This window comes from Haladaptatus sp. DYF46, from assembly GCF_021083305.1.
Classification (GTDB): domain Archaea; phylum Halobacteriota; class Halobacteria; order Halobacteriales; family Haladaptataceae; genus Haladaptatus.
The window spans coordinates 1,263,216-1,373,736 of record NZ_JAJFAY010000001.1; the positions used below are offsets into that span (position 1 = coordinate 1,263,216).

A 110,521-nucleotide genomic window follows, 5' to 3' on the forward strand; every position below is an offset into this window, starting at 1 on the left:
ACCACCCGTTCCGCGAGCGTACGCCGCGACCGCGTTTGCCGCCCTCTGTGCTGCGTTCGGAAAGCGAACGACCGTGTGGTTCGGCGGGTTGTATCTCGGCTGGGCGGCGAGTGCCCGCCGGTCCAATATCGAGCAAACGCTTCCGGGTGCGGTACGGTATCTTCGGGCCTTGTCGTCCGGAAGCGACGATTTGCTCGCGATGCTCCGGAAGGTCGCCGACCGGGAGGAGTCGTACGGCGAAACCGCCGTCGCGTTTCGCAAGGTGCTGAACAAAACCGCGTTGACCGGGAGCGTCGATGACGGCTTGCGAATCGTCGCCCGCGACACGCCGTCGCGAGACGTACTCGCGCCGTTTTTGCTCAAGTTCCGCGATCACGCAGAACAGGGACCGGACGCGTTGGAGCAGTACCTCCAGATGGAAGGAGGTATGTTGAGCCACAGACAGTCGCGGTCACACGAACAGGCACAGGACTTCCTCGAACTGCTGGCGGAGATGTTCATCGTCCTGTTGGTCGTCCCGGCGCTCCTCGTCATCGTACTGACGGTGATGAGCGTCCTCGCGCCGGGACTGGCGGCACCAGCGCCGGCACCGTTCGGCGCGTTGTCGGTTCGTGGCTTCATCATCTACGGAAGCGGCGTTTTTATCCTCACTATCGGTGCGAGTGCGGCGGTGTTGGTGTCGTCACTCCGCCCCGCGGACCAGTCTCCGGCGACACATTCGCGCTCCAAACGCGTTTCGGACCTGTTCACGACGGGATTCATCAATCCCGCAAACACGACCGTTCTCCTCGTCCCGACGACGGTTTGCACGGGTGTGCTTCTCCGATACCTCGGTTACACGCCAGTCAACACGGTATTGCTGTCCTACGTCGCGTTCGCGCTTCCGGTCGGGTTGGTGTCCGTTCGGCGGTCCCGCCGCGACGACGCGAAGGACAGGGAGATCAAGGATTTCGTTCACGCCGTATCGAGCCACGTCAGCCTCGGTCGGCCGTTCTCCACGGCGGTCGAACGCGTCGCGCGGGACGTGGACCTCGGCGCACTCCAACCGAACGTCAACGACCTCGCGTTCAGTTCGAACCTCACGAGCAGGGAGGGCGACCTCCGGCGCGACGCACTCACTCAGTTCGTCGATGACGTCGGGACGCCGCTCGCGGACCAGACCATCGGTCTCGTGACGGGGACGTTGGACGTCGGCGGCGACACTGAGACCGTTTTCGAGACGCTACAGATCGAAATCGGACGCCTCTACCATCAGAAGAAATCCCTGCGCTCGAACATGCTCGTGTACGTCGTCGTCGGGTGGATGACCGCCCTGCTCGTCGTCGGCATCATGGTCGCGGTGAACGTCTACGTCCTCGATAGCTTCTCGCAGCTGTCCGCGGTTTCCTCCTCGAACGCCGGATTCGCACTCGATCCGAACGCCGTGCAACCGGCCCGCGACCGACAGCGGTTTTACGTCGTCACCCAAGCGACCATGCTCGCGTGCGGTTGGTTCGCCGGCTACGCCAGTCGCGGTTTCTACGAGGCGCTCCTCCACTCCGCCGCGCTCGTCGGGATTGCGTACTTCGTTTTCGCGGGGGTGGGAATGGTATGACGCGCGGCCAATCGAACGTCGTCGCCGTCGCACTCCTCCTCGGCGTCGTCGTGCTCTCGCTCGCGTCGTTGACGGCTAGCGTCGGGATGGTAGTTCAACGCAACGCCGCAACGGCGGACGCGGCACGGGTTGCGACGGATATGGACCGAGCGCTCTCCCCCGTGGAAGTGACCGGGGTTCATCGCGGTCGCGTGTCGTTTTCGTCGGGGACGTTGACGACGGTAGACCGGGAACTCAGGATCCTCAACGAATCCGGAACCGTTCGGATCGTTCGCGCGGACGCCCTCGTCTTCACGACCGGTGACAGGCGCGTCGCGTACCTCGCGGGTGCGGTCATCCAAGGAACAGACGACGCCGGACGAATGACCGCACTACCGCCGTTCACATCGTCCGAACGGAGTGAACTCCTCGTCGTCGGTGTTGCGAAACTCGACGCCTCGAACCGGACGGTCGTATCGAACAGCGGCGAATCGGCGCTCGTCCGCACGAACGTCACGCACGCTCGGACGACGCTCGGCAACGGAACCTACCGAATCGCGGTGGAAACGAGCACTCCCGACGCGTGGCGTCGATACTTCGAGGAGCGAAACGCGACGACGACCCGGAACGATTTCGACGACGACGGGGTTCCGAGCGTCGTCGCCCGATATCCGGGACGGCGGTTCGCCTATCTCGTCGTCCACGACATGCGCACGGAGGTGCTGTGATGGACGACCGAATCGTCCGCTCGGATGACCGAGCGGTCAGCCCGGTCATCGGCAAGGTACTCGAAGCCGGTCTCGTCGTGCTGTACATCGGGCTGTTGACGACCACGCTCTACGGCGGTGTCGTTCCGAAGTACAGGACGTCCGTCGGAGACGAGGTAGGGCAACGGGTACTCTCGAAATCGGCCGAACGAATTCAACAGGCCGTTCCGGAGGTCGGGACGAACGTCCGCGTTCGACTCCATGTCTCGTTGCCCGAAACGGTTCGCGGGAGCGGGTACGTCGTTCGGGCGGACGGGGAGTCGCTGACGTTCGACCATCCGAACGAGCGGTTGAATTCGACCGTTCGACTCGCGCTTCCATCGAGGGTGGCGACGGTGCGCGGAAACTGGTCGAGTCGAGAACCGGCGTTTATCGTCGTTCGAAGCGGTCCCCGCGGGCTCATCGTGGAACTGATGCGAGGGAGGGAACCGTGAGCCATCGGCAGGCCGACCATCGAACCGAACGCGCACAGATGAACCTCCACGCGTTGGCCGTCGCGTTGCTCATACTGACGATGGTGACGACGATGAGCGTCGGAATCGCGGACAGAGCGCTCCTCGGTGCGGACAGAAATCCCACGAGACGGCACAGCGCCGTTGCGACCAGCGAACGTCTGATCTCGGCCGATAGCCCGCTGACCGTTCGCCCGAACGTCGTCAACGAGACGGCGCTCGACCGTTGCAATGCGACACGACTGACGGGGTGGTTTCCGGTCCTCGGCGAGCGGGCGTTCCGAATCAGGGTCGGCGAGACGGTCATCGCGGAGCGGGGGTCCCCGACGGGCGGGACGACGGTGCGTCGAATCGTCCTCGTCGAAAACCGGAGCGCGGTGACGCGGACGCCGCCGCTGTCGGCGAGCGATCCCGAGTTCACCCTCCCACGGCGTACGCCAAATGCGACGCTCGTCGTCCGACCCCCGGACGGGACGACGGTGAGCGTCGTTCGAGCGAACGGTCGTGTGGTGCTACGGAACACGTCGGGGGTGGACGGCCGGTTTCACGTCTCGCTTCCGCGATTCGAGACGACCCGGTTCGCGTTCGAAACGGACGGAGACCTCCCGACCGGTAGCGTCGAGGTCACCTACTATCCGGAGACAACCCGAAAAGCGGTCGTGGCGGTGACGGTCGATGCATAACGGGTCGTCACGGCGCGGTTCATCGTCCCGCGGCCAACTCTCCCTTTCCGTCGTGGAGGCTGGAATCGGCGTCGTACTGATTCTCGGCGTCACGATGGGGTTCGCGTTCGGCGTTCCATCGCCGAACGCGCGTGAAACGCAACTCGACATGTACGCGAAGGATACGGGGAGGGTTCTCGTCCACGAAGCACCGCGACATCGCGGAACGACGCGGTTGGCGGAAATCATCGAGTCGGAGTCGTCGTTCCGTCGCGAGGCGGACGCGCTTCGGACCCGTGTGGACCGCATCCTCCCGGACAATCTCATGTTCCGGGTCGAGACGCCACACGGGTCGGTCGGCTATCGGAAACCCGGCGGTGTCCCGGTCGGGGTCTCGACGGTGACGACCACGAACGGGGACGTGACCATCTGGGTGTGGTACGTGTGAGGGACCGCGCGCAACTCGTCCTCGCGGCGGCGGCCGTGGTCGCCGTCGCGCTCGCACCCGCAGTGTTCGCGTACCTCCAACTGGGCTACAGCGCGGACGTGGCCGCGAGCGGGGACTACGAGGCCCCGGTCGGGAACGCGCATCGAGTTCTGTCGCGGGGAGTTCACGCCGCGGCGACGGGAATCCCGTCGTCGTATCGCTGGCAGCGGCGAGAAGCGGCCGTCTCCGCCGTTCGAACCGACCTCGAACCGGTGGTGAACGCGCTTCGGTCGTCGCGCGTCGAATCGGGAACCGTGTATCAGGTGGAATACAATCGGTCGGCAGCGCGGGCGTGGACGGCGGACCACTGCTCGGAGACGCGCGGCCCGAATCGGCAGTTCGGGTCCTGTAACGCGAGTCGAGGCGTGGTCGTCCAGAACAGGGACGGCGAAACGCACGTCCTCGCGGTGGCGTTCGACGTGCGGGTGACGGCGGAGCGGGGATGGTACGAGACGACGGTTGTCGTCGGCACCCGATGACGTATTTGCCTCGTACAGCCATCCGAAGCAGGAAATTCCCCCCAGCGACGACATCAACCGCACGAACGCAGTATGAGTACGTATGGTACGACAGAGACAGCGCGTCAGATACTACCTCCTCGCTCTCCTGTGCGCGGTTCTCGTCTTCACTGTCGCGTACAATTTCGGAATGAGCACCTTCGAGGGACGACCGCAGTCGTTTCTACACTCGCTCGTGATGGTGTTCGAGACGTTCACCACGACGGGGTACGGCGAGGACGCGCCGTGGACGAGTCCAATCATGAACCTCCTCGTGCTCGGGATGCAGGTTTCGGGCGTCGTCCTGTTGCTCGCCGCGCTGCCGGTGTTCATCATCCCGCTCATCGAAAACCGGCTGGCGATGACCCCGCCGACGGCGATCGACGGGGTGGCGGACCACGTCATCGTCTGCGGTGACACCCAGATCGGCCGGTCGCTGGTCTCCGAGTTCGTTCCGCGTGAGGTGGAGTACGTCATCCTCGAATCCGACCGCGATTCGGCGACGGAACTCTATGAAGCGAACTACTCCGTGCTTCACGGCGACCCGGAGTCCCCGGAGACGTTTCACAACGCGAACGTGGCGGACGCCACCGCGGTGATCACCGACGCACCGGACGAAATCGGCGCGAGCATCGTGCTGGCCGCGCGGGAGTCGGACGACGACGTGCACGTCGTCAGTATCGTCGACGACGGAGAGTTGGGCGAGTATCAACGCTACGCCGGCGCGAATCAGGTTCTGTCACCCCGACACTTGCTCGGAAAGAGTTTGGCGAACCGTGCGCGCAGCGTCAGTTCGGAGAACCTATCCGACATCATCGACCTCCACGAGAGTTTCGAAATCGCCGAGCTACCCCTCACACGCGACAGCGATTTCGTGGGCCGGACGCTGGCAGACAACCGACTCGGCGAGCGGACAGGTGTCGGCGTCATCGGCGCGTGGCAGCGGGGAGCGTTCGTCAGTCCGCTGCCCGCGGACGCCGTGCTGGACGAACACACGCGCCTGCTCGTCGTCGGCCGTCCGGCACAGCTAGAACGGCTCGAAGACGTCGCACAATCCGCGGTTCGCCAGCAGCGGCGCGAACCGATCGTTCTCATCGGGTCGGGCGAAGTGGCGGACACGGCCGCGGAGCGACTCGGGGCTGCCGACGTTCCAATAAAGACGCTCGACAAGGCGGACGGGCCGAACGTGGACGTCGTCGGCAGCCCCATCGACCCGACTGCGTTGCGGTCGGTCGGAATCGAGGAGGCGAACACCGTCGTCATCGCGCTCGCCGACGACACGAAGGCGCTGTACACGGCGCTCGTCGTCCGCAATCTCAACCCGAACGTCGAAATCATCGTCGGCGCGAACGATTCGGACAACGTTCGGAAGTTGTATCGAGCGGGAGCGGACTCGGTCCTCGCGCTGACGAGGATCAGCGGCCAACTAGTGGCGTCGGACGTGTTGCGCGAAGACGCATTCCGTCAATCGGTATCGCCGGTCGAAGTCGTTCGGACCAGCGCGCCGGGATTGGCGGGCCGAACGCTGGCCGACTCGCGCGTGAGAACTGCCACGGGGGCGACGATACTCGCCGTTCAGCGCGATGGAGAGGTCATCACCGGCATCGACCCGTCGTTCACTCCGGAGCGGGACGACGAATTCATCGTCCTCGGGACGGGGATGGCGATAGAGAGTTTCGAGGAGTTGTAGCGTTCGTCGGTCCCGTGGATCTACTTCGAACCGTCCGATTTCGCGAACGACGGGCGAACCGGCGACAGCGTTATCCTGTTACTCCGCTAGCACTATGACAGCGACTGTTTCCGGGGAGTCAGTCTCGTCTCGACTGACGGGAAGGGTTTCACATGAGCCAAATAGAAAATCGGACGCTTACGGTACCGGTGAACGACACGGACCACGTTCGCGGGCCGGACGATGCACCGGTTACGGTGGTCGAATACGGCGATTTCGAATGTCCATACTGCGGGGATTTCTATCCGATAGTCCGGAGAATTCTGAACCGACTCGGGACGCAAGTGCGCTTCGTCTTTCGGCATTTTCCGCTGACGGAGCAACATCCACGCGCACCGAAAGCGGCGGAGGCGTCGGAGGCCGCGGGAGCACAGGACCGCTTTTGGGAGATGTACGACCTCCTCTATCAGAATCAGGACGCGCTCTCCCGAACCGACCTGATTCACCACGCCGAGGAACTCGAACTGGATGTGGAGCGGTTCACCGACGAACTCGACCGAGGGGTGTACGAGGAACGGGTCGAAGACGACTTTCAGAGCGGCATCCGTAGCGGAGCGAGGGGAACGCCGACGTTCTTCATCGACGGCGAGCGCTACGACGGCGCACACGAGTTCGAACCCCTGCTCGGCGCGATCGCCGACGCGGGAGAACTCACCGAGGTGCAACAGTCGTTGCAGCCCGAAAACCGGGAGCTTCGGGAGACCATCGACCGGTCCCGGCGGGGCGCACCCGCCGCTGGCGAGGCCGTCCGCGACCGGTTTTCGGCGGACGAAATATTCCAACGGGTGACGGCGACCGCCGACGAGGAAATCGAGCGGAGTACGCGCCTGTTGTTCTTCAGCGGCCTCGCCGCGGGATTGAGCGTCGGCGCGACGTTCCTCGCTCGTGCCGCGATGACGACGGCGTACCCGGACAGCGTGGGGATGGGAAATCTCCTGTATCCGGTCGGGTTCGTGATGATCGTCATCGGGAGCTATCAGCTCTTCACGGAGAACACGCTGACACCGGTGACGCTCGTCCTGACGCGGCTCGCGAGCGTTCCGCAACTGCTTCGACTGTGGGGAATCGTCCTCGCGGCGAACGTCATCGGCGCGGGAATCACCGCGTACCTCCTCGCTCGGACGGGAATCTTCGACCCGGCGGTGGCGGAAACCGCCCATCAGTTCGGCGAACACGCGATGGGAACGACGTGGTCCGCGCTCTTCTACAAGGGCGTCTTCGCGGGCGGCCTCGTCGCCACCATGGTCTGGTTGGTTCACGCCGCGCGCGAGACGATTTCGCGGGTCCTCATCGTCTACTCCATCATGATAATCATCCCCATCGCCGACCTGTTTCACTGCGTCGTCGGCGCGTGTGAAGTGCTCTATTTGGTGTTCGTCGGGGCCGAAGGCGTCGTTCCGGTGTTCACGCAGTTCTTCGTTCCGGTCGTTCTCGGGAACACCTTAGGAGGTATCGTGTTCGTCGCTCTCGTGAACTTCAGCATGACCGAGAACAGACGCTTCCCGGAACACGACCGCCAACGGTTCGAACTGTCGTGGTTTCAGTGGCTCTTCGGCATGCGTTTGTTCCGGTACCTCCGGGAGCGAAGCGACGATTCGGACGGACCGACTACGGGGCAATCACGCGAGCGGAGGAGCTGAGTTTCGCTTCCGGGCCGATACCACGAGGGGAATGATGTTCGAATTCCTTCAGCTCCGGCATTTTATTTTTCTATTTCGTATAATAGTTATAAATTCGGGGGTCCCATCACCGAACGCGTGACAGAAGATACCTCTGAGGACGGTCGAGCGCGTTCGACCCGTCGTCGATTCATCGAAGGGACGGTTGCGACGGGAATGCTCCCGGTCGTCGCGACGGCGTCGGCGGACGACTCCGGAACGGAATTTCGGTCGAACGACCGACCACGTTCGCCGACGCTCTCGGTGACGGGCCGACTCGCCGATAGACGGTACGTCGCGACCGGGAATCGAGCCTACGTCGTCGGCGACGAATCCGGGCGGTTTCCCGCGATGGGATGGCACATCACCGGCGAGATGGGCGGGATCTGGAGTCCGCCGCTCAAACTCCTCGACGGAATCTGGTTCGCCGTCGATGGCGAACCGCTCGAACCGGCCGAGCGGTTCACCAGCGGGTACGGGCACGTCACGATGGATATCCCGGATCGGGGAGGATTGGCCATCGAGCGAACCGATTTCGTCCCCGACGACAGGCGGGCCGCGCTCTTCGGACTCCACTTTACCGCCGGGGAGGAGGCCGAATCGTTCACCCTGTCGGTGGACGCCCACTCGGAACTGATGCACGCCTATCCGTGGAGTTCGACCACGCCCTCCCGAACCGAGTTCGACCTCGAAGACTCGGTGGCGTTCGCGGACGGCGTCCTCCGGTTCCGCGACGCCGGGACGCCGCCGGTTGAAAACGCGACCCACCACGACTGGAGCGCGGCCGTCGGCGCGTCGCTCGAACCCGTCGGACACGAGACGGGCGAGGGGTTCCGAGGACCGCAATCGCCGCCGGAGGTCTACTCCGCGGACGGAACGGAGGAGGGGGACGAGATCCCGCGCTACGACGATACGGAAGCGGGGAGGGGTAAGGGCGGGCAACTTCGATACGAAATCGAGATACCCGCGAACTCGTCGCGGACGGTGTGGGTCGCGGTCGCCGGGTCGGAATCCGGCCCCGAGTGCGCCGTCGACGAACTCGAAACCGTTCTCGACGACCCGATGGGGGCGTTGCGTGACAAGGTTCGGAAACGGGAGAACCTCGCCGACCGAACGCGGATTTCGCTTTCGGGCGACCCGTTACTGGAAAAGTCGGTCGAGTGGAGCAAACAGAACCTCGCCGACTGCGTGCAGGAAGCTCACGACCTCGATATTCGCTACACGAACGAGGGAACGGAGTTCCCGGAACCGGCGGGAACGCTCGATTCCGTCCGGTTCTACGGGGCGGGGTTCCCCGACTACCAGTGGCTGTTCGCCGTCGACGGCGAGTACACCACGTTCGCCGCTCTCGCCGCCGGGCAGTTCGAGGTGCCGAAGGACCACATGCGTGCGGTCGAGCGGGTCAGCCGAATCGTCAACGGCGACACCGGCAAAGTCGCTCACGAGGTCGTCACCGACGGCTCGGTGTACTACGGCGCGAACGACGACCCCGGGAACACCGACGAGACGGCCAAGTTCCCGATGGCCGTCCACGCGATTTGGCGGTGGACCGGCGACGACGCGTTCCGCGACGACCTCTACGAGTTCATGGTGGATGGAATGCACTACGTCACGGAGGAACTCACGAGCGACGGGGACCTTTGGCCGACCGGTCAGGGGAACGTCGAACGACCCGGCATGGGGGACCGGAAACTGGACGTGGCCGTCTACACGATGCGCGGCCTGTTCGCGCTCGCGGACATGGCACGAAGCAAGGAGGACGACGAGACGGCGACGTGGGCGACGGACCGCGCGAACGAGATGCTGGATGCGTTCGCGGAGACGTGGTGGCTCCCGGGAATCCCACAACACGCCGGGTCGCTCGGCGAGACGGGGGATAACGGGGCGACCCCGCGAATCTACCAGCGTCACTGGATCGGCGTCACCCCGATGTCCGCCGAGTACGTCGGCGAATCCGGGCGCGTCGTTCCCGGATTCGCGACCGAAAACCACGGCGATTCGGCGCTCGCACTCCGGGAAACCGGCTGTTACAGCGGCTTCGACGACGGCGGGGAGCAGCGTCGGAACGACGGCCTGTACCACACCGGCGCGCCGGGGTGTGACGAGGAAAGCTACGAACACACGAAGGATTCCACCGAAAAGAACGTCTTCACCCTGAACAGCGCCGTCATGGCGGTCGCCGAGGGGAACTACGGTCGGTTGGGCCGCGACCAGCAGGGTCGATACGTCCACGCCAACGCGGCGCTCCAACTTCCCGACCCGGACGAGCAACCGGGAGCGATGCCGGAAATCGCCCCTTCCCCCGCCTACGGACGCTCCATCGACAAGCCGTTTACCGCCCGAGCGATGGTCCTTCAGGCGTGGGGGACCTACGGGACGCTCTGGCCCGTCGTGCGCCACTATCTGGGCGTTCGCCCCGACTTGGGTCGCGGTCGATTGGCGGTGACACCGCAGGTACCGGACCACCTGCCGCACGTCGCCGGGGAAAACGTACGCCTCGGCGAGGACGGATCGGTCGCCGTCTCGGCGATGGCTCCCGACGGTTCGGGACTTTATCGGACACGAGTCGATGCCGAGGGGTCCATCGACACGCTCACCGTCGGGCACGTGATTCCCGAAACCGCCGACATCGCGGCAGTTATGCTGGACGGCGAGGCGGTCGAGTCGTACGAAACCCGCGTCACGAACCGCGGAACGGAGGTTTCCGCGAAAACGACTCCCGAGGGACGGCGGACGCTCGTCGTGCGAACGCGAGACGGAGATTCCTGCTAACATTCGCCGGTTGGGCGTAGTTATTTTGTCCGCCCACCCATTTCTGATCCCATGCAAGGACCAGCAGTCCGTCTCGGTGTGGTCGGGTTGGGATTCATGGGGCAGACCCACGCGACGAACGCCGAAGCGCTCGGACACGAGGTCGTGGCGGGTGCGGATATCGCCCCTGCGACCCGCGAGAAGTTCGAAACCGAGTACGACGCGGCCACCTACGAGGGGTTCGAGACGATGTACGAGGAGGAGGACCTCGATGCCGTCGCCGTCTCCACCCCGAACACCTTCCACGAGAAATCCGTCGTCACCGCCTTGAACCACGGCTACGACGTGTTCTGCGAGAAACCGCTCGCGGACACGCTCGAAAGCGCGGAACGAATGGCCGAAACCGCTCGGCAGGCCGACGCCTTCTGCATGGTGAACTTCCACAACCGCGTCTCGACCGCGGCGGAACTGTTCATGGGCTATCAGGAAGAAGACCACTTCGGGGAGGTCCGTCACGTTCGGGCGAACTACATCCGCAGTCGCGGCATCCCCGGCGTCGGGTCGTGGTTCACCAACGAGGAACTATCGGGCGGCGGCGTGGTCGTCGATATCGGCGTCCACGCCATCGACCTCGCGCTGTATCTGATGGGCTTTCCGCCGGTTGAGGACGTGTTCGCAGTCACCCGCACCGGGTTCGGAAACCGGGACGACTACGTTGACCCGGACGACTGGTACGACGCGACGGAGGAAGCCGTGTTCGACGTGGAGGACTCGGCGACGGCGCTGATTCGCTGTGCCGACGACCGGACGATTTCGCTCGAAGTCTCGTGGGCGGCCAACGAGGCCGAGAGTCAAGAGTTCGTGGTCCGTGGAAGCAAAGCGGGCGCACGACTCGACCTCGGCGGCGACGAGTTGACGATGTTGGAAGCGCGACCCCACGGTCCGGACCACCTCGTGGAATCCGCGGTCACTGACGCCTCCATCGACCACTCCGGTTGGCGTGGGAGCGACAAGCGATTCCTCGACGCCGTGGTGGCTGGAGAGCCACCCGAGTTGAACACCATCGATCAGGCGCTCACCACCCAGCGCGTCATGGACGCGATCTACCGCTCCGCCGAGACGGGCGACCGCGTCCCGGTCGAAGACCAACCGTTCGGGCGGTAGGGTTCACCCCCGTGTCCGAGGTGGAACGGTACTATTTTTCACATATCGATCCGTTCTCATACCGATGAGCCGAAAATACGTCCCGTGTCTCGTCTGTGACCCTGAGATGCGATACGACCCCGAAATCGAGTTTTTACATCCGTCACATCACGAAGCGAAACACGACCCGTCGCTCCCGCGGGACCACGACTCGTATCTGGCGTGGGTCGCGGAGCGGTACGAACTGGACCCGGAACACCCCGTCTTCGAACCCGGCGGGTTGACGCGCCCGGAGGATTTCCACCGGTTCAAGCACCTCTTCGAGTAGCATCGCGGTTGGTTCGAGACGTCCGTAATCGATACGAGGGGATTCCGGTGAAGGATTCGACAAGTCGAACCGCTTATCACGACGATGTGGGAAGTGAACATATGACAGATCGAACGGATCGGCTTCTCGCCATACTCGTCCTTCTCGTCGCGTTACTCCTCGTTTCACAGGTCACGGTCGTCCCACGGAACGAACTCCTCGGGGCCATCTCGATGGGTGTCGCCGTCGTGGCGATTCTGTATGCGTTCGGCCAAATCGCCGACACGTTCCGATAGCGACGAAGTCGCTTTCTCACGCCACGAAACCCGATTCGAATCAACGAAACGAGGTGTCCCAGAGGAGGTTCGAGAGGCAGATACCGACGTACGCGCCGACGGTTCCGATGAGAAACTGCTGTGCGGCGTCGCCCGCCGTTCGAATCCCGCCGTGGAAGACGAAGAGATCAACCGTGACGTAGAGCGCCATCAGGACCACGAGGAATACGAACAGGGGGACGTTGACGAAGTATGCGATGGAGGAAGGTTGTTCCGACGCTGGAAGGCCATACTGTTAGAAATACGACTCGATGGCGCATATTCGTTTCCGTCGCCGAGTTTATAAAAACCGTTTCGCATCTTCGCGCAAACGCTCGTTCCATCCCATCGAGTTCGGGAATCGGCCGTCGGGCCGAAACGCGGGTAAGAATCAGGTAGCTCCGCGTTCAATTCCCCGAAAGATGCAGCTATGAACGTCGGAATCATCGGCGGGGGCGTCATCGGCACCAGTAGCGCGTATCACCTCGCGGAACGCGGTCACGAGGTCACGCTCCTCGAACGGGACGAAATCGGGTCGGGGACGACGGCGGCGTCGATGGCCGTGTTCGTGTGGCAGTCGGTGCCGCCGAGCGAGTTCGCCCTTCGACTCCGACGGCGCGCGTGGGACGAGTATTCGGAGTTCGTCGAGAGCGGCGAACTCGACTACACGCGGACGGGGCTTTGTCACGTCGCGTGGACCGAATCGACGTTGGCGGCCTATCGGGAGTACGCCGAAGAACTCGCCGCAGCGGGGGTTGATGCGGCGGTGCGTCCCGGGGCGGGTCCGTACGACGACGACCGCGCCGTCGGAACGCTCCACACGCCCGAAGACGGCCACTTCGACCCGGTCGCCGTCGCGGAGCTGTACGCCGACAAAGCGCGCGAGGAGGGAGCGACGGTTCGAACCGGGACGACCGTGACCGGCGTCCTCACCGACTCGAATAGCGTCGTGGGACTCGAACTGGGCGACGACGAAATAGCGGCCGATGCGGTCGTGAACGCCGCCGGTCCGTGGGTGCAGGACGCCGGTCCGGTTGGGGACGGGACGCTCCCATTGCGACGGACGGCGGGTCCCATCGTCGGATTCGAAACCGACGAAGCAGTCGAGGTGCCCTTTTCACTCTTCGAGAACGACCTGTACGTCCGCGGCTACTCGAACGGAGTGTACGTCGGACACTACAATACCCAGTATCGAGAGAGCCAAGACGCGAACCCCGACGCGACCGATACTCCCGGCGACGAGTTCGAGCATCGTGCGAGAGTCCTACTCACGCGACTCGGATTCGACGGTGACGAACTCCGACGGGACACGTCGTGGACCGGCTATCGAACGGTCACGCCGGACGGACTGCCGATAGTGGGCGAGGGAGCGGTGGAGAACTACTACCTCGCCGTCGGAATGAGCGGTCTCGGAGTCACCCTCGCACCGGTCGTCGGGGAGTCGGTCGCTGACGCTATCGACGGCGAGTCGTCGCCGTTTCTCCGCGAGATGTCGCCCGAGCGTTTCGACTAGCTTCGTTTCCGCGCATCGCCCGCGTTCGTGGCCGGGGGACGTAACGAATGCCGTCGGTAGTAGTCCATGTTTATGCTCGTCAACGACGTAGTGGCGGAAGACTATCGGGCGCTCGATTGCTCCTCGTCGGTATCGTCGGGGAGACGAGAACTGGGAGTGGGGACGGTCGTGCGGTCGATAAATGACCGGAAACGGGGCAGGGGAGACAATGAGGTTCAACGCGACGACGATATCGAACGGGGTGCCGACGATTACCGAACAGAACCGGAAGTGGTGGGTCGTGGTCGCCATCGGCATCGCGGGCGTCCTCGTTACCGTGGATTTCAACGGCATCACCGTCGCGCTGCCGACCATCGGCCGGGACCTCGGCATCTCGACGACGGGATTGCAGTGGACGGTCAACGCCTATCTGCTCGCGTTCGCCGCGCCGATGGTCGCGTTCGGACGGTTGTCGGACATCTTCGGGCGGCGGCGGGTGCTGCTCGTCGGAATCGTCGTCTTCATCGTCGCCTCCGCGTTCGCCGGTCTGTCTCAAAGCGAACTGTGGTTGGTTTCCGCCCGTGTGATTCAGGGATTGGGCGCTGCGGCCTTCTTCGCGGCGTCGCTGCCGATAGTCAGCAACGCGTTCCCGGAAAAAGAGCGTGGAAGGGGTATCGCGCTCTGGGCGGCAATCAGCGGCCTCGGACTGGCCCTCGGACCGCTCGTCGGCGGCGTCCTCACGCAGATGTTCTCGTGGCGCTGGTTCTTCTTCTTCAACATCCCGCTGGCGACGGTGGCGGTGGTTCTAACGCTCGCCGCCGTACGCGAATCCCGCGACGAAACGGCCGGTCATCACGTCGATTTCGCGGGTCTCATCACCGTCACCGCCGGTCTCGTCGCGCTGGTGTTGGGCATTCAGCAGGGCGACACGCTCGGATGGGGGTCGCCGTTCGTCGTCGGCGCTCTCGTCGCATCGGTGCTGTTGCTCGCGGCGTTCATCTTCATCGAGCGGCGCATCGACGACCCGTTGATAGAACTCGGACTGTTCGAGAACCGGAACTTCCTCGGCGCGAACGCGGTCGGATTCGTCGTGAACTACGGCTTCGGCGCGCTGTTGTTCTACATGACGCTCTACCTCCAGAACGTCTTGGACTACTCACCCTTGCGAACAGGGTTGGTGTTTTTGGCGTTCACCGTGCCGTTGGTGCTGCTGGAAGCGCGAACGAACGACGTTTCGACCCGGCTCGGAGTGCGGACCTCCATGGTCGGCGGCTTGGCGCTCGTCGCCGTCGCGTTCCTGTTCCTCACCCGCACGAGCCCGGCGGGCGGAATGACCACCGTCCTCGTCGCGCTCGTCCTCGCCGGAACCGGAATCGGCGTGGCGTACACGCTTTCGAACACGGTCGGAATGGCTGCGCTCCCGGACGCCAAGGGTGGCGAAGCCTCCGGAGTGCTGGGAATGGTCCGCCTCTTGGGGGCCGTCTTCGGCGTCGCGGTGACAGGCGCGTTGTTCAAAACGCTGGAGAACGAGAAACTGACCGAACTGCTCGTCGGTGCCGGTGCCGCGCTCGATTCGTCGGACAGACGGGAGATAAAGGGACTGTTGTCCGGGTCCGACGCCGCGGAGGCGACGCTCAAGCGTCTCGCTCCGGAGGTCGAATCCGAAATCGTTCGAATCGTCCACGAGGCGTTCGTCTCCGCGTTCGGGCGGGCGATGTTGCTCTGTGCGGCCGTGGCGATACTCGGGGTCCTCACGGCGCACTTCGTCATCGAGACCACGCAGTCGGAGTGAACCGGCGGTTCCGCCGCTCGGAGATGCGAGGGAAAACCCGCTACCCGTCGAACAATCCCCGAAGCGCCCCGTCGCGGCCGTCGTTTTCTCCGCCGTCGCCATCGTCACCGTTTTCGCCGTACTTCGACAGTGCGAGCGCGAGTTTGAGACGCGTTTTCCCCGCGGATAAATCCTCGGCGAACAGCGCCCCGGCCGCACGAAGCGTCTCGCCGCCGCCAGAACCGCCGTAGACCGGTGACGTCCGTCCCGCGACGCACCGGGACGTGACGACCACCGGCGTCCCGTCCCGCACCGTCGATTCGACGAACTCCCCCAGGCTGGCGGTGACGTTTCCGAGTCCCGTCCCGTTCACGACGAGGCCGTCCGCGCCCGCTTCGATGGCGGCCTCGCCCAATCGGTCGTCCACTCCCGCGCCGCTCCCGACGACGAAGACGGTCGGATCGAGCGTCCCATCGGGGATGTGTGCCGTCTCGCTGGCCGGTCGCCGGAGGATTCGTATCCCGTTCCGGTCGTGGGTCGCAACCGGCCCGACGCCGGGGGACGAAAAGGCGTCGAGGGCCGACGTGTGGTACTTCGTGGCGAACCGCGCGCTGTGGACCGCCTCGTCGAAGGCGACGTAGGTTCCGCCGTGTCCGCCGTCGGCGAAGGCCCGCGCCGCTGCGAAGGCGGTGACGAGGTTCGCCGGGCCGTCCGAACTCCGCTCGTCGGGACGCCGCTGTGCGCCGGTCAGGAGGACTGGCGTATCCGGTTGGAGAGTCGCGTCGAGATAGTACGCCGTCTCCTCCATCGTGTCCGTGCCGTGCGTGACGACGACGGCGTCCGTTTCCGAATCGGCGTCGAGTTCGGCGACCCGTTCGCCGACCGTTTCGAGCGTTTCCGCCGTCATTTCGTAGCTCGGGACCTGTGCGACCTGTTCGGCGGAGACATCCCCGTAGTCCGCCAACGCCGGCACGTCCTCCACGAGCGCGCTCCCCCTTTCGGTCGGGACCGCGCCGGTGTCGCGGTCGGTGCTCGCAATCGTCCCGCCGGTTCCGAGAACGGTCACGTTCATGTCGCCTCGTTCGCGCCGACCGAACAAAAACCCGGGTTCGGTCGTCGTACGGCATGTGACAACCCCACATACCACAGTACGTATTTGGACCGTCACGTTGTACGACGACGGGATGATAGTCGCCGGAAAATGTCCCGCGACCGCCGACGAACTACGGGCCGCGTCCGAGCGGGGATTCGACGCAGTGGAACTCCACCTCACCACGGACGATTTGGATTCCATAGACGAGACGGCGGCGACGTGTCGCGCCGCGCCCGTGGAAATCGTCTCGGCACACACGCCGCACGTGGACCGCGACGAACTCGGATACGTCCAGCGGACCAACGACCTGTGTGAGCGCCTCGACGCCACGCTCGTCGTCCACTCCACGAAGATACCGTTGGGCGACATCGGCGAGGTCCTCGCCAGCACCGACATCACCGTCCCACACGGCTTCGAGAACTCCACCGGCCACAGCCTCCACTTCCTGCGGAACGTCCTGCTCGACGAGGGTCGCCCCCTCGTCCTCGACACCGCCCACCTCTACACGGCCGAGGAGGCGTACTGCTCGATACTGGAGGACCTCCTCGCCGAGCACGGCGACTCGATACCCGTGGTTCACTGCTGCGACGGGACGAAAATCGCTGACGGGTTGGCGTTCGGGACCGGAACGATGGACATGGAACGGGTGATAGCGGCCCTCGACGAGAACTACGACGGCATCGTCGTGCTGGAGGTCATGCCCGACGAGCAGGCGGACGCGCTGGAGATGTGGCGGGACGTGGCGCTGCGGGACTGAGTGTCATTCACCCGGAAACTTATGTTTCGTTGACCCGAATCAGAAGACATGTCCGCCGCCACGCGTCGGATCGGGTGGTCGTTCGAACTCGCCGATTCGCGGCTCCTTCGGGTGCTGTTCTACTGCTCGCTCGGCGTCATCGGGGGAGTGTGGATGGTCGCCGCCTTCGTCTCGGCGACGCTGGTGTTACAGGGGAACCCGCTGATAACCGGAGTTCTGGTCGTCGTATTCCTCTTTTCCGCGTTCGTCTGGCTGACGCACCTGCGCCCGCTGTTCGAAACCGACGAGCGATTGGAACACCTCGAATCGCGCTGGTTGCTTGTCGCCTCGCTGTTCGGGGCCGTCGTGTTCTCGGTGAGCCACGGATTCGGCGGCGTCCTCGGGTTCCTGTTCCTCCTCGGGTTCATCGCGCTTCCGGCGGTCCTCGTCTCGGCGCTCCAATCGACGGGCGACATCGACGCCGACGAACAGACGATGACCTACCGCGGCCGCGAGGTTCCGCTCGACGGACTCTCGGGCGTCCGCCGACTTCGTCTCGGTGGCCTCACTCTTCACTGGTTCTCCTACGTTCCGGGTGCCGCGAACATCATCACCCCGCGATTCCTCGTCCTCCCGAGCGACGCGGCGACCGAAGCCGAAGGGGTGTTTTCGGCGGCCATCGATGCCGAATCCCCCGATTTCGAGCGCCCCAACCCGACGGTTCGCTACGCGTTGGCCGCCTTCGGTCTGTTCTTTCTCGGCTTCGCCGCCTTCCTCACCGTCGTGATGTCCGGCGGGGAGGACGCGGCGCTCGTCGAGACGTACGCCCTGCTCGTGTTCGGATTCATTGGCGTCGGCTTTCTCGGCGCGGCGGCCGTTCACGGGTGAGCGGCCGTTCGCGGGGTTTTTCGGCGACCCCGTCCTCGATTTCCCAGCAGCGGTCCGCCGGGAGCGACACGGCGACCGTTTGGCCCGGCGACAACGGCCGGGAACTGAACGCGGTCACCTCCTCGCCGCCGAGCGAGAGCGTGACTCGATTGTCGCCGTCCCGCTGCGTGACGCGGGTGACGGTGGCCGACATCGACGCCTGTACCGACATCGTATCCTTCGTCTCGTCGAGTTTCACGAACTCGGGTCGAATGGCGACGTGCGTCGCGGACGGTCGGGGAACCGCCTCGTCCGGGAGGACCGCGACGGGGAGGCAGTTCGACCCGGTGAACCACGCGACGAAGGGCGTCGCCGGACGATGAAACACGTCCTCGACGGACCCGAGTTGGACGATGCGCCCGTCGCGCACGACGGCGATTCTGTCGGCGAGCGCCCGCGCCGTCGTCCGGTTGTGGGTGACGTAAATCGAGGTGACGTCGGCGATGAGGTCCCGGAGGTCGTCGCGGAGTTCCCCGCGGGTCGGCACGTCGAGCGCCGACAGCGGTTCGTCCAACAGCAGCGCCTTTGGGTTGATGGCGAGCGAGCGCGCGAGCGCGACGCGCTGTGCCTCCCCACCCGAGAGCGTTCGGGGCCGCCTGTCGGCGAGGTCCGCGACGCCGAGGTCGGCGAGGACCGATTCCGCGTCGAGCGCGTCGTCGTGGTATCGCGCGCCGAACTCGACGTTCTCCAGCGCGGTGAGATGCGGGAACAGCGCGTAGTCCTGAAAGACGAACCCGAAGTAGCGATCCTCCGGCGGGTCGTCCGTCACGTCCCGTCCGTCGAAGAGGACGCGCCCGTCGTGGTCGTGATAGCCCGCAACCGTTTCGAGGAGCAGCGTCTTGCCGCTCCCGCTCGGTCCGAGGACGACGAGGGTTTCGCCGGTTTCGACCGACAGTTCGGCGTCGAGGTCGAACGGGTCGGTTCCCTTCGTCGTGAACGTCGACGCGACGTCGATATCGAAGCTCATAGCACGCTCCCCGAGTCGTTGCCCGTGAGCAGTCGAACGACGAGGAAGATGCCCGCGCTGAGCACGAGGAGGACGAACGCGACGGCGCTCGCCTCGTCCAGTCCGGACGACGTGAACGTGTTGAAAAAGAACACCGGGGCGTGTTGGGAGACGGTTTCGGTGCCCGTGAGCGGATTGAAGAAGTTGACGCTGTAGGCGACGACGGCGACGGCCCCGAACTCCGAGACGCCCCGCGCCCACGCGAGGACGCCGCCGGTGACGACGCCGCGGGACGCGAGCGGCAGTTGCACCCGCAGGAACGTCTCGAACGGCGGTGCGCCGTGGCTCCGGGCGGCGTATTCGAGCCGGGAGTCGACCGATTCGAAGGCTTCGCGGACGGTGTTGACCGCGAACGGCGCGCTCACGAAGGTCAGCGCCAGCACCATCCCGGTCAGGGTCGTCAGCACCGAAATGCTCGGGAAGAGGCCGCGTTTCCCGAAACCGAACAGGACGAGGATTCCCGCGACGGAGTGGGGAACCACGAGCGGTAAGTCCACCAAACTCTCCACGACTGCCTGCCCGGTGAACCCGCGGGCGAGGAGATACGCGAGCGGTATCCCGAAGAGGAGCGCGACAATCGTGGCGAGCAGCGGGCCATAGACGGTGAGAATCAGCATCGTCTGCACATCGGGTGACCTCGCCGTCTCCACGATGAGGGACGGGTTTTGGCGCGCGACGAACATGGCGATGGGCATGCCAAGTGCGAGCAGGAGGACCACGCCGAACGTCGCGCTGGCCACGCCGAACCACCCGTCGTTCGCCCGCCATCCCAGCACCGCCGCGCTACACAGCGCGACCCCGACGTACAGCGTCGGCCGTCCGAGCACGTACAACGCCCCGAACGCGAGCGCCTGCACCGTCAGGACGGCCAGCACGACCGACCCGCGTCCGAGCATCGCCGTCGGATGCGCCCGATAGTCGCCCCCTTCGTAGTTGGAATCGCTCATTGGTCCTCGAATCGTTTCCGTGTACGCATCCCCATCCTTCAAACGGTTTCCCTATAGTTCGAGCGGGCCGAGCGACGATTTCGCTTCCGCGTTGGACGCGACACCTTTCGGAACGACGTCCGTCGTGTCCTTCGGCACCACCGCCGGTTCGACCGGTTCGAAGCCGTTGTCCTTCAGTACCTTCCGTCCGGGCTTCGTGATGAGGTATTCGACCCACGCGTCGCCCGCGTCGGCGTCCGTCGCGTTCTCCGGAACGGCGACGCCGTAGGCGATGGGTGCGCCGGTGTACGTCTCGCCGCCGGCCTCCACCTCCGCCTTCGCGTAGTGTTCGTCGTACTTCGCGCTCGCTTTCGAGAGGTCGACGGCCGGTTGCAGGTCGACGGTGTTCACGTCGTGACTCGCGCTCGCGGACTGGTACTCCCACGCGTAGTCGAGTTCGCCCGAGTGAAGCTGACTGAGGAGGTCCGTCTCCGTCCCCGACGGGATTTTCGCCTTGTCGATGAGCTTTGTCGAGGTCCCCCCGTCGAACAGCGTCTCACCCTCGAACGGAATCGCGCCGAGTTGCATCGTCATCACCGACCGGTAGCCGTTCGGGTCCACGGCGGGGTCCGAGTGGCCGAACGTCACGTCGTCCCGCAGGAGGATTTCCCACCAGTTGTCCGGTGAGATCTCGTCCGCGCCGGTGGCCTCGTCGGTGTACGCGATGGTCATCGCGTTGGTGGCGAACACCGCGTACCACTTCGCGTATTTCGGCACCATCATGTCGCGGATGAGTCGGTAGTCCGAGACGCCGAGGACGTCGGCCGACCGGCCGAGGTTGGTGATCTTCTTCGTCGAACCGATGGACCCCTTCGCCTCGCGGTTGACCCGCACGTCGTGGTTCGATTCGAATTTCGTTTCGACGTCTTCGAACGGCGCGGAGAGGCTTCCGGCGTGGAAGATAGTCATCGTGCCGGAGAGCTCCGTCGAACCGGACGAGTTCGTTCCGGGGGACGTGGACCCGTCGGTCGAACCCGGTTTCCCGGTTCCACCGTCGTCGCTCGCGGTACACCCGGCGAGCGCCAGCGCACCGGTCGCCGCCGCGCCGTGGAGGAACCGGCGGCGCGGTATCGTCGGAGGGTTCTCCATCGATAGAATACCGTTATATCGTTCGACATATAACGATTGTGGTGGCCCTCGTACTCGTCGGGAACCGGCGTCAAGCGGCGGTGAAACTTCGGGTTTCTGGAGAAGTATGGGAACGGGAATGGGGAGAACAGGGACGCTGACGGAAGCGATACGGGACGGGATCCTCGGCCTAGTGGTTCACCACCTCGTGGAGCGGGTTGGGAACCGTCCCGTGTTCGGAGGCGTGCGGACGGCCGTCGGCGTCCTCGTAGCCGTAATCGAGGAGGCGGTTCCGGTTGAGACAGAGCTTCGTGAACTCGGGGCGGAGCAGGTCGAACAGTTCGAACCGGTCTTCCAGTTCCGGGAACTGCGCCTGATACGCCTCGATTGCTTCCCGAACGCCAAGCCAGAACTGCTCCTCCGAGTAGTCCGAGTGCGTCTCCAGCGCGTCGGCGACGTAGCGGAGGACGCAGACGAACAGGCCGGAGAAGATGAACTGACAGAGTCCCTCGGGCGGTTCGGTTCGCAGTACCGCACTGAGTTCGTCCGGGAGCGACTGGAGTTCCGGCAGCGGTTGGTCGCTGACGTTCACGTCGTCCACGAAGTCCTTCACCGCGAGGCGGTGTGGCCGTCCGTCCTTCAGCACCAGCATCGTGTTCTGGCCGTGCGGCGAGAACACCGTCCCGTAGCGATAGAGGTAGTGAAGCAACGGCGGGAGCACCGTCTCGAACAGTTCGTCCAGCCACTCCTCCATCGAGAGGCCGGATTCTTCCACGAGCGATTCGAGGTACGGCGTCCCGTCTTCGACGTGCATGAGCGACGACAGCGTGATGGCTTTCTCGTCCCCGTCGAGGAAGGTGTAGATGCTCTCGCGCCAGACGCAACCGAGCAGTTCGTCGTACTGGTACGCCGACCCGTCGAGTCGCGAGAAGTCCGGATGGTCGTAGTTCAGCCCCGCGATTTCGCCGGGCAGAATCAGGTCACACTCCTCGCGGAGGAACTCGTCGTCCTCGTAGATTCCCTTGATGTACTCCGTGACCATCGGCGCGACTTCGGTTCGCTCGCCCGGCAGTCCGCGGTAGACGAGCGTGTTGAGGATGCGCAACGGGAGTTTGACGTGGTGGCGCTCCAGTTCGTCCACGTTCACGAACGTCCGAATCGACTGCTGGGGCAGGTACTCGTCCGGCCCGTCACCGAGCGGGACGATGGCGTTCGACGCGATTTCGTCGGCGAACAGTTGGACGATGCTGCCGTCCCACTGCCACTCGTGGACCGGCAGGAAGTAGTAGTCGTCCGGGTCGAGGCCCTTCGCTTCGAGTTTCGCGCGGAACGCCCCGTACAGGTCGCCGAGTTCGTCGGCGACAAGCGACTCGTGGTCGAGTCCCGAGACGGCGCTGAAGGTGGCCCGTTCGCGGGAGACGGCGACCCACGAGAGCGTCACCGGCCGTTTCCGTTCCGGCGCGTAGTCGAGGTAGTCGTCGTAGCCGAAACCGAGGCGACCTTTGTTGTAGGTAATCCACGGGTGGCCGGTCATCTCGCCTTCGAGTTCCGCGTAGTCGAGCGACGTGAGGTCCCGCTCTCCGTCGCGGGCGTTCGCCTCGATGTGGGCGTCGGCGAGCATCGTGTTGCGGTACTCCCGAATCAGGTGCCCGGCGGTCATGTCCGAGACGCCGATGGTTCCCTGCGCGTCGAGCAGGAACTCGACGGGGTCGGCCGCCGGTTCCCAGTCGCCGGACTCCCGGCGCTTGATGGAGTCGGGGTGGACGCTCCGCCAGTCGAACAGCCGTTCGTCGGCCTCGAACCGATACTCGACGCCGTCCGACAGGCCGAGGTGGAAGTAGCCGTCCTCGGTTCGCCGGGGCGCGATGAGTTCCTCGTAGCCGAACTCGGCCAGCATCTTCGCCAGCAGTCGCCGACCGACCGTCTCCCAGATTTCGGCGTCCAGTGCGTCTTGGAGTCGTTCGTACTCGATACTGCTGTCGGTGCTGTCGCTGTAAACGTCGTCGTTCGAATCCTGTGTTGGGGTTTGCATCGTCAGTCCTCCTGTGTCGGTGTCGCGTGTTCGTCGTCCAGTCGTTCGCTGTCGGGCGCTTTCGAGCAGAATCGTTCGACGGAGAAGTCCTGAAAGACGGTGTCCTCGTCGATCGGATACCGCTCCTCGCCGAGCAGCGACTCGATGATGACCGAGTTTCGCTGGCAGCCTAACCCGAGGTCGGGCGTTCCGACGCCGTGGCTGTACAGGTCGCCGTTCTGGACGAACAGGCGGCCCGCGCCGTCGAACTCGATTTCGTAGTTCTCGTCGACCCGAAGTCGGCCCTTCGCGTCGCGGGCGATTCGGTCCTCGATTCCGGCGAGGAAGGGCGGCTTCGGGCGGTGGTAGCCGGTTCCGAGAACCACCACGTCGCTCCGGTGGGCGAAGCGTTCTTCCTCCTGCCACTGTTCGCAGGTCAGGCGGTAGCCGTCGCCCGTCTCCTCGATGTCCTCGACTTCGGTCATGGCGAGCATACCGACGTCCGGGTCGGCGTCGCCGATGGAGCGCTCGTACAGCAGGTCGTAGATTTCCTCGCTCGTTTCGGGGTCGATTCCCTTGTACAGCAACCCCTGCTCGGGCACGAGGGCGTCCTTTCGTTCCTGTGGCAGGTCGTAGAAGTACTCGGTGTACTCGGGCGTGAAGTGCTGGAGTCCGAGTTTCGAGTACTCCATCGGGAAGAAGCCCTCCGAGCGCGTGAGCCAGTCGAGTCGATACCCCGCCTCGGGTCGGCGTTTCAGCAGGTCGAGGAACACCTCGGCGGCGCTCTGGCCCGACCCGACGACCGTGATGGCCTCCGCATCGAGACAGCGTTCCCGCCGGTCGAGGTAACTGGCGGTGTGGAACACGTCCTCGCTCGGGTGCCCCTGTAGCGCCTCGGGAATCCGCGGAACGCTCCCGACGCCGACAACCACGTTCTCCGCCCGGTATTCGACCGTCTCGCCGATTTCCGGGTCGCGTGCGGTGACGTGAAACGCCGCTTCGTCCTCGTCGTAGCGAACGTCGGTCACGCGGCGGCTGAACGCCGTGTTTCCGACCGTCTCGGCGACCCACTTGCAGTAGTCGTCGTACTCCCGGCGGGGCACCTGAAACGTCTCGTAGAAGTAGAACTCGTAGAGACGGTCCGTCTCCCGGAGATAGTTCAGGTAGGTGTACTCGCTCGTCGGGTCGGCAAGGGTAACGAGGTCGGCGAGGAACGGCACTTCGAGGGTCGCGTCCTCGATGAGCATCCCGCCGTGCCACTCGAACTCGGGTTTCCGTTCGAGGAACAGCGCGTCGCTCTCGGTGTCCTCCAACAGGGCCGCCAAGCCGAGGTTGAACGGCCCGAGGCCGACGCCGACGACGTCGTAGACGTCGTCCGTCGAGTTTTCCGTACCGTCCGTCATCCGGCCAGCACCTCCGACTCGAACCGCTCGCGCTCACAGACCATCAGCAGGGCGTCCTTTTCCTCCAACGAGAGTTCGTGGCGGGCCTCGAACCCGCACGACTCGAAGACGTGGATGACCGTCTCGTTGCGAACGTCGGGTTCCGTCACGACGCGCTCGGTCTCGTCGTGGCGGAACTGGAACGCCGTCATGGCCCGGAGCAGGGGTTTCGCGTAGCCGTGCCCGAGAAACTCCGGGACGCCGATGAGCAGGTGGATGCCTTGGTCGGCGGGTTCGGCGTCGTAGTGGGCCGCGAGGTCGTCCTCGGCGGCCCAGTACGATTCCCAGTAGCTCATCGGGACGTGGTCGAGGTGCCCGACGTAGAGCGTCTGGTGGCCGTCGGCCAGCTTTTCGGCGAGCCCGCGTCTGAACTCGGGAAGCGGGTCGTCCCACTGCCAGTACGGCAGGACGTGCGGTTCGTTGAGCCAGCGGTGGAGGCGGCCGAGGTCACGGTCCATCGTCGCCTGCCGGAACGAAATCGTCTTTTCCACCGCCGCGTCCCACGTCTGGAACTCGTAGTCCGACGCCACGATTCCGGCGGGACCGGTCATGGTTTCACCTCCAGTTCCGTCACGAGCGGGTTGCGTACGTCGGAATAGACGGACTGGTTTTCGAGCGTGCCGGTCAGTTCGTCCATGCCGTGGAACCGGGTGAGCAGGTTCGCCTTGCAGGCGAGTCGTCGCTCCCCGAGCAGGCTGGACACCAGCGACGACTCCTCGCGCTCGTACTCCGCAAGTGATTCGAGTTCCTCTCGAAGGAGCGAGAGCAACTCGCGCTCGTCCACGAGTCCGGCACAGCCGAAGGCGTTGACCACCCCGAACGCGTTGTTCAGGATCACGTAGTAACGGATTCGTTCGTCGGCCAGTTCGTCCGAGACGAGCGTGTCCGCGCGCTCGGCGACGCCGGGGAGGAACGCCTCCACCTCGTCCTGCGTCGATTCGACGAAGTAGTAGCCCTGATTATCCCGGTAGCGGAACTCGTCGGGATAGCCGTCTTCGAGGGTCAGCACGCTGTTTTGCTGGTGTGCTTCCAATCCGACGCCGCGGGTCAAGTAGAGCCACAGCACCGGCCGAATCGAGACGGCGAGGTACGTTCGGAACCAGTCCCGACTCACTGCGGCGGTGGACCGGCCCTCCCGCGCCGCGATTTCCTCCACGATGTTGGCGAGACGGGGATTTCCGCCGGACAGAGAGTCCTGACAGAGGCCGACGATGGGCGTCGCGTTTCTCGCGTCGTCGCCGCGGAAGGGGTTCTCGCGCAGGACGGCTTCGAACCCGGACTCGGCCCCATCGCCCGCTTCGACCGTCAGGTAAGCCGGGTCGCGCACCACGTCGAACTCGGGAAAACGCGACCGTAATTCGTCCCCCAGTTCCGTGTCCATGAGTTCGGTGATGGCGACGCCGCGTTCCAGTTCGGGCCGCTTGTTCGTCCGCTCGGAGTTCGTGATGGTGACGGCGAGCGACCCCTTCACCATGAACGACGACTCGGGACTGTACAACGTCCGAACCGACGAGGTGGGGACGTACTCCCGGCCGCGCGGGCCGAGATAGTCGAGTTCGCCGTCTTCCAGCAGCGATTCCACGAACGGCTTTCGGAGCAGGTGCTCGGCCTGCCACGGATGCACTGGAAGCAGCGCGTCGTCGCTCTCGACGTGTTCCGCGACGAACGACTCGGAGACGGTCGGGTCCTCGCGTAGTTCGGATTTCACCCACTCGATCGCGCTCTCGTCCCGCGCCGAATCCTGTGCGACGACGTCGGAAGAGGCCCGGAAGTAGTGGAGCGGGAACGACCCGCGCAGTTCCGGGGCGTACGTCGGCGCGTCGCGGGCCGCGATTCCCTCCCTGCTCTTCGGCGTCGGATGGAGCAGGTGGCCGAAGACGAGCGACTGTTCGGCGTCGGAGAACTCGAAGTCGGTGCCGTACAGTCTATCGAGGTCGTCGGCGCGCGCTTCGACGAACCGCTCCGTCGCTTGCTTGCTCGACAGCACCCGGGCGAGGAACTCGTCGGCGTGGTCATCCGCCCGCTTTTGCGACAGGTCCTTGACGACGAGCGACGCCAGCGTGGCGTAGTCGAGCGTCGTCCACTCGCCGCCCGCCCGGAAGCGCGCCGGGAGGTCGAACAGGTGGCGACCTGTAGGGGATCGGTACGAGAGCGGAACGACGACTTCGACGCCGACGGCCGACAGTTCGAACCGAATCGCGTTCCCGGACTCCGCCGGGGAATCCTCGACGACCTCGTAATCGCCCGTCTCACGGAGATAGGAGTTGAGGAAGGCGTGCGTCGTCGCGGCGGCGGCAACGGCGCCGGGGTCGTCCGTTGCGTTCGGGGGAATCATCGACTCACCCCCGGCGAGACGGCACACAGGGAATCGCCGCGCCGTTCGAGCGTGTCGAGGACGGCGGCGACGTCCGAGAGCGTCGTCCGCGGGTTGAGGAGGGTGAACTTCAGCGCGGAGACGCCGTCGACTTCGGTTCGAGCGAGGACCGCTTCGCCCTCCCGGAGGAGCGACTCGCGTATCGCCTCGTTTATCCAGCCTAACAGGTCGTCGGACAAATCGTCGTGCGGCCGGTAGCGGAACACGACGGCGTTGAGCGATGGTTCGGCGACCAGTTCGAACGAATCGTCCTCCGTGAGCAGGGCCGCGACGTCGTCGGCGAGGTCGATGGTGCCGTCGATGAGCGCGGCCAGTCCGCTCCGCCCGACGGCTTGAAACGTGAGGTACGGTTTGAGTGCGTCGAAGCGGCGCGTCGTCTGGGTGGACTTGGCGACGAGGTTCGGCGCGTTGTCCCCCTCGGGGTTGAGGTAGGAGGCGTTTCGCGCGATGTGTTCGTACCGCGAGCCGTCACGGAGCAGGAACGCGCCACAGCTGATGGGTTGGTAGAACAGCTTGTGGAAATCGACGGCGATGGAGTCCGCGCGGTCGATTCCGGCGAGCCGCTCGCGGTGGCGCTCGCTCGCGGCCAGCGCGCCGCCGTAGGCCGCATCGACGTGGAACCACAGGTCGTGTTCGTCCGCGCGCTCGGCGAGTTCGGCGAGCGGGTCGATGCTTCCGAAGTCCGTCGTCCCGGCGGTGCCGACGAGGGCGAACGGGACCAGTTCCCGCCCGTGGAGGTCCGACAGGGTTCGGTCGAGCGCGTCCGGACACATCCGTCGGTTCGCGTCCGTTTCGACGGTCGTCACGGCGTTCTCCCCCAAACCGAGGTGGGCGGCGGCCTGTTCGGCCGTGAAGTGTGCCTCCTTCGAACAGAGGATTCGCATCGCCTTCGCGCGCGGCGGAAGGCCCGAGCGCTGAACGTCGGTGCCGAAGCGCTCCTCGGCGAACCGCTCGCGGGCGAGCAGGAGTCCGAGGAAGTTGGACTGCGTGCCGCCGCTGGTGAACACGCCGTCCCCGGCGTCGGCGTCGTAGCCGAAGAGCGAACAGAGTTCCTCGACCATCCGCGTTTCGAGCATCGTCGCCGCCGGACTCTGGTCCCACGAGTCCATCGACTGGTTCGTCGCGGAGAGCATCGCCTCCGCGGCCAGTCCCGGCACCGTGGGTGGACAGTGAAGGTGGGCGAAACAGGTCGGGTTCGAGACGTCGACCGAGTGTCGGAGTATCGGTTCGGCGGCCTCGATGGCAGCCGAGAGGCCTACCCCGTCTTCGGGAATCATCCGTTCGTCTTCGAACAGTTCCCGAAGCGATTCCGGCGAACAACCGGAGTAGGGCTTCTCGCCGTCGCCGGCCGAATCGAGGACGGCGTCGGTCGCTTTCGCCATCGCCCGTCGGTAGGCGTCGTCCCCCTCTTCGCTGCCGAGGAACAGCGAGTCCGGGTTCTCCTGTCCCTCTATTTCCTTCGCGTCGGCCTGCGTCATGCCGTCATCACCTCGCGCTCGACTGCGGCCGCAACCGCGTCGTGGAACCGCTCCGCGATGGCGTCGACGTCGTCCTTCGTGACGACGAGCGGGGGAAGGAACCGGACGGTGCCGCCGTGTCGGCCGCCCAGTTCCACGATGAGGCCGCGGTCGAAACACTCCCCGCGGATGGCCGATGCGAGGTCCGGTTCGACGGGGTAGCTGCCGAGTTCGTCCGGTTCCGCCGTCGGGTCCACGATTTCGGCCCCGAGCATCAGGCCGCGGCCGCGAACGTCGCCGACGGAATCGAACGTCTCCGCGGTTTCTTCGAGGTGGTTTCGAAGGCGCTTTCCCATCCGTTCGGCGCGCGCCGGAAGGTCGTTTTCGAGGACGTACTCGATGGTCGCCCGCCCGGCGGTCATCGCCAACTGGTCGCCGCGGAACGTCCCGGCGTGTGCGCCCGGTTCCCACACGTCGAGCGACTCGTCGTAAACGACGACCGCGAGGGGGAGACCGCCGCCGACGGCCTTCGAGAGCGTTACAACGTCCGGAACGATGTCGGCGTGTTCGAAGGCGTAGGTTTCACCCGTCCGGCCGAGGCCGGTCTGGATTTCGTCCACGACCAATGGGATGTCGCGTTCGCGGGTGATGCGTCGAACTTCGCGGGTCCACTCGTCGGGCGCGGGAATCGCGCCGCCCTCGCCCTGCACGAGTTCGAGTACCATCCCGGCGGGGTCGGTGATACCGCTCTCCGGGTCGTCCAGCAGGCGTTCGACGTATCGGCTCGACGTTCGGTGGCCGTCCTCGCCGCCGATGCCGAACGGACAGCGGTAGTCGTACGGATACGGCAGGTGATGCACGTCGGGCATCGTTCCCGGGACGGCGTCCTTCGGGTCGGTGTCGCCCATGAGTCCCAGCGCGCCGTGGGTCATGCCGTGGTAGCCGCCCTGAAACGCGAGGGTGGAACGGTTCCCTGTTGCAGTTTTGACGAGTTTCAGCGCTGCCTCGATGGCGTCCGTTCCCGCGGGGCTACAGAACTGCACGCGCGCTGAGTCGGCGAACTCGTCGGGGAGGCTCCCGAACAGTTCGTCCACAAAGGCGTCCTTCGTCGGCGTCGCGATGTCGAGGGTGTGAAGCGGACCGCTCGCGTCCAACACCTCCTCGATGGCCTGCACGACGACCGGATGGTTGTGTCCGAGCGCGAGGGTGCCAGCGCCCGCGAGACAGTCATAATATTCCGTTCCGTCCACGTCCTCGACGCGAACGCCCTCCGCTCGCTCGATGGCCAGCGGGAGATGTCGGGGATAGGTCCGGGCGTTCGATTCGCGGCGCGCCTGCTTCGCGAGCAGTCGTTCGCTCTCGGGGCGACTCATCGTCTCCCTCCTATCGAACCGAGTCGTATAGCCGTCGCTCTCCGTGTCTGATGGGGCTTCCATGGCTGCATACATGATTTAGGCCGACCTAAACCAACGTAAAAGCTCCGGTTTTTAGGTCGGCCTAAAACGTTGCCTGACGGTACTTTTCATTGGATTTGAATCAATATTTATACGTGAATGTTGGGTTTTTTCTGGGGAAGAATACACGTTTCAGCGTGCGTGACGCGCTCCGCACCGTTGTGACTGTCCCCCATGGAGGAGTTACTCCCCGAACAACACTTTGTACCTCGCCGACGTACCCAGTTCGGGGGAAACACATGGGAGTGAACGAAAACAAGGAGATAGTCAACCGATTCATCAACGAGTTCGTCAACGAGGGGAACGAGGCCGTGGCAGATCAACTGCTCACGGAGGATTACGTCCGGTACGACCCCGATGCGCCGTCCGGCGCGCAGGGAGCGGGCGAGTTCAAGGAGATGATTCGGATGTTCGGGGAGGCGTTTCCCGATTCGGAAGTGAAGATAGAAGAGATGATCGGAGAAGGCGATTTGGTCGTGTTCCGCGGTACCGAGACAGGGACTCACGAGGGCGAATTCGTCGGCCACGAACCGACGGGGGAGACGTTCGAAATAACCGGCCTCGCGATGCACCGCGTCAGGGACGGCCAAATCGCGGAGACGTGGGCCAACTGGGACATGCTGGGGATGATGCAACAACTCGGCATCGTTCCGACGCCCGAGGAACTGACCGAACTCTCCGACTGACCGAAGCGTTCATTTTTCCGTTCGAGGGTGAAACCAACCGGCAACTTCCTGTTTCACACACACGTAGGTGGGTACATGGGGGAGAGAATGGGAGAAGTAGCCGTCGAAGAAGCCGACGAACTCGAAGCCGTATTGGAGGACACTGACTCGCTCGCTATCGTCTGTCACTACCAACCGGACCCGGACTGCCTCGCGAGCGCGTTCGCGCTCGAATGGATCGCCACCCGAAACGGCGTGGACGACACCGCCATCTTCTATCAGGGCCACATCACCCATCAGGAGATTCGGTCGTTCATCGGCATCTTCGACATCGAACTGCACGAAATCGACGAAACCTCCCTCGAGGAGTACGACCTCGTGGCCTTCGTCGATCACTCGATTTCCGGCACCGAAGTCGAGATTCCGCCCGCGGTCACGGCGGACGTCGTCATCGACAACGTGGAACCGCCCGGCGAATCGGACGCCGCGTTCGTTGACACGCGGGACGAGTACGGTTCCACGGCCGCGATTATGGCCGAGTACGTCGCCAACGAGAGCGAGGATCCACCGGAACTGGTCGCCTCCGCGTTGCTCTTCGCCATTCATCGGGAACGGCTGGACGACATCCGCTATCCGACCCGACTCGACTACCAAGCCGCGCTCGACCTGTTTCCGTACGCGGACGTCGACCTCATCGAGGAGGTGTACGGGTCGTCGCTCACGCCGGAGACGCTGGACGCCGTCGGACGGGCCATCCACCACCGAACGATGCGCGGGTCCGTCCTCGTTTCCAGCATCGGACAGACGCCAGACAGCGGCGCGCTTCCGCAGGCCGCCGACTACCTCCTCCGACTCGAAGGCATCAGGACGGTGCTCGTCATGGGGGTGGTCAACGGCGACCTCTGGCTGAGCGCCCGCTCGTTCGACCCCCGTATCGACATCGGGATGATACTCCACGATGCGTTCTCCGAGTTCGGCACCGCGGGCGGCCATCAGGACCGAGCGGGCGGACAGCTATCGCTCGGCATCTTCGCGGACACCGACATGGATTCGGCCGTGATAAACGAGCGTCTCTTCGAAATCGTCGCGGACCGCTTTTTCGGGGCGCTCGCGCTCGAAGAGGACTGATTAGGACGCCACCGACACATGCTCGAACGCGTGCGGTCACTCCGTTCGAGGTGTCACGCGTCGGTTTTCGTCCCGCGCTCCCGAAGTCCCGAGAGGAGCGTCCGCCGCTCCGTCAGCGCGAATCCGACGGCGATGACGAGGAATCCGGCGACGGTGTGCAGGGTTATCGTCTCGCCGACGAGGACCCATCCCGCGATCGCGGTGACGACGGGGACCACGTAGGAAACGAGCGCCGTGCGAACCGCGCCGATTCGCGAGATGAGTTCGAAGTACGCCGAGTACGCGCCGGCGGTCGCGACGATGCCGAGGTAGACGACCGAGAGCAGGAGCGTGGAACCCCACGCGGTCGAAACACGCTCGCCGAGGCCGTAGCTCACGACGTGGAGGAAGAGGCCGCCGAGCAGGAGGCCCCAACTGGTCGTCACGAGCGTCGGCAGCGTCGTCTCGAACCGTCGGGTGAGGACGGTCCCTAACCCGAGACAGGCGGCACCGCAGAGGAGTATCCACGGGCCGATTCCGCGCGCGGAGAGGAGTGTATCCGGGTCGGGATTGGCGACGATGGCGACGCCGAGGATGCCGAGGCAGACCCCGAAAACGGAGAGGGGAGACAGTCGCTCGCTCGGCAACTACAGCCACGCGAACAGCGTCGCCAAGATGGGGTTGAGCGCGAACACCACGGCCGCAACTGCGCTCGGCGTAGATTCCTGTCCGAGGAACAGGAAGGCGTTCGTCCCGGCGGCGACGAACAACCCCGCGGCACAGACGGTCACCCAATCGCCGGTCGTCTTCGACCGCCAGTCGTCGTACCACGCGACGACGGACGGGACGAGGACGACGGCCGCGATGTCGAGGCGACTCGCGGCGAAGAACACCGGCGGGAGGTTGTGCAGGCCGACGGAGATGGCGACGTAGGAACCGCCCCACGCCAACGCGACGTACGCGAACAGCGCGGCGACGAAACCGGAGCGGGAACTGGGCACGTTCGTCCCGACAGGACGGACGGATAAAGCGGTGATGACGCGGGCGAGGGTGGCCGGTAGGTCGGGAGAAGGGATGACCGGAGCAAGCGGTCAGGGGTCAGAACTGGTCGGAACGTGTGTGCTCTAAAAAAACGACGACGGTGTGGACGGCACACCATCGTCCTGTATCGCAACGATCAGTGGTTTTCGGGACAGTTCAGGTCGTCACTACGTTGTTCCAGTTCCCGTTCCGGTACGGGCTGGACGTTCGTCGATTCGTCCCGGTTTCGGTTCTTCCGGGTCGCGATTCGTTCCGCGCGTTGCTTCCGAAGCCCGTGCAGAACGACCTCCATCCCTTCCGCTTTCGTGATGACGACGACCGCGTATCGTTCGTCGCTCGGGCGCGTACTCGCCGCGCCGCGCGGGGGATGGCGTTGTGTGGACATAGTTACCTTCCGTTGTACCCGTGTTTGTTCTATCGCACGATACAAGCGGGATTACTCCACACTCATTCAAAAGAATTGAGGCCCTACTGCCAATCGTTTGGGACTTTTTCAATAAAATTGGCGATGTGTCGTCTCATTTCCCTGTTGCATGTCGTGGACCGTCGCGGTTCGTCGTGGAGATAGTGTCGTTCTCGGCCACAAATCAGTGGGTGTTCGGCGTCGTCCGTATCGTGGAGAATGCCTGACATTCCACGACGACGGGTGCTGGGGGGAACCGCTGGGCTTGCGTTCGCGCTCACGGGGTGGGGCGCGGGCGACGGCCGCGCGAACGACACGCGACGAATGCGAACGATTGCCGACTCCGTCGTCACCACGACGGACGAACTCGAATCGACGTTCGAAAACCTCTCGTCCGGCGAGACGGTCCTCATCACGGCGAAAAACGCGCCGTACCGGACGACGGGATGGCTCGACATCGACGCGGACGACGTGACCGTCGTCGGACCGGGCGTGCGGACGCTGATAAAATCGGCCCCAAGTGCCAACGCCGGCGGGTTTCGCATCGGCCACCGTCGGCACTGCTCGAACGTCACGATTCGGGGTATCGGCTTCGACGGCAATCCCGACGAACAGAGCATCTTCACGAAGCTCTGCCACGGCATCGTCGTGAAGGACGCGGAGGACGTCACGCTCGCGGGGAACTACGTGACCCGAACCCACCCGTACCACGAACACAGCACGGGCGGGAGCGGCATCAGCGCGGAACCCGCGAGTCGGAACGTTCGGATCGTCGGCAACCGAATCGAGGACATCGGCGACAGGGGGATACAGGTCGGGGGGACGCGGGTCGTCGTCGCTCGAAACGTCGTCACGGACGGCCTCGACCGCTCGATCTCCTGTGACGTGTGGCGGAACGGCCGCCACCGTCAGGGCGGGAACATCGCCGTCATCGGGAACGTGCTGGGGAACAACCCTGAAGGGAGTCTGGTCGGCATGGGCGGCGACGACCTGACGGACGGCGGCGGCTACGTCGTCATTTCCGACAACCTCGGGTTCGGCCACCACAAGTCGTTCTGCCACCTCGGTTTCGAGGGGACGGTCCGGAACGTCCGAATCGACGGGAACGTCAGCGTACAGGAACGGCGGGACGATTACTCGGGCATCTCGCTCGACATCGAGCGCGCCGAACACGTCACCGCAGTGGACAACGACCTGTACGGCTACGGCGGCCGGGGAATCAACGTCAGCGAGGGGATATCGGACTTCGTCGTCTCGCGAAACCGGATTCGAAACGTGGCGAGCGACGGCATCAGAATCGCCGGTGCGGAGGACGGCGTCGTCGCCCGAAACACGGTTTCCGGCACCGGCCGGACGGGCATCATCCTCGAAGCGGCGCGGTACGTCGCCGTCGAAGGGAACCGCTTCCGGGACCTCGAACGGGTCGGCATCCTCGCGGCGGGCGGCGAGACGTTCCACGAGATCAGCGACAACCACGTCCGCGGGTTCGCGACCGGGAAGGGCCACGAGGCCGGAATGTTGATTCAGAGCGAACGAAACCTCGTCCGACACAACCGAATCTACCGCAGCGGCGGCCCGGCGATCGTGGAGGGCAACGGCGCGAACAACCTCTACGACGGGAACTGGTCGGACGCGAAACGACCGTGGCACATCCGAAGCGCGACGTCGCGCGTCCGCGACCACACCCCCGCTTTCGACGTCCACCGCGGAGTGAGCGTCGACGGGTCGGGACGCGCGACGGTGGAGTTCGAAAAACCGTACGCCACGCGGCCGAAACTCTCGTTCGGGCGGGTCGGCGGGGGGGTTCGCGGCGTCTCCTACCGCACCACGAACGACGGCGATTTCGACGCGGCGCGACTCACCGTGGCGTCGCCGGACTCGACGGTGGACGTGTTCGTCGAACCGGTCTGAGTTTCGTCCCTACTCGTCCGCCGCGGGCGCTCCGGCAGTGAGGCGAAGGAAGACGATGCTCCCTTCGGTTTCCTCCTCGGGTTCGTCCCACCTGTCGCGGTCGGTGGGGTGCTGGTAGAACAACTCCGGTGGAACGTGAACGCCCTTGCCCTGCGGTTTCTCGGGCATCAACACGTAGTGGCCGTCCCGCGAACCTCGCAGGTGGACCCGATAGTAGATTTCCCCGTCCCGCGCCGTCCGTTCCTCCGCGACCCGTTCGACGGTGAACTCCCGCGGGGTTCGGAGCGTTCCGGTGTCGGTGCCGACCGTCACCGAATCCCCGCGCCGAAGCCGATAGAGTACCGACAGCAACCCGCCTCCCCCCGCGTTTCGTGCGTCTTCCAGTGCTGGCATGCCGTACTAGAGGTTCCGCGCGAGCATAAACAGACGAGTGGTCGAACGTCTCGGAGAACCCCGAACGCTCCCGAGAGCCCCGAACGTTTCTGGCGGTGGAGGACGAACGGAAGATATGAAACGGACGACCACGGAAACCGGTGACTGGTTCGACGTACTGCTCGAAACGGAGCGAGCGCAGGCCGCCTCGATGGTGCTGTCGCCCGGCCAGTCCACCGGCGGACCGGAGAACCGACACGAGGGGAGCGAGCAGTGGCTGTTCGTCTCTTCGGGAACCGGCGAGGCGACCGTGGACGGGGAGTCGGTCGAACTCTCGGCGGGCGACCTCGTCTGCATCGAAGAGCGGGAAACACACGAAATCACGAACACGGGCGACACGCCGCTCGAAACGCTCAACCTCTACGTGCCGCCGGAGTACTGATCGAATGGGACCGGAGGGACTACAGGCGCTCGATTTTGATGAACCGTCGCGCGGCGCGAGAATCGTCTGACGCCGGTTCGAACAGGCTGTTGAACGACGCGTCCGGGTCGGCGCGAAGGCGGGCGAAACAGTCCTGACAGACGGTCGCGGAGTCGGCGGACGATTGCCGGGTCGTCACGCCGGCGTCGATTTCGGTGCGGACGACGCGGAGCACGGCCTCGTCTCGACAACGCGAACAGCCGTCAGGCGATTCTGAGCGGTTCGATGGCGTCTCTGGAGTCATCGCTCGTTCACAGCACGAGCCTTCGCCGCAATAGTATGCGGTCCGTACCGGACGGGAGCGAGGTGATAGCGACCGCCTACTCGCCACCTACTGTCGGGAAACTGCCCGACGAAAGGGTGATAGTCGGAATACGCCTAGCGTCGAGTGGGTACGAACACCGCGGCTTTTTCGTTCCGCGTGACCCACTGCGAGCGACGACGAGAGGGAAACCATGGCAGTACAATCGCGAGACGAGGACCTACGACCGGTCCGACTCTACCAGTTCGAGGGGAGAGACGTATGGCAAGAAGGGGACGAACACGCGCGGCTACGGGGCTACTTCCCGTTGTCTCCGGGGACGCCGGGCGCGGGAGACGTTTCGGGGGAGGACCTGATGATGGTCTGCATCGAACTCGAACCCGGAAACTACCTCCCGACGCACCGCGACAGCAACGAGGAGTTGCTCCACGTGACCACCGGAACGGTGGAAGCGACGGTCGGAAAGACGACGATGGAACTGACGGCCGGTGAGATGACGCTCGTTCCGGTCGACGTGCCACACAGCATTCGAAACGTGGGAAGCGGGACGGCGCACGTCCTCGGAATCTTCCCGAACGACGAACTGACATCGACGTTCGAGAAACCGCTGGAACCGTTCGGCACGGCAGTCCTCACCATCGGTCCCGACGCAGACACCGAGTGAATCGAGAAACGAGAGCCGACTCGCTACTTGCGTGTCGGCACGCGCTTTTATCCCGGTTCCGGACCAATTCCGGGCCATGATACTCGCCGACGCGGAGGACCACTATCGGTTCATCACGCAACCCGACCACGCGAAGGTGGCCGGGGAGTTCGCCGAACACTGGGGGAACGAGACGTTCGACCCACCAGACCCCTACGCCGCGATGGTCCTCGTGGCGGACACCCACGACGACGGGTGGTGGGAGTACGACCGGCGGCCCCACCTCGAAAACGGCGACATCGTGGACTTCCTCAGCGTTCCGGCGGAGGCGTGGGTGACGTTCTACGACGACGGCATCGACAGCGTCGTCGAGTTGAACGAGTACGCCGGACTCGTGGCGTCCATGCACGGGTCCGGCCTCCGCCGCCGTCGCTACGGCCTGTCGTCGTCGTGGCCCGACACGCCGTCGGCCTTCGAGGAGTTCGTGGACCGCGAGGAGCGGCGACAGCGACGACTCGCCGACGGGTTGTACGAGTCGGGCGGCGGTGAGGAAAATGACGGACGTGACGACAGAGAGCGACTTTCGGACGCCGACATGGACCTCCTCACCGCGATCCACGAGCAGGGCGAACCGCCCGAGGGAACCGAAAGCGAGCTGTGGCGGAACTACGAACTCCTGCAAGTCTGGGACTTCCTGTCGCTCGTCCTCTGCACCAGCGAGTGGCCCGAGGAGACGGCCATCGACTCGGTGCCGAAATCGGCGGATGACGAGGACGTATCGATGACGGTGACGCCCGTCGGCGACGACGAGTTCCGACTCGACCCGTACCCGTTCGACGAGTCGCCGCTCACCGTGTCCGTGCCCGCGAGAATCGTCTCGAACGGGGAGTACGACAGCGAGGCCGCCCTGCTCCGGGAGTACTACGCCGGGGACCACGAGACGATCGAGTTCACCCTCCATCGATGATTCCGCTGTTACACGACTTTCGAGGCGAACGCGTCCTCGTCTTCGGCGGCGGCCGGGTCGGCTACCGAAAGGCTCGCCGTTTCGCTCGGGAGGCGGACGTCCTCGTCGTCGCGACGGGATTCGCGGACGAACTCGAATCGCTCTCCGAGGACGAAACCGACGAACGGAGCGGAGGCGTCTCGCTCGTCAAAGCCGCCATCGACCCGGCGGACGCCGAAACGTGGCTCGACGACGCCGCGCCCGCGCTCGTCGTCGCGGCGACGGACGACGCGGCGCTGAACGAAGCGATCGAGCGGGCGGCGAGAGAGCGCGGAACGCTGGTGAACCGGACGGACGAAAGTGGCGGACGCGACGCGGGAAGCGTCGTCGTTCCGGCCACGGCCCGCGACGGCGACGTGGTCGTCGCCGTCGGAACCGGCGGGCGGAGTCCCGCGGTGAGCCGCGAACTCCGGAGGCGAATCGAACCCGTGGTGGCCGGTGCGGAAACCGTTACCGCCGTCACGGCGGACCTGCGGGACGACCTGAAACGGCGGGAAATTTCCGCGACGAAGCGCCGGAACGCCGTCCGTGCGGTCGTCGAATCGGACGCCGTCTGGGAGGCGGAAAGCGAGAAACGAGCGAGAGAAGAGGCGGAGCGAATCGTGGAGCGAGTCCTCGGAACCTGATCAAGCGTCGAACTGCCGGAGGGCGACGAGACGGTCCTCGGCGGACCCGTCGGCGAGCACGTCACACGCTCGTTCCACGCCGTCGTCTATCGATTGCACGTCGCCGCGGGCGTACAGACGGAGCGCGGCGTTGAACGCGACGGCGTCCGCGAGGTCGTCATCGGCCTCGCCTGACAGGACTTCCTCGGTGATTCGCGCCGAGTCGCCCGGCACGTCGTCCACGTCGAGGGCGTCGCCGTCGAACGCCATCTCGTGTCGGTCCGTCTCGATTTCCGCGCCGTCCCACTCGACGTACGTCGTGTGTCCCGGTCGAACGTCGTCGTAGCCTTCCAGTCCCTGAAACATGAGGACGCGGTCTATCTCCTGCGTTCGACTCTCCGAGAGCGTGTTGATGACGCGCTCCCCGAACGTCGTGTGGAAGAAGCTCCCGAGGTGAACCGACGCCTCCGCCGGGTTGGCGAGGGTTTCCACGGTGTTGACGAACGTCCGCACGCCGAGGGCGCGCCTGTCGTCTTCGAGGGCGGCCACGGCCGGGTTGAACCGCGCTTGGTCGTAGAAGCCGAAACCCACCTCGTCGGACATCTCGGCGCTCGTTTCGGGGTCGAGGTCGATGTCCACGCCGAGTTCGGAAAGGACGTGTCGATAGGCACACCCGTCGCTCATGGGCACGCGGTCGCCGCTGTGGACGACGACGGGGGTTCCGGCGGCCGCCGCGACCAGTCCCGAGGCGACGCCGAGGAGTGCCGTCCTCGACTTCCCGTCGTAATTCGCGCCACAGTCCACCGGGTCGCAGTCCGGGGCGACGGAGACGGTTTCCTCGACCATCGCGTCCACGAACCCCGCGAGTTCCTCGGGCGTGTTCCGTTTCCAGCGGTTCGCCACCCAAAAGCCGCCGAGCGCGACGGGGGAGACGTCGCCGGAGAGGATTTCACCGAAGGCGAACTTGGCCTGCTCGTAGTCCATATCGTCGGCCGACTTCGGCCCCGAACCGACGTGTCCGACGAGGTCCCGGAAGTCGTGCCCCATCACTCGACACCTCGCTCCGAGACGACGGCGTCCGCGAACGACGGAACCCCGACGGACGGCGTTCCGTCGAGATACTCCACTACGCGGTCACGAACGGCCACGACGTCACCGACGACGGTGACGGCGGGCGGTTCGATGCCAACTTCGTCCCGTCGGTCCACGATGGTGTCGAGCGTGCCCGTCACGGTGAACTCGTCCTCGCGGGTCGCCCGTTCGACCATCGCGGCGGGGGTGTCCTCCGGGACGCCCGCCGAACACAGCGCGGCCACGTTATCCGGCAGTCGGCGGACGCCCATCAGAATCACGAGCGTCCCGCCCGCGCGAACCGTCGCGGCGAGTGCGTCCCAGTCGAGGGCGCTTTCGGCCTTCGTCGGGTCCTCGTGGCCCGTGACAACGGTGACACAGGAGGCGTGTTCGCGGTGCGTGACGGGAATCCCTGCGACGCCCGGCGCGGCCACCGCGCTCGTGATGCCCGGCACGATGTCGAAGTCGATTCCGGCGGCCGCGAGGTGTTCGGCCTCCTCGCCGCCGCGCCCGAAGACCGTCGGGTCGCCGCCCTTCAGTCGAACCACGTCCTTTCCCTCGCGGGCCAATCGGACGAGCAGGCGGTTTATCTCCTCCTGCGTCGTCCGCTCGCCGTCCGGGCCGGGGCGTTTGCCGACGTACATTCGCTCCGTCGAATCGGGACAGGAGTCGACGATTCGGTCGTCCGCTAAATTGTCGTGACAGACGACGTCCGCGTCGTCCAGCAGTTTCCGCGCCTTTACCGTCAGCAGTTCCGGGTCGCCCGGTCCTGCACCGACTAAATAGACTGTTCCAGTGTACATACTCACGTTTCGCCTCCGCATCGTTTCGCGCTCCGGTACCGCGCTCGGTAGCCCTCGAGGTCGTTCGCGGCGCTCGTTTCGTTCGGTTCGCCGGTTTCCGTTCCGTTCGATTCGCTCGCCTCTATGTCGCGGAACTCCCGCGCGGCGGCGACGAACATCGAACACGGTTCCCGGCACGGAAACGCGCCGTCCCCGCGCGGAACGTCGATTTCGTCGTCGGCCGTCGCGTCCCACTCCCGACGGGCACAGCACTGCTCGTCGACGCAACACGCTTCGACGGCGTAGTCGAGCGCGTCGCGGTCGAGGTCCCCGACGTCCGCGTAGATGCCCGTCTGCCGGGCCGCCGTCTCCCGGAAGTGGGTCACGTCGAGTTCCCCGTTCTCCTCCCGATACCAGTTCGCGATAGAGGCCGGGTAGACGAACCCCACCGCTCGCAGGAGGTCGGGTGCGTCGAGGTCCGACAGCACCCATCCCGACGGGAGCGTGGCCGCCGTCGCCAGCGGTCGGTACTCGCCGTCGTCGGTGAACCGCACGGCGTCCCGCGTCTCCGTCGGGTCAGCGTGGGAATCGAGGTCTTCGAGGTCCGCGTCGCGGTCGTCGACGTGTCGCAGTTCGTACCGGCGTCCGCGGTCGGTTTCCGTGGCCGCGACGGAGAGTTGGCCCCACGTTTGCGGCGAGTCCTCTCGTATGCAGGCCAAAAACGCGTCGCGGGCCGCCGCGGCCTCGCTTCGCTCGCCCTTGACGTCACCGCTCGCTCCGTCCGTGTCTCCGGTCGGCGCTTCATCGGTTTCGACCGCGAGGCAGTCGCGCGCCCGTTCGATGACGACGTCCGCGAGGAGCGGTTCCGTACCGACGGCACCCGAGTACCAGACCCGTTTGCCGTCCACCTCGGCGGGGGTGGGGTAGCCCGTTGCCGCGTCGTCGGTCAGTCCCACGTCCTCGGGGATGTCCTCTTGGGTGTGGTAGCCGTCCGCGATGAACAGCGGGACGACGACGAGTTCGTCGCTCTCGAAGTGGTCCGTCAGGTCGTCGATGTACGGTGCTTGGTCCATGAACAGCGCCCGCACCTCGTCGAATCGCCCGCCGTCGTCGATGGTGGTCGCGTGGTCGCGGGTCGCCTTCGCGCTCCGCGGATTGCGCTCGGTGCCGTGGCCGACGATCGCCAACCCGACACCAGAACCGACGGACGGGTCGCCGGTCACGCGCTCCGCGCGCTGGAGGATGACGTCGGCCATCGACTCGTGCGTCCCGACCGGATTGGTGTAATGAACCGTCTTGTCGACGTCGAGGTCCCACCCGTCGGTCAGGCGGAGTTCGCGGGGCAACACCTGTTCGGTAAAATAGCCCTCGCTCGTGAACACGGGAACGACGACGACGACGCTCGATTCGACGGTCCGGAGGACGTTTCGGAGCGAGGGGGCTTCCTTCCAGAACGCCTCGCGCACCTCGGCGAAGGCGTCGCGGGAGCGAATCTCGTCGGCGTGGTCGTACACCGGCCTCGCGGACCCCGAATTCCGGTGTGAGCCATGCCCGACCAGTACGAGCGCCGTCTTCTCGGTCATTCTTCCAGTTCTTCGTTCTCCTCGTCCCGGTCGTCCGAGAGGTGCTCCCAGATTTCCGTGCATCCCGCACCGTCGGGAACGCCCTGCAGGTGCTCGTCGTCGCGGGGTTCACTGACTTTCTGTTCGGTGACCGGTTTTTCGCTCACCGAGCGTCACCCCGCGTCGTGAACTGCTCGTTCCTCGTTTCGGCGACCGACCTATCCGTCAATCGGCGCGTAGCTGAATAGCGTATGGTCATCACAACCTCCTATGTCGCGTATCCCCTAAATCACGACTCTACCCGTAATTCCGGCCACTGCTGCCAAGTAGCGGCAATAAATGTGGGGTACCTTCAACTGGGGGAATACGTGGATTGTCGGAGTTCAGGCCGCGAGGACGAGCGTACCGGTCGTTCGACCCTCCGTGACGCGTCAGGCGATTCGGCGGGGATTGTGACAGCCGATGTATTGAGGGTCCGGTACCGAGGAGATGAAGCATGGTGACTGCGGTTCGGACGCTGGACGAGGGTGCGTGGGTCAACGTGAACAACACGCGAATCGTCGGCGTGAGCGACATTTGGCGGCTTGCGGACCACGACGTCTGTGACTGTGACGTCGCGTTGTTCCTCGTGGAAGTGTTCACCGACATCGGCGTCGACGGGCCGTGGGTCGAAGCCCGCGCCGCCGGTCAGTGCATCGCTTGCGGGGAACGGAGCACCACCGGATGGCTCCGCATCGGACGACCCGTGCCACGGAGCGACGAATTTCGGACGGTAGACCACGAACAGGTCCACCGTCCGTCGAAGACACGTTTCCGCGGCTGAGCGGGAACGGCCGCGTCGGTGGTCGGTGCAAAAATCGCCGGTATTTCTGACCCCCGGCGGACCTTGACGCGGAGGGCGGTTGTTTACGGGTGGGGTTTGTAGGGTCCCCCATGCCGACCGACGTGGAGAAATGGAAGGACGAGGTCTACGGGGAAGAGATTCGAGACCACATGCGGCGATTCGCCGAGGAAGGGTGGGAGGCCATTCCGGAGGACGAACACGACGCGTGGTTCGAGCGGTTCAAATGGTGGGGGCTGTATCACCAGCGCGACGGCCAAGAGAGCTACTTCATGATGCGAATCGGGCCGCCGAGCGGCGTTCTCGAACCGGGACAACTGCGAGTCATCGGCGAAATCGCCCGCGACTTCGCCACCGGTCCCGCCGCGAATCCGGAGTTCGGCAACGGCTACGCCGACGTGACGACGCGACAGGCGGTCCAACTGCACTGGATAAACATCGAGGACGTACCGAAGATATGGGACCGCTTGGACGAGGCGGGCCTCTCCACGAAACAGGCCTGTGGCGACTCGTGGCGAAACATCGTCGGCTGTCCGGTCGCCGGGAAGGACAAACGCGAGTTCGTCGACGCGCTTCCCGTCGTCAAGGACCTCAACGAGAACTTCAAGGGCAATCCCGAGTACGAGAACCTGCCGCGGAAGTGGAAGGTGTCGGTGACGGGTTGCCGCGAGGGCTGCGGACAGGGCGACATCAACGACGTGGGCATCGAACCGGCGGAGAAGAACATCGACGGCGAAGCCGTCCGCGGCTTCAACGTCCGCCTCGGCGGCGGACTCGCTGGCCGCGAACCGCGCTTCGCCCGCGACATCGACGTGTTCGCCGAACCCGACGAAGTGGTGCCGATTCTCGGCGGCCTCTCGGGACTGTTCCGCGACTACGGCAACCGCGACAACCGTCGGCGCGCCCGCATCAAGTTCCTCGTGGACGAGTGGGGACCGGAGAAGGTCCGCAAGACGTTGCAGGAGGAGTACGTGGACTTCTACCTCAAGACGGCGGGCGAGGACCTGCGCGAGGAGTACTCGTACAACGCGGGCGTCCCGGACGACCACGGCCACGCGGACCACGTGGGCGTCCACGAGCAACCGGACGGCAACTACTACGTCGGCCTGAACGTCCTCGTCGGACGCGTCGGTGCGGAGGAGATGATAGAGATGGCGGACATCGCCGAGAAGTACGGATCCGGCGAAACGCGCCTCACCCAGCGTCAGAACGTCATCCTGATGGACGTGCCGGAAGAGCGCCTCGACGCGATGCTGGACGAACCGCTGTTGGAGCGCTACAGCCCCGACCCGCATCCCTTCCAGCGCGGGTCCATCGCCTGCACGGGGACGGAGTTCTGTTCGCTCTCCATCGTGGAGACCAAGAACCGCCAAGTGCGCCTCTCGCGCTGGCTCAAGGAGAACGTCGAGCTTCCGGACGACGTTGAGAACTTCCACATCCACCTCTCGGGCTGCACGGCCTCCTGCGCGCAGCCGCAGATCGCCGACATCAGCCTCCGCGGCATGAAGACGCGGAAGAACGACGAGACCGTGGAAGCCCTCGACATCGGCGTCGGCGGTGGCCTCGGCAAGGACCCGAGCTTCGCGACGTGGATTCAAGAGCGCATCGCGGTGGACGAGGTGCCAGGCGCGATTCGGAACCTCGTGGAGGGCTACGCGGCCCGTCGCGAGGACGGCCAGACGTTCCGCGAGTTCGTGAACACGCTCCACGCGGACGAACTCGAAACGCTGGCCAGTCCCGAGGAGACCAGCTACGAGGACCCGTTCATGCACAACACGAAGCAGACGTGGTACCCGTACGCCGAGAACGACGCCCGAGAGGACAGTCCGGCCCCGAACAGCCCGTCCGACGTGGTTTCAGATGACGACTGAGCGCAGCGAGGGAGCGTCCGAAGCCGGCGAGTCGCAGCGGCGACGGCGTCCCAGCGCGGTGTCAGGGGACGACTGAGATGGCCGACCGCGTGCTCTCGGTGACGGCCTACACGACGTTCGACCTGCTGGACGCCGTCGCGGAGGGTCACGGCTGGACGGACGAAGCCATGGCCGTGTTGAACGTCAAGACGCCCCGAAAGAACCCGGACGAGGTGTTGCTCCAACTCGAACTGGACAACACGTCGCTCGACAACCTCCCCGCTCACGCCGAAACCGTGTCGCTGTCACCCGACGAGGCGCGGAAACTCGCGGGCGAACTCGAACGGTACGCACAAAAGGTCGAAGACGAAGGATAGTCGTCCGTTACAGGTGACACTGGAACCCGCAGGAGGTGCATCGAAGCGAGTCGTGGTCGCGGACGATGACGCCGATACCGCACTCCGCACAGGTTCCCTCGTAGGATATCGACCCCGACGGTATGCGCATCATCGTGTCCCGTACCCGCTCCAGTTCGGCGATCTTTCGGCGTTGATCGTGTATCTGGCGCTCCAACCGAGCGAGCTGCATCAGCTGCCGCTCTCGTTCGTCCCGGCGCGAGCCCCGTGGTCCCCGAATTTCCATGTGCCATCCACCACGTGAACGGAGGGTTCCGACACAGATTAACTACCCCGCATGCGAGTAAAGTCTTTTATTACTGTTTCGCATACCACGCGCTCGTCACGTCGGACCGATGTCGCGAGACGGCGCACGTCGAAAAAAGAGTCGTCGTGGATCCGTCTCTCGCTCTCAGGGTTCGAGCAGCACTTTCGTCACGCCTTCCTCGCGGTTGTCGAAGCGCTCGTACATCTCGGGTGCCTCTTCGAGTTCGACGCGGTGTGAGACGACGAAACTCGGGTCGGCGCGTCCCTGGATTATCAGGTCGCGGAGTTGACGGTTGTACTCCTTGACGTTACACTGTCCGGTGCCGACCTTCAGTCCCTTCTCGAAGAACTTCCCGAAGTCGATACCGAGGCGACCCTGTGCGGCCATCTCGTCCGGCGCTCCGGGGTCGGAGGGAACGTACAGACCGGGGACGCCGAGTTGTCCGGTCGCTCGAACGACCTGAATGAGTTGGTTGAGGACCACGGCCGGGTTCTCCCGTGCCGGGTCGTAGGCGTCGTCGCCGACGTCGGTGTCGGGGTCCACCGCTTGGTATCCGACCGCGTCGACGCCCTTGTCCACGCCGCCGCCGTGGATGTCCTTTATCTGCTCGACGGGGTCCGACTCCTCGAAGTTGATCGGCGTCGCGTCACAGTGCTGCTCGGCGAGTTCGAGTCGGCTATCGACCCTATCGACCACGTAAATCTCGGCCGCGCCCTTGATCTTCGCGCTGTAGGCGGCCATCAGGCCGACGGGACCAGCGCCGAAGACGGCGACGGACTCGCCGGGTTGGAGGTTCGCGAGTTCCGTCCCGTGCCATCCCGTCGGGAAGATGTCCGCGAGGAGGATGAACGAGTCCTCGTGTTCCGTCCCTTCCGGGAGTTTGAGGGCGTTGAAGTCCGCGAAGGGCACGCGGAGCTTTTCGGCCTGACCGCCCTTGTACGGCCCCATGGCGACGTACCCGTACGCGCCACCGGCGAAGCCGGGGTTCACGTTCAGACAGAACCCGGTATAGCCGTTTTCACAGTTCTTACAGACGCCACAGGCGACGTTGAACGGGAGGACGACGCGGTCGCCCTCTTCGAGCGTTGTGACGCCGTCGCCCACTTCTTCGATGACACCCATGTTCTCGTGACCGAAAACGATACCGGGGTCGGCGTCGGTTCGGCCCTCGTACATGTGGAGGTCCGAGCCGCAGATGGCCGTCGTCGTGATGTCGATGACCACATCGTTCGGGTGTTCGATTTCGGGTTCGTCTACCTCTTCTACGTCTACGTCGTGCGGTCCTTGGTATACGACCGCGTCCATTGACATTTCAATCCACCCCAAAGAGGGCACGCCATTCACACGTATGTCGTTATTCGAATTCATATGGTAGCTTCGGCCTGAATTGAGCCTCGACAGCGCTCCTTTCCAGTAAATACGTGTCGGACAGTTGATCGTGTCGGACGGTCGATTGTGTCGGACGACACGTCAGCGCGGCGACTGTGATATCTCTGGGCCCCGTCGATCACCGAAAAGCAGCCATCTATACCGCAGTGTCGGTCGGCTTACGTTTGATGTTTCGGATGGTCGACCGCATCGTCGGACCGTGCGGCGTCCGTCTCCGAAACGGAGCGACACAGTTCGAGTCGGCGTTCGACCTCCTCGTGACCCCAGTATCGAACGGTTTCGCTCCGCGCCTCGTAGGTCAGAATTCCACAGTCCTCCAACATCGGGAGGTGAACGTGGTGAAGGCGAATCAGCGCCGTCTCGCGGTCGGAGGTACCGTCCAACTGAACGAAGTGGTCGACGAGGTCGTCCATCGTCGTCAGGGGAGTGTCAACGAGGTAGCTACAAAGGGCACGCCGCTCGGGTTCGGAGAGGATGCGCTCTACGGTCCCCGATGGGAGCGGACTATCTCGCTCCTCCTCGGGATGTCGTCGACTCGTATCGAGATGTGTGTCGTTTGGGTTTTCCGAGTCGCTCATCATCACGTACAAACCATCGTGGTGGCACCAGTCCTTTGCCTCAGTATTGAGGTATCGGTCTCAGTCTATCCGAGGACGCCCCGAGAACAACAGCGTGAAAAGCTTGCGTTCCGCGGCCTGAAGGTGCTGGTGGAACGTCGGCGAGGAGATATCGAGCGTGTCGGCCAGTTCCTTTCCGGAACTCGCGCGGGGGTAATCGAAGTACCCCGCGAGATACGCGGCTTGTAGGATTTCCGCCTGTCGTTCGGTGATCGTCTCGCCCAGTTCGTGGTAGAACTCGGAGGTCGAATGGAACGGTCGCTCACGGGACTGCTTCGAGAGGAGGCTTCCCTTCGAGTACACCGCTTCGACGGCGTCCAAGAAGGGCCGAACGCGAGTACTCGCCGGAATTTCGGCGACGATGTTTCCCTCACCGTTCTCTATCGACCCCTGTCGGACGTACGCCCCGCGTTCGATGAGCGCTTGGGCGGCCGTTTCGGTTCCGTGGAAGGACACCTCCAACTGGGCCTCGTCGCCCGTCTCCCGGATGATACGTGCGCGTTCGATTTTGGGGGACCGCTCGGCCAGTTCGATGACCTTCTCCGGAGCGACGCCGCTCGACGTGACGTAAAAGTGGTACATGTCGTCCACGGACGGGACGACGCCATCGAGTTCGAACGAACATCCCAGTTCCTCGGAGGTGACGACGAAGAACGACCCCGTGTTCGTTATCGAGAATTCGAGTTCGAGGACGCGATCCGAGTAGAGGAGTTTCTTGCTCTCGACCGCGTTGATGGCGTGACCGATGGTCTCCCCCAACTCGCTGAACACGTCCCGTTCACGGTCGGAGACCAACGTCAGTTGGGTCGCGTACACGACCAACACGCCGTACGTGGTTCCGCGGTAACTGATGGGGATACACGCGATGGAACCGTACCCGCGTTCGTCGGCGGCGGATCGTAACGACTGCGGCAGCGCCGACAGGGTCGACACGTCCTCGACGAGGTTGAACTCTCCCGTCCGTAGTGCAGTTCCGGCCCCTCCCGCTTTCGTCTCGGGTCCCAACCCCGCGATTATGTTCAGATACTCGTCGTCGATTCCCGAGGCAGTCCGAACCGTCAACCCCTCCTCGGCCGACGATTGCGTCGCGATGAGGGCACCGTGATAGGCGTTCGAATCGGCGAACCGTTCACAGACGGTGCGCTCCACCTCCTCGCGCGACGGCGCGGCGACGAGGGCTTGATTGATGTCCCGAACGATGGCGTTGATGCGGTTCAGCGTCGTCAACTCGTCCCGCTGGCGGGCGAGAGCGCGTTCGCGTTCCGCGCGGGTCAACGCAGTCTCCGTGTTCGTGGCCAACACCCGGAGCAGGTCGAAGTCGATTCGGTCGAAATCGCGCGGCGAGGTGGACGCGGTGATGAAGATTCCGTGGTCGCCGAGCGGAACGATGATACCGCTTCGAACCGGCGTGTCCCGATCCGCCACGCTCGGCGTCGTTTCGAAGTCGGAGATGACCCTCGGTTCGTTGGTTTCGAACACGTCCCACGCGAGGTCGTCGTCGGACGTGTACGTCGGCACGTCACCGTCGAACAGTTTCTCGACGCGTTCGGTCAGCACCGCCGGTTCGAGGGTGTCGGTATCCTCCGTGAGCAGATAGATACCGGTCGCTGGCAGGTCGAGTACCTCGGCCGCGGTCTCCACCGCTCGCTGACAAATTTCCGTCGGAACCGACGTTTCGAGCATATCGTGGGTGGTCGTGTGTAACCGATTGAGCGCTTGCTCGCGCCGTCTTCTGTCGCTGATGTCGTGGAAAATCCCCTGAACCACGCGCCGTCCGTTCAGGTCGGTGCTGTTCGAGTTGATGGAAACCGGAATGCGGTCGCCGTTCGAATCGACCACCATGAGGTTGCGCGTGTCCATGACCGGTTCTACGATTTCGCTTCGCCGTTCGAACAACTCCTCGTACCGCTCCAACTCGTCGTCGGGATGGAGGTCGGATTGGTGCATTCCCTCTATCTCTTCGACCGGTCGGTCGAGGAGGTCCGCCGCCGCCCGGTTCGCCTCTAGAATCTTCCCCGTCTCCGCGTCGGCCAGAAAGATGGCGTCGGGCGCGGTGTTCACCAGCGTTCGATACTTCTGGGTCGCCGCTCCGAGTTCCCGCTGTTGCCGCTTCCGTTCCGAGATGTCTCGCACCGTCGCGGTGAACAGCGTCTCGTCGTGATACCGATGTTGGCGAAGCGAAAATGAGAGTGGGAACTCCTCCCCGTTTCGACGCACGCCGGTCCGCTCTAAACCGGTGTGTTCGGCCGTCGAGTCGGACGTCACTTGCTCGCGGAACTCCGTGAAATACGCATCTCGATGGCGTTCGGGAAAGAGTTGCCGTATCGATGTTCCGAGGAGGTCGTCACCCTCGTAGCCGAAGAGTTGCCCCGCCACCTCGTTCGCGAAAACGATGGTCCCGTCCTCGGAAACCGTCATCACCGCGTCGAGCGCGTCCCGAACGACGTGTCTAAAAAAGGCCGTCGTTTCCTCGCTTTCCCTCTCGAGGAGCGGGGAGGGGGGAGACGATGCCCCGTTCGAAAACGAATCGGTCATGGTTGGAATACGAACGGAGACGGGGACCAAGATACTTTTGCTCCCTATCCGACCGTTTGATCACCGTGTAGGAAATTATCCTACACAATCAGGATTTAGATAGTGAGCAAACCAGTTGAACCCGCTCCGTGGACGGGTTAGTTACGCTCGTATCGATGTGTGCGTTCGACGAGGTCGTAGAGGAGGTCCTTGTCCACGATGTCCGCGTTCGTGGAGAGCCAGACGTGGGGGTCGCCGGTGAGGTCGTAGTCGACGATTCCGATGAACCCGAGTCTCGGGAGGTGCCGGTGAACCATCCGGTCGCGCAGCAGTGACCGGCTTTCCACGGTGACGAGCGCCGAAACGGAACGGGTGAGTCGTGACAGCGAAATCGTGGTTTCGTCGTGCCGAAGGAGGACGTAGATGATGTGTCGAACCTCCTCGTCGGAAAGTACCGAAAAAGTGCGCGACAGCGAATCCGCGGTGTCGATGACCAGCGGGGAGTCGGCGCTGTCGGTCCACCTGCTGTCAGGCGGTAACTCTGAGCAGTCGTCCTCCACCATACGGTCGTAGTTACGGCAGTATCGTCATCCCACCTCTGGTTTCTCTTTCACCCATTTTTTGACGGGGTGGCTCTCCGGCGGGAAGCCGTTCCGCGGGACTGAACGACGGTCGGGGGGTCGAATTGACGATCTGGTTAGATAACAATTATACGTGCAGTCTACCACGTTTCCCGTGATGACTGGTCACAATCTGCACGATTATGACAACGAGTGCGAGAGCTTCGAGTGGGACGATATCTTCGCCGAAGCGGAGTGGGACGCGCCCGAACGACTGAACATCGCCCACGAGATTTGTGACCGACACGCGAACGACCGTGGGAAGGTCGCGCTGTACTACGCGGGCAAGGACGGCGAGCGCGAAACGCTCACCTTCTGGGAATTGGCCGAGGAGTCGAACCGCTTCGCGAACGTCCTCTCCGACTGCATCGACTCCGGCGACCGGGTGTTCTCCTACCTGCCGCGGATTCCGGAACACTACGTCGCGCTCATCGGGACGCTCAAGGCGGGCGGCGTCTGGGGCGGCGTCAACGAGCGCTTCGGCCCGGACGGCATCGCCTACCGATTGGACGACTGTGACGCGAAGGCCGTCGTCACCACGGCGGCGAACCGGGACACGATAGAGAAGGCGCTCGAAGATGCCCCCTCGGTCGAACACGTCATCGTCATCAGCGACGATGGAACCGGGATTCGACGCGGCGACGTCAGCTATCACGCCGCGATGGAAGACGCCGAAACGGAGTACGAGACGGCCGAGACGGGCGGCGAGGACGACGCCCTGCTGTACTACACCAGCGGAACGACGGGACTGGCGAAGGGCGTCCTCCACAAACACCGCTGGGTCGCCGGCGTCGCCGCAACCCAGCGGTTCGCCGTGGACCTGCAACCCGGCGACTGCTACTGGTCCACCGGCGACTTGGGGTGGCTGACCGGCCCCATCAACACGCTCGGCGCGTGGTTCTGGGGGGCGACGCTGTTCACCTACGAGGGCGAGTTCGACCCCGAGACGTGGGCGGGCCTGCTGGACGAGTACCCCATCTCCGTGCTGTTCAGCGTCCCGACGGCCTACCGGATGCTTCGGGAGAACGAATCCGTGCTAGAAGGGACCGACCTCGACCTCCGTCACGCGCTCTCCATCGGCGAGCCGCTGTCGGCGGGCGTGGTCGCGTGGGGCGAGGACACCCTCGGCGTCACCATCCACGACACGTACGGCCAGACCGAGACGGGGAACATGATAATCAACAACTACCCGACGATGGAGGTTCGGCCGGGGAGCATGGGCAAACCGCTGCCCGGAATCGAGGCCGCCGTCGTGGATCCAGACACCGGCGAACCCCTCGATCCCGGCGAGACGGGCGAAATCGCCCAACGGGGTGACTACCCCTGTTTCTTCGCGGAGTACTGGAACAAACCGGAGAAGACCGCGGATTGTTTCGTGAATAGCTGGTACCTTTCCGGCGATTTGGGCCACCTCGACGAGGACGGCTACTTCTGGTTCGAGGGCCGCGCCGACGACGTCATCATCAGTTCGGGCTACCGCATCGGTCCCTTCGAGGTCGAGAGTTCGCTCGGCGAACACCCCGCCGTCGCGGAGGCCGCCGTGGTGCCGAAATCACACCGCGAGCGGGGGAACATCGTGAAGGCCTACGTCGTCACGAGCGCGAGCGCGAACCCGACGCCAGAACTCGCCGAGGACATTCAGAACCACGTCAAGGAGGAACTGTCCGCCCACGAGTATCCGCGCGAAGTCGAGTTCGTGGACGAACTGCCGAAAACCGTCACCGGGAAGATTCGCCGGACGGAACTACGAGACGAGGACTAGTCCTTCGGGACGAACCGGGCGACGGACAACACGGAATCGTTCCACCCACCGACGTACACCGCGCCGTCGGCGACGGCCAAACCGCCCTGGAACTCCATATTGGACTCCTCGTCGCGCCACACGCGTTCGCCCGTCTGTGGATTCAACACGCCGAGTGTGTTCCCGCCGCTGAAAAACTCGGTTGAAAGGTAGATTCCGTCGGAACTCGCGGCAATGGTGCGGGAGTATCCCATTTCGTTCCCGTCCGCGGACCAGCAAGCAGTTCCCGTTTCCGCCGTAAACGAGTGCAACGTTGAGTTGTCGCCCCGTCTTCCACCCGTGTACACGTGGCCGCCGTCCACGGCGATGACTTCGACGCTTCCGGCCCGGCGTTTCCAGCGTTTGTCTCCCGTCTTCGCGTCGAGGGTGTACAGGTGACCGTCTTCCGACCCGGCGTGGACGACGCCATCGGCGACTGCGGTGTCACAGGAGACACGCCCGTCAGTTTTGTACCGCCATTTACGCTCGCCAGTGACCGCATCCAGCGCGTAGACGTAGGTGTCGTCGTTCCCGGCGTAGACGACGCCGTCGGCGATTGCGGGACTGCTCTCGATTCGGAGTCCGGTCGAGAACCGCCACCGTCGTTCCCCCGTTGCCGCGTCGAACGCGGAGAGGTACAGGCTTCCAAAAACGAACACCGTGTCATCGGTCGCCTGTATGCCACCCGAAAGGGGACTCGACTCGGCGGTCGATTCGGTCGTCCACACCTCCTCACCGTCTTTCGTATCGAGTGCGCAAAGCGATGCGTCGCTCACGACGAACAGCCGATTTCCGGCGACCGCTACCCGGGAATCCACCGGGATGTTTACCCGCCAGCGATGCTCCCCCGTCGCCGCGTTCACCGCGTGTACTTCGTCGTCATAGTTGGTCGCGTAGACCGTTCCGTTCACGACGACAGGTTCCGGGGCGGCCACGTGGCCGCCCGTTGTGAACGTCCAGTCGAGTTCCAACGGCGGCGCGGGAGCGTCGGCGCTCGGTACCGAACGGGTGTTCTTCGCGCCGCCGGACGCACTCGGCCAACCGGACGTGCCCGGTGTCACGCTTGGGTCGATGGCACACTCCTTCGGTGGCGGGGATTCCTCCTTCTTCGAATCGCCCACCAAGCCGGAACAGCCCGCACCGAGCGCGAGGCCGCCTGCCGCGAGGAACGCACGACGCCTCATCGACCGCCCTCCGTCACCCGGAGAATCAACCCGTACTGCGTCGCCATGAACACCGCATCGCCAGTGATTGCCGGACCCTCCACGGCCGCGTTTTGGTCCACGCTGGAATAGAAGTACTCGCCCTCGGCTTGATTGCCGAGGTCACCCCACAGTTTTTCGCCGGTCCCGGAATCGAGCGCCCCCGCCGCTACGAACACGGTGCCATCGGTAACGACCGGCGCGCTCTCCATCGGGACGCGGCGTGATATCGTTCCGTCCATACCGGCGAGGTTCACGAACCGCCACCGCTCGGAACCGTCGTCCGCGGAGAGGGCGTAGACGTTCTTCGAGGAGACGTAGACGGTCCCGTCGTGGACGGCGGGCGCGCTGACGACTTCGCACCCCGAATTGAACCGCCACCGCCGCGTCCCGTCCGCCGCATTCACGGCGTGGAGAGTGGTATCGCCGACGAACACCGTACCGTCGGCGACGACCGGTGCCCGCGGCACGTCGTAACTCCCGTATTTCGGTCGGTACTCGTACCGCCATCGCTCCTCGCCGTCCGAGCGGGACAGCGCGATGAGGTTCCCGGCGTCGGTGGACGGCCCGTCTCCCTCGCCGATTCCCGTGGTGACGTACACGGTGTCGTCCGTGACCGCCGGTTTGGCTCGTATTCGCCACGTATTGTCGGAGAGGAACGACCCAAGCGACGTGAGCGTGCGCTGTCCGAACCGCCAGTGCAGTTTCCCGTCCATCCGGCAGAAAGCGTGAACCGACCCGTGTCCGTCGCCGACGTAGACGTGGTCGCCAGCGACGGCTGGCGTTCCGACCGGTGCGCTCGTCGTGGTCCGCCACCGAACCGAACCGGACGCGGTGTCGAAGGCAGTCAGCGCGCGGTCGTTCGAACCGACAATGACGAGGCCGCCAGCGACAGCCGGCGTTCCCGACCCGCCCTCGGGGAGCCCCGCCGCCCATCGGAGATCCCCTGTGGTCGCATCGAGGGCGAGCAATCCGCCCTCGTCCGTATCTCTCGAACCCCTTGGAAGCCCGGTTGCGACGAACACGGTATCGCCCGCGACCACGGGGCTACTCGTCAACCCGTCGATTATCCAGTCTTTGTCCACCGCCGGTTCGGATTCTGCGACGTCCCAGAGCTTCCACTCGGGAACCGTCGGGTCGCTTCGGGGGACGTTCTTCACGGAGGAGTGGCCGGCGTTCGTCGGCGACCCGTGTGCGACGGGCCATTCGTCCGGTGTCCAGTCGAGCGAGGCGGGGGCGGAAGACGAACTGGCGGCGCACCCAGCGAGCGCGCCGACCGCTCCGACGCCGAAGGTGGCGAGGAACCGCCTTCGACCGGAGCGCTGGAGAGGCATATCAGTTTCCACGGTTGTCACGCCCGCTATATGAGCTTTCTGTGACGGATAGAATGACCGCCAACAGCTTGATACTCGTGTCAGTCGATACCTTTCCCCTCCAACCTATGTCCCAGAACCGACGCCCGATATACATCGGGACCGACCCGGAAGAGGCGACCTGCGACCGCCACGGGAAGATGGAGCGACAAGCGCCGGTCGTCACCTTCGACGGGCACGTCCACGCGCTCACGAACCCCGTGTCCGTCTGTAACTGCCCGGAGTGCTGTCTCGAAATCGCCCGCGAGAACGGCGGCCCGAGCCGATCCGAACAGGACGCGTTCGAGGCGTGTTGGCGACAGTTGGTGGACGCGGAGTGGCGAAACGGACTCCAGCGGTTGTTCGTCGACCTCGGGAGCGGCGTGGTCGACGAGGACACGATTCGCATACACGACCAATTGGACGACGACGAGGTTCCCGATTACTTGCGCGAATCGGGCGACTGGACGGTGCAGACGTCCGGGAGTTCGAACGCGGAATGACGGTCGTCGCTGCGAAACGGCCCTGTTTCCGCCCGATATACTGAAGGGGAACGGGATTGACTCCGAATCCCATGGTGTGTGTTCGTCAGATACGGAACCGACCACGGCACGGGTGAGTCGCCATGACAGGCCCATCGAGCGACCCGTCCCGGCTCTTCAAACTGCTTCCCATCCCGGAAGCGCGAGTCCTACAATCGACGTTTCTCCTCGTCGTTCTCGTCTTCGTCGTTTGGGTGCTGTGGAAAAGCGCCCCGCGACTGAAGCGACGGATTCCCCCGCGCGTCGTCGACGTCATTCTCCTCGTCGTGAGCGGCGCCATCGCGCTCTTCATCGGACAGCGTGCCCTGTCGCTGTGGGCAAGTGCCGCGCCGAACGCGCCGAACGTGGACGTCTTCGGTCAACTCACCGGATTTCGAATCGCCGTCACGCTCGGCCTCGTCGTGGCGGCCTACATCGGGTCGGGGATGCTCGTCCGTGCAGTCGACCGCTTCACCAGCGAAACCGGACAGCTCACCGGGCATCAGGGGGAGGTTCTCTCCCGACTCACGGAAGTCGCGGTGTACCTCCTCGCCGCGCTGTTGCTGTTGAGCGTCTGGCGGGTGGACGTTCGTGCGTTCCTCATCGGGGCCGGATTCCTCGGCATCATCATCGGTCTAGCGGCGAACGAGACGCTGAGCGCGCTCATTGCGGGGTTCACGCTCATGTTCTCGCGTCCGTTCGAAATCGGCGACTGGATAGAGGTACCGCTCGAAAACGGAGAGGACACGGATGGCATCGTCACCGATATCACGCTGTTCTCGACGCGAATCGAGACGTTCTCCGGGAAGTACGTGGTCCTCCCGAACGACCTCGTGAGTTCGAACACGCTCGTCAACTACGGGCGGAAGGGGCGACTCAGGTTGGAGGTGGAAGTCGGTATCGACTACACCACCGACCCGGAGCGTGCCATCGACGTGGCGAAACGGACGATGTCGGGGGCGGACGAGGTACTGAACGTTCCCCAACCGGACGCCGTGCTGACCGGATTCGGCGACTCCGCGGTTATCCTCGAACTCCGATTCTGGATAGACCGACCCAGCAGTCGCCGTCGCTGGCGGGCGATAACGGCGATCGTCACGGCGGTGAAACGCGCCTACGACCGGAAGGGGATCAAGATTCCGTTCCCGCAGCGGGAAATCGCCGGGCGCGACGAAACCGGCGGGTTCCGCGTCGTCACCGACCGAAGGGAGCGGCGGTCTGGGCGCGACAGGCGGGACCGCCGGGACCGCCGGGACCGCCGGGACTACCGGGACCGGCGCGAGGGAGGCAGTGGTTGACGCGAGCGACGAAAGGGACGTAACTGACGACGGGAGAGCGAACGGAACGGACGACTCCCCCTCAGCGACGACACTCACCCCGTCAGTTCGGGGAAGAAACGCCCGTGGAAGTCGAACGGAATCGGGTGCGGAACCGTCGCCCGCGCGAGTTCCGCGAACGAATCGCCGTCGATAACGACCACGGACGAGCGCTCCGTCTCGGGGTCGAGTGCGACCGTCAGGACGACCCCCTCGTCCTCGCGCTCACCGTCGGGGTTCGGCACGAAAATCGGTTCGCTGAAATAGCGGTCCTCGGGGTCGTCCGCGAACTCGACGGCCCTGCCGGTTTCGGTGTCGATTTTCGCGACCGCCTGCGGCCACGTCGTCATGGGTTGGTCGGGCGACTGGGCGTAGACGTAGCGATGGTCCCGACACCAACGGGCGGGCGAAACCGTCGGTAGCGCCATCCCGTCGTGGATTCGCTCGCGGTCGACGGTCGCCCGTCCGTCCGCTCCGAGGGAGACTCGGAATCGCTCCAATCGACCGCTCAGCACGTCGAAATTACCCTTTCTGAGGTTGTCGAGGGACAGCGTCTCGATGGCCGTCGCGTCCGGAATGGTTTCGAGGTCGATGACGAGAGCGTCGCCCTCCTCGTAGGCGTTCGCGTGGTGGAAGCCGAAGAAGGCCGCCGCCCGCGGGTCGGCGACCACTTCGCCTCGTTCGCGGTCGATGACGATAAAGCGCGTTCCGCGCTCGGGTTTCCACTCGAAGTTCTCGATGAACGGACCCTGGGCACCGGGTTTGAGGAAATCGAGCGGGTTCACCACGAGCGGAAATTCGGTGAGGACGACGTAGTTCGGCGTCAGCGCGAAACTGTGCATGTACGCCGGTTCGTCCACGGGAATCGAACAGATGCGTTCGCGTTCGGTCGGCGACGACATCGAGTGGACGTGATAGTGACATCGTCGCCCGAACGACGTCTCGAAGTTCACCAGTTCGCCCGTCTCGGGGTCGCGTTTCAGGTGTGCACAGGCGAGGTTTCCGGTCGGTACCGGGCCGTCGTACCGGACGTGGTCCAACGTTTCCAGCGTCTCAGGGTCGAAGGCGACCCACCGCGGTAGTTCCGTCAGCGCGAGGTAGTCGTCGCCGATTCGCTCCGCGACGATGTTCGCGTTGTCGTAGGGTTTCTCGAAGAGGAACGCCCGCAACCGCTCGCGGAGCGTCGTGTTCCCCGTCGCGAACCCGCTCTCGAACGACCCGGCACGGGCGGACTCGTACGCGTCGGTTCGAAGGAATCGGTTCCGGTAGGAGACCTCCCCGTCGCCGAAGGTGAACGCGTGGAGCATCGCCAACCCGTCGAACCAGTGGTCCACCGCCGAATCACCCATCTCGAACGCGCCGGGGCCGTTCCGTATCAACGTCCCCGAGAGCCACTCCGGGACGCTCCCGGAGACGGGACAGTCGTGGTCGATTTCGTCCGTCAACGTGTGAAAACCGAGGGAGGACCGGGCGGTCATTACGCGCGTAGACGCCCCGATGACACGTAATCGTTCGGTCGATAGTTCGTCACGGACGGCGGAGCGTATCCGTGTCGCAGGAATCGTTCGGCTCCGGACTTCAGCCGAGTTCGTCCAGACAGTTCCCGCAGTAGTCCGCGTAGTCGGGGTTCACGGCGTCGCAGTTTCGACAGCGGACCTGTCCGCGGTGTGTCGAACTGGTCAGTCGGGACCCGCTCGCGCCGCCGAACCCGAACATCGCTGCCGTTATCGGCGAGTCGGGAACGGGGCCGAACTCCCCGTTCATGGTTCGATTCATCAGGTCGTCGTTTCGGAGCGCCATCAACCCTCGCCACAGTCCGAGAAACAGGAGCGTGGGGCCGACGATGACCACGCTCGCGACGAACACTCGGAACGCGAGTTCGAGGTTCATGTGGTTCGTTAGCACCCATACCACTTAGCGTTATAATTCGACGGGGAATCGAGGACAGGTTTGCGATGACAGCACTGTATAACCGGCCTATCCTCCGGCACGTTCACCATTGGTTATACTTAGGACGGTGACGTATCGGTTTGCCACGATTCACATGTCCGGTCGCCGCTTGCGTTCCTCCCGGTGGGTGTACGTCGTCGCCGCGGTCCTGACGGTCGGAACCGCCGGAATCTACCAGTTCTCGTGGCCGGCGATTCGGGGGGCGCTCGGCACGCAGGCGAGCGCATCCGGGACGGTGCTGGGCACGATATTCTCCGTGATGATTGTCTCCGAGACGCTCACGGCGTTTCCCGCCGGTTGGGTCCGTGACCGGTACGGGCCGCACGTCCCGCTTCTCGTCGCCGCTCCCCTGCTGTTCTGTGGCTTCGTCGGGGCCGCCTTCGACCCGACGCTTCCCGCGCTCTTCCTCTGGTTCGCGCTCGGCGGCGGCGGGATGGGAATCGTGTACGACATCGCCATCAACACGCCGTCGCGGTGGTTCGTCTCGCGGCGCGGAATGGCGACCGGCGCGGTGAGCACGTCGTTCAGCGTGACGAGTTTCCTGCTCATCCCGTTCATCGAACGGAGCGTCAACGCCGACTTTTCGACGACCCTGTTCGTGTTGGGCGTCGCCGCCGCCGCGACGTCGCTCGTCGCCGCGCTCGTCATCCGCGATCCGGAGAAAGGGAGTTCGCCGGGCGATAGTTCCGACGATTCGTCGGACGGCTCCGCCGACGATTCACCCATCGACTCTCCCACCGATTCGCCGTCGAACGGTCCAGACGTGACGTGGCGAACGATGGTCCGAACGCGTCGATTTTGGGTCCTGTACGTCGTCTTCGCCGTCGCCAACGGCGTCGGTCTCATGCTCGTCGAGAAGGTCGTCGTGTACGCGATGGAACTCGGGTTTTCGGCTGCGGCGGCCACCTTCGCGGCGTCGCTGGTCGCGCTCGGGCAGGCGTCCGGCGTCATCGTCGTCGGCACAGCGTCCGACCGAGTGGGCCGCATTCGAAGCCTCGGCGGGTCGCTGGTCTGTTGTGCCGTCGCCCTCACCGCATTCGTCGTCGTCGGAGGACTGGACGCACAGTGGGCGTTCGTCGCGCTGGCCGGCGTCTCGATGTTCTTCAGAAGCCCCCCGTTTTCCATCCTCCCCGGACTCGTCGGCGAGTACTACGGCGAGGAGTACTCCTCGGAGAACTACGCGGTGATGCTCACGGCGAAACTCTGGGGCGGCATCTACGGCGGAATCGGAACGAGCCTCCTCGTCGCCGAAATCGGTTGGTCGCCGACGTTCCTCCTTGGAGCAGGATTAGCGTTCGTCGCCGGGATCGCCACACTCCTCCTGCTCCGTTCCGACTGACGATTCGCTCGCTCGTCGTTCGTCTCCTCCGTCGCTGCTTCCATCCGTCACTCCGCTCCGTCGGTCCGTTGAACGACGGTCCCGTCCTCGCCGACTGCGACCCGACGGGACGCCCCGACGGATATGCCGCGAAGTGCCCCGGACGCAGGCGTGACCGTTCGGTCCCACCCTCCGTCCGTGCGCTCGTAGACGGCACCCGTCTCGCCGCAGGCGGCCACCGACCCCTCGTTCGCCGAGACGGCCCGAATCCCCACACCCTCGTCGAGTCTCGTCGGCGTCCACGGGTCGTCCCCACCGCGGTAGCAAACCCCGTCGTCCGTCGTCACGTAGCACGCGTCGCCGGTCGCGGCCACGTCGGTCAGAGTGCCGTTTACGTCGTCGATTCCCACTCGGCGAAACGTCTCGCCGCCGTCGTCCGTCTCGAACACGCCGTCGTTCGTGTCACAGAGGTAGCCGACGGACGTATCGGCCATCGTCGCGGCGGAAATGCTCGACCCGCTTCCGGGCTTGAACGGCGTCTCCCACGCGATCTCGCCGTTCCGATACCGCCCCCGGAGTACCTGTCCGGACCCGTTGGCGAGCAGTACCGTCTCGTCGTCCGCCGTCCCGGCTACCGCGAGGGCCGTCCAGTTGTCGGTGATATCCGCCGGAGCGGAGCGATCCGTGTGCCGGTTTTCGGTCGAGTCGAATCGTCCGAGCGCACCGCCGTCCCCGGCGACCCACACGGCATCCCCGTCCGCCGTCGCATCGACGCCACGAAGGTCGGCCCCGCTCGTGTTCGGCCCGTCCTCCAGTTCGACATCCCACTCGTCCGACTTCCCTTCGCTCCGGAGGAAAATTCCGTCTTCGCCGACGGCGTACGCCGCGTCTCCGGCGACGGCGGTATCGAACAACGTCCCCTCCGTCGGCGTTTCCACGGACGTCCACGTCGGTACGGGGGAGTCGTCGCCGTCCTCCTCGGATTCGGCGCTATCATCGGCGGCGTTTTCGTTTCCGCTGGCGATATCTCGTTCGTCGTCATCGGAGAAACGCTCGGATTCCGGGGCAGCGTTCGAGTTCGGACTCGGGTCCGGGTTCGCTCCTCGAAGGTAGAGGACGACCGGCGGGAGAACGTAGATTCCGACCGCGACGATGGCGAACGCTCTATTGACGAACGTCAGCGTTCCGAACGCGGTCAGCCCCGCCGTCGCCACCGCGTGAATCCACGTCTTCGTGTAGCGCCGAAAGAAGGGCACGAACCCACGCTCCGAGCGAGTCGAATTTGCCATCGTTCGGGTAATGCACCCCACCGTGTTGAGGCTTTTCGCCGGAAACGGTTTCGGACGCCCGCGGGTGTGCCGTTCACTTCACGCTGTGCATCAGTCGGAGGAGTTCCTTCCGATAGGCGTCGCCGCTGCGGTCGAAAACGACCCGAAGCATCTCGTCCGTCGGTCTGATCCCCGCCGTGAACAACAGCGTCTCATTGGGTTTCAGCACTTCGAGATAGAGTATCGTCTTCACGCGTCCGTCCGACGTGACCGAGGGGAGTTCGTAGACGGGCGAGTTCGGACGGGTTATGTACTCGCTCGCGTCGTAGTACGCTTCGTACTCGGCGACGGCCTGCTCGTCCGTCGTTTCGCGCTCCGACGGCGTCCGTTCTCGGATGTCCGAAAAGCCGAGTCGCCGAAGGTTCGCTTCGAATCGGTCCTTCACGATACCCGTCACCAGCGACGGTTGCGCGAGAATCGACAGCGGCGAGTCGAACGTGACGCGGGTCGCCATGAACGCGCCGACGATACCGTCGAAGTTCCCCCGAACGTATCGGTCGAGCGTCGATGCCAATCGCGGGTCCTTGTAGATGAGGGTACTCGTGTAGGCGTCGCCCAACGACGTCCCTCCCTCGTCGATTTCCGTCCTGTCAGTTCGCTTCTCTTCGAGGGTCCACTGCCGGATGGCCGGCGACGTGATGACCGGTTCCCGGTACGGGTCGCTTTCCTGTGCGGTGCCGACGCCGCTTCCACCGATTCCCCCTATCACTGCCCCCATTTCGCCCGTTCGGGCGAGAAACCGCCTTCGGTTCATGCGAACGCAGTATCGAGCGGCAGACACATAATCGCCACGGCCTCGAATCGCCCCCGAACGGCCGTTTCACTACGCTCGTTACCTCGTCACGTCAGCGGTGAGATGCTCACCAGTCCTCGTTGCCGACCGGGTCGCGCGTCTCACAGTACGGACAGCGGTTGCGATAGCGCTCCAAGTTCCGTCCGCAGTACCGACAGTTGTACCCGCCTTCCGGCGGTTGCGACTCCGTCTCGGACGACGATGACGACGTTCCCGGTAACATCCCTGCCCGGTAGGCGAGTACGCCGCCGATGACGACGATACCGCCTATCAGCGCGACGAGAACCAGCGTGTTGTCCGTGCCGGGCACGTAGGGCACGTCTCGGAGCTTGTTCCCGCCGAAAACGCCTCGTCCGGCCGAAAGGAACGTCAACAGCAACAGGATTCTGAGGAGTCGCCATCGGCCGGGAGCCCTATTCCGCATGCTCCCTCCCTCGGTTCATACCAAAACTCGGGGACGAGCGGGGATAAGCGCTCGGGAAACCGAAACGAACGCCGGATGTGCCAACTGATAACGCGCGTCAATTATATGCCCTTGAAGCGTAAAACCGGATTAAAGAATATTATCATTATAAATCATAATGTTTATATTCGAGACTGCGGACCTCCCGATGTGGTGAAACGCATGTCAGTACACGCAGCAGGCTCCTCGGAACACATCGGAATCGCTCGCACGACGACACGACCGACCACGAGACGACGACAGTTACCACCCACATGACCGACCGAACTCGATACGACCGTACAGACGAAGAGGCCCCGCTCGTTCCGTTCATCGGCACGCCGGGGCGTAAACGACCGACGACGGACCGACCGACCATCGAACGACCCGCGACGGACGAACGGCGAACCGGTGACCGACGGACCACCGGAATGCCCTCCGACCGCCCACAAACGGCGTTCGACGACGAACTCACGCGCGAACTCCAGACGCTCCGAACGCAACTCGACCGAATCGAAGCCACTCTACACGACAGATGATACCGAATACCGACACGACCACGAGAGACATCGAGAACCGCGCCGGAAAGGAACTCCGCGAGATGCTGAATTCGCAAAACTACGTCTTCGCACCCGGTCTCTACCACGCCCTCGACGCACGGTTGGCGGAGATGGCGGGACTGGACGCCGCGTACATGAGCGGCTACTCGACCGTCCTCGGCCAGTTCGGCTTCCCGGACTTGGAGATGGTGACGATGACCGAAATGGTCGAGAACGCCAAGCGAATCGTGGAAGCCTGCAACCTCCCCGTCGTCGCCGACTGCGACACGGGCTACGGCGGCATCCACAACGTCCGTCGGGCCGTCCGCGAGTACGAAAAGGCGGGCGTCGCGGCCATCCACATCGAGGACCAGACGACGCCAAAGCGCTGCGGTCACATCGCGGGTAAGCAGATCGTCTCGCGCGAGAAGGCCCGCGCCCGCTTCGAGGCCGCGGTGGACGCAAAGCAGTCGGAGGACACCGTCATCATCGCGCGAACCGACGCCTACGGGTCGGCCAACGGCGACTGGGAGGAACACCTCGAACGCGGCCGCATGTACGCCGACGCGGGCGTCGACATCGTCTGGCCCGAGATGCCCGACCCGAGTCGGGAGGACGCGGTGGAGTACGCCGAAACCATCCACGAGACGCACCCCGACCTGAAACTCGCGTTCAACTACTCCTCGTCGTTCGCGTGGTCCGAGGAGGACGACCCGCTCACCTTCGAGGAGTTGGGGGACCTCGGCTACAAGTACATCTTCATCACGCTATTCGCGCTTCACTCCGGCGCACACAGCGTCTACGAGGACTTCGAGCGACTCGCCGAGGACGACGAGCGGGCGCAGTTCGACCTCGAAGGCAGATACCTCGACCACCCCACCGAATCGCACCACGAACTCTCGTTCGTGAGTCGGTATCAGGACATCGAGACGCGGTTCGACTCCGAGGCCCGCGAGCGCATCGAGGAGTCGGAGGGCTTCTCCGAGGACGAGGCGAGCCCCATTACTTCTAACTCGGAGGACGACGAAGAGAAGGTCGCCTCCGAGCAAGGAGACGACTGATATGAGCACACAACGACGTCACGACCGCGAGTTCGTGCGGACGTTCTTCACCTCGCCGACGGCGCTGGAGGGGGAAGACGACTCCGCCAAGATGATCCGGAGCGCGGCCCAGCTCCGCGGCATGCAAGCACCGGACGTGTGGGTACCCGACAACGAGGACGCGACGGCCCCGTCGATGCGCGAGGAGGGTGCCGACAACATCGTCGAGGTGGTGTCCGAACACGGGGCCGACTTCCCCGGCGAAATCCACCCCCGCATCGTGTGGCATCGGGACAGTCCCGGGACCCGGTATCGGTGCCTTCAGCACCTGCTTCGAATCGCGGACCCCGAAAAAGGGGCCATCGAACACATCGACGGCGTCGTGATTCCCGAAGTGGGCGGCATCGACGACTGGAAGAAGGCCGACGAGTTCATCACCATCGTCGAGAACGAGTACGGCCTCGACGAGGGAAGTATCGCGATGTCCGTCATCGTCGAGAGCGCGGCGGCGGAGTTGGCGATGGGCGAACTCCGCGAGGAGATGGGCAAGCCCGACAACAACCTCGAACGCCTGTTCATGCTCGTGGACGGCGAGGTGGATTACACCAAGGACATGCGCGCGATGACGCCCACCGGTGGACTGCCGCCGTGGGCGGAGTTGCGCCACAACACGTCCCGCGGCGCGAGCGCCGCCGGTCTCATCGCCGTCGACGGTCCGTACGACGACATTCGGGACGTGGAAGGCTATCACGAGCGCATGACCGACAATCAGGCCAAGGGGATGCTCGGCATCTGGTCGCTGACCCCCGGTCAGGTCGTCGAGGCGAACAAGGCACCGCTCCCGCCCGAAACCGGTCGCTGGCTCATCGAGGCCGACGGCGAGGGGACGGAACTCGACGAACAGGACGGAACGCAGTTCTACGACGGCGACCGAATCGGTCTGGACGAAACGGACGGCGGCTACACCCTTCGTATCGGCGGCGACGAGCGCGAACTCGACGAGGACGAGTTGCGCGAGGCGCTGTTGGACGCGACCGAGTACGTCCCGAGTATGGACGACATCGTCGATTCGATGGAGGAGTTCGAAGCGGCGAGGGAGGCCGGAACGGGCGCTATCTCCATGACGCAGTCGGCGACGATAGTCATCGACGGGACCGAAATCGACATCGAGAAGGACAGGATGTGGGACGAGGCGACCTATCAGGCCGCGATGACGCCCGTCTCCCTGTTTCAGGACGTGTACGAGAACCGCCCGGACCAACGCGAAGCGCTCGCGGAACTGTACGGCGAGGACGTCGTCGAACGCGCGACGAACGTCGGGTGACCGCTCGGGGGTCGTCGACGGACGACCGAACGGCGTTGGAACGGAAACCCCCCCGCTGGAACTCCTATTTTCGCCACGACTGTGCGGATCGAGATGCATCGACTCGATCGCGGGGACGAAGGGATGACATCGCAGACGCTGCCATAACAGTAACCATTAATAGTGAAGAACCCGACGAGACAATCGCAATCCATGTACAGAATACAGTGTGAATCCTGCGGGCAGATCGGTTTCCATCCATCACGCATCGGAGCGGAATCACGGGCGGAGTCACATATCGACGATACCGACCACGATTGCGTCATCGAAGCGATGTAGGTCGAAACCGCGAGCGCGGAACCGAGGGCGGATCGATGGTACGACGCGAGAACCGTTCCTCGATGAGGACGGCGGACCGTCGAAAAGAGCGTCCGAGGTTCGGCGATCACCCGTTTTGCGGTTTGAAGATGTCCGCGAGTCGCCCGACGAAGGAGTTGCCGGCGCGTCCGTCGTCCACGACCTCGTACTCGCGTTCGAGTTCGTCGTTTTTCGTCACCCGAAGCACCGTCAGGTCGTCGTCCGCGAGGAGATCGCTCGCGCCTTCGCCGGCGATTTCCCCGGACGTCGTGACGAGCGCCGCGCGAGCGCCGATGTCCGCCGCGAGCGCGGTCAAAGCGGCGATATCCGTCTCGTCGGGTCGTTCGTGAACGGCAGCGACGACCCGGTCGTTCAGCAAGTCGTCGCGCGCGAACAGGTGAACGGGAACCTCCTCGCCCGTTCCGTCGGTGACGACGGTGTCGATTTCGGGGTGAAGTTTTCGCTCCTCGAACACCTCGGCGAGGGCTTGGCGGGCGGCGAGTTGTTCGTCGACCCACGCGGCACCGCGTTCGCTCAGGAAGTAGCGGTACAGTATCCGTTCGATGGTTTGGAGCGGGTCCGAAACGTGGCGGCAGTCCCGGCATCGCAACCGATGTTCGGGCGTTTCGAACACGTCGCCACACTCCTCGCAGACGTGCGCGGCGTTCGATTCGAGGTGTTTCAGCGACTCCAGTTCGGCGTCACAGTTCGGGCAGACGACGGCGTCGTCACCGACGAACTGTTCGCGCAGTCCCTCGTACCCACAGTCGGGGTGTCGAAACCTGTCCGTTCGAATCGTCTGCGGGGAGTCACAGAACGGGCAGGCCGTGGTGTACTGCATCCCCTTCGATTCACAGCGGGGACAGATGTACTGTTTTTCCTGAAATTCACGGTAGAGGAGGTCTCGTTCGGCCAGCGCCTCCAGCAGTTCGAAGGAGCGGCCGTCCCTGTCGTCGAGGTACTCGGTCGCGTCGGGGTACGTCACGGTTCCCGTCTCGGTGTCGAGTATCGGTCGGACCTCGTCGAGTGACCCCTCCCGGAGGGCGGTCAGCAGTCGGACTGTTCCCGGTGAAGCCATGCACAATCACAACAGCGGCCATCTATTTAATTATCCTCCAAGATACGATCGTTAGTTAATGGTTGATGAGGTAGTTCCGGGGAGGGTACCACCGTGCGTTTTGAGAAGGTGGTCAGAAGGTCCTTTTCCCTACTCCGACTCGTATGTGATAGGTCACCGGTGAACGAACCGCGACCACAGCGGTCAGGATAGGAAGGGGAAGACAGATGAAAACCACAATCCGGTACGGTGACGAAGCGAGCAGCGAACCGGCCATCGAGGAGACGAAGTACGGTCCGCCACAGCACTCGATGCGGGGAGGCGACCCAGAAGGGGGACTTTACGGCGCGCCGCAACACGAGACGGACGTCGTGGTGAACGCGGAACCGCGGGAATCGCGTGTCTACCGACGATATTGGGAGGCCGCGTACGACGCTCGTCCACGGTTCGTCCCGGGGCGACGGACGGTGGTGTCGCCGTGACATCGACACGATCCCGCGACGGATTCGTGACGGAGTTCCCCGAACCGTGTGACGACTGCGGCCGGAAGACGGTTCACGAGGTAGTGATAGAGATTCGCACCGAGAACGAGAGAAGCGACAACGCCGCGTTCTCCCGCGAACCGTATCGCGTGAGTACGTGTACCGGGTGTGGAAGGGAGACGGCAGTTCGAATGAACAACGTCCAGACGCGGTGAGAGTCGGACACAACGGGGTTCCGAAGGGAGAGCCTACTCGGTATGCGTCCCCGAATAGCTCGTTTTGAATCAAAAATCGGCACGGTTATGCCATCGTAGTTCCAGGTATCAGCCGAGCGACGTATGGGAGCAGTACTCACACTTGTGGATTTCTGGGAAGGGGTCCGATGGCTCGGGGAGTCGGTTCCATTTTTCACCGTCCTCCCGGGTTTCATCGGTATTTTCGTCCTGCTGTGGCTGTTCGTACCGGAACTAGCGATTCGACGCCCGACACCGTCCCCCGACGGCGAGTATCGGTTCGACCCGGACGACTTCGAACCGCGGTGATTCGACGGAATGGTCAGAACGTCTTTTTATACCGACCGCCGAACGATGGATGAGGAACCGGCGATCGACCGAACCGACACACCATGACGCACAAAACACTCGGCGGACGGCGCGAGGAAACGGACGCACCGACCATCGTCTTCGCGGTAGACGAGACGCCCGACGAACGGTGTCCGAACCGGGCCATCATCGCGGACATCACGCGGGACGACGCGTGGATCGCGGCGGACAGCGGGGAAACGACCGTGCTGGTCGAGTGGCGGTAACAGGGTAACGAAACGCCGAGGACCGTCTATTTCGGGAGCGATACGGCCGTTTTTCCCGCAATCACCCACACTATCTCAATTTTGGAATGCGAAACGGATTTGAGAACCACTAAGTGTGCGGTACCTGTACACCTTGCCCGAAGGATGTTCGAAACATGACCGGGCGCGACGGGACGACGGCGGGCGACGGATTGACGCGAAAGCTCGGGCTTCTCGACTGCGTCCTGTTGAGCGTCGGCGGCATGGTCGGATCCGCCATCTTCGTCTTTCCCGGTTCCACCGGGCGGTTGGCGGGTCCCGCTTCGACGCTCGCGTGGGTCGTGGCCGGGCTGTTGATGATGGTCATCGCGCTCTGTTACACGGAACTCGCGCTCGCGTTCCCGAAGGCGGGCGGCCCCGCCGTCTTCCCGGCCGAGACGTTCGGCCGGAACCGGACGGTCCGGTTGTTCGCCAGCTATCTCGAAGGGATCTGTTACTGCGTCGGCATGGTGTTCAGCATCACGATTTCGGCGCTCGCCATCGCCCAGTACCTCGGTATCGCGTATCCCCGCACGCAGGGATACGTCGTCCCCATCGCCCTCGTCGCCATCGCGCTGAGTTTCCTCGTCAACCTCGTCGGCGTGACGAACACGAGTCGGACGAACCTCGTCCTCTCCGCGGTGTTGCTCACGATACTGCTCGTGTTCGTCGCTGGCGCATTCACGCGCCTCGAACCGACCAACTACGACCCCTTTTTCACGAGCGGCCCCGCGAAGTTCTTCGCCGCGGTGCAACTGGCGCTCACGGGGTACGGCGCGTGGACCGCGATTCCCTCCGTCGTCGAGGAGGTCAAACAGCCAGCCAAAACGGTTCCGCGGGCGATTTTGGTCTCGCTTCTCGTCACGCTGGTCCTCTACACCGGCGTCGTCGTCGCACTGCACGGCGTCGTCGCGCCGTCCGCGTTCGTCGCCGCGAACCCCGTGACGACGGTGCCGCTCGGCGTCGCCGCGGCAGAACTCGGCTTCCCGATACTCCAGCAGTACCTCCTTCCGCTCGCCGCCATCGTCGCCATCTTCACCACGATGCTCGTCGGGACGATGAGCGCGAGTCGCGTCGTCTTCGCACTCGGGCGAAACGGAACCCTTCCCTCCCCCTTCGCGGCCGTCCACTCGCGGTTTCAGGTGCCGTGGGTGGGGCTGATGGCGGTCAGTCTGGTCGCGGCGGCGCTGACCACGTTCCCGAACTACTTCTACGAACTCCTCGTCATCGCGTCGGTGGTCGGGACGGGCCTGCCGTACGCTCTCAACATCGTCTCGTTTGTCGGACTGCGATACTACCGCACCGACGTGACGCCGCCGTTTCGCGCCCCCGGCGGCTACGCCCTCGCCGCCGTGGCGTTGGTCGCGCTGAGCGTTTCGATGGTCGGATTGGGTTCGACGGAAGTCGTCTGGTCCGTCGGAAGTCTCGTCCTCATGTGCGGGTATTTCGTCGTTCGGTATCTCAAACGGCCGGACGTATTTCGTGGGCACGACGCGGCGACGGCGTGGGAGTGACGGACCGCACGCTCCTCGTCGATTGACCGGGGCGCAGTCGCGTAATTTCCGCGCCGATTACGGTTCGTTGTTTTCGAACCGCCACCTAATTAGACATCCGTTATCGTCCTGCGCTTACTGGTTCGAATATATTAGGAAAGGAAGCTCTACACCAGGGAAAAGACAGATCTGTTACCCTAAAATAACTTTAACACCCTCCTGTGAGTGGCGGGAAACGATGTCTGGAATCAGAAACTCACCAGAGATTCCCCAATCTGTCCCGAAGCTAGAAGCCGAACTCATCCGCGATGCGTACGAGAGAACTCGGCAGGGCCGTCGGGGGGACGACGGCATCGACACCGGGACATCTCTCGACCTCTCCCATGTGGACCGGCGGGCTTTGCGACGGCGACTCGTAGACAGCGGTGTCTCGAAGGAAACGATGACGGCGCTCGGTTTCGACGCGGGCGACGACTAACTTCGATTTCTTTGCGGTTCGTCCCTTCTTTCGATTCCGTCGGGCGAGAAGTCCGAACGAGAACGACGGGAACCGAATCGTTTCGACCGACAGTCGCTATCGAGTAGCGGCGGTCACTCCATGCTCCACTGAACGAGTCGTTTCGATCCGGAGTCGGTGTACGATAGCGCGACCCTCACGTCGAGCGACGAGATCGCATCCTTCGGCACTTCGAAGGGGACGGTGATCGACGACGTGCCGCCGGCGTTCACCGACGACGAGACGTACCCGTCCCACTTCTCCTTCGCCGCGTCGGCCACCGCGTACTCGTCGCCGTTCGCCCGTATCGTCGCCGTCGAGTCCTCCGGAAGCGACCGGGACGACTCCGCGGAGTTCTTCGCCTCGAACGTGAGGAGGACGTACGTCTTACCGTCATCCGATTTCGCTGTCGTTCCGTCGTGTTCGTAGGAGTCGGACGTGTCGGCCCCCGTGACGGCTACTTCGAGTCCGTCGGAGATGGTCGCGTACTCGCCGTATGTGACCGTTCTCGTCCCCGCAGTCGTCGTTCCGGATGATTCCGTCGTGGTCTCCGAGGATTCGGTGGTCGTCCCCTCCGACATTTCGGATGCGGTGGTTTCCGTCGTCTCACCGGTACCGGTCGCCGTCGAACTGGAGTCCGTTCCAGTGGTCGTCGAACCGGTATCGTCTCCGCTGGAGTTACAACCGGCGAGGAAGAGCGTGGTCGTCGTTCCAACACCGGCGATAAACGTGCGGCGTTTCATACCCGGCGGTTGCAACTCAGGGTATTTCTTACTATTGGCCATTTTTATACTATAGAATTAAATAGTTAATAAAATATGTACTGATAGAACAATTATTTTGGACGGGCGGTTATCGGATCGTGGATAGGACGACCTCGTCCGTGGCCGTTTCGCCTTTGTCGTCGGTGACTTGGAGCATGACTTGGTAGTCGCCACACTCGGAGAGCGACAGTTCGATCGATTCGCCGCTCCTTTCGAACGAGCCGTCCCCGTCGACGTCCCACGTGTATTCCGCGATGTCACCGTCGCCGTCCTCCGAGGCGGATGCGTCTAGCGTAACGGTGTCGCCCCGTTCGAGCGACCCGTCGGTCGTGTTCTCCGGGCTCGTTTGGATGCGCGCGACCGGTGGCTCGTTTTTCTCCTTCCCTCCGTCGTTTCCGCCGTCGTCCCCTTCGTTTCCGTCCTCGCCATCACTTCCGTCGTCTCCGCCGTCATCCCCACCGTCGCTTCCGTCGTCGGAGGAGGTGAGCACCTCCTCTTCGACGAGTTGCTGGACGATTTCGGTGTGCCACCGAACCCGCTTTTCGAGGGGCGTGTCCTTGGACGTGGCCTCCACGAGGAATCCGACGGCGTCTGTATCGCGCGCCACCTTGTGCGTGAGGAGTCCCGTCGGTTCGTTCGAGGAGGAGGAAAACGGGTCGACCGTGAACTCGTAACCGTCCCGTGAGACGAAGTTCTCGTTGACGTAGGAAATGGCCGCTTTGGCGTCGTCGGTGGCCGCCTCGTCCCACGAGGAGAAGACGGTCTGTCCGACGCCGCCGATCATGTCCCCGTCGTAGATGCCGATCGATTCGTGTAGATCGATGACCGTCTCCGGTTCGTACCGCTCCACGACGTCCCAGATGGCGCGTGCGAGTTCCGTCTCGGGTTCCTCGCCCGTCGGGAACTGGCGGTTCAGATCGACGCCGCCCGAGGCGATGCGCGAGTCCTCCTCGACGGCCGCCGCGTTGGCCTTCGGAATCGCCACCAGCGTTCCGCGCTGGATGTCCCACTCGGCGACGTCTCCGGCGGCCTCGTAGCCGCCGTTCTCGTTGCCGTGCATTCCGCCGACGACCATCACCGTCGGCCCGGATTCCTCGGCGGAGGTGACGAACACCGTCGTCTCCTGGTCGGTTCCGCTCCGAATCGTGAACGAATCACGCGATGCAGTTGTTTCGCTTTGACCACTCGTCGCCGTTACGCCGAGTCCGAGCAATCCCGCACAGCCCGCCGCCGTCAGAAACGTTCGTCGTGTTGCAGTCATTACTTCCCAATCGTGGGTCGTAGCGGGGGTTTATTGACTTTTGGTCCGTTTTCAAAAATATGTGCCTGATACGAATAATCATCCAATTATATCCGGTAATATATGCTAATTTCTCATAGCTATCAGATCATCCCGAGGTATGTAATCTTTTGTGAAATTCAGGTATCTACGCGACCGAATCGACCGGTTTGCAGCGACCCGAACGGTTATCCCCCGTTCACTCCCGGTTTTCGCATGCACGTTTCGTTCGAGGACCTCGAAACGCTGGTGGAAGCGCCGGGCGCGCCCGGGAACGAATACGCCGTCGCGGACCGATTCGCCGACCTGATAGAACCGCACGTGGACGACGTTTCGTTCGACGTGATGGGGAACGTCGTCGCCACGAGCGAGGGCAGCGACTTCGAAATCATGCTCGCGGCCCACACAGACGAACTCGGATTCCTCGTCGAGGACGTGGACGAGGACGGCTTCCTCACCTTCCACATGCTCGGCGGGCACTACAAGGGGAACCTGTCGGGCCAGCGCGTTCGTGTCGGCCCGGACGGCGTTCTCGGCGTCATCGGCCCGCGCTGTCGACACTTCATGAGCGACGACGAGAAGGATGCCTTGCCGGAATCCCTCCGCATCGACATCGGCGCGACGTCGCCCGAGGAAGTCGCCGACATGAACGTCGAACCGGGCGATTACGCGATATGGGACTACGGCGTCTCCCGACTCGGAAACGACCGAATCACCGGACGGGCGTTGGACGATCGAATCGCGCTGGCCATCCTCCTCGCACTCGCCCGCGAGGAGGACGTGGACGCGACGGTCCACTACGTCGCCACGGTGCAGGAGGAAGTCGGACTCCGCGGTGCGCGGACGGCAGGGTATTCGTTGGACCCGGACGTCGGTATCGCGCTCGAAATCTTCCCCGTGGACGACTATCCCGCCGGGCGGGACGACGGCGTGAGCGCGACGGTGGACGGCGGTCCGGTGGTCGAGTTCGGGGACGGGACCTCCGAATACTTCTTCGGCGGCGTCATCGTTGACCGCCAGACGAGAACGTGGCTCCGCGATGCGGCGGACGCGGCGGACGTGGACCTGCAACACGACGTGATGCTGACCGGGACGACCGACGCTACCGAACTCCAACAGGTCCGCGGCGGCCGCTACGCGGGTGCCATCGCGGTTCCGTGTCGATACACGCACTCCCCGGTCGAGACCCTCTCGATGCGGGACGCGAACGAAACGGCCGACGTGCTGTTGTCCGCGCTACGGCGCGAGTTCCCGAGTCGGGACGAAATCCGTCGGCCGCGATAGGTCCGTCGTCGTCCCGCAACGTTCACAACGATTCTCCGACGGACCGGTATGCGACGGGTCCGAGGACCACAGCGCGGTTGGGCGAAGATAACCCTCGGCGTCTCGATACTCTTTGCGGTCGGCGTCTTCGTCTTCCTCTCGGTGCAGGGGTCGCCGATTCGCGGTGCCGGCGTGGGCCTCCTCATCATCGTGGCGGGGGTGTGGGAGTGGCGACGGAAACGAAGCGACCGGATTCGTGCCGAACGCTTCGAAGCCGAAGCGAAAGAAAATCAGCGGAAACGCCGCTAGTAGGGGCTCAATTTTCCGACGCATCGCGGCCGACTGCGCGGTCGAGACGCGCGCGGAGTTCGTCATCGAACTCGTGTGGGTCCGCTTCCGCCGTCGATTCGCCCGCGGAATCCGGTTCGGTGGCGTTCGGATCGGAGTCGCGTGAACTCCCGCTCCGCCCGCGAATGCGACGCCAAAGGACGCGTACACCGCGGTCGAGGGTTCGGCCGAGAAACGAGCCGATTTTGCGACCCAGAAACGCACCCAGTCGCGCCCCAGCGCCGCGTCCGTCGGCCTCCCGCGATTCGGTCCGGTTCGAGTCGGCGTCGTCCGTTTCCGACTCCGGCGGTGCGGAGAGGCCCAGTTCTATCGGCTCCAATCCGAGCGCCAGTTCCTCGATGTCGGCGGACACCCCCGTGAGTTCGAGCGTCAGTCCGCCGAGGCGGAACTGACGCTCCCGCCGCTCTCCGTCGGCCATCGAATCGGCGACGGTTGCAGTGCGCTCGTCCCCATCGTCGGACCCCTCATGTCCCTCCTTTGGCATACTGAATCACATCGGACGGTCGCCCGACTGTACGGCCCACGACGGGGTCCTTCCTGTATGCTTCGGCCGACGAGCGACGGAACGGCGAGACGACGGGTCGGTCCGACGACGCCGCCGCGACGGCCACTTCCCGGTCGTGGTTCGCCGCCACCCACCCCGCGGAACATACCGACGCCGCTCCCGATTTCGTCCATCCGAGCGGTTCACGGGAACTCCTGCAGTGCGCTCTACCCGTGCACGGATTTCTCCGAACCAAACGTACATCTGACGGGACGTCAATCGTGAACCCTACCACGTAAAATGACAACACTACCCACGACGATCGTCGGCGATGCGTACACGAGCACGCGGCACTGGGACCTCCTCTGTGATCTCGTCGACCTCGACAATCGGATGGCCGGACAGGACGGGGAGGCCGAAGGTGCCGAACTGGTGAAGGAAGCGTTCGAAGCGAACGGCCTCCGTGATGCGACCGTCACGGAGTTCGGCATCCCCGGTTGGTGGCGCGGGTCGAGCGGATTGACCGTGGAACACGACCGCACGCACGAGTTCGACGCCCAGCACGAAACCGTGGCCCTCCCCGGAACACCGAGCGGCGACGTCGAGGCGGAACTGGTCGACGTCGGCTACGGCCGCCCCGAGGAGTTCGAAGAAGCGGACATCGAGGGCAAACTCGTCATGGCGTCGAGCATGACCCCGGGCGATTACGGGCGCTGGATTCACCGCGCAGAGAAGTACGGGGCGGCGGCCCGCGGCGGCGCGGTCGGGTTCCTCTTCCGCAATCACCTGGACGGAAATCTCCCGCCGACCGGGAGCATCGGGAAGCGGGACGGTCCCGGCGACATCCCCGCCGTCGGCGTCTCGAAGGAAGTCGGCGACCGACTCGTTCGGTACTGCGGCAGCGGCGAGACGACGGCCCGGCTCACCGTCGACTGCCGAAACGAACCGACGAACTCCCGCAACGTCGAGGCCGTCGTCGGCCCCGATACGGACGAGGAAGTCCTCGTCACGGCACACGTCGACGCTCACGACGTCGGTGAAGGCGCGAACGACAACGGCGTCGGCACGGTTCTCGTCGCCGAAATCGGCCGCTTGCTGGTCGAGATGGAAGACGACCTCGAAACGCGGGTTCGTTGTCTCGTCTTCGGTGCCGAGGAGGTCGGCCTGTTCGGCGCGTACCGCTGGGTGGAAACACACGACATGAACGCCGTCAAGTGCATCTTCAACATGGACGGCGCGGGTTACTCGCGCACCGCCGACGTGTACACGCACGGGTTCGACCCGATGGGCGAGGCGTTCGCGGAGGTGCGCGACGAACTCGACGTTCCGGTCGAGATTCACGACGGAATCCGCCCGCACAGCGACCACTGGCCGTTCGTCCAGAAGGGCGTCGCGGGCATGCAGGGGCGGTCCGTCGCGGGAGAAAGCGGACGCGGATGGGGCCACACGCACGGCGACACGTTGGACAAACTCGACGTCCGCGACCTCCGCGACCTCGCCGTCGTGTTCACCGCCGGCGTGTGCAAACTCGCGGAGGCGGACCGGGAAATCCCGCACAAATCCGTCGCGGAAGTCCGCGACGCGACGGTCGAACAGGGGTTCGAGACGGGGATGCGAAACTCCGGAACGTGGCCGTTCGACGGCGATGAAACGGCGGATTCGGGACCGGCCCCGGGGGCGGACCGATGACGGTCCGACTCGACTACGAACCGTACGACCTCGGGGGTATGACGTGGGAGGACGCCGAGGAGGCGATTCCCGACGCCGATTTCGTCGTCCTCCCGACAGGCAGCGTCGAACAACACTCCCTCCACCTCCCGGTGACGGTGGACACGCTCCGTGCCGAATCCCTCTCGCGGGAACTCGTCGAGGCGGCACCGGACCACGACCTGTCGATGGTTCGACTGCCGACCCTTCCCTACGGCTACTCCGAACATCACATGAACTACGCCGGGACCGTCACGCTGTCGAGCGACACCTATCAGCGCGTCATCGAGGATATCGGCGAATCCATCGCGGAACACGGTGCCGAGCGACTTGCCGTCGTCAACTGCCACGGGGGGAACAACGCGCCGCTCACCCTCGCCGCGGACAGGATTCAGCGCGACCACGGCGTCAAGACGTCGCTCGTCCATTGGACGGATTTCGCACGAGACCGATTGGAAGAGCGGTTCGGCGAGGAATGGGGGCACGCGGGCGACCACGAGACGAGCGTCATCGAACTGTTCTATCCCGATCTCGTGAAGACCGAAAAGAAGGAACCGCAGGTCCGAACAGCGCGGTTCGAGGCGCGCAAGTACACCTACTTCGACGACATCACGGAACAGGGCGGGCGCGGCGACCCCACGCAGTCGGACCCCGAGTTCCTCGAAGACGTCGTCGCCGAGACGACCGAAACCATCCTCTCGGCGCTGAAATCGGACATCGAACAGGAATAACGGTTCGTTCGAGCGGGTCGTGGACCGTCCACCGCGTCCGGCCCGACGTGATTATTGGTTCAGTTGGTCGTCCAACCCCCACTCCTCGGCCCGCCGTTCGGCCTCCGCTCTCGCACGCTCCCGAATGGCCGCTATCTTCTCCTCGTCTTCGAGGAACGCTTCCACGGCGCTCGTCGGGGACGCGTCCGTTTCGTCGATCGATCGGTCCGGCGCACGGTCCCGCGTTTTCGCGGCCAATTCCGGATCGCCGGCCAGTCGCTCGGCGGGCATCCCCGGCGGAATCGCTCGTTCTTCCCGTTCCTGACCCGTTTCGCGTTCGTCCGGGGAGTGTCGATACAGTTCGACGCTGTACGGTCCGGGGACGGCGAGGTCGGCCACCGCTTCGGGACCGCCGCGACCGGTTCCGGTGTGGTGGGCCGCCACGGGAACGCCGTCTTCGAGGGTCAACACGCCGTACCCGTCCCCGTCGAGGAGGAGCGAATCTTGCGGTTTGAACACCGCACGGCCGGTGAGACCACGCTCCAGTGCGGTCGCCAGCGCTATTGCGGGGTCGCTGACGACGCGGGAGCGAACGAGTTCGCCGTGCGGTTTGGTCATGGTGTGTCTGGAATGACGGCGCTCCGGAAGCGTTCCGCAACGCGTTCCGATTCACCGGCCCGAACGTCGAGGGTCGAAGCCGCGGCGCGGTAGGCGCGTGCGGCGGCGCTTTCGGGCGCATGTGCGAGGAGCGGTTCCCCCGCCCGCCGCGCCGCCCGTGCCGCGTCGTCGTCGGGAACCGCGGCGAGCGTCGGTCCGTCGAAGTAGCGTTCGCTCTTGTCCGCTATCGGGCGAACGTCCTCGTCGTCGTGGACCTTGTTGAACAGCACGCCCGCGGTTCCCGTTCCGTAGGAGCGGGCGTACTCTTGGACCTTCAGGCCGTCGCTGAGCGACGGAATCGTCGGTTGGAGGACGACGACGATTCTGTCGGCGAGGACGATGGGGAGAATCGCGCTCTTGCTGCCGAGGGTAGCCGGTGAATCGAGCAGAAGGATGTCCGTGTCCGCCGCCAACGTCGCGACGACGTCCTGTAATCTGTCGGGGTCGGCGCGTTCGAACGCCGAGAGGCTGGTCCCGCAGGGAACGACGCTCATCCCGAACCGTTCGTAGACGGCCTCCTCGACCGATGCTCCACGGTCACCGATGAGCAAGTCGTGGAGCGTCGTCTCCACGTCCGTCAACCCCGTGTGAAAGAGGAGGTTCGCCATTCCAGTATCGGCATCGACGACGGTCACGTCGTACTCCTCGGCCAACGCCATTCCGAGGGAGAGCGTGCTCGTGGTCTTGCCGGTGCCACCTTTCCCGCTCGCAACCGCAAACGCCTCGACCATCGTTCTAGACTCCGGTCGCCATTAGTTAAAAATACATGCACTTCGGCAGGGAGAAAGAAGGGGGAACGAAGCTGGGATACTGATAAAAACGAGGAGTGACGTCGATTCGAGAGAAATCGACGCATAGCGTCGTCAGAGGAGACCAGACGATGCGTGCAACCGGTCAGGCGTGGCGACGCGGCCCGACCGGTCGGCAGTGGTCGGATGCGTGGCGAGCGGGTCGTCGAGACGAACGATACGTCGAAGTGTGACGTACGTCCATACTGGCCGAGTGGTGATTGGCAGTGGTGAGCCGTGTGCGTTTGCATCGGCGATCCGTCCGTATTGTACGCATCCGGACGAGATTACAATTTAGGTTATCTAAAAATTTTCTATCTGTTGCGCGGGTGTTAATTGTGTTCGTTTCTGAACTCATTCGGACATCGTTCTGAAACGAACACGTGATCGCACGTCGGATATCACTGCACCGTAGCGCAAGTTCACTCACGCGATACGCATCGTTCGCGATAATTAATACTCCATTACATTTATTATTGCAATTAATATATTTTATGTATTATTTAAAAAATTATAATTCAGAATAGATTCACTATTTGTATGCAATGTCGCAAACAAACACGATAGGCGATAAGCTGGCGAAGCACCCCCAACTGCTCGGCGTCCTGTGTACCCTCAGCGTACTGGTGATGCAGTTCGGAACCGTACTTGCGGGTGGCGGGGCGAACGGTGGGCCGTAATTAGTCCGACGTGAACAGGTCCGATTCGTCGCTCCAGTGTAGTTCCCCACCTATTTCTATCGGCAGTAGCTGCGTCGAGCAGACCGCACGCAACTGTTCGGTGGTCAGCACCAGCCTCGTCAGGGGTTCGGAGGCGAGATATCGCAGCCGTGACCAGACGTGGTCGAGATTCACGTGCGAACCGAAACCGAACAAGTCCGTCGGGTACGCGTTCACTTCGACGTCGAACCTGTCACCGTCCGTCCGCTCGACGCTGATGTGCCGTGGAATGCCTCGCTCGCTTTGGACCAGCGACAACCCGCCGTCGCCCAAGACGGTGTACTGATAACCGTGCGTCGAATGTCGCTGTGCGATGGACAGCGCGACCCGGAGCGGAAAACCACAGTTGAGAAGCCGTGCCAACGTCCGTCCGAGCTCCGTCGCCATCGGATTGCCGACCGGCGAGAGCGTCACGACGCCGCCGCGACTCCCTTTGGTGACGAGTTCGTGCCCCTGTTCGTAGGACTGACACGCGTTCAGGAGGAACGCGGAGGCGCCGACCTCCGAAACCGACTTCACGTCGAGCGGGCCGTCCGCACACAGGATGCCCGAGTCGTCGACGTGACCGATGTAGTGGACGAAGTCCGCCGACCTCGCCAGCAAGTCGGCGAACTCCTCACGCGACAGGTCGTAGTGGGCCGTCACGTCGAAGTCGAGGAGGTCACGCAGTCCGTACAGCTCCCGAACGGTGTCTTCCTCCATCATGCGTTCGTCGTTACAGACCACGTGGATGTCGATGGTGTCGTCGGACGGACGACGGTCGATACGCCGACGAAGCGCGCTCACGTCCAGTTTGTTGACCGTGAGCGGATACCCCGGTCCCGCCCACGCCTGCTCGATGACGTTCGACATCGGGTCCACCTGAAACACGTCCCGTTCGTCCACGGTGTCCCATCCGATCACACCGCGGGCCAACGCGTCCGACGACGGCGAGCGAAAGAACTCGGTCTGTGCGTCCGACATCGGTTTGATCGCCTTCGGCGTCGGCGTGTCGGGAATCCGAACGAGCGCGAGATCCTTCGCGAGATACGGGGTGTACTCGACGTTTTCGGCCGTCGGCGTGAGGTCGACACCCAAGCGCCAGTTCGGGATGTGCGATTCGAGCGTCCGGAACGGAACCGAGAGATACGCCGCGAGGCGCTCCGCGAGCGGCATCTCGTAGAGGTCCGCGAAGTCGAGGTCGACGAGGGGTTCGACCGCCTCGCGTTCGTGGAGTTCGACCGTGTAGTAGCCCTCCGTTCTGGTGAGACAATCGAGGAAGAACACCTGTCTGAGGGTTCGGTTGACCGTTTCGACGTAGCCGCCGGGACCCGTGAGCGACCGTTCGAACGACCCTGCAACGAGACGCGGGTCGCCCCCCGGAACGACCGATGCGCCGAGATAGTACGCGAGTGAAACGACCGGATACACGTGTTCTCGATCGGGCGGGACCACCAGTTTCACGTCGGTTTCGGGGGGGTCGAGGCTGGTCGGGGCGGCGAACTCGTCGCCGCGTTCGACCAGCGGCGGATGGCCGCGAAGCGTGGGAAACGACCGTTCCGGGGAGAGCGTCTTCAGCGCCGATCCGAACCGCGAGACGGCACGCATCGTATCCCGCACGTCGTCCGTGACGGTTATCGTCCCCGCCGGTCGGTCGTGAAAGGACCGCGCCCCGACACGAACCGCCGTCTTTCCGTCGAACGAAAAGCGAACGGTATCGTCCCGGTGTTCGAGGGTCAGACGACCGTTGACGAGAAAATAGAGTTTCATCGGCGTCGTGCTGAGTTCGACGAGATAGTCGTCCGAACCGAGGGTTCGGTCGCGTTCGTCCGACGTCTCGACTATCATCGTCCCGTTCTGTCCACGGAGCGCCACGGGAACGTCCTGCGGGATTTCGAGCGTCGGCGTCTCGATTTCGACGGCGGCATCGACCGGAAAATAGAACCCCGACGTATCGACCGGCGTCGGATGAACGGACTCGCCGGTGAACAACGCGAACCTGACGTTCTCTATGGCGTCGTAAATGTCGAGGCCGGCACGCTCCGCGTGTCGCCGAAACTCCATGGTACCCGTAGTATCGTCGCTTATGATAATTCTACCCAGTGTGTCGTCTCGTCGAGGTTCGGCACGTGCCAGCGTTGTTCGGCCCGTCCCGGCCGTTTTCGCAGTTCGATACGGGCATCGAACAGCGGCGATAGTTCCGCGACCATCGGGTCGTCGTCCGGGACGCGAAGGTGATAATGTGCCATTCCGCGGACGCCGCGAACGATGGCCGTGAGTCCGCGCAGGAACTGTCCCACCGAAACGAGGTCGTCGTTTATCTCCAGCATCCCGATCGAATCGAGTCCGAGACGCAGTTCGGCGGGCGCAAACCCGTCGTTTTGCTCCTCGTGTGAACTGATAGCCGAGACGACCTCCGAGCGAAACGTCTGGCGGTCGATGGTCAGTTGCTCGATGCTCGAACTGCGCGATGCCAGCCCACGATCCTCGGGTCGTCGGTCGATCACCCGCGTTTGTGGATCCTCGAAGGAGACCGGGAGATACGATTCCGCCGCGGGCGTCGACGGGTCCACGAGTCCGAGGACGCGTGTTCTCTCCCCCTGTCCGAAAAGCGTCCGACTGAACTCGGCGCTGGTCGTCTCGGGGACCTCGCCCGTGACGAGGAGGTTGCTACCGCTGGCCTTCAGACCGGAAAGCCACTCCGTGAACGTCACGTCTCGAACGGCGGAACTCTCGCCCGACTCGCTTCGAAACCTGAGGCGAGAAGTCATTGGTAAACTGAACGACGGAGGCCGAAATAAGGTTTCTGGAGGACGGTCCGTTCTGCCGACAAACAGGTGTGTTTCGATTCATATTCGGCGAATCGTATGAATCGCTCGTGGGGGCTTTCGAGGGCTGTTCTCTAGCGGTCGTTCCGAGAACGAAGTCATAACAGTCACGGGATTGCCACCTTACCAGCGAATGATGTTGGATTCCAAGTCACGGGGGAAGTAGGTCAGGGTCTCGGTGCCGTTTTCGGTGATTGCGACGGTGTCCGAGTGACGGTAGCCGTACGTATCGGTGTACAGACCGGGTTCGATGGTGTAGACGTGGCCGGGTTCCATCTCGGCGTCGCCCTCCTCGACGTGGTCCGACCAGCCGTGGTCGATGTACGGCGGTTCGTGCGCGCCCATGCCGATGTTGTGGCCGACGTGGTGGCGCGCGAGGTCGGAAACGCCCTGTTCCTCGTAGTAGTCGGACACGAGTTCGTCGACGTATGACAACGAAACGCCCGGGCCGAGCGCGTCGATGGCGATGGTCTGGGATTCGAGCATCAACTCGAAGTAGTGTTCCTGTTCGTCGGTCGGGTCGCCGACGAACATCGTCCGCTCCAGTTCGGAGTGGTAGCCGTCGACGTTCGCGGCGGCACCCGTGATGAGGACGTCACCCTCCTCGATTCGGCGGTTCGCGGTGTGGCCGTGGGGAAGTGCTGTCTGCGGACCGGTGATGTAGCCCGCGAAGGCCGGGCCGCTCCCGCGTGTGCGCGGAACGTACCGGTCCCCGAGCGTGTCGAGCATGGCGCGGGAGGCGTCCGTCGACGCCTGCTGGCTGGCGGTGGCCGGATGGACGCCGGGTTCGGTGTAGTCGGCGAGGTACCGATGGGCGAGGTTGCCCCATCGCGCGGACTCGCGGATGAGGTCGATTTCGGCGTCGGACTTCGCCCAGCGCATCCGGTCCACCCAGCTCTGCGTTTCGACGTCCACGAACTCCGAGAGTGCAGGGCCGCTGTAGCCCATCACGCCGGGTGCGCCGTCGGCGTCCGCCACGACGGAATCGACACCGAGTTCCGAGAGCATCTCGACGGCCACCGCGATCGGCTTGCCGCCGGGGTAATCGAAGTAGTGGTGAACCGCGTCGATTCGGGGGTTCGACTGAACGCGCTCGACTTCGAGGCGCGGCACGGTGATTTCGATTCGGTCGTCCGTGACGGCGAGGACGACGGGTCGCTCGGTCTGGATGTGATCGAAGCCGGTGAGATATTCGATGCTCGTCGCGCCGAACCAGACGCCGGCATCAGCGCCGTGGTCGCGTATCTCCTCGCGAACGGCGTCGAGACGCGTTTCGAACTCGGAATCGGGAAGCCGTGTGGACATGCAAGTAGATTCATAGGTACGGAGTAAAAGCGTTGACCTGCCGGAAAGGCGTCCCAAACCCGAACGGAAGTTCGAAACGCCACGTTTCCGTCCCTGTACCGCCGGCCTAATCGGGTTTCGAGGGGTATGCTTTACTGGTCGGATGGTGTGGGTGTGTCGAATGATTCCGTCCGACCTCGCGGTCCAAGCCGGGTCGGCGATACCGGAGCAGACGGTGCGGGCAGTCATCGGGACGACCGACACGGCGACGGTCCTCCAACTCCAGACCTCGCTACTGGCCGGACTTGCGCTCACGGTCGTCGCGTGGCTGGCGCTCGTGCTGGTCGTCGCTCACGGGCGCTACGTCACGGAGGCCGTCGCCGCGGGCGAGTACGAGAAGGGACCGTTCGCGGAGCGGGGGTCCGGGAAGGACTCGGACGCTAACGCCGACGAACGAGAGCGAGGAGGAGACGCGGAATGAGCGACGGCGGTTCGCCGTTCGGCGAGACGGAGGAGGTCGAGGGGGCGGATTTCGCCCGCGAACTCTCATTGTTCGACATCGTCGTCATCGGCATCGGCGCGATGGTCGGCGGGAGCATCTTCGTGCTGACGGGGTTGGCCGCGGGGGAGTCCGGCCCCGCACTCGTGTTGGCGTTCGCGCTCAACGGCTTCATCACCATCTTCACCGGAATGGTGTACGCGGAACTCGGGAGCGCCTTCCCGGAACCCGGCGGTGGTTACCTCTGGGTTCGAACCGCGTTGGGGCGCTCACAGGCGTTCATTTCGGGATGGATGAGTTGGTTCGCCCACGCCGTCGCGGGGTCGTTGTACATCCTCAGTTTCGGGTCGTTCCTGACGCTCATCATCACGGAGTACTTCAGCGTTGCGACGTTCGGCCTCTCGCCGCTCGACTTGCAGAAGCTGTTCGCGGCCTTCGCGGCCGCCGTCTTCACGTACGTCAACTATCGCGGTGCCAAGGAAACCAGTCGGGCGGAGAACGTCGTCACGGTACTCCAGTTGGCCGTACTGTTCGTCTTCATCGCCTCGGGCATCGCGGCGCTGGTCGGCGACCCGAACCCGGCCGTGAACTACGAACCGTTCCTCCCGAACGGCGTCGGCGGCGTCTTTCTGGCGATGGGGCTGACGTTCATCGCCTTCGAGGGCTACGAAATCATCGTCCAGTCGGGGCGCGAAGTCGTCAACCCGCACGAGAACATCCCGAAAGCGGTCTTCTACTCCATGCTGGTCGTCGTGACCATCTACATCCTCGTCGGCGTGGTTTTGCTCGGTGCAGTACGAATCACGCCGGAACTCCTCAGGACCGCCCAGCAGACGAACAGCATCGGCGGGAGTACGGTGCAGAACCTCCCGCCGAATCCGGCGCTGTGGCAGGTCCTCGGCCACCTCGGCGAATTCGGACTCGCACAGGCCGCCGGACAGTTGCTCCCCTACGGGACGCTCGTCGTCCTCCTGACCGGAATCCTCTCCGCGCTCGCGGCGCTCAACGCGACGACGTTTTCGAGTTCCCGCGTCGGGTACGCGATGGGAAACGACCGGGTGTTCCCCGACATGTTCAGTCGAATCCACCCCGACCACCATACGCCGCACGTTTCCGTCCTCCTCTCCGGCGCGCTCATCACCGTCATGGCCGTCACGCTGCCGCTCGCACAGGTCGCGGCCGCGACGGACCTGATGTTCCTGCTCCTCTTCTTGCAGGTTAACTACTCGATGATACGGCTCCGGCGCGAACACGGCGACGAACTCGATTACGGCTACGTCTCGCCGTACTTCCCCGTCGTTCCCATCATCGGCATCCTCACCAAACTCTTTCTCGCCGTTTACTTCTTCAACTACAGTCCCCTCGCGTGGTACATCGCGGGAGGGTGGATTCTCGCCGGATTCGGCGTCTTCTTTCTCTATTCCCGCGGTCGGATTCGGGAGACGGAAATCGCCCGGGAAATCCGCGTCGTCTCCGAGGAGCGCTACCCCACCGAGCGCTCGAACCGAGTACTGGTTCCGATAGCGAACCCGGAAAGCGCGAAACCCCTCGTCGAAATGGGTTGTGCCATCGCGCGGCGAAACGACGCCGAAGTCGTGTTGACGAGCATCGTGACCGTCCCCGTCCAGACGCCGCTCGAAGACGGACAGCGATTCATCGGCGATCAGCGCGAGATGTTGGCCGACGCGGTGCAGTACGCGCCGGACGACGTTCCCGTCCACCGAACCGTGACGCTCGGACGGAGCGTCGGACGGAGTATTACGAACGTCGCACGCCAACGGGACGCGGACCTCGTCTTACTCGGGTGGCGCGGGAGGCGAAAACGGACGCGGGAGAACGTCCTCGGGTCCACCCTCGATTACGTCGTCGAAAATCCGCCGTGCGACGTGGCGGTGGCGAAGGTGGTTCCGGACGACGAACCCGAGGAGGTACTGGTCCCCGTGGCGAAGGGACCACACTCGGCGTTTGCGACCGACATCGCAGCGGCGTTTGCGGAGGCGTGGGGCGCGGACGCGACGTTATTGCACGTCTTGGAACCGGACGGGAACGGGTCGGAGGACGTGATGACCGAACGCCAGTGGGAACTCGTCGAGGAGGGTCTCGACGTCTCGACGGTACTCGTGTCCGACGACGACGTCGCCGAGTCGATTCTCGCGTACGCCGACGAGGAGGGAATCGACACGATAGTCGTCGGCGCGGCCCGCGAGGGAATCCTCCGTCGAGTCATGTTCGGCGACATCCCCGAACGCGTGGGCGAACGATTCGCCGGGCGGACGGTGATGGTCAAGAAACACTCACCCGCCCGTTCCGCGATTCGACGATGGGCCGGGAAGTGGGTCGGTCGGAGGAAGGAGTAAACGGAGAAAACCGAAGCTAGCTGGCCGTAGACTGGATGGTCTGCATCCGGAAACCGACCGTAATACAGTGATAGCGCCGTCCGTTGACACGATGTATGATTTTTACATACGCCCGAAATCATATTGCCAAAGGCAATTGTCAAAGAACGGTAGTATCGGAGAGCAGTCCGCTCCCCGATTTGAACATCGTGAGACGGTCCGGGCGTGTGGCCCTGCGGGCCATTCCGGGCATGCGACTCACAGGCTCAAATGTGTCGGTTAGACGATTTTCGTGATACGGTCTCACTCGCGACGCTCGTTCGACATTCGTCACGAAAAGTAGTTCGACCTCCCCGATTTGAACATCGTGAGACGGTCCGGGCGTGTGGCCCTGCGGGCCATTCCGGTCATGCGACTCACAGGCTCAAATCGTGTCAGTCAAGTTTATAAAACAAATCCGCCCTCCCCGATTTGAACGGGGGACAAGTCGATCTACAGTCGACTGCTCTACCAATCTGAGCTAAGGGCGGGCACGCACTTTCACCTATCCCGGTCACGGACTTAAGAATTATTATTCTCCTCGGTGTGACCTCTACACGGAAAGGTTCAAGTATGTTAGACCCGGTATATCCGGAAACGGACGCATTCGGACGAAAAACATGAGTAAAATAACATTTCGGGCGGACGACGACCTCGTGGACGGAATCGAATCGCTCGACGCCTCCAAGAGCGAGGTGATGCGCGAAGCGCTTCGCGCATATCTGGACGCACCCGAGCAACCGCCCGAGCAATCGGACGACGAGGGGAGCCTCGATGCCGTCGTGGCCGACCGCGTCGACGAACTCGTCGAGCAGCGACTCTCCACGGAGAAGGCTCGAATGCGCGATACCGGACGGGACATCAACGTCAACGTGACCCTCGACGGTGCAGGGACGACGACGCACGAAGAATCGTCAGTCCGAACCGAAGACACGGCTCGACCCGAAGAACCGACGCGTCAGACGGCCGCCGACACGGAGCGGACGGAGAACGCCTGCCATCAGTGCGGCGAACACGTCGACTCGGGACACGTTTACTGTCCCAACTGCGGCGAAAAAGCGAGCCACCGCGTGTTCTGTGACTGCGGCGACGAACTCAGGTCCGACTGGGCATTCTGTCCCGGTTGTGGCCGACGAACGCCATCGGCAGACGTTTTAGACTCGTCGTAAAACGATTGTTTTACAATCGCCGTTAATTATATATGCTGGGACTATGTGGATACTTCTACGTAAGACGATTGTCTTACGCCATCGGTAAACGGTCGAATCCGGGAGTTTCGACCGCTATATCGGCGTAAGACGGGTAAAAACAACAACTGCGTGTCGTCTTACCAAATAAGGGGAACCTACTATGGAGCGCGTGACACTACGAATCCCAAAGCAACAAATCGAAGAAGTCGAACAGATGGTCGAAACCGGTGAATTCCCGAACCGAAGCGAAGCGATTCGGGCCGCGGTGCGAGACATGCTCAACGAGCATGACGAAGCCGGCACCGAAACCACGAACAAACGCACGTGGGCGAAGGTATAATCGATGCAGGATATCGTCCAAGAAGCGCTGGAGAACGCGGAAAGCGAACAGCGCGAAATGGAAGCGGCGACCGCCAATGACGAGTTCGGCGACCCGCGGATCGTCATCGTCGGGTGTGGTGGTGCCGGGAACAACACCATCAACCGACTGTACAACATCGGCGTCGATGGTGCCGACACCGTCGCCATCAACACCGACAAACAGCACCTGAAGATGATCGAAGCCGACACGAAGATCCTCGTCGGCAAATCCCTCACGTCAGGTCTGGGTGCGGGCGGGGACCCCTCGATGGGCGAGCGCGCCACCGAGATGGCACAGGGAACGATCAAAGAGGTACTCGGTGACGCTGACCTCGTGTTCGTGACGGCCGGCATGGGTGGCGGAACCGGGACCGGCGCGGCACCCGTCGTCGCCAAAATCGCCAAAGATCAGGGCGCAATCGTCGTCGGAATGGTCTCCACGCCGTTCAACGTCGAGCGTGCCCGCACGGTGAAGGCCGAGGAAGGTCTCGAAAACCTTCGCAACGAGGCCGACTCCATCATCGTCCTCGACAACAACCGCCTGCTCGATTACGTCCCGAACCTGCCGATCGGCAAGGCGTTCTCGGTCATGGACCAGATCATCGCCGAGACGGTCAAGGGAATCTCGGAGACGATCACCCAGCCGTCGCTCATCAACCTCGACTACGCCGACATGTCCACCATCATGAATCAGGGCGGCGTCGCGGTGATGCTCGTCGGCGAGACGCAGGACAAGAACAAGAGCGACGAAGTGGTTCGCGACGCGATGAACCACCCGCTCCTCGACGTGGACTATCGCGGCGCATCGGGCGGGCTCGTCCACATCACGGGCGGTCCCGACCTGACGCTCAAAGAGGCGGAAGGCATCGCGGCCAACATCACCGAGCGTCTCGAAGCGAACGCCAACGTCATCTGGGGCGCGCGGATTCAGGAGAACTACAAGAACAAAGTCCGCGTCATGGCCATCATGACCGGCGTGAAGAGCGCACAGGTGCTCGGCCCGACGACGCAGAAACAGGCCGACCGCTCCCGCGAAAAGATGCGCGACGTCGACGCGCAGTCGTACGACGCGAGCGACAGGGTCGAACAGAGCAACGGAACGTTCGGTGCCCAGAGCGACGGCGGCCGGAACGAACTGGAAAAGAACAACGGCCTCGACGTCATCCGGTAATCTAGAGTTTTCGTCTTTCCCTCGTCTTCCGTTTTTTGTCTCACTGTCTCCATTCGAGCGCGGCAATCGTTCCGAGGGCGATGAACCTCGTCGAGAAAGTACGTTTACAGTGAGTCACACCGCGTGAATCGCGTCCACGAGCGAACATTTCCGGCACATATCCTGCGTCGTGGGCGCGCCACAGCGTTCACACTCGTTGAGTTCGCGTTTGCCCTCGCCCGCGCCGAACTCTCCCGCGGCGAGTTTGGCGAGTTCTTCGTACCCGGCCATGATGGAGTGGCGCGTTCCGGGGTGGTTTTCCTCCAGCGACAGCATCAACTGCTGAATCTCGCCGCGATAGGCCTCGCTGGAGTGGGGACACTCCGTGATGTGCGCGGGAAGGTTTTCGAGGTGGGCGTACAGCGCGACTTCCTTTTCGGGCACGTCGCGGAGGGGTTTCGCCCGCGGGACGAACTCCTCCTGCTCGCTCCGCTCGTCGAACCCGGCCAGACTCGCATCGAAGTGCTTCGCCACTTGGGCGACGTCGCCCTCGAGGAAGTTCATCAGCGCCGTTTCGGCCTCGTCGTCCAGGTTGTGTCCGGTGAGGAGTTTGTCCGCACCGTACTCCTCGGCGTACTTCGAGAGCAGGTCCCGTCGGAAGACGCCGCAGTACGCACACGCGGCCATGTTCTCCGGGTCCTTCTCCACCACGTCATCCATTCGAAGGTCGAACTCCTCCTCGTAGCTGACGACTTCGTGTCGGATGTCGAGGTCGTCGGTGAGTTCGAGACAGGCGTCGAGACTCTTGTCCCGGTAGCCCTCGATACCCTCGTGAATCGTCAGCGCGACGAGTTCGATTCGCGGGTCCTCGGCGAACGTGTCGTGGAGGATTTTCGTGAGGACGACGCTGTCCTTGCCGCCCGACAGGCCGACGAGCCATACCTGTGGGTCGTCCGGTGTCGCCGACGCGGGCAACAGGTCGTCGTCACGGATTCGCCGTCGGAGTCGTTTCTCGACCGACCGACAGAAATGGTCGTCACAGAGATGCAGGCCCGAATAGGCCGCGTGCATCACGGCTTCCCGGTCGCACTTATCGCAGTCCATTACGTGTCGGTTGCGTCGCGGGGCGTTTCACGGTTTCGCTCCGTCATAAATCGGATGATGCGATAGCAAATCGCCGTCACCACACCAGCGACACCGTTTTTCCGGCCGTGAAAATCGCTTATTCGGAAATGGAAGTATATTTTTAGTTTTTATTTCTAGAAAATAAATATAAATTATTCTTGTTCGAACGTCTGTTTGGGTCAAAACAGATGACCGATACAAACCGCACGGGGACGGACGCGCGCCTCGACCGCCGTTCATACCTGAAAGCAATCGGAGCGGGCAGTGCTCTCTCGTTCGGGAGTGGCGTTGCTGGCGCGACAGCATCGACGACCGACTACATCTACGTCCCACACGGGAAACGAGTACGAAAGGAGAACGTAATCGCCCACGAGGGACCGAACCGAGACGTGTCTCCCGGAGACGTGGCGACGACGCGCACACAATCGGAGACGGTTACGACACAGAAACGACCGGTCGTCCCCGACGTGCATCAGTGGCTCGCGTACACCTACGCTGCGTACAACTCCAACGACGGAAACGGGTTCAAGCGATATCAGGGATACTTCGTCGTTCCGGAGTCACCGCCCGTTTCGGGGAATGTCAATTTCCTCTTCCCGGCGTTTCAGGACGAAAACGATACGACCATCGTGCAACCGGTTCTCCAATGGAACTGGGGTTCGTACACCGATCGCTGGACGTACGCGGCGTGGTGGGGGCCGGACAGCAGCGGGGCGTACCACCACGGGCCGGTCATGGCTGCCGACCCCGGCGACGCACTCTTCGGCTACATGAACGTCGACAACTCGAACGGCGGTCAGTGGTACATCGAACTACAGAACCAGACGAAAGGAACGTCGTCGGACATCGACACGGATTACCTCACGCTCGATTTCACACACGCGTTCACGACGCTCGAAGTCGCGGGCTACAACTGGGGAGGCTGTGACCAGCTTCCGGGATACACCACCTTCTACCAGCAGTCATACGAGAACTTTGCGGGACAGGGAGTGACGGTCAACTGGAGCGAAATCGTGAACTCGAACGCACAATGCAACGTCAATCCGGAGGTGAGTTCGTCGAGCAAGACGACGATCTATACGTCCTGAGTTCCGCCGTTTCACCGAACCGACGCGAACCATCACGGGTCGGCTGGCGGATGAAGGGCAAAACAGGCAAGTGACTTCGAATGGAAACGGCTAGCCAACGCCACGGGGACGGACAATGACCACCGACACAAGTCGTGTGGGGGATGTCGGATGCGCAGCCGTCTCCGACGGGGGAACCATGAGATTCGAACGAGAAACCATCGTCATCCAAAGTGGGTGAGCAAGTCGGGAGCGCACTCGGCGACATCGTACAGCAAGGGGAACCCGCAAGCCAGCAACACCCTGATTCCGAAGGGGGCGAAGGGATGGAACAGCGACGTGTTGCAACCCGGCCAGTCGTACACGCACACGTTCACGACGAAGGGGACCTACGACTACTACTGTATTCCACACAAATCGCTTGGGATGGTCGCCCGAATCGTCTGCGGAAAACCGGGCGGCCCCGCCGAAAGCGGGTCGATTCCGAGTTCCGACGAACCTGACAACGGGATAGTTCCGCCGTCGAGCGCCATCGTGAAGAAGAACTCCATCTCGTTTCCGTACGTTCCGAATACGGGCCACGGTGGGCCACCCGCCCTGTTTTGGGGCGGCATCGGGATTTTCTCGCTGACGAGCGTCTACCTGTTTTCCGTCTACGACCGGAAGTCGGGACGCTACGACGATTCGTCCGAAACGGACTTCGAAATCGCATCGGATAGCGAGACGGAAGACACCAGGGACGAGTGAGCCGCCAGTAGTTGTCGGCATAACTGATTCATAAGGAGAGCAGATGAGCGGACCGACGACTGCAACGGTTTCGGAGGAACGGCAGGATCCTGTTTCAGAGGATTTAATACCTGAATAATAATGTGACGGGGAGTTCGCATTCGACTATGGATTCGCCCTCCAACGACGCGCGACGTGATTTTCTCAAACTGACTGGTGCCGCTATCGGGGCAACCGGATTCGTCGGGACCGTGACCTCCGAGACGGGAACGACGGCGACAAACCGAGCGTGGCCGACGTTTCAACACGATGCGGGAAACACGGGCGTCAGTCCCGACGGGACGGACCCCGGTTCGGGCGCGTGGATAGACTGGAGCGAACGGGTGAGCGACCGCCCGCTTCTCTCGCCCACCGTTGCCGGCGGTATCGTCTACGTTGGCGACGTCACCGGAAAGTTAATCGCCTTCGACACGGACGACCGGGAGATACGCTGGACGACACACGCGAGGGGATTGGAACACGCACCGGCCGTCGTCGGGGAGACGGTGTACGCCGTCGGAACCGACCTCGTCGCGCTCTCCGCCGCCGACGGAACCGAACGCTGGCGATTCGAAGTCGGTATTGCCGAATCGTCCCCCGTGACCGCCGCCGACGGAACCCTGTTCTTCAAAACCAGCGATGTGAACGGGCAGGGGGCCTGCCGGGCGGTCGATGCCGAGACGGGAACGGAACGGTGGAACGTCCGTCTTCCAACGGGAAAGGACGCCGAAATCCCGAGCGCCGAGAACGTCCCCCCGGCGGTCGTCGACGGTGTCGCGTACTTCACGGACAAGGCGACGGTGTACGCCATCGACGCGGAGTCTGGCACACCCCTGTGGCAAACGGCGGTCGATAGCGTCATCAACCACGCGCCAACCGTCGTCGACGGTACCGTCTACGTCAGTGGAACGCGGACGTTCGCGCTCTCGGCCGACGACGGCCATACGGAGTGGAAAACCGACCTCGGCGACTCGGTACGTCTCGACCAGTCGCCCGCCGTCACCGACGACACCGTCGTCGTCACTGACGGCTCTCGGGCGCGGATTTGGGCGCTCGGAACCGACGACGGGGCGATTCGGTGGACGGTCGAAGGAAACGGCGGCTCCGCCGGAACCCCCGTCATCGCGGACGGAACGACCTACGTACCCATCGCCGATGACGATGACGGTCTCGTCGCGCTCGACCTGCACTCGGGCGACCAACGATGGTGGGTGCCGATTCGAAAGCTCGGTAATTCGTCGCTTCCGCCGGCCATAGACGAGGCCATCTACGTGGCCGGACGGGAGGGATTCCTCTACGCCATCGCCGACCCGGAATGGCTCGACTGGCAAGCCGACCAAATCGGGTCGCTCGCGGTCGGTGAAAACGTCTACGTCTCGAACGGGCGTGGTCACTTCTCCGCGCTGGACGCGAAAACCGGTTCGAAACGTTGGCGAGGCGAGGCCGACCGGACCCCGGTCACGGCGAACGGGGTGGTCTATGGAACGGACTGGACCGCCGTCGTCGCCTACTCGCCGAACGGTACCCAGCGGTGGCGCTCCGACCGTTCGAAGAAAATCACCGCCGGACCGGTGGTCACGGACGAAGTCGCCGTCGTCGGCGGAGACGGGTGGGTGACGGCGCTCGATGCGAGCACCGGCGCGTATCGTTGGACGACAGAGAGTGGCTGCGACGACTTCGGCCCGGTCGAGACGCTTTCCGTCCACGGGGAAACGGCGTTCGCAGTTGCTGACGGACGCGTCGTGGCTCTCGACTGTGATGGACGGCAATGGTCCGCCGGAAGCGGCGTCAACACCGTTGCTGTCGACGATGCGGTGTACGTCGGCACGGCGGACAACGAAGTGATCGCCTACGGTTTCGATGGAAGCGAACGATGGCGCGTGGCCCTCGATAACGGGACGGAAGTGACGAATCTCGTCGCGGACGACGGCCTCTACGCCGTGACGACGGCGGTCACGAGTACCGGAACTGATAGCAGGGAGTGGTTGGTCTCGCTCGATAACGGCGAGGAAGCGTGGACCTTCCACCCGAAGTTCCTCCCGTTCGGGTCCCTCTGTGAACCCACCGCCGCGGACGACAAGGTGTACATCGGTGCGAGCGACCGCCGCGTTTACGCGCTTGCAGCGACGGATGGGACGGAACAGGAGCGGTTCGAAACCGGCGGTGAAGTCACCTCCGTCGCGATTTGCGGCGACCGCGTGTACGCGACGAGTGATGGAACCGCCGCGTTCCGGCTGTGAGACTCCCGATTAGGGTGCAGAACAGCGATTCGGCCCCAGTTCGAGTTCGGTCGCTTCCTCCTCGTCTTCGGGTTCGTCCACGCCGCGATTGATGGCGATAACCGTCTCGTAATTCGGCGGTTTCTCCGGAACGTTTTCCGTGAGATGGGAGACGAACTCCGCTTCGGACAACTGGAGCACGTCGAGTTCACGCCGCACGTCGCCAATCGTCGACCGAATCGGCGCAGCGGGGTGACCGTGCGCGAACTGTCCGTCCTCGGTGACGGTGACGTGACCGGGCAGGACGACGACGCTGTCCGGATCGCTCATCAGCATCTTGTGCAGCGAATCGTACTGCATCTCGGCACCTTTTCCGACATCTTCGTCGCCGAACTCCAGTTCGGTTCGTCCGATGGAGTCCACGAACAGGGTATCCCCCGTGAGAACGGCCTCGTCGTTCACGAGATAGCTCGTGATTTCTGAGGTGTGACCCGGCGTGTAGACGGCCTTGATGTCCACCTCACCGACGCGAACCACCTCGTTCCGACCGATTGCATCGTACTCGTATTCGACGCCGCGTTTCCGGGCACGGTCGCCGAGGTGATACGGAACGCCGAGTTCGTCGGCGAGACGGCGACCACCGGAGATGTGGTCGGCGTGGATGTGCGTATCGAACACGTGCGTGATTTCGTAGCCGTGAGCAGCGGCCGCGTCGCGGAACTCGTCGATATGACGGCTCACGTCGATGGCTGCCGCCTCGCTGTCGCTTCCGACGAGATAGCCGAGACATCCCTTCGAACGTCGCTGGATTTGTACGAGTTCCGCATCGCCGCTCGTCTCGATGGGAACGCGTTCGTACACTTGGCTCCACGCTTCCATCCCGCCTTCGACGACTTTTACGTTCTCGAATCCGTGCGCTTCGAGTTCGTCCACGAAGTGCGACGACGAGATACCTTTCGCGCAAATCGTGAAAACCTCGTCCGTTCCGTCGAGCATCGACGCAACCGCCTCCGCGTCGTCCTCCGAAAGCGATTCCTCCGGGCCGAACGGGACGTTCGTCGCACCGTGGATGTGCCACGATTCGAAGCTCGATTCCGGTCGCGTGTCGAGGAGGGCGAACTCCTCGTCGGCGTCCTGCTTGTCCGCCAATTCCTCCGGAGTGATGGCTTCGACCATACGCGACGGTTGGACATCGACGGTGAAAATATTGTTGGGTGTTGGGCTAACAATACAATACAACGGTGCGGTTGGACGACGAGGGGGAACATCTGCCGTTCACCCGTTATCCCGTTCCATCGCACTTATCCACGTCACCCCCGAACCGAACACCGATGGAGCGAAGCGCGGCAATCGAGCGCGTCGAGAAAATCGTCGAAACGGTCGAAAACGACACCATGCCGGTCCCCGTCCGGGAGATATGGGTGTACGGGGACGTCGCTCTCGGACTCGACCCCATCGACCGACTCGACGTGTACGTGACGAAGGACATCCTCCTCCGCGGTGACGACGCGGACCGCGAGGCGGAGTTCGTCGATTCTCACGGCGTGAAGGGCATCGGGAAAACGGTTCGGGCGGAGTGGGCCGAGGAACACCCCGACCTGATTCGAGCGAGCGAGAACGGCTACACCGCCCCGGAGAAGTGTCTCGCGGCCCATCTGCTTCCGGACGACGAACCCGTTCACCTCGAAGTCTGCAATTCGAGTTTCGAGGACAACGTCACCCAACGTTTGCGCGGGGCGATGGCACGCGAGGCCTACGAGCAAATCCTCGACCCACGAGGTGTGTGCCTGTGGGTCGACGGCCAGCGAAGCGAGGAAGCGTTCCGCAAACTACGCGAAGGGGAGTTCGCCTTCCCGACGCTCCCGGGCGCGCTGGAGATGCTCGGAATGGACGAAGGTGAGACCGAGAAAGCAGCACAAGCCGTCGAATCCTACCGACGGCGACAGGAGGGAACGACGGTTCGCGGCGACGTCGTGTAGCGACTGGGCAGTGGCGAACAGGTGGCACGGCTTTTGCTTCGCGCGAGGGAGCGCCACACAACCGCCTCGACCGCTCGCGCGACGGAATTTAGGTCACGCCGGGCTTGGTCTCGGCTTCGTATTTAAAGGCTCGTAGAACGGTCTCCGAAGAACACCTCCATTTCTCAATCTATTTCTCAAACCCGTCCTCAAACCGGAAGGTTCCGTTTCGCTGGACGACTTCCCCGTCGACTTCGATGAACGAGTCTTCGCTCATGTCCACGATCATATCGACGTGGGTGGCGCTCTCGTTGAGGGGTTGTCCGTCGGGGACCGTCTCGCCGATGGCTTGCCCGACGGCGAGGTGAATCGTGTCACCCATCTTCTCGTCGAAGAGCATGTTGTATGTGAACCGGTCGATGTCGCGGTTCATGCCGATTCCGAGTTCGCCGAGTCTGCGCGCACCGTCGTCGGTGTCGAGGACGCCGGCAAGGACCTCCTCGTTCTTCTCGGCGCTGAAATCGACGACCTCGCCCTCCTCGAACTTCAGCCACACGTTCTCCACGATGTTCCCCTGTCGAACGAGCGGTTTGTCGAACAGTATTTCGCCCTCGACGGAGTCGGGGACGGGTGCGGTGAACACCTCGCCACCGGGGAGGTTCTTCTCGCCGTAATCGTTGACGGTTTTCATTCCTTCGACGGACATCGCGAGGTCCGTCGCGTCGCCGGAGACGATGCGTACCTCGTCGGCGGGATCGAGGAGTTCGACCATCCGCTGTTGGTGTTCCCGTTGTTCGTCCCAATCCTTGTTCACCGCGCGGTAGACAAACGCTTCGTAGGCCTCCGTGCTCATCTCCGCCAATTGGGCATCGCCCGGCGCGGGGAACTGCGTCCCGACCCAGCGTTTTCCCATTCGTTCCCGCTGGATGGGTGCGTTGGCGCGCGCTCGTGCGGCGGTCTTCTCGGTAGGGACGTCGCTCGTCTCCGCCGTGTTCTCGGATCCTTTGATGATGATCACCGCGTCCGTCTCCTCCAAGGCCGCCAACGTGTGGTCGAGGAGTTCGATGTCGTCCGCGTCGCAGTTCCGTAAGAACGCCCGGTCCGCCCGCGGGCTTCGCATCGAAAGGGACGGTTTGGCTCCCCGTTCCCCGAGTTTTTCGTACAGCGCGACGGCGAGGTCCTCGGCGACGACAGGGGCCTGAATCTCGACGGTATCGCCCGTCGAGATGCTCACTGAGTGGTCGACGATGACTTCGGCGTGTTCCCTGATTCGTGGGTCCATGTCGGTTACGAGACGCGTTACCGTGAAAACGATTGCAGTTTAGATTCGACCGGCGGTGACGTAGAAGGGAACCACTTCGGCGCGTCGATAGTCGTTTTCCTGCATCTGGCTGACGACGGCGTGGCCCATCTCGCGCCACTCGGTGCGCAGATCCTCGTACTCGTCAGGCGACAACGGGCCGACGAGCGTGTCCCGTTTGTCGGTCAACGCGTCCGCCGTCGCCTTCCGCTTCGCGGCTTCGACGTCGCGGGACGAGTACGGCGGTTCGACCGTCTTCGCGTGGTGGTGCGGTTGGGTGGTGATTCCGTCGAGTCCGGCGGCACGGAAAACCTCGCGCGTTCCCTCTCCGCCGAGCGTGATGTCTGTATTCGTCCCCGCGACGTACGCCTCGCGCGCCCGTCGGGAGAGGGTTCGTTCCGCCGGAACCGTCGATTCGACCGACACCGAGGAGTTGTCGGGTTCGATCGCGGCCACGAGGTCCGAGGAGACGCGGGCGAACTCCCGAACCGCCCGAACCGGGTCGGGGAGGTTGATGAGCAGCGCCTGACAGACCACGAGGTCGAAACAGTCGTCCGGAAACGGCAGGCGATGGGCGTCACCGGCGACGCAGGGGACGAACTCCTCCGCCACGGAGAGGAGGCGCGGGTCGGCATCCGTTCCGACGACTTCGCCCGGCGTCTCCTCCGCGAGGACGCGAGCGAGTTCGCCGGTGCCACACCCGATATCCAGCACTCGCTGCCGGGAATCGAGGTCGAGGTTCGAGAGGGATTCGCGTGAGTCCCACATCCCGTCCCGCGTTCGTCGGAGGTAGTCGGCGGAGAACTCGCGCATCGTGGGTCGAATTTTCGCGGGCGGCGTGAAAAGCGAGGCGGTTCGCGGGGGACAGGTCGGAATACGGAACACAATATCCGGGATACCAACGTTGATACCACACCCAACGCCTACGAGTAGACAGTGTCATCACGTGCTGACTTTCTCGCCGGGGTTCGCGTCGCGCTGCCGATTACACTCGGTATCATTCCGTTCGGGATGGTCGCCGGGGTCGCCGCCGTCGACGTCGGAATTCCGGCGATACACGCCGTCGCGATGTCGGTCCTCATCTTCGCCGGTGCATCGCAACTCGCGGCGACCGAACTCATCGGCCGGAACGCCCCTCTCGCGGTCGTCGTCCTGACCGTCCTCGTCGTGAACCTCAGGATGATGATGTACAGCGCTTCCATCGCGCCGTACTTCGAACGCGAATCGGCGCGGTGGAAAGCGGGACTCTCGTACCTCCTCACCGACCAGGCCTACGCCGTCTCCCTGCTGAAGTTCAGAAACGACGAGACCACCAGCAGACGGTGGTACTTCCTCGGCGTCGGACTGTCGTTGTGGGTCGTGTGGCAGGCCGCCACCGTCGTCGGAATCCTCCTCGGCGCGAGCGTTCCGGAGGGCTGGCACCTCGAATTCACCATCCCGTTGGTCTTCCTCGCCGTGCTGGTTCCGGCGGTCACCGACCGTGCGACGGTAGTCGCGGCGGCCGTCGGCGGCACGACTGCGGTCGCGGCCAACGGCTTGCCGTTCGACCTCGGCCTCGTCGTGGCGGCAGTCGTCGGCATCGCGGCCGGGTACGCCACGGAGGAGGTGGCCTGAGTGTCCCCCGCACCGACCACCGACTTCGACGCGGGAATGCTCTGGCTCGTCATCCTCGCCGCGGGTATCGGCACCTACGCGATTCGCGGGTCGTTCATCGCCCTGTTCGGGCGGTTGGACGACGTTCCCGAGGGAATAGAGCGCGCGCTCAGATTCGTTCCCGCGGCGGTCCTCGCCGCGCTGGTCGTCCCCCAGTTCGTGTACACCGACGGCGCGCTGGCGCTCTCGCTCGACAACCTCCAGTTGTTCGCGGGCGCGTTCGCCGTCGTCGTCGCGTGGCGCACCGAGAACATTCTGGCGACCCTCGTCGCCGGAATGGGCGCGCTGTGGCTGTTGAGCTACCTCGCGTAGTCGTGTTTCGCGCGTACCGCTTTTTTTTGTGTAGTCGCGGCGGGCGTCCCTCGGTGGTCCGTCGGCGGTCCTACGAACTGCCGACGGTTCGCCAAATCGTCGCGGCGAGGGCGATGACGACGCACGCCGCCGCAAGCGCCGTCACGACTGAATTTCCGGAGGAGTCGAATCGCCACCCGAAGGCGAGATAGCCGACGAGTCCGACGAGGAACGCGAGGAGGCCGAGGAGCCGGAGAGCAGGGGATTGGGAACGCATAGCATACATATCGTCGCTTATCCAACAAAAACCTGTCCACGTGGCGGGATGCGGGCGGGACGGTTGTTCGGGTTCGCTTTCGTTTTTCTGCGATGGTTCGAGCGATCGCTGGGAGCGTCCATACCGCTTTCTCCCCCGCCTCCGCATCTGCATCCACACCGCCGTCCGCCCCCGCCTCCGCACCGCCGGAGTCCCCACACCTCCCCGCCAGCGCGGCGATGCGCTCGCCGCTCGCATCGCTCACGACTCGCGGACACGTGCTGGCGCAACCATTCGGTTGTGAAGTGATGCGTTCGTAACGGAGAAAATTCGAATACTCGGAATCGCTGTACGGAGCGTATAGCGCCCTCGAAACGGAGAGACTCGTTTTTACTCGTGGTTCTCCCGCAACTCCTTCACGCGGGCGATGTTCCACGAGAAGCCCTTGCCGTCCTCGGTCGGCGTTTCGAGGACGAGTGGCACGTCTTCGAGTTCGGGGTGATTGATTATCGCGGACATGCCCTCCTCGCCAATGTGGCCCTCACCGATGAGGGCGTGTTCGTCCTTGTTCGTGCCGCACTCGTGTTTCGAGTCGTTCAGGTGGATACACTTGAGGTGTTCGAGGCCGACGACGTCGTCGAACTCCTCGATGGTCTCCTCGACGCCTTCCCGCATGGAGAGGTCGTACCCCGCGGCGAACGCGTGGGCCGTGTCGATACAGACGTCGAGGTCCTGTTCAGACTTGTCGAGTACCGTGGCGAGGTGTTCGAAGTCCCCGCCGAGTTTCGTCCCGCTTCCAGCGTCGCTCTCGATGAGGACGGTAACGCCCTTCGGGATGTCGAGTTCGTCCAGCGCGCTGGCGGCGTTTTCGAGGCCGCCTTCGACGCCCGCGCCGGTGTGCGCGCCGAGGTGGACGTTGACGTATTCGACGCCGAGTTCGTCCGCGGCGTCCACCTCGGTCTGCATGCTGGCGATGGATTTCGCCCGGAGGTCGTCCTTCGGGGTGCACAGGTTGACGAGGTACGAGGAGTGGATGACCCACGGGCCGTCGAGTTTCTCCTCGGTTTCGTCCGCGAAGAGGGCGGCCTCGTCGTCGCTGAGGTCCGGGTCCTGCCACACCTGCGGCGAGGTGGTGAAAATCTGCCCGCAGTTGCCGCCGAACGTGACCTGCCGACAGACCGCGTTCGCGATGTTGCCGTGCGGTGGTGTCGTTTCATCGCTCGTGACCTTCGAACTGGAGATGGAAACGTGTGCGCCGACTCTCATATTCACTGCCTACGGTTCGGAGGAGAAATGTACTTCGAAGCGTCGGCGACAGATCCGGCAGGTTTCGCCACTTCTTCGACCCGGGTCGTTAAATCAGTTGCCTGAGAGTAGTTCGTCAGCGCGGCGAAGACGGGACAGTTTGCGGCGGAGAAGGTTACGCCGTCGGATCCTCGCGCCGCCTCGTCCACGCGTCGCTTCCGAACTTCGCCTTCGCGTGGTCGCGTGCGCGTGACAGTTCGTCGTCCGTCCACGACCCTTCCGCGGCGTCACCCCAGTCGCGGAGGGCGTCCTCGACGGCCGTAACCGCGTCGTCGCGGTCGATGCTGACCTCCTCGTTGATGGTCGTCACCCGTTCGTGGAACTCCGCCGCCGACGTTTCGGGGTTCGAAAACGTCGAGAGGTGACGCTTCGCGTCGAGGGCGAACTTCAGCGAACCGTGTTGGATGACCGCGTCCTTCCGGCGATACTGTGCGTTTCCGCTGATTTTCCGCCCGTTCGCCACCACGTCGTGGGCGGGGTGCAGTTCCCGGAGGTAACACGCCGGTTCGTGGATGACGGGGAGTTTCTCCTCGGTGAACCCGGCATCGACGCCCATCCGCTCGAACGCGTCGAAAATCGGCCCACAGAGGAGTTCGTACGTCTCCATCAGGTCGCCCGGCAGTTCGTCCGCGGGGGCGATGACGGAGTAGGAGATGTCGCCGTAGTTGTCGTGATAGATGCCGCCGCCGCCAGTCGGCCGCCGGGTAACGGTGATGCCTTCCTCCTCGCAGAACGCCCAATCCACCGTCTCGGGTTCTTGCCGGTAGCCGAGCGACAGCGTACTCGGGTCCCATCGGTACACTCGAAGGGTTCGTGGCCCGCCGTCGGCGGCGGTTTCGGCCGCGATTTCGTCGATCGCCATGTTCATCGGGCCGTCCCACGATTCCTCTCGAACGAGTCGCCAGTCCCTGTCCGCCAGCGTCATGCCACCGTGTTCGCATGGCTGAACGAAATCGGTTACGGACGACGGACCGGCGAAAAGACGGCGAGAAAACGGGAATCCGGCGACGATTGGGACGAACGAAGCCGCTACGACCGCTCGAAAGTCCCGGTGAAACGGTCCTCCACCATCACGTGCCCCGCGAGCGCGTCGTCCAACTCCCGTCGCGGCGCACCCGGAGACAGGTCCAGCATTTCATCGACGGCGATCAGTCGAAACCGATACCCGTGAGGGCCGTGGCCCTCGGGCGGACGTGGACCGCCGTAGCCCACGTCGCCGAAGTCGTTCCGCCCCTGCGACGCGTCGCCGAGGGTCGTGACCGTCTCCGTCGTCGGCACGTCCTCCGGGATTTCGACGGTGTCCGGCGGCAGGTTCCACATCGTCCAGTGGGTGAACGTCGTGTTCGGCGCGTCCGGGTCGTCGACGATTACGGCGAGCGACGCCGCGTCGTCGGGTGCGCCGCCGATAGTCAGTTCCGGTGAGACGTCCGCGCCGTCCTTGGTGAACTTCTCGGGGATCTCCTCGCCGTGCGTGAACGCCGACGTTCGAATCGAGAGGTCGGTCATACGTCCCACATCCGGTTCGCGTTTCAATAGGGATGGCGGCCGGGGGTCACTCCACCGTCTGCCACAACAGGAAGAGGACCACGATGAGCAGGAGTTGAACGAGTTTGTCCACGAGGCCGAGCGGTTCGTACACGTTCGGCCAGCGCAGGCCGAAGTACGCGGCGAACTGGATGCCGGTGTACGCGATACCGACCGGATAGAGAACCCGTCGATTGAACCCCATCCAGAGGAGGACGATGGCCCCGAAGAAGCCCAATCCCGCCAAAATGAACAGGATTCCGAATATCCCTTCGCCCAGGTCTTCTACCCCTTCGTAGAGGTGAATGAGACCGGTAATCGCGGCGAGGAGGATGCCGACATAATCGAGCGACGTCAGTCCGTCTGTGTCGTCGAACCACGAACGAGTTTCGGTCGCCATATGGGCCGAGCAACCCCGAGCGTGTTAGGGATGACGGCCATCGATGTACCACCGACCGTTCACGATGTTGGTTTACCTGTCCACGTGGCGAAAACCGTCGTCGTGAAGGTGTAATCGGGAACACGAAACCACACAACCAGCTAAATATTCTCCCGTCGTAACAGGTCATATGCGTCTCGTGCAGATTCTCGTCCCTCGCGGCAGACGGACGGACGTCCTCGACGTGCTGGACGAGGAGGGGGTAGACTACGCCGTGTTCGACGAAACCGGACGGACGGAGTTCTCCGCGCTGGTCACGTTTCCGGTACCGCCGAGCGCCGTCGAACCCATCCTCGAAAAACTCCGCGATGTGGGCATCGAGGAGGACGCCTTCACGATCGTTTTACAGCCGGAAACGGTCGTTTCGAGGCGAATCGGCGAACTCAAGCGGCGGTATGCCGGAGTGAACATCGCCCGCGAGGAACTCCGCGACAGGGCGGCCGAGATGGCTCCCGACCGCTCGACGTTCTTCTCCATGACGGTCATCAGCACCATCATCGCGGCGACCGGGCTCTTGCTCGACTCGTCGGCCGTCATCATCGGCGCGATGGTCATCGCACCCCTGATGGGTCCGGCGATGGCCGCGAGCGTCGGAACGGTCGTGGACGAACCCGATTTGGTGTCGCGGGGCGTCTGGTACCAGATTACCGGCCTGCTGGTCGCCATCGCGAGCGCGGCCCTCTTCGGCTTCCTCGTTCAGGGAACCGTTCTCATTCCGCCCGGTCTCGACATCCGAACGATTCCGGCGATAACGGAGCGATTCACGCCGAACTTCCTGTCGTTGCTGTTAGCACTCGGCGCGGGCGCGGCGGGCGTCATCAGTCTGATGCGCGGTGCCGGATCGGTCATCGTCGGCGTGATGATCGCCGTCGCGCTGGTTCCACCGGCCGCCACCGTCGGCCTCGGAATCGCGTGGCTCGAATTCGGGGTCGTGTTGGGCGGCACCGTGAACGTCCTCGTGAACCTCCTCTCGATAAACCTGACCGCGCTGGCGCTGCTGTGGGTGTCCGGGTATCGCCCCGAACGGGTGCGCTCCGTCGGGGAAGCGCGCTCCAGAACGCTCGTGCGAATCGGGGTCATTCTCGTCGCCATCGCGGTTCTCTCGCTCGGATTGGGACTCGTCACCTACGGAACGAACCGCACGACGGTCTATCAGGAGCAGGCGAACGGCGAAATCCACTCGCTGTTCGACGGGGAGGACGCACCGTACGCGGACTACCAACTCGTGGACTCCTCGGTGACGTACCGACCGCTGGATTTCTATCAGGGGGGACCCGCCCACGTTCGAATCGTCACCGACCCACCGGGCCGGCCGCCGGACGACATCGCCCAGAGGATCGACCGCGACATCACCCGACGGACGGGACAGCAAACGACCGTCGAAGTGGTGTTCGTGCAATCGCAAGAATCGACGTAAAGCGCGGTCCGGCGCTCCGGTCTGGGATTCGTTCGCCGGTCGGCAGTGATTTGGTGGCGCGGACACGACGTCGGCCGTGATGACCGACGCTTCCTCGCCGGATTCCTCCCCGACCGGACTCCTTCACCACGTCGAACTGTACGCGAGCGATTTCGACGCCTCGAAATCGTTCTGGGGATGGTTGCTTACCGAACTCGGTTACGACGTGTATCAGGATTGGGACGGCGGGCGGTCGTGGAAACGAGCGGACACCTACATCGTTCTCGTGCAGGCGGACGAGAAATTCACGAACGAACCGTACCACCGCCGTCGGCCGGGATTGAACCACCTCGCGTTTCACGCCGAATCGCGCGACCACGTGGAGGAGTTGACGCAAAAATTGCGTTCCCGGAACGTCCCGATTCTGTACGAGGACGACCACCCGTTCGCGGGCGGCGACGACCACTACGCCGTTTACTTCGAGGACCCGGAGCGAATCAAGGTCGAACTCGTCGCGCCGGAGTGACCGCTCGGGTGCTTCCGCCTACTCGCGTTCCCAGATGACGGCTTCCTCGGCGTCGATGGTCGACGTTTCGGGGTCGAACCCGTCGGCCGGACGGTCGTGTTCGTCGTATTCCCAGTCGTCCGTCCCCGAGAACCACGTCAGCGTGAAGAGGCAGTCCTCCGTCGGATAGTAGGTGACGACGCGCTCTTCGAGTATCGTGATTACCGTCGCGTTCAGCGGTTCGTCGGCGTCGGGAACGTTCGCGTCGGTGATCGGAACCCTCCCGACGATCTCGTCGCCGTTGACGAACGAGTCCCGCGTCGTGGAGCGCGGATTGACGACCGGCACCGATATCTCCACCACCTCGTGGTCGCTCCCCTCGCTCGGTTCCCGTCTGCGGCGCAGGATTTCGACGCCGCGTTCGGGCGTCTCATCCCTCATGGTCGGTCGGCCCTTCCCGTTCGATGACGTCCGTGATGCTTCGGAGTTCCGCACTGACCCGCTCGGACTCGCCGGCGATGTGGACTATCACGTCGTCCAACGCGACGATGCCGACGACGTCCCCGTCCTCGACGACGGGAATTCGTCGAGCGATGGCATCCCGCATCCGTTCGAGTACCGCGGGAAGTTCATCGTCCGGGGAAACCGTCAACGGGTCCGTCGTCATCACGCTCCGGGCGGGAACGTCCGTCGGCGCGATTTCCCCTTCGAACACGTTCCGGTCCCTGTTTTCCGCCAGCAGTTCGACGGCGAGGTCGCGGTCGGTGACGATTCCTCGAAGTTCGCCGTCCTCCGCGACGATCACGCTTCCGACACCACGGCTGAACATCGTGTTTCCGATGTCCTCGATGTCGGCGTCGGGACTGACGCTAACGATTTCGCTTCGCATGATGTCTCTCACCCCCATGACGTACACACGTCCGGGACTCCCGGCGAAAAGCGTTGTTGCCGATTCCGGTGGATGAAGGGACGGGCCGAGTCGAGACGCCCGTCAGGCGGAATCGGCGACCTCCGCGAGGACGATTTTGGTGCCGTACAGGTCCTCGAAGTGGACGTGAACGCTACCTTCGTCCGACGTCGGTTCTCCGAGGAACGTGACGCCTCGGTCGGAGAGCGTCTCGTATGTTCCCCGGCAGTCGTCGGTGTAGAAGACGAACGCCGGTTGGTCGCCGGTCTGCTGGCCGACCAGCGCGCGTTCGTCCTCGCCGACGGGTTCCATCAGCCAGATACCGACCGAAGATCGTTCCGACCGACCGATGTGAACCGCCCGATAGCCGTCCTCCAGTTCGTCGTCGTAGAGCACCTCGAAGCCGAGCGTGTCGGTATAAAACTCGATGGCATCGTCGTAGTCGTCCACCAACAGCGTCGTGCGGCCGATTTCGGTTATCATGAGCGTGCAGAAAGAGGTACGATAGAGAGATAACGCTGTGCCGTCCGTGGTGAAAGTGGTCGATTACGGGGCTTTGATGTATCCGTACCCCTCGGCCTGTAGTCTGGCGAGTTCGCCGGAGCCGGAGGGGACGCCCTCGACGCCTCGCAGCAAGTCGTCGTCAGTCGCGCCCATCCCGCGGAGCGCGTTCCGACACGCGCGGAGTTCGACGTCGTAATTCCGCAGTTCGTTCACGAACTCCTCCAGCGCGGTGGTCGCCTCGACGAACATGCGGACGCCGGCACCGTTGGCGAGAACGACCACGTGATCTCCGGGTTCGGAGACGCTCTCGTCGGCGACGAGGTTCAGGGTGTTCGCGATGGCTTCGCGCTGCTCGTTCGGGTCGGGACTCGAAACGTGAACGACGGTGTTCATGCCACCGCGGACGTCGCGGGAGTCGATAACCAGAGTACGAATTCGTCAGACGTTTTCGCACCGGAACATTGGCAACTGTTAACATAGTCGGTGGCCACGTACCAACGGGGGAAACACGTATGAGCGATTCATCGACGCCGGAGTACAGTCCGTTCGTCACGCCGGAGAGTTCGGGCGAGCGAATGGGGTTCGAGGGGTGTGACGTTCACGTTGTCCACCACGACCCCGGAACGGAGCGGGAGGAACACACCCACGGGGAAGAACACATCATCTTCATCCGGTCGGGGCGGATGGAGTGGAGCGTTGACGGCGAAGCGCGCGAAACCGGACCGGGGGACACCGTCGTCACGCCGGCCGACGTGCCGCACGGGTGGAAGGTTCTCGGCGACGAAGCCTCGCAGGTGGTCTGTGTCACCGCCCCGCCGGAACCCGAAAGCGAACCCGGCGAACGATAAGAGGTGTTCCGTCGTCCGCGCGTTACCGCCCGCGAACGAACGTTTCGATTCGGTTCATCGCCTCGCGCAGTTCGCCCATTCCGGTCGCGTAGGAAGCCCGGAAGTGGCCCGCGCCGCCCTCGCCGAAGGCGCTTCCGGGCACGACGGCGACGCCCTGTTCTTCGAGGAGTTCCTCCGCGAACGCCTCGTCGTCGCCACCGCACGCGGGGAAGGCGTAGAACGCGCCGCTGGCCTCGAAGCAGCCGAGGCCCATCTCGTCGAACCGCGAGAGGACGAACCGGCGACGGCGGTTGTACTCGTCGTGCATCTCGACGACGCTTCCCTCGCAACTCCGGAGCGCTTCCAACGCCGCGTACTGGGCGGTCACGGGAGCGGAGAGCATCGAATACTGATGAATCCGGTTCATCGCGGCGATGGCGTCGGACGGACCGAGCGCGTAGCCCAATCGAAGTCCCGTCATCGCGTACGCCTTCGAGAAGCCGTTGAACACGATGGTTCGCTCGCGCATGCCGGGGAACGTCGAAATCGACGTGTGGTCGCCGCCGTAAGTCAGCGCGGCGTAAATCTCGTCGGAGAGGACGAACAGGTCGTGTTCCCGAACGAACTCCGCGACCTCCGCGAGCCCCTCCCTGCTCATCGTCGCGCCGGTCGGGTTGTTGGGATAACACAGCATCAGCGCGTCGGCGTCCGCCGCACCCGCGGCTTCCAGCGCGTCGTAGGTGAGCGCGAAGCCCTCCTCCGCCCGCGTCGGAACCGCCAGCGGTTCGCCGCCCGCGAAGACGACGCCGGGGACGTAGGAGATGTACGACGGCTGGTGAACCGCCACGGTGTCGCCGGGGTTCACGAGCGCCCGCATCGCCACGTCGATGGCTTCGCTCGCGCCCGCCGTCACTAAAATCTCGTCGTCCGGATCGTAATCGAGGTCGTAGCGCTCCACGTGGTCCGCGATGGCCGTCCGCAGATCGCGGCGGCCGCGGTTCGCGGTGTAGGACGTTCGTCCCCGCTCCAGTGCGTCGATTGCGGCCGTTCTGGCGGCCCACGGCGCGGAGAAGTCCGGTTCGCCCACGCCGAGCGAGATGACGTCGTCGCGCTCCTCCGCGAGTTCGAAGAAGCGACGAATTCCCGAAGGAGGGACCTGTTGAACTCGATCGGCGGGTTTCATGGCGAAACCGAGAGACGGTCGTCGTCGTCGCGGTCCTCGAACTCGATGCCGCGTTCCTTGTACGTCTCCATCACGAAGTGCGTCACCGTCTGTGTCACCTCCGGGATGGGCGCTATCTGCTCGGAGATGAAGTTGGACACGTCGTGCATCGACTCGCCTTCCACGTCGACGGCGAAATCGTAATCCCCGCTTATCAACCGCAGCGAGACGACCGCCGGGAATTTCGCGATTCGACGCGCTATCTCCTCGTAGCCGGTTTCCCGGTCGAGTTCGACGTTGAGTTCGACCTCCGCTTGCACGTGTTGGTCGTCGATGTTGTGCCAGTCCACGACCGCCTGATAGCCGCGGACGACGCCCTCCGATTCGAGTTCGGCGACCAGCGATTCCACTTCCGACTCCGACAGGTCGGTCTGTCGTGCGAGGTCGGCGGTGCTCTCGCGGGCGTTCGACAGGAGCAGTTCCAGTAGTTCCCGTTTCGACTCCATAGCACCCCTTTCTGGACGGGAGCACAAGTAGTTTGGTCGATCATGACAACTTGATGTCTAGACACGAGGAGTTACAGTTCGACCTGTTCGACCGGGCGGGCTACCGCCGGGTGCGGGAGGAAACGGTCGAAAAGGAACGCGACGGGCGCGAGATATCGCTCCCGGTGTCGGTGATGGAGAAATCACTCGACATCTGAGGCAACTCACCGCGACACCCGTGCCGGTTTTCCGCTATCTCGACGCCACGTTTTCCGCGAATCAAAAGTTACTAACCGCTGTTTAGGCATACCTAAAGTCGTATGACCGGAACACCACCCACTCCGTCCCGACGCGACTATCTCCGGGGCGGCGGTGCGCTCGTCGCCGGCAGTCTGCTCGCCGGTTGTAGCGGCAATGGTTCGAACGCGGAATCCGAAAAAACGTCGGACGAAAGTACGACCGACGAAGGAACGTCGGCGGGGGCCGGGGAAACGACGACGAAGGACGGCGGTCCGTACTCGGTGTCGATGGCGCCGATGGGGGACGTCGAGTTCGAGAGCGTCCCGGAAAGCGCGTTCGTGCTTTTCCCGCAGTACGCGGACATGGCGGTCGCGCTCGGCCACGGCGACGCCGTGAACTCCGTCTACGTCCCCGAGATGTCGGGCAAGACGATGAACACCTACTACGACCGACTCGACGGCGTCTCCTTCGAGTGGAAAGGTCTGCCCGACCCCTTCGGGAACGGCATCAGCAAGGAACTGCTCTACCAACTCGACAGCGACGTTCACTTCCTCGACCCGGCGTATCTCTCCACGCAGAAGGGATGGTCGAAGTCGGACATCGACAAAATCGGGAACTCCCTCGCACCGTGGTTCGGCAACTTCTACAGCGGAACGAACGGCCAACCGCCGAAGGAGTACCGCAACGGATACCAGTACTACGGTCTCTGGGACATGTTCGGCAAGGTGGCGTCGGTATTCCAGGAGCGAGAACGCTACGACGCGCTCGCGAAGATCCACTCGAACGTGCTTTCGACCATCGAGGAAAAGCTCCCGCCGAAGTCGGAGCGTCCGACCGCCGTCCGCGTCACCTTCAGCGACGGCAAGTTCTACACGTACCACCTCAACAAACCCGGCTACTGGTTGGCGGACACGCGCCCGTTGGGTGCCAAGGACGCCTTCGCGGACGAGGACTGGGGAAGCCTGTGGGGAACCGTCGATTACGAGACGATGCTCGAAGTCGACCCGGACGTCATCCTCCACCTGTGGGGAATCTCGCCGGGCTACTACGTGGACGAGATGGAGAAGAAGATACGGAATCACCCCGCCGGAGGGAAGCTCTCGGCCATCGAGAACGACCGCTTCTACGCGGCCGGGATGCGGTATCAGGGGCCGATTATGAACCTCTTCCAGTTGGAGATGACCGCGAAACAGCTGTATCCCGATCGGTTCGGCGCGTGGCCGGGGTACGAGAAGGGAAAGCCGTACCCGGAGATTCCGAAGGAAGAACGGCTCTTTGACCGGAAGAAGCTCGCCGCCATCATCACCGGAAAGTAGCCGTCACCACCAGCCGGGGCCGTCATCCGCGGGTTCCGGTTTCGTCCCATATAGCGCGGCCGAGTGAATCTCGACGGGACTCCACGGTTCGAAGTCTCCTTGACCACACATGTTCCACCACCGTTCTTCCTCTCGATTCCAGTAGACGCCGTTGAAGTTGAGTTCCGGGCAGTACCACGTCCCCGTCGTGTCCATGATGAGATCGACGCCCCACGTCGCCTCCGAAAATTCGGCCGCGATTCGCTCGGCGTACCGACGCGGGGTGGAGAGGTCCACGCTCCGAATCACGGGGCCGAGGTAGTCGTAGGCATCGTCACAGACGTTCTTCGCCCGTTCCGCGGTCGGCGGCGTGTGGCCCAAAACCTCCCCGTCGTCGACGAAGAATCGAACCGATGGATGGCAGGTGTGGGTCGGATGGACGCAGAAATCGAAGTCGAGCCACTCGCGTACGACGAGTCCGCCGCCGTGCGGCCAGCCCTGTTCGCCGTTCTGCGTGAGCAGGGACTCGATCACCCGGTCTATCACGTCCGCCTCGGGGCGGTAGATGAACGACCCGTCGCGGAGCCGAACCGTGGCGGCCTTGACCTGCGTCCGAACGAACGCTCGGTCGAACTCGTTTTCTTCCAAGAACGCCAGAACCGCGTCCGTGTCCCAACGGATGTCTTCGTCGTCCGTTTCGAGCGGAACGAACGTCGTCTTCGGAACCGGAACGTCGAGTTCCCGGAGACGGGACCAG

At 63.7% G+C, this 110,521-nt stretch carries 119 protein-coding genes, 1 tRNA gene and 1 pseudogene (2 of these 121 only partly in view); 61 read left to right on the forward strand and 60 right to left on the reverse strand.

Features of this window, described 5'->3' with window-relative positions:
• The 12 genes from LJF34_RS07020 to LJF34_RS07075 form a co-directional block, all read left to right on the forward strand.
• On the forward strand, positions 1-1,594 hold the 3' portion of the coding sequence (locus LJF34_RS07020) for a type II secretion system F family protein (RefSeq protein WP_231184146.1). Its footprint begins 347 nt before the window's first position; the window shows 1,594 of its 1,941 coding nt (coding positions 348-1,941); its start codon lies beyond the left edge, outside the window; its stop codon occupies positions 1,592-1,594.
• Positions 1,591-2,301, forward strand: coding sequence for a hypothetical protein (locus LJF34_RS07025; protein WP_231184147.1), 711 nt, complete (start codon positions 1,591-1,593; stop codon positions 2,299-2,301). Before LJF34_RS07020 ends, LJF34_RS07025 begins: the two co-directional genes overlap by 4 nt.
• Positions 2,301-2,774 carry a hypothetical protein gene (locus LJF34_RS07030; protein WP_231184148.1) on the forward strand — a complete coding sequence of 158 codons (474 nt, stop codon included), beginning with the start codon at positions 2,301-2,303 and terminating at the stop codon, positions 2,772-2,774. The genes LJF34_RS07025 and LJF34_RS07030 overlap by 1 nt, the downstream gene beginning before the upstream one ends.
• Positions 2,771-3,475: a hypothetical protein gene (locus tag LJF34_RS07035; RefSeq protein ID WP_231184149.1), complete on the forward strand. Its 705-nt coding sequence runs from the start codon at positions 2,771-2,773 to the stop codon at positions 3,473-3,475. The genes LJF34_RS07030 and LJF34_RS07035 overlap by 4 nt, the downstream gene beginning before the upstream one ends.
• On the forward strand, positions 3,468-3,902 hold the full coding sequence (locus LJF34_RS07040) for a hypothetical protein (protein ID WP_231184150.1): 435 nt from the start codon (positions 3,468-3,470) through the stop codon (positions 3,900-3,902). The genes LJF34_RS07035 and LJF34_RS07040 overlap by 8 nt, the downstream gene beginning before the upstream one ends.
• Positions 3,899-4,420 (forward strand): hypothetical protein, encoded by a 522-nt coding sequence (locus LJF34_RS07045; protein ID WP_231184151.1) that lies wholly within the window; start codon positions 3,899-3,901, stop codon positions 4,418-4,420. Before LJF34_RS07040 ends, LJF34_RS07045 begins: the two co-directional genes overlap by 4 nt.
• A gap of 82 nt (positions 4,421-4,502) precedes the next feature.
• A complete protein-coding gene (locus LJF34_RS07050; protein WP_231184152.1) occupies positions 4,503-6,128 on the forward strand; it encodes an NAD-binding protein in 1,626 nt (541 codons plus the stop codon).
• A gap of 152 nt (positions 6,129-6,280) precedes the next feature.
• A complete protein-coding gene (locus tag LJF34_RS07055; protein WP_231184154.1) occupies positions 6,281-7,807 on the forward strand; it encodes a formate/nitrite transporter family protein in 1,527 nt (508 codons plus the stop codon).
• 117 nt (positions 7,808-7,924) lie between these two features.
• Entirely contained in the window at positions 7,925-10,597 is a 2,673-nt protein-coding gene (locus tag LJF34_RS07060; RefSeq protein WP_231184156.1) for a hypothetical protein, read from the forward strand.
• A gap of 51 nt (positions 10,598-10,648) precedes the next feature.
• Positions 10,649-11,740, forward strand: a complete 1,092-nt coding sequence (locus tag LJF34_RS07065; protein ID WP_231184158.1) for a Gfo/Idh/MocA family oxidoreductase — start codon at positions 10,649-10,651, stop codon at positions 11,738-11,740.
• 64 nt (positions 11,741-11,804) lie between these two features.
• Positions 11,805-12,047, forward strand: coding sequence for a hypothetical protein (locus LJF34_RS07070; RefSeq protein ID WP_231184160.1), 243 nt, complete (start codon positions 11,805-11,807; stop codon positions 12,045-12,047).
• A 101-nt stretch (positions 12,048-12,148) separates the two neighbouring features.
• The gene (locus LJF34_RS07075; RefSeq protein ID WP_231184162.1) at positions 12,149-12,322 is read left to right on the forward strand and encodes a hypothetical protein; all 174 of its coding nucleotides are present in this window, start codon (positions 12,149-12,151) and stop codon (positions 12,320-12,322) included.
• 40 nt (positions 12,323-12,362) lie between these two features.
• On the opposite strand, the gene LJF34_RS07080 is transcribed toward LJF34_RS07075, so the two are convergent.
• Positions 12,363-12,512, reverse strand: coding sequence for a hypothetical protein (locus tag LJF34_RS07080; RefSeq protein WP_231184164.1), 150 nt, complete (start codon positions 12,510-12,512; stop codon positions 12,363-12,365).
• 258 nt (positions 12,513-12,770) lie between these two features.
• Here LJF34_RS07080 and LJF34_RS07085 point away from each other — a divergent pair, with 258 nt between their 5' ends.
• Both LJF34_RS07085 and LJF34_RS07090 read left to right on the forward strand, forming a co-directional pair.
• The gene (locus LJF34_RS07085; RefSeq protein WP_231184166.1) at positions 12,771-13,853 is read left to right on the forward strand and encodes an FAD-binding oxidoreductase; all 1,083 of its coding nucleotides are present in this window, start codon (positions 12,771-12,773) and stop codon (positions 13,851-13,853) included.
• 208 nt (positions 13,854-14,061) lie between these two features.
• Positions 14,062-15,624, forward strand: coding sequence for an MFS transporter (locus LJF34_RS07090; protein ID WP_231184167.1), 1,563 nt, complete (start codon positions 14,062-14,064; stop codon positions 15,622-15,624).
• Positions 15,625-15,664: 40 nt separating this feature from the next.
• Here LJF34_RS07090 and LJF34_RS07095 read toward each other — a convergent pair whose 3' ends face one another.
• The gene (locus LJF34_RS07095) at positions 15,665-16,675 is read right to left on the reverse strand and encodes an asparaginase (protein WP_231184168.1); all 1,011 of its coding nucleotides are present in this window, start codon (positions 16,673-16,675) and stop codon (positions 15,665-15,667) included.
• Between the two features lie 55 nt (positions 16,676-16,730).
• On the opposite strand from LJF34_RS07095, the gene LJF34_RS07100 reads away from it, so the two are divergent.
• A complete protein-coding gene (locus LJF34_RS07100) occupies positions 16,731-17,453 on the forward strand; it encodes a TIM barrel protein (RefSeq protein ID WP_231184169.1) in 723 nt (240 codons plus the stop codon).
• A gap of 48 nt (positions 17,454-17,501) precedes the next feature.
• A complete protein-coding gene (locus tag LJF34_RS07105; RefSeq protein ID WP_231184170.1) occupies positions 17,502-18,320 on the forward strand; it encodes a hypothetical protein in 819 nt (272 codons plus the stop codon).
• Here LJF34_RS07105 and LJF34_RS07110 read toward each other — a convergent pair.
• The 9 genes from LJF34_RS07110 to LJF34_RS07150 form a co-directional block, all read right to left on the reverse strand.
• The gene (locus tag LJF34_RS07110) at positions 18,277-19,326 is read right to left on the reverse strand and encodes an ABC transporter ATP-binding protein (RefSeq protein WP_231184171.1); all 1,050 of its coding nucleotides are present in this window, start codon (positions 19,324-19,326) and stop codon (positions 18,277-18,279) included. The genes LJF34_RS07105 and LJF34_RS07110 overlap by 44 nt on opposite strands.
• Positions 19,323-20,312: an ABC transporter permease gene (locus LJF34_RS07115; protein WP_231184172.1), complete on the reverse strand. Its 990-nt coding sequence runs from the start codon at positions 20,310-20,312 to the stop codon at positions 19,323-19,325. The genes LJF34_RS07110 and LJF34_RS07115 overlap by 4 nt, the downstream gene beginning before the upstream one ends.
• Positions 20,313-20,363: 51 nt before the next feature.
• Positions 20,364-21,440 carry a tungstate ABC transporter substrate-binding protein WtpA gene (gene wtpA, locus LJF34_RS07120; RefSeq protein ID WP_231184173.1) on the reverse strand — a complete coding sequence of 359 codons (1,077 nt, stop codon included), beginning with the start codon at positions 21,438-21,440 and terminating at the stop codon, positions 20,364-20,366.
• A 169-nt stretch (positions 21,441-21,609) separates the two neighbouring features.
• Entirely contained in the window at positions 21,610-23,451 is a 1,842-nt protein-coding gene (locus tag LJF34_RS07125) for an IucA/IucC family siderophore biosynthesis protein (RefSeq protein ID WP_231184174.1), read from the reverse strand.
• Between the two features lie 2 nt (positions 23,452-23,453).
• Positions 23,454-24,833 (reverse strand): lysine N(6)-hydroxylase/L-ornithine N(5)-oxygenase family protein, encoded by a 1,380-nt coding sequence (locus LJF34_RS07130; RefSeq protein WP_231184175.1) that lies wholly within the window; start codon positions 24,831-24,833, stop codon positions 23,454-23,456.
• On the reverse strand, positions 24,830-25,423 hold the full coding sequence (locus tag LJF34_RS07135) for a GNAT family N-acetyltransferase (RefSeq protein WP_231184176.1): 594 nt from the start codon (positions 25,421-25,423) through the stop codon (positions 24,830-24,832). The genes LJF34_RS07130 and LJF34_RS07135 overlap by 4 nt, the downstream gene beginning before the upstream one ends.
• On the reverse strand, positions 25,420-27,207 hold the full coding sequence (locus LJF34_RS07140) for an IucA/IucC family protein (protein ID WP_231184177.1): 1,788 nt from the start codon (positions 27,205-27,207) through the stop codon (positions 25,420-25,422). The genes LJF34_RS07135 and LJF34_RS07140 overlap by 4 nt, the downstream gene beginning before the upstream one ends.
• Entirely contained in the window at positions 27,204-28,724 is a 1,521-nt protein-coding gene (locus tag LJF34_RS07145) for an aspartate aminotransferase family protein (protein WP_231184178.1), read from the reverse strand. Before LJF34_RS07145 ends, LJF34_RS07140 begins: the two co-directional genes overlap by 4 nt.
• Positions 28,721-30,139 (reverse strand): diaminobutyrate--2-oxoglutarate transaminase, encoded by a 1,419-nt coding sequence (locus LJF34_RS07150; RefSeq protein ID WP_231184179.1) that lies wholly within the window; start codon positions 30,137-30,139, stop codon positions 28,721-28,723. The genes LJF34_RS07145 and LJF34_RS07150 overlap by 4 nt, the downstream gene beginning before the upstream one ends.
• A 257-nt stretch (positions 30,140-30,396) precedes the next feature.
• On the opposite strand from LJF34_RS07150, the gene LJF34_RS07155 reads away from it, so the two are divergent.
• Positions 30,397-30,843, forward strand: coding sequence for an ester cyclase (locus LJF34_RS07155; RefSeq protein ID WP_231184180.1), 447 nt, complete (start codon positions 30,397-30,399; stop codon positions 30,841-30,843).
• A gap of 87 nt (positions 30,844-30,930) precedes the next feature.
• Positions 30,931-31,950: a DHH family phosphoesterase gene (locus LJF34_RS07160; RefSeq protein WP_231184182.1), complete on the forward strand. Its 1,020-nt coding sequence runs from the start codon at positions 30,931-30,933 to the stop codon at positions 31,948-31,950.
• 53 nt (positions 31,951-32,003) lie between these two features.
• On the opposite strand, the gene LJF34_RS07165 is transcribed toward LJF34_RS07160, so the two are convergent.
• The 3 genes from LJF34_RS07165 to LJF34_RS07175 all read right to left on the reverse strand — a co-directional run bounded on the left by LJF34_RS07165 (position 32,004) and on the right by LJF34_RS07175 (position 33,355).
• A complete protein-coding gene (locus LJF34_RS07165; RefSeq protein ID WP_231184183.1) occupies positions 32,004-32,576 on the reverse strand; it encodes a DMT family transporter in 573 nt (190 codons plus the stop codon).
• Complete coding sequence (locus LJF34_RS07170) at positions 32,577-32,930, reverse strand: DMT family transporter (RefSeq protein WP_231184184.1); 354 nt, start codon at positions 32,928-32,930, stop codon at positions 32,577-32,579.
• Positions 32,931-33,106: 176 nt separating this feature from the next.
• Positions 33,107-33,355: a hypothetical protein gene (locus tag LJF34_RS07175; protein WP_231184185.1), complete on the reverse strand. Its 249-nt coding sequence runs from the start codon at positions 33,353-33,355 to the stop codon at positions 33,107-33,109.
• Positions 33,356-33,592: 237 nt separating this feature from the next.
• Between LJF34_RS07175 and LJF34_RS07180 the strand changes: the two genes are divergently transcribed.
• Entirely contained in the window at positions 33,593-35,284 is a 1,692-nt protein-coding gene (locus LJF34_RS07180; RefSeq protein ID WP_231184186.1) for a right-handed parallel beta-helix repeat-containing protein, read from the forward strand.
• A gap of 9 nt (positions 35,285-35,293) precedes the next feature.
• Here LJF34_RS07180 and LJF34_RS07185 read toward each other — a convergent pair whose 3' ends face one another.
• Positions 35,294-35,677, reverse strand: coding sequence for a hypothetical protein (locus LJF34_RS07185; protein WP_231184187.1), 384 nt, complete (start codon positions 35,675-35,677; stop codon positions 35,294-35,296).
• A gap of 115 nt (positions 35,678-35,792) precedes the next feature.
• Here LJF34_RS07185 and LJF34_RS07190 point away from each other — a divergent pair, with 115 nt between their 5' ends.
• The gene (locus LJF34_RS07190; protein ID WP_231184188.1) at positions 35,793-36,098 is read left to right on the forward strand and encodes a cupin domain-containing protein; all 306 of its coding nucleotides are present in this window, start codon (positions 35,793-35,795) and stop codon (positions 36,096-36,098) included.
• A gap of 19 nt (positions 36,099-36,117) precedes the next feature.
• Here the strand turns inward: LJF34_RS07190 and LJF34_RS07195 are convergent, their stop codons facing one another.
• Positions 36,118-36,381 (reverse strand): hypothetical protein, encoded by a 264-nt coding sequence (locus LJF34_RS07195; RefSeq protein WP_231184189.1) that lies wholly within the window; start codon positions 36,379-36,381, stop codon positions 36,118-36,120.
• Between the two features lie 211 nt (positions 36,382-36,592).
• On the opposite strand from LJF34_RS07195, the gene LJF34_RS07200 reads away from it, so the two are divergent.
• From LJF34_RS07200 to LJF34_RS07210, 3 genes are all read left to right on the forward strand, one after another.
• Positions 36,593-37,063 carry a cupin domain-containing protein gene (locus LJF34_RS07200; RefSeq protein ID WP_231184190.1) on the forward strand — a complete coding sequence of 157 codons (471 nt, stop codon included), beginning with the start codon at positions 36,593-36,595 and terminating at the stop codon, positions 37,061-37,063.
• 76 nt (positions 37,064-37,139) lie between these two features.
• Positions 37,140-38,009: a DUF3891 family protein gene (locus LJF34_RS07205; protein WP_231184191.1), complete on the forward strand. Its 870-nt coding sequence runs from the start codon at positions 37,140-37,142 to the stop codon at positions 38,007-38,009.
• On the forward strand, positions 38,006-38,674 hold the full coding sequence (locus tag LJF34_RS07210; protein ID WP_231184192.1) for a bifunctional precorrin-2 dehydrogenase/sirohydrochlorin ferrochelatase: 669 nt from the start codon (positions 38,006-38,008) through the stop codon (positions 38,672-38,674). Before LJF34_RS07205 ends, LJF34_RS07210 begins: the two co-directional genes overlap by 4 nt.
• On the opposite strand, the gene LJF34_RS07215 is transcribed toward LJF34_RS07210, so the two are convergent.
• The 5 genes and pseudogenes from LJF34_RS07215 to LJF34_RS07235 all read right to left on the reverse strand — a co-directional run bounded on the left by LJF34_RS07215 (position 38,675) and on the right by LJF34_RS07235 (position 42,235).
• Positions 38,675-39,700, reverse strand: a complete 1,026-nt coding sequence (locus LJF34_RS07215) for an anthranilate phosphoribosyltransferase (RefSeq protein WP_231184193.1) — start codon at positions 39,698-39,700, stop codon at positions 38,675-38,677.
• Positions 39,700-40,533 (reverse strand): uroporphyrinogen-III C-methyltransferase, encoded by an 834-nt coding sequence (cobA, locus tag LJF34_RS07220; protein ID WP_231184194.1) that lies wholly within the window; start codon positions 40,531-40,533, stop codon positions 39,700-39,702. The genes LJF34_RS07215 and cobA overlap by 1 nt, the downstream gene beginning before the upstream one ends.
• Positions 40,530-41,225: a DR2241 family protein gene (locus LJF34_RS07225; RefSeq protein ID WP_231185050.1), complete on the reverse strand. Its 696-nt coding sequence runs from the start codon at positions 41,223-41,225 to the stop codon at positions 40,530-40,532. The genes cobA and LJF34_RS07225 overlap by 4 nt, the downstream gene beginning before the upstream one ends.
• 105 nt (positions 41,226-41,330) lie before the next feature.
• A pseudogene (locus tag LJF34_RS07230) lies at positions 41,331-42,089 on the reverse strand (CbiX/SirB N-terminal domain-containing protein); the annotation flags it as partial.
• On the reverse strand, positions 42,086-42,235 hold the full coding sequence (locus LJF34_RS07235) for a hypothetical protein (RefSeq protein WP_231184195.1): 150 nt from the start codon (positions 42,233-42,235) through the stop codon (positions 42,086-42,088). The gene LJF34_RS07235 and the pseudogene LJF34_RS07230, both read right to left, overlap by 4 nt.
• A gap of 329 nt (positions 42,236-42,564) precedes the next feature.
• Here LJF34_RS07235 and LJF34_RS07240 point away from each other — a divergent pair, with 329 nt between their 5' ends.
• The 3 genes from LJF34_RS07240 to LJF34_RS07250 all read left to right on the forward strand — a co-directional run bounded on the left by LJF34_RS07240 (position 42,565) and on the right by LJF34_RS07250 (position 45,136).
• Positions 42,565-42,891 (forward strand): hypothetical protein, encoded by a 327-nt coding sequence (locus LJF34_RS07240; protein WP_231184196.1) that lies wholly within the window; start codon positions 42,565-42,567, stop codon positions 42,889-42,891.
• A 110-nt stretch (positions 42,892-43,001) separates the two neighbouring features.
• Positions 43,002-44,780 (forward strand): ferredoxin--nitrite reductase, encoded by a 1,779-nt coding sequence (locus LJF34_RS07245; RefSeq protein ID WP_231184197.1) that lies wholly within the window; start codon positions 43,002-43,004, stop codon positions 44,778-44,780.
• 77 nt (positions 44,781-44,857) lie between these two features.
• The gene (locus tag LJF34_RS07250; protein WP_231184198.1) at positions 44,858-45,136 is read left to right on the forward strand and encodes a DUF6360 family protein; all 279 of its coding nucleotides are present in this window, start codon (positions 44,858-44,860) and stop codon (positions 45,134-45,136) included.
• A gap of 7 nt (positions 45,137-45,143) precedes the next feature.
• On the opposite strand, the gene LJF34_RS07255 is transcribed toward LJF34_RS07250, so the two are convergent.
• The 5 genes from LJF34_RS07255 to LJF34_RS07275 all read right to left on the reverse strand — a co-directional run bounded on the left by LJF34_RS07255 (position 45,144) and on the right by LJF34_RS07275 (position 50,505).
• Positions 45,144-45,401 (reverse strand): hypothetical protein, encoded by a 258-nt coding sequence (locus LJF34_RS07255; RefSeq protein WP_231184199.1) that lies wholly within the window; start codon positions 45,399-45,401, stop codon positions 45,144-45,146.
• 165 nt (positions 45,402-45,566) lie between these two features.
• Positions 45,567-46,727, reverse strand: a complete 1,161-nt coding sequence (locus LJF34_RS07260; protein WP_231184200.1) for a glutathione-independent formaldehyde dehydrogenase — start codon at positions 46,725-46,727, stop codon at positions 45,567-45,569.
• A 242-nt stretch (positions 46,728-46,969) separates the two neighbouring features.
• Entirely contained in the window at positions 46,970-47,389 is a 420-nt protein-coding gene (locus LJF34_RS07265; protein ID WP_231184201.1) for a hypothetical protein, read from the reverse strand.
• Between the two features lie 60 nt (positions 47,390-47,449).
• Complete coding sequence (locus LJF34_RS07270) at positions 47,450-49,963, reverse strand: PAS domain S-box protein (RefSeq protein ID WP_231184202.1); 2,514 nt, start codon at positions 49,961-49,963, stop codon at positions 47,450-47,452.
• A gap of 137 nt (positions 49,964-50,100) precedes the next feature.
• Positions 50,101-50,505 carry a hypothetical protein gene (locus tag LJF34_RS07275; protein ID WP_231184203.1) on the reverse strand — a complete coding sequence of 135 codons (405 nt, stop codon included), beginning with the start codon at positions 50,503-50,505 and terminating at the stop codon, positions 50,101-50,103.
• Positions 50,506-50,680: 175 nt separating this feature from the next.
• Between LJF34_RS07275 and LJF34_RS07280 the strand changes: the two genes are divergently transcribed.
• Positions 50,681-52,324, forward strand: a complete 1,644-nt coding sequence (locus tag LJF34_RS07280) for an AMP-binding protein (RefSeq protein ID WP_231184204.1) — start codon at positions 50,681-50,683, stop codon at positions 52,322-52,324.
• Here the strand turns inward: LJF34_RS07280 and LJF34_RS07285 are convergent.
• Both LJF34_RS07285 and LJF34_RS07290 read right to left on the reverse strand, forming a co-directional pair.
• Entirely contained in the window at positions 52,321-53,526 is a 1,206-nt protein-coding gene (locus LJF34_RS07285; protein ID WP_231184205.1) for a PQQ-binding-like beta-propeller repeat protein, read from the reverse strand. The genes LJF34_RS07280 and LJF34_RS07285 overlap by 4 nt on opposite strands.
• On the reverse strand, positions 53,523-54,878 hold the full coding sequence (locus tag LJF34_RS07290) for a PQQ-binding-like beta-propeller repeat protein (protein WP_231184206.1): 1,356 nt from the start codon (positions 54,876-54,878) through the stop codon (positions 53,523-53,525). The genes LJF34_RS07285 and LJF34_RS07290 overlap by 4 nt, the downstream gene beginning before the upstream one ends.
• Before the next feature lie 107 nt (positions 54,879-54,985).
• On the opposite strand from LJF34_RS07290, the gene LJF34_RS07295 reads away from it, so the two are divergent.
• Both LJF34_RS07295 and LJF34_RS07300 read left to right on the forward strand, forming a co-directional pair.
• Complete coding sequence (locus tag LJF34_RS07295) at positions 54,986-55,399, forward strand: hypothetical protein (RefSeq protein WP_231184207.1); 414 nt, start codon at positions 54,986-54,988, stop codon at positions 55,397-55,399.
• 122 nt (positions 55,400-55,521) lie between these two features.
• Positions 55,522-56,715, forward strand: a complete 1,194-nt coding sequence (locus LJF34_RS07300) for a mechanosensitive ion channel family protein (RefSeq protein WP_231184208.1) — start codon at positions 55,522-55,524, stop codon at positions 56,713-56,715.
• Positions 56,716-56,789: 74 nt separating this feature from the next.
• On the opposite strand, the gene LJF34_RS07305 is transcribed toward LJF34_RS07300, so the two are convergent.
• Complete coding sequence (locus tag LJF34_RS07305) at positions 56,790-58,211, reverse strand: carotenoid oxygenase family protein (RefSeq protein ID WP_231184209.1); 1,422 nt, start codon at positions 58,209-58,211, stop codon at positions 56,790-56,792.
• A gap of 100 nt (positions 58,212-58,311) precedes the next feature.
• Positions 58,312-58,623 carry a hypothetical protein gene (locus LJF34_RS07310; protein WP_231184210.1) on the reverse strand — a complete coding sequence of 104 codons (312 nt, stop codon included), beginning with the start codon at positions 58,621-58,623 and terminating at the stop codon, positions 58,312-58,314.
• A 154-nt stretch (positions 58,624-58,777) separates the two neighbouring features.
• Here LJF34_RS07310 and LJF34_RS07315 point away from each other — a divergent pair, with 154 nt between their 5' ends.
• The gene (locus LJF34_RS07315; RefSeq protein WP_231184212.1) at positions 58,778-60,022 is read left to right on the forward strand and encodes an MFS transporter; all 1,245 of its coding nucleotides are present in this window, start codon (positions 58,778-58,780) and stop codon (positions 60,020-60,022) included.
• A gap of 47 nt (positions 60,023-60,069) precedes the next feature.
• On the opposite strand, the gene LJF34_RS07320 is transcribed toward LJF34_RS07315, so the two are convergent.
• From LJF34_RS07320 to LJF34_RS07330, 3 genes are all read right to left on the reverse strand, one after another.
• A complete protein-coding gene (locus LJF34_RS07320; RefSeq protein ID WP_231184213.1) occupies positions 60,070-61,290 on the reverse strand; it encodes a hypothetical protein in 1,221 nt (406 codons plus the stop codon).
• Between the two features lie 73 nt (positions 61,291-61,363).
• Positions 61,364-62,083 (reverse strand): hypothetical protein, encoded by a 720-nt coding sequence (locus tag LJF34_RS07325; RefSeq protein ID WP_231184215.1) that lies wholly within the window; start codon positions 62,081-62,083, stop codon positions 61,364-61,366.
• A 106-nt stretch (positions 62,084-62,189) separates the two neighbouring features.
• Positions 62,190-62,546 carry a hypothetical protein gene (locus LJF34_RS07330; protein WP_231184217.1) on the reverse strand — a complete coding sequence of 119 codons (357 nt, stop codon included), beginning with the start codon at positions 62,544-62,546 and terminating at the stop codon, positions 62,190-62,192.
• A 293-nt stretch (positions 62,547-62,839) separates the two neighbouring features.
• On the opposite strand from LJF34_RS07330, the gene LJF34_RS07335 reads away from it, so the two are divergent.
• Genes LJF34_RS07335 through aceB form a run of 3 tightly spaced genes read left to right on the forward strand, consistent with a single transcriptional unit; the run spans position 62,840 to position 65,467 of the window.
• Positions 62,840-63,103 (forward strand): hypothetical protein, encoded by a 264-nt coding sequence (locus LJF34_RS07335; RefSeq protein WP_231184219.1) that lies wholly within the window; start codon positions 62,840-62,842, stop codon positions 63,101-63,103.
• Positions 63,100-64,164, forward strand: coding sequence for an isocitrate lyase (gene aceA / locus LJF34_RS07340; RefSeq protein ID WP_231184220.1), 1,065 nt, complete (start codon positions 63,100-63,102; stop codon positions 64,162-64,164). The genes LJF34_RS07335 and aceA overlap by 4 nt, the downstream gene beginning before the upstream one ends.
• A gap of 1 nt (position 64,165) precedes the next feature.
• Positions 64,166-65,467 (forward strand): malate synthase AceB, encoded by a 1,302-nt coding sequence (gene aceB, locus LJF34_RS07345; protein WP_231184221.1) that lies wholly within the window; start codon positions 64,166-64,168, stop codon positions 65,465-65,467.
• A 424-nt stretch (positions 65,468-65,891) separates the two neighbouring features.
• On the opposite strand, the gene LJF34_RS07350 is transcribed toward aceB, so the two are convergent.
• Positions 65,892-66,881, reverse strand: a complete 990-nt coding sequence (locus tag LJF34_RS07350; protein ID WP_231184222.1) for a hypothetical protein — start codon at positions 66,879-66,881, stop codon at positions 65,892-65,894.
• 206 nt (positions 66,882-67,087) lie between these two features.
• Here LJF34_RS07350 and LJF34_RS07355 point away from each other — a divergent pair, with 206 nt between their 5' ends.
• The 6 genes from LJF34_RS07355 (at position 67,088) to LJF34_RS07380 (ending at position 70,139) form a co-directional block, all read left to right on the forward strand.
• Positions 67,088-67,342, forward strand: coding sequence for a hypothetical protein (locus tag LJF34_RS07355; protein WP_231184223.1), 255 nt, complete (start codon positions 67,088-67,090; stop codon positions 67,340-67,342).
• Positions 67,339-67,557, forward strand: coding sequence for a hypothetical protein (locus tag LJF34_RS07360; protein WP_231184224.1), 219 nt, complete (start codon positions 67,339-67,341; stop codon positions 67,555-67,557). Before LJF34_RS07355 ends, LJF34_RS07360 begins: the two co-directional genes overlap by 4 nt.
• Positions 67,558-67,680: 123 nt before the next feature.
• Positions 67,681-67,884 (forward strand): hypothetical protein, encoded by a 204-nt coding sequence (locus LJF34_RS07365; protein ID WP_231184225.1) that lies wholly within the window; start codon positions 67,681-67,683, stop codon positions 67,882-67,884.
• Between the two features lie 83 nt (positions 67,885-67,967).
• On the forward strand, positions 67,968-68,150 hold the full coding sequence (locus tag LJF34_RS07370; RefSeq protein ID WP_231184226.1) for a hypothetical protein: 183 nt from the start codon (positions 67,968-67,970) through the stop codon (positions 68,148-68,150).
• A gap of 155 nt (positions 68,151-68,305) precedes the next feature.
• The gene (locus tag LJF34_RS07375; protein ID WP_231184227.1) at positions 68,306-69,682 is read left to right on the forward strand and encodes an APC family permease; all 1,377 of its coding nucleotides are present in this window, start codon (positions 68,306-68,308) and stop codon (positions 69,680-69,682) included.
• 217 nt (positions 69,683-69,899) lie between these two features.
• Entirely contained in the window at positions 69,900-70,139 is a 240-nt protein-coding gene (locus LJF34_RS07380; protein WP_231184229.1) for a hypothetical protein, read from the forward strand.
• 113 nt (positions 70,140-70,252) lie between these two features.
• Here the strand turns inward: LJF34_RS07380 and LJF34_RS07385 are convergent, their stop codons facing one another.
• Both LJF34_RS07385 and LJF34_RS07390 read right to left on the reverse strand, forming a co-directional pair.
• Positions 70,253-70,900 (reverse strand): DUF4352 domain-containing protein, encoded by a 648-nt coding sequence (locus LJF34_RS07385; RefSeq protein WP_231184231.1) that lies wholly within the window; start codon positions 70,898-70,900, stop codon positions 70,253-70,255.
• A gap of 109 nt (positions 70,901-71,009) precedes the next feature.
• A complete protein-coding gene (locus tag LJF34_RS07390) occupies positions 71,010-72,182 on the reverse strand; it encodes a PKD domain-containing protein (RefSeq protein ID WP_231184233.1) in 1,173 nt (390 codons plus the stop codon).
• A gap of 234 nt (positions 72,183-72,416) precedes the next feature.
• On the opposite strand from LJF34_RS07390, the gene LJF34_RS07395 reads away from it, so the two are divergent.
• Positions 72,417-73,484, forward strand: a complete 1,068-nt coding sequence (locus LJF34_RS07395) for a M20/M25/M40 family metallo-hydrolase (RefSeq protein WP_231184235.1) — start codon at positions 72,417-72,419, stop codon at positions 73,482-73,484.
• A gap of 48 nt (positions 73,485-73,532) precedes the next feature.
• Complete coding sequence (locus tag LJF34_RS07400; protein ID WP_231184237.1) at positions 73,533-73,772, forward strand: hypothetical protein; 240 nt, start codon at positions 73,533-73,535, stop codon at positions 73,770-73,772.
• A 7-nt stretch (positions 73,773-73,779) separates the two neighbouring features.
• Here the strand turns inward: LJF34_RS07400 and LJF34_RS07405 are convergent, their stop codons facing one another.
• Together LJF34_RS07405 and LJF34_RS07410 are read right to left on the reverse strand one after the other, a co-directional pair.
• Positions 73,780-74,295, reverse strand: a complete 516-nt coding sequence (locus LJF34_RS07405; RefSeq protein ID WP_231184238.1) for a hypothetical protein — start codon at positions 74,293-74,295, stop codon at positions 73,780-73,782.
• Positions 74,276-74,446, reverse strand: a complete 171-nt coding sequence (locus tag LJF34_RS07410; protein ID WP_231184239.1) for a hypothetical protein — start codon at positions 74,444-74,446, stop codon at positions 74,276-74,278. Before LJF34_RS07410 ends, LJF34_RS07405 begins: the two co-directional genes overlap by 20 nt.
• A 149-nt stretch (positions 74,447-74,595) precedes the next feature.
• Between LJF34_RS07410 and LJF34_RS07415 the strand changes: the two genes are divergently transcribed.
• Positions 74,596-75,984 carry a M28 family metallopeptidase gene (locus LJF34_RS07415; RefSeq protein ID WP_231184240.1) on the forward strand — a complete coding sequence of 463 codons (1,389 nt, stop codon included), beginning with the start codon at positions 74,596-74,598 and terminating at the stop codon, positions 75,982-75,984.
• Positions 75,981-76,733 (forward strand): creatininase family protein, encoded by a 753-nt coding sequence (locus LJF34_RS07420; protein ID WP_231184241.1) that lies wholly within the window; start codon positions 75,981-75,983, stop codon positions 76,731-76,733. The genes LJF34_RS07415 and LJF34_RS07420 overlap by 4 nt, the downstream gene beginning before the upstream one ends.
• Before the next feature lie 51 nt (positions 76,734-76,784).
• Here LJF34_RS07420 and LJF34_RS07425 read toward each other — a convergent pair whose 3' ends face one another.
• Complete coding sequence (locus LJF34_RS07425) at positions 76,785-77,330, reverse strand: hypothetical protein (RefSeq protein WP_231184242.1); 546 nt, start codon at positions 77,328-77,330, stop codon at positions 76,785-76,787.
• A complete protein-coding gene (locus LJF34_RS07430; RefSeq protein ID WP_231184243.1) occupies positions 77,327-78,100 on the reverse strand; it encodes an AAA family ATPase in 774 nt (257 codons plus the stop codon). Before LJF34_RS07430 ends, LJF34_RS07425 begins: the two co-directional genes overlap by 4 nt.
• A 602-nt stretch (positions 78,101-78,702) precedes the next feature.
• Between LJF34_RS07430 and LJF34_RS28880 the strand changes: the two genes are divergently transcribed.
• Complete coding sequence (locus LJF34_RS28880) at positions 78,703-78,837, forward strand: hypothetical protein (protein ID WP_255665752.1); 135 nt, start codon at positions 78,703-78,705, stop codon at positions 78,835-78,837.
• Here the strand turns inward: LJF34_RS28880 and LJF34_RS07435 are convergent, their stop codons facing one another.
• The 3 genes from LJF34_RS07435 to LJF34_RS07445 all read right to left on the reverse strand — a co-directional run bounded on the left by LJF34_RS07435 (position 78,838) and on the right by LJF34_RS07445 (position 82,988).
• Positions 78,838-80,919, reverse strand: a complete 2,082-nt coding sequence (locus LJF34_RS07435; RefSeq protein WP_231184244.1) for a CHAT domain-containing protein — start codon at positions 80,917-80,919, stop codon at positions 78,838-78,840. It abuts the gene before it with no gap.
• A 20-nt stretch (positions 80,920-80,939) separates the two neighbouring features.
• Positions 80,940-81,626 (reverse strand): hypothetical protein, encoded by a 687-nt coding sequence (locus tag LJF34_RS07440; protein ID WP_231184245.1) that lies wholly within the window; start codon positions 81,624-81,626, stop codon positions 80,940-80,942.
• A 180-nt stretch (positions 81,627-81,806) separates the two neighbouring features.
• Positions 81,807-82,988 carry a Xaa-Pro peptidase family protein gene (locus LJF34_RS07445; RefSeq protein WP_231184246.1) on the reverse strand — a complete coding sequence of 394 codons (1,182 nt, stop codon included), beginning with the start codon at positions 82,986-82,988 and terminating at the stop codon, positions 81,807-81,809.
• Between the two features lie 160 nt (positions 82,989-83,148).
• Between LJF34_RS07445 and LJF34_RS07450 the strand changes: the two genes are divergently transcribed.
• Together LJF34_RS07450 and LJF34_RS07455 are read left to right on the forward strand one after the other, a co-directional pair.
• Positions 83,149-83,448 carry a hypothetical protein gene (locus LJF34_RS07450; protein WP_231184247.1) on the forward strand — a complete coding sequence of 100 codons (300 nt, stop codon included), beginning with the start codon at positions 83,149-83,151 and terminating at the stop codon, positions 83,446-83,448.
• Positions 83,445-85,823: an amino acid permease gene (locus LJF34_RS07455; RefSeq protein ID WP_231184248.1), complete on the forward strand. Its 2,379-nt coding sequence runs from the start codon at positions 83,445-83,447 to the stop codon at positions 85,821-85,823. Before LJF34_RS07450 ends, LJF34_RS07455 begins: the two co-directional genes overlap by 4 nt.
• A gap of 435 nt (positions 85,824-86,258) precedes the next feature.
• Here LJF34_RS07455 and LJF34_RS07460 read toward each other — a convergent pair.
• Positions 86,259-86,332 (reverse strand) — tRNA-Tyr (locus LJF34_RS07460).
• 129 nt (positions 86,333-86,461) lie between these two features.
• Between LJF34_RS07460 and LJF34_RS07465 the strand changes: the two genes are divergently transcribed.
• The 3 genes from LJF34_RS07465 (at position 86,462) to ftsZ (ending at position 88,562) form a co-directional block, all read left to right on the forward strand.
• Positions 86,462-87,010, forward strand: coding sequence for a zinc ribbon domain-containing protein (locus LJF34_RS07465; RefSeq protein WP_231184249.1), 549 nt, complete (start codon positions 86,462-86,464; stop codon positions 87,008-87,010).
• A gap of 181 nt (positions 87,011-87,191) precedes the next feature.
• Positions 87,192-87,371, forward strand: a complete 180-nt coding sequence (locus LJF34_RS07470) for a ribbon-helix-helix domain-containing protein (RefSeq protein WP_231184250.1) — start codon at positions 87,192-87,194, stop codon at positions 87,369-87,371.
• Between the two features lie 3 nt (positions 87,372-87,374).
• Positions 87,375-88,562 (forward strand): cell division protein FtsZ, encoded by a 1,188-nt coding sequence (gene ftsZ / locus LJF34_RS07475; RefSeq protein WP_231184251.1) that lies wholly within the window; start codon positions 87,375-87,377, stop codon positions 88,560-88,562.
• Between the two features lie 114 nt (positions 88,563-88,676).
• Here ftsZ and LJF34_RS07480 read toward each other — a convergent pair whose 3' ends face one another.
• Entirely contained in the window at positions 88,677-89,645 is a 969-nt protein-coding gene (locus LJF34_RS07480) for a TIGR00269 family protein (RefSeq protein WP_231184252.1), read from the reverse strand.
• Between the two features lie 209 nt (positions 89,646-89,854).
• Here LJF34_RS07480 and LJF34_RS07485 point away from each other — a divergent pair, with 209 nt between their 5' ends.
• From LJF34_RS07485 to LJF34_RS07495, 3 genes are all read left to right on the forward strand, one after another.
• Positions 89,855-90,754, forward strand: coding sequence for a hypothetical protein (locus LJF34_RS07485; protein ID WP_231184254.1), 900 nt, complete (start codon positions 89,855-89,857; stop codon positions 90,752-90,754).
• 216 nt (positions 90,755-90,970) lie between these two features.
• Positions 90,971-91,480, forward strand: coding sequence for a plastocyanin/azurin family copper-binding protein (locus LJF34_RS07490; protein ID WP_231184255.1), 510 nt, complete (start codon positions 90,971-90,973; stop codon positions 91,478-91,480).
• A gap of 146 nt (positions 91,481-91,626) precedes the next feature.
• The gene (locus tag LJF34_RS07495) at positions 91,627-93,738 is read left to right on the forward strand and encodes a PQQ-binding-like beta-propeller repeat protein (RefSeq protein WP_231184256.1); all 2,112 of its coding nucleotides are present in this window, start codon (positions 91,627-91,629) and stop codon (positions 93,736-93,738) included.
• 9 nt (positions 93,739-93,747) lie between these two features.
• Here LJF34_RS07495 and LJF34_RS07500 read toward each other — a convergent pair whose 3' ends face one another.
• Complete coding sequence (locus tag LJF34_RS07500) at positions 93,748-94,893, reverse strand: rhodanese-like domain-containing protein (RefSeq protein ID WP_231184257.1); 1,146 nt, start codon at positions 94,891-94,893, stop codon at positions 93,748-93,750.
• Positions 94,894-95,048: 155 nt separating this feature from the next.
• On the opposite strand from LJF34_RS07500, the gene LJF34_RS07505 reads away from it, so the two are divergent.
• Positions 95,049-95,696 carry a hypothetical protein gene (locus tag LJF34_RS07505; RefSeq protein ID WP_231184258.1) on the forward strand — a complete coding sequence of 216 codons (648 nt, stop codon included), beginning with the start codon at positions 95,049-95,051 and terminating at the stop codon, positions 95,694-95,696.
• A gap of 169 nt (positions 95,697-95,865) precedes the next feature.
• On the opposite strand, the gene LJF34_RS07510 is transcribed toward LJF34_RS07505, so the two are convergent.
• Together LJF34_RS07510 and LJF34_RS07515 are read right to left on the reverse strand one after the other, a co-directional pair.
• A complete protein-coding gene (locus LJF34_RS07510) occupies positions 95,866-96,957 on the reverse strand; it encodes an aminopeptidase (RefSeq protein WP_231184259.1) in 1,092 nt (363 codons plus the stop codon).
• 39 nt (positions 96,958-96,996) lie between these two features.
• Positions 96,997-97,788 (reverse strand): class I SAM-dependent methyltransferase, encoded by a 792-nt coding sequence (locus tag LJF34_RS07515; RefSeq protein ID WP_231184260.1) that lies wholly within the window; start codon positions 97,786-97,788, stop codon positions 96,997-96,999.
• Between the two features lie 123 nt (positions 97,789-97,911).
• Here LJF34_RS07515 and LJF34_RS07520 point away from each other — a divergent pair, with 123 nt between their 5' ends.
• Positions 97,912-98,589 (forward strand): AzlC family ABC transporter permease, encoded by a 678-nt coding sequence (locus LJF34_RS07520; protein WP_231184262.1) that lies wholly within the window; start codon positions 97,912-97,914, stop codon positions 98,587-98,589.
• Positions 98,590-98,940, forward strand: a complete 351-nt coding sequence (locus LJF34_RS07525) for an AzlD domain-containing protein (RefSeq protein WP_231184263.1) — start codon at positions 98,590-98,592, stop codon at positions 98,938-98,940.
• A 70-nt stretch (positions 98,941-99,010) separates the two neighbouring features.
• On the opposite strand, the gene LJF34_RS07530 is transcribed toward LJF34_RS07525, so the two are convergent.
• A complete protein-coding gene (locus LJF34_RS07530; protein ID WP_231184264.1) occupies positions 99,011-99,196 on the reverse strand; it encodes a hypothetical protein in 186 nt (61 codons plus the stop codon).
• A gap of 92 nt (positions 99,197-99,288) precedes the next feature.
• Between LJF34_RS07530 and LJF34_RS07535 the strand changes: the two genes are divergently transcribed.
• A complete protein-coding gene (locus tag LJF34_RS07535) occupies positions 99,289-99,495 on the forward strand; it encodes a hypothetical protein (protein WP_231184265.1) in 207 nt (68 codons plus the stop codon).
• Between the two features lie 70 nt (positions 99,496-99,565).
• On the opposite strand, the gene LJF34_RS07540 is transcribed toward LJF34_RS07535, so the two are convergent.
• The 4 genes from LJF34_RS07540 to LJF34_RS07555 all read right to left on the reverse strand — a co-directional run bounded on the left by LJF34_RS07540 (position 99,566) and on the right by LJF34_RS07555 (position 102,404).
• Complete coding sequence (locus LJF34_RS07540; RefSeq protein ID WP_231184266.1) at positions 99,566-100,441, reverse strand: deoxyribonuclease IV; 876 nt, start codon at positions 100,439-100,441, stop codon at positions 99,566-99,568.
• A gap of 154 nt (positions 100,442-100,595) precedes the next feature.
• Complete coding sequence (locus LJF34_RS07545) at positions 100,596-101,405, reverse strand: biotin/lipoate A/B protein ligase family protein (protein ID WP_231184267.1); 810 nt, start codon at positions 101,403-101,405, stop codon at positions 100,596-100,598.
• A 104-nt stretch (positions 101,406-101,509) separates the two neighbouring features.
• Positions 101,510-101,986, reverse strand: coding sequence for a YbhB/YbcL family Raf kinase inhibitor-like protein (locus LJF34_RS07550; RefSeq protein WP_231184268.1), 477 nt, complete (start codon positions 101,984-101,986; stop codon positions 101,510-101,512).
• 46 nt (positions 101,987-102,032) lie between these two features.
• A complete protein-coding gene (locus tag LJF34_RS07555; RefSeq protein ID WP_231184269.1) occupies positions 102,033-102,404 on the reverse strand; it encodes a hypothetical protein in 372 nt (123 codons plus the stop codon).
• Positions 102,405-102,573: 169 nt separating this feature from the next.
• Between LJF34_RS07555 and LJF34_RS07560 the strand changes: the two genes are divergently transcribed.
• Together LJF34_RS07560 and LJF34_RS07565 are read left to right on the forward strand one after the other, a co-directional pair.
• Positions 102,574-103,860: a TIGR00341 family protein gene (locus tag LJF34_RS07560; RefSeq protein WP_231184270.1), complete on the forward strand. Its 1,287-nt coding sequence runs from the start codon at positions 102,574-102,576 to the stop codon at positions 103,858-103,860.
• Positions 103,861-103,939: 79 nt separating this feature from the next.
• Positions 103,940-104,365 (forward strand): VOC family protein, encoded by a 426-nt coding sequence (locus LJF34_RS07565; RefSeq protein WP_231184272.1) that lies wholly within the window; start codon positions 103,940-103,942, stop codon positions 104,363-104,365.
• Positions 104,366-104,383: 18 nt separating this feature from the next.
• On the opposite strand, the gene LJF34_RS07570 is transcribed toward LJF34_RS07565, so the two are convergent.
• From LJF34_RS07570 to LJF34_RS07585, 4 genes are all read right to left on the reverse strand, one after another.
• A complete protein-coding gene (locus LJF34_RS07570; RefSeq protein ID WP_231184273.1) occupies positions 104,384-104,785 on the reverse strand; it encodes a hypothetical protein in 402 nt (133 codons plus the stop codon).
• Positions 104,775-105,251 (reverse strand): CBS domain-containing protein, encoded by a 477-nt coding sequence (locus LJF34_RS07575; protein ID WP_231184274.1) that lies wholly within the window; start codon positions 105,249-105,251, stop codon positions 104,775-104,777. The genes LJF34_RS07570 and LJF34_RS07575 overlap by 11 nt, the downstream gene beginning before the upstream one ends.
• Positions 105,252-105,335: 84 nt before the next feature.
• Positions 105,336-105,734: a VOC family protein gene (locus tag LJF34_RS07580; RefSeq protein ID WP_231184275.1), complete on the reverse strand. Its 399-nt coding sequence runs from the start codon at positions 105,732-105,734 to the stop codon at positions 105,336-105,338.
• Positions 105,735-105,797: 63 nt separating this feature from the next.
• A complete protein-coding gene (locus LJF34_RS07585) occupies positions 105,798-106,148 on the reverse strand; it encodes a DsrE family protein (protein ID WP_231184276.1) in 351 nt (116 codons plus the stop codon).
• A 119-nt stretch (positions 106,149-106,267) separates the two neighbouring features.
• On the opposite strand from LJF34_RS07585, the gene LJF34_RS07590 reads away from it, so the two are divergent.
• The gene (locus LJF34_RS07590) at positions 106,268-106,603 is read left to right on the forward strand and encodes a cupin domain-containing protein (protein ID WP_231184277.1); all 336 of its coding nucleotides are present in this window, start codon (positions 106,268-106,270) and stop codon (positions 106,601-106,603) included.
• Positions 106,604-106,625: 22 nt separating this feature from the next.
• On the opposite strand, the gene LJF34_RS07595 is transcribed toward LJF34_RS07590, so the two are convergent.
• On the reverse strand, positions 106,626-107,765 hold the full coding sequence (locus LJF34_RS07595; protein WP_231184278.1) for an aminotransferase class I/II-fold pyridoxal phosphate-dependent enzyme: 1,140 nt from the start codon (positions 107,763-107,765) through the stop codon (positions 106,626-106,628).
• Positions 107,762-108,250: an Lrp/AsnC family transcriptional regulator gene (locus LJF34_RS07600; protein ID WP_231184279.1), complete on the reverse strand. Its 489-nt coding sequence runs from the start codon at positions 108,248-108,250 to the stop codon at positions 107,762-107,764. Before LJF34_RS07600 ends, LJF34_RS07595 begins: the two co-directional genes overlap by 4 nt.
• Before the next feature lie 53 nt (positions 108,251-108,303).
• Between LJF34_RS07600 and LJF34_RS07605 the strand changes: the two genes are divergently transcribed.
• Together LJF34_RS07605 and LJF34_RS07610 are read left to right on the forward strand one after the other, a co-directional pair.
• Positions 108,304-108,447: a hypothetical protein gene (locus LJF34_RS07605; protein ID WP_231184280.1), complete on the forward strand. Its 144-nt coding sequence runs from the start codon at positions 108,304-108,306 to the stop codon at positions 108,445-108,447.
• Positions 108,448-108,549: 102 nt separating this feature from the next.
• The gene (locus tag LJF34_RS07610) at positions 108,550-109,785 is read left to right on the forward strand and encodes an ABC transporter substrate-binding protein (RefSeq protein ID WP_231184282.1); all 1,236 of its coding nucleotides are present in this window, start codon (positions 108,550-108,552) and stop codon (positions 109,783-109,785) included.
• A 3-nt stretch (positions 109,786-109,788) separates the two neighbouring features.
• On the opposite strand, the gene LJF34_RS07615 is transcribed toward LJF34_RS07610, so the two are convergent.
• A protein-coding gene (locus LJF34_RS07615) for a hypothetical protein (protein ID WP_231184283.1) crosses the window boundary here: on the reverse strand, positions 109,789-110,521 show its 3' portion. It continues 65 nt past the right edge of the window; 733 of the gene's 798 nt are visible here — the last part of the coding sequence; the start codon falls outside the window, past its right edge; it ends in the stop codon at positions 109,789-109,791.

Excerpts from the sequence above, each read along its gene's own strand:
- LJF34_RS07595 (WP_231184278.1), bottom strand. The coding sequence starts at position 107,765 with ATGAAACCCGCCGATCGAGTTCAACAGGTCCCTCCTTCGGGAATTCGT.
- LJF34_RS07030 (WP_231184148.1), top strand. The coding sequence starts at position 2,301 with ATGGACGACCGAATCGTCCGCTCGGATGACCGAGCGGTCAGCCCGGTC.
- LJF34_RS07450 (WP_231184247.1), top strand. The coding sequence starts at position 83,149 with ATGATTCCGTCCGACCTCGCGGTCCAAGCCGGGTCGGCGATACCGGAG.
- LJF34_RS07380 (WP_231184229.1), top strand. The coding sequence starts at position 69,900 with ATGTCTGGAATCAGAAACTCACCAGAGATTCCCCAATCTGTCCCGAAG.
- LJF34_RS07175 (WP_231184185.1), bottom strand. The coding sequence starts at position 33,355 with ATGTCCACACAACGCCATCCCCCGCGCGGCGCGGCGAGTACGCGCCCG.
- LJF34_RS07065 (WP_231184158.1), top strand. The coding sequence starts at position 10,649 with ATGCAAGGACCAGCAGTCCGTCTCGGTGTGGTCGGGTTGGGATTCATG.
- LJF34_RS07500 (WP_231184257.1), bottom strand. The coding sequence starts at position 94,893 with ATGGTCGAAGCCATCACTCCGGAGGAATTGGCGGACAAGCAGGACGCC.
- LJF34_RS07285 (WP_231184205.1), bottom strand. The coding sequence starts at position 53,526 with ATGAGGCGTCGTGCGTTCCTCGCGGCAGGCGGCCTCGCGCTCGGTGCG.
- LJF34_RS07095 (WP_231184168.1), bottom strand. The coding sequence starts at position 16,675 with ATGAACGTGACCGTTCTCGGAACCGGCGGGACGATTGCGAGCACCGAC.
- LJF34_RS07375 (WP_231184227.1), top strand. The coding sequence starts at position 68,306 with ATGACCGGGCGCGACGGGACGACGGCGGGCGACGGATTGACGCGAAAG.
- LJF34_RS07550 (WP_231184268.1), bottom strand. The coding sequence starts at position 101,986 with ATGACCGACCTCTCGATTCGAACGTCGGCGTTCACGCACGGCGAGGAG.
- LJF34_RS07240 (WP_231184196.1), top strand. The coding sequence starts at position 42,565 with ATGGTGACTGCGGTTCGGACGCTGGACGAGGGTGCGTGGGTCAACGTG.
- LJF34_RS07215 (WP_231184193.1), bottom strand. The coding sequence starts at position 39,700 with ATGGGGCACGACTTCCGGGACCTCGTCGGACACGTCGGTTCGGGGCCG.
- LJF34_RS07250 (WP_231184198.1), top strand. The coding sequence starts at position 44,858 with ATGGCCGACCGCGTGCTCTCGGTGACGGCCTACACGACGTTCGACCTG.
- aceA (WP_231184220.1), top strand. The coding sequence starts at position 63,100 with ATGATACCGAATACCGACACGACCACGAGAGACATCGAGAACCGCGCC.
- LJF34_RS07155 (WP_231184180.1), top strand. The coding sequence starts at position 30,397 with ATGGGAGTGAACGAAAACAAGGAGATAGTCAACCGATTCATCAACGAG.
- LJF34_RS07365 (WP_231184225.1), top strand. The coding sequence starts at position 67,681 with ATGGGAGCAGTACTCACACTTGTGGATTTCTGGGAAGGGGTCCGATGG.
- LJF34_RS07405 (WP_231184238.1), bottom strand. The coding sequence starts at position 74,295 with ATGCCAAAGGAGGGACATGAGGGGTCCGACGATGGGGACGAGCGCACT.
- LJF34_RS07600 (WP_231184279.1), bottom strand. The coding sequence starts at position 108,250 with ATGGAGTCGAAACGGGAACTACTGGAACTGCTCCTGTCGAACGCCCGC.
- LJF34_RS07280 (WP_231184204.1), top strand. The coding sequence starts at position 50,681 with ATGACTGGTCACAATCTGCACGATTATGACAACGAGTGCGAGAGCTTC.
- LJF34_RS07590 (WP_231184277.1), top strand. The coding sequence starts at position 106,268 with ATGAGCGATTCATCGACGCCGGAGTACAGTCCGTTCGTCACGCCGGAG.
- LJF34_RS07495 (WP_231184256.1), top strand. The coding sequence starts at position 91,627 with ATGGATTCGCCCTCCAACGACGCGCGACGTGATTTTCTCAAACTGACT.
- LJF34_RS07135 (WP_231184176.1), bottom strand. The coding sequence starts at position 25,423 with ATGACCGGTCCCGCCGGAATCGTGGCGTCGGACTACGAGTTCCAGACG.
- ftsZ (WP_231184251.1), top strand. The coding sequence starts at position 87,375 with ATGCAGGATATCGTCCAAGAAGCGCTGGAGAACGCGGAAAGCGAACAG.
- LJF34_RS07195 (WP_231184189.1), bottom strand. The coding sequence starts at position 36,381 with ATGACTCCAGAGACGCCATCGAACCGCTCAGAATCGCCTGACGGCTGT.
- LJF34_RS07200 (WP_231184190.1), top strand. The coding sequence starts at position 36,593 with ATGGCAGTACAATCGCGAGACGAGGACCTACGACCGGTCCGACTCTAC.
- LJF34_RS07105 (WP_231184170.1), top strand. The coding sequence starts at position 17,502 with ATGTCCGCCGCCACGCGTCGGATCGGGTGGTCGTTCGAACTCGCCGAT.
- LJF34_RS07040 (WP_231184150.1), top strand. The coding sequence starts at position 3,468 with ATGCATAACGGGTCGTCACGGCGCGGTTCATCGTCCCGCGGCCAACTC.
- LJF34_RS07575 (WP_231184274.1), bottom strand. The coding sequence starts at position 105,251 with ATGGGGGTGAGAGACATCATGCGAAGCGAAATCGTTAGCGTCAGTCCC.
- LJF34_RS07090 (WP_231184167.1), top strand. The coding sequence starts at position 14,062 with ATGAGGTTCAACGCGACGACGATATCGAACGGGGTGCCGACGATTACC.
- LJF34_RS07180 (WP_231184186.1), top strand. The coding sequence starts at position 33,593 with ATGCCTGACATTCCACGACGACGGGTGCTGGGGGGAACCGCTGGGCTT.
- LJF34_RS07395 (WP_231184235.1), top strand. The coding sequence starts at position 72,417 with ATGCACGTTTCGTTCGAGGACCTCGAAACGCTGGTGGAAGCGCCGGGC.
- LJF34_RS07325 (WP_231184215.1), bottom strand. The coding sequence starts at position 62,083 with ATGAACCGAAGGCGGTTTCTCGCCCGAACGGGCGAAATGGGGGCAGTG.
- LJF34_RS07330 (WP_231184217.1), bottom strand. The coding sequence starts at position 62,546 with ATGCGGAATAGGGCTCCCGGCCGATGGCGACTCCTCAGAATCCTGTTG.
- LJF34_RS07145 (WP_231184178.1), bottom strand. The coding sequence starts at position 28,724 with ATGACGCAGGCCGACGCGAAGGAAATAGAGGGACAGGAGAACCCGGAC.
- LJF34_RS07185 (WP_231184187.1), bottom strand. The coding sequence starts at position 35,677 with ATGCCAGCACTGGAAGACGCACGAAACGCGGGGGGAGGCGGGTTGCTG.
- LJF34_RS28880 (WP_255665752.1), top strand. The coding sequence starts at position 78,703 with ATGTCGCAAACAAACACGATAGGCGATAAGCTGGCGAAGCACCCCCAA.
- LJF34_RS07115 (WP_231184172.1), bottom strand. The coding sequence starts at position 20,312 with ATGAGCGATTCCAACTACGAAGGGGGCGACTATCGGGCGCATCCGACG.
- LJF34_RS07070 (WP_231184160.1), top strand. The coding sequence starts at position 11,805 with ATGAGCCGAAAATACGTCCCGTGTCTCGTCTGTGACCCTGAGATGCGA.
- LJF34_RS07125 (WP_231184174.1), bottom strand. The coding sequence starts at position 23,451 with ATGCAAACCCCAACACAGGATTCGAACGACGACGTTTACAGCGACAGC.
- LJF34_RS07275 (WP_231184203.1), bottom strand. The coding sequence starts at position 50,505 with ATGGTGGAGGACGACTGCTCAGAGTTACCGCCTGACAGCAGGTGGACC.
- LJF34_RS07190 (WP_231184188.1), top strand. The coding sequence starts at position 35,793 with ATGAAACGGACGACCACGGAAACCGGTGACTGGTTCGACGTACTGCTC.
- LJF34_RS07370 (WP_231184226.1), top strand. The coding sequence starts at position 67,968 with ATGACGCACAAAACACTCGGCGGACGGCGCGAGGAAACGGACGCACCG.
- LJF34_RS07440 (WP_231184245.1), bottom strand. The coding sequence starts at position 81,626 with ATGACTTCTCGCCTCAGGTTTCGAAGCGAGTCGGGCGAGAGTTCCGCC.
- LJF34_RS07415 (WP_231184240.1), top strand. The coding sequence starts at position 74,596 with ATGACAACACTACCCACGACGATCGTCGGCGATGCGTACACGAGCACG.
- LJF34_RS07140 (WP_231184177.1), bottom strand. The coding sequence starts at position 27,207 with ATGATTCCCCCGAACGCAACGGACGACCCCGGCGCCGTTGCCGCCGCC.
- LJF34_RS07335 (WP_231184219.1), top strand. The coding sequence starts at position 62,840 with ATGACCGACCGAACTCGATACGACCGTACAGACGAAGAGGCCCCGCTC.
- LJF34_RS07570 (WP_231184273.1), bottom strand. The coding sequence starts at position 104,785 with ATGAGGGATGAGACGCCCGAACGCGGCGTCGAAATCCTGCGCCGCAGA.
- LJF34_RS07540 (WP_231184266.1), bottom strand. The coding sequence starts at position 100,441 with ATGAGAGTCGGCGCACACGTTTCCATCTCCAGTTCGAAGGTCACGAGC.
- LJF34_RS07385 (WP_231184231.1), bottom strand. The coding sequence starts at position 70,900 with ATGAAACGCCGCACGTTTATCGCCGGTGTTGGAACGACGACCACGCTC.
- LJF34_RS07555 (WP_231184269.1), bottom strand. The coding sequence starts at position 102,404 with ATGGCGACCGAAACTCGTTCGTGGTTCGACGACACAGACGGACTGACG.
- LJF34_RS07465 (WP_231184249.1), top strand. The coding sequence starts at position 86,462 with ATGAGTAAAATAACATTTCGGGCGGACGACGACCTCGTGGACGGAATC.
- LJF34_RS07080 (WP_231184164.1), bottom strand. The coding sequence starts at position 12,512 with ATGGCGCTCTACGTCACGGTTGATCTCTTCGTCTTCCACGGCGGGATT.
- LJF34_RS07355 (WP_231184223.1), top strand. The coding sequence starts at position 67,088 with ATGAAAACCACAATCCGGTACGGTGACGAAGCGAGCAGCGAACCGGCC.
- LJF34_RS07150 (WP_231184179.1), bottom strand. The coding sequence starts at position 30,139 with ATGGAAGCCCCATCAGACACGGAGAGCGACGGCTATACGACTCGGTTC.
- LJF34_RS07455 (WP_231184248.1), top strand. The coding sequence starts at position 83,445 with ATGAGCGACGGCGGTTCGCCGTTCGGCGAGACGGAGGAGGTCGAGGGG.
- LJF34_RS07400 (WP_231184237.1), top strand. The coding sequence starts at position 73,533 with ATGCGACGGGTCCGAGGACCACAGCGCGGTTGGGCGAAGATAACCCTC.
- LJF34_RS07445 (WP_231184246.1), bottom strand. The coding sequence starts at position 82,988 with ATGTCCACACGGCTTCCCGATTCCGAGTTCGAAACGCGTCTCGACGCC.
- LJF34_RS07210 (WP_231184192.1), top strand. The coding sequence starts at position 38,006 with ATGATTCCGCTGTTACACGACTTTCGAGGCGAACGCGTCCTCGTCTTC.
- LJF34_RS07485 (WP_231184254.1), top strand. The coding sequence starts at position 89,855 with ATGACCGATACAAACCGCACGGGGACGGACGCGCGCCTCGACCGCCGT.
- LJF34_RS07300 (WP_231184208.1), top strand. The coding sequence starts at position 55,522 with ATGACAGGCCCATCGAGCGACCCGTCCCGGCTCTTCAAACTGCTTCCC.
- LJF34_RS07545 (WP_231184267.1), bottom strand. The coding sequence starts at position 101,405 with ATGACGCTGGCGGACAGGGACTGGCGACTCGTTCGAGAGGAATCGTGG.
- LJF34_RS07085 (WP_231184166.1), top strand. The coding sequence starts at position 12,771 with ATGAACGTCGGAATCATCGGCGGGGGCGTCATCGGCACCAGTAGCGCG.
- LJF34_RS07430 (WP_231184243.1), bottom strand. The coding sequence starts at position 78,100 with ATGGTCGAGGCGTTTGCGGTTGCGAGCGGGAAAGGTGGCACCGGCAAG.
- LJF34_RS07110 (WP_231184171.1), bottom strand. The coding sequence starts at position 19,326 with ATGAGCTTCGATATCGACGTCGCGTCGACGTTCACGACGAAGGGAACC.
- LJF34_RS07515 (WP_231184260.1), bottom strand. The coding sequence starts at position 97,788 with ATGCGCGAGTTCTCCGCCGACTACCTCCGACGAACGCGGGACGGGATG.
- LJF34_RS07260 (WP_231184200.1), bottom strand. The coding sequence starts at position 46,727 with ATGGACGCGGTCGTATACCAAGGACCGCACGACGTAGACGTAGAAGAG.
- LJF34_RS07265 (WP_231184201.1), bottom strand. The coding sequence starts at position 47,389 with ATGAGCGACTCGGAAAACCCAAACGACACACATCTCGATACGAGTCGA.
- wtpA (WP_231184173.1), bottom strand. The coding sequence starts at position 21,440 with ATGGAGAACCCTCCGACGATACCGCGCCGCCGGTTCCTCCACGGCGCG.
- LJF34_RS07320 (WP_231184213.1), bottom strand. The coding sequence starts at position 61,290 with ATGGCAAATTCGACTCGCTCGGAGCGTGGGTTCGTGCCCTTCTTTCGG.
- LJF34_RS07055 (WP_231184154.1), top strand. The coding sequence starts at position 6,281 with ATGAGCCAAATAGAAAATCGGACGCTTACGGTACCGGTGAACGACACG.
- LJF34_RS07315 (WP_231184212.1), top strand. The coding sequence starts at position 58,778 with ATGTCCGGTCGCCGCTTGCGTTCCTCCCGGTGGGTGTACGTCGTCGCC.
- LJF34_RS07610 (WP_231184282.1), top strand. The coding sequence starts at position 108,550 with ATGACCGGAACACCACCCACTCCGTCCCGACGCGACTATCTCCGGGGC.
- LJF34_RS07270 (WP_231184202.1), bottom strand. The coding sequence starts at position 49,963 with ATGACCGATTCGTTTTCGAACGGGGCATCGTCTCCCCCCTCCCCGCTC.
- LJF34_RS07505 (WP_231184258.1), top strand. The coding sequence starts at position 95,049 with ATGGAGCGAAGCGCGGCAATCGAGCGCGTCGAGAAAATCGTCGAAACG.
- LJF34_RS07295 (WP_231184207.1), top strand. The coding sequence starts at position 54,986 with ATGTCCCAGAACCGACGCCCGATATACATCGGGACCGACCCGGAAGAG.
- LJF34_RS07470 (WP_231184250.1), top strand. The coding sequence starts at position 87,192 with ATGGAGCGCGTGACACTACGAATCCCAAAGCAACAAATCGAAGAAGTC.
- aceB (WP_231184221.1), top strand. The coding sequence starts at position 64,166 with ATGAGCACACAACGACGTCACGACCGCGAGTTCGTGCGGACGTTCTTC.
- LJF34_RS07420 (WP_231184241.1), top strand. The coding sequence starts at position 75,981 with ATGACGGTCCGACTCGACTACGAACCGTACGACCTCGGGGGTATGACG.
- LJF34_RS07205 (WP_231184191.1), top strand. The coding sequence starts at position 37,140 with ATGATACTCGCCGACGCGGAGGACCACTATCGGTTCATCACGCAACCC.
- LJF34_RS07255 (WP_231184199.1), bottom strand. The coding sequence starts at position 45,401 with ATGGAAATTCGGGGACCACGGGGCTCGCGCCGGGACGAACGAGAGCGG.
- LJF34_RS07160 (WP_231184182.1), top strand. The coding sequence starts at position 30,931 with ATGGGAGAAGTAGCCGTCGAAGAAGCCGACGAACTCGAAGCCGTATTG.
- LJF34_RS07245 (WP_231184197.1), top strand. The coding sequence starts at position 43,002 with ATGCCGACCGACGTGGAGAAATGGAAGGACGAGGTCTACGGGGAAGAG.
- LJF34_RS07510 (WP_231184259.1), bottom strand. The coding sequence starts at position 96,957 with ATGGACCCACGAATCAGGGAACACGCCGAAGTCATCGTCGACCACTCA.
- LJF34_RS07530 (WP_231184264.1), bottom strand. The coding sequence starts at position 99,196 with ATGCGTTCCCAATCCCCTGCTCTCCGGCTCCTCGGCCTCCTCGCGTTC.
- LJF34_RS07075 (WP_231184162.1), top strand. The coding sequence starts at position 12,149 with ATGACAGATCGAACGGATCGGCTTCTCGCCATACTCGTCCTTCTCGTC.
- LJF34_RS07535 (WP_231184265.1), top strand. The coding sequence starts at position 99,289 with ATGGTTCGAGCGATCGCTGGGAGCGTCCATACCGCTTTCTCCCCCGCC.
- LJF34_RS07130 (WP_231184175.1), bottom strand. The coding sequence starts at position 24,833 with ATGACGGACGGTACGGAAAACTCGACGGACGACGTCTACGACGTCGTC.
- LJF34_RS07310 (WP_231184210.1), bottom strand. The coding sequence starts at position 58,623 with ATGAACCTCGAACTCGCGTTCCGAGTGTTCGTCGCGAGCGTGGTCATC.
- LJF34_RS07025 (WP_231184147.1), top strand. The coding sequence starts at position 1,591 with ATGACGCGCGGCCAATCGAACGTCGTCGCCGTCGCACTCCTCCTCGGC.
- LJF34_RS07580 (WP_231184275.1), bottom strand. The coding sequence starts at position 105,734 with ATGATAACCGAAATCGGCCGCACGACGCTGTTGGTGGACGACTACGAC.
- LJF34_RS07050 (WP_231184152.1), top strand. The coding sequence starts at position 4,503 with ATGGTACGACAGAGACAGCGCGTCAGATACTACCTCCTCGCTCTCCTG.
- LJF34_RS07585 (WP_231184276.1), bottom strand. The coding sequence starts at position 106,148 with ATGAACACCGTCGTTCACGTTTCGAGTCCCGACCCGAACGAGCAGCGC.
- LJF34_RS07305 (WP_231184209.1), bottom strand. The coding sequence starts at position 58,211 with ATGACCGCCCGGTCCTCCCTCGGTTTTCACACGTTGACGGACGAAATC.
- LJF34_RS07435 (WP_231184244.1), bottom strand. The coding sequence starts at position 80,919 with ATGGAGTTTCGGCGACACGCGGAGCGTGCCGGCCTCGACATTTACGAC.
- LJF34_RS07350 (WP_231184222.1), bottom strand. The coding sequence starts at position 66,881 with ATGGCTTCACCGGGAACAGTCCGACTGCTGACCGCCCTCCGGGAGGGG.
- LJF34_RS07390 (WP_231184233.1), bottom strand. The coding sequence starts at position 72,182 with ATGACTGCAACACGACGAACGTTTCTGACGGCGGCGGGCTGTGCGGGA.
- LJF34_RS07560 (WP_231184270.1), top strand. The coding sequence starts at position 102,574 with ATGCGTCTCGTGCAGATTCTCGTCCCTCGCGGCAGACGGACGGACGTC.
- LJF34_RS07480 (WP_231184252.1), bottom strand. The coding sequence starts at position 89,645 with ATGGACTGCGATAAGTGCGACCGGGAAGCCGTGATGCACGCGGCCTAT.
- LJF34_RS07425 (WP_231184242.1), bottom strand. The coding sequence starts at position 77,330 with ATGACCAAACCGCACGGCGAACTCGTTCGCTCCCGCGTCGTCAGCGAC.
- LJF34_RS07565 (WP_231184272.1), top strand. The coding sequence starts at position 103,940 with ATGACCGACGCTTCCTCGCCGGATTCCTCCCCGACCGGACTCCTTCAC.
- LJF34_RS07290 (WP_231184206.1), bottom strand. The coding sequence starts at position 54,878 with ATGCCTCTCCAGCGCTCCGGTCGAAGGCGGTTCCTCGCCACCTTCGGC.
- LJF34_RS07605 (WP_231184280.1), top strand. The coding sequence starts at position 108,304 with ATGTCTAGACACGAGGAGTTACAGTTCGACCTGTTCGACCGGGCGGGC.